General features: G+C 72.2%; 87 protein-coding genes and 2 pseudogenes (3 of these 89 cut by a window edge). 48 read left to right on the forward strand and 41 right to left on the reverse strand.

The annotated features are described in order from the left end of the window. Positions 1–3, reverse strand: the 5' portion of a protein-coding gene (locus BLV39_RS26235) for an acyl-CoA dehydrogenase family protein (protein ID WP_090798640.1). The gene continues 1,137 nt to the left of window position 1, outside the view; only the first 3 of its 1,140 coding nucleotides appear in the window; its start codon is at positions 1–3; its stop codon lies off the left edge, out of view. Further along, on the reverse strand, positions 1–1,103 hold the 5' portion of the coding sequence (locus BLV39_RS26240) for a M24 family metallopeptidase (protein ID WP_090798641.1). 1 nt of this gene lie to the left of the window's left edge; 1,103 of the gene's 1,104 nt are visible here — the first part of the coding sequence; its start codon is at positions 1,101–1,103; its stop codon straddles the left edge of the window (only 2 of its three bases are visible, at positions 1–2). Before BLV39_RS26240 ends, BLV39_RS26235 begins: the two co-directional genes overlap by 4 nt. A 9-nt stretch (positions 1,104–1,112) precedes the next feature. Next, complete coding sequence (locus BLV39_RS26245; protein WP_090798643.1) at positions 1,113–2,114, reverse strand: DUF4037 domain-containing protein; 1,002 nt, start codon at positions 2,112–2,114, stop codon at positions 1,113–1,115. A gap of 29 nt (positions 2,115–2,143) precedes the next feature. Here BLV39_RS26245 and BLV39_RS26250 point away from each other — a divergent pair, with 29 nt between their 5' ends. Together BLV39_RS26250 and BLV39_RS26255 are read left to right on the forward strand one after the other, a co-directional pair. Beyond that, complete coding sequence (locus BLV39_RS26250; RefSeq protein ID WP_090798645.1) at positions 2,144–2,791, forward strand: DUF899 domain-containing protein; 648 nt, start codon at positions 2,144–2,146, stop codon at positions 2,789–2,791. Then, positions 2,792–3,313, forward strand: coding sequence for a GNAT family N-acetyltransferase (locus BLV39_RS26255; RefSeq protein ID WP_090798646.1), 522 nt, complete (start codon positions 2,792–2,794; stop codon positions 3,311–3,313). Here the strand turns inward: BLV39_RS26255 and BLV39_RS26260 are convergent. The 3 genes and pseudogenes from BLV39_RS26260 to BLV39_RS26270 all read right to left on the reverse strand — a co-directional run bounded on the left by BLV39_RS26260 (position 3,276) and on the right by BLV39_RS26270 (position 7,879). Then, a complete protein-coding gene (locus BLV39_RS26260) occupies positions 3,276–3,959 on the reverse strand; it encodes a response regulator (RefSeq protein ID WP_090798648.1) in 684 nt (227 codons plus the stop codon). The two genes, BLV39_RS26255 and BLV39_RS26260, sit on opposite strands and share 38 nt — an antisense overlap. Before the next feature lie 797 nt (positions 3,960–4,756). Continuing rightward, positions 4,757–7,288, reverse strand: a pseudogene (locus BLV39_RS26265) (DUF4118 domain-containing protein); the annotation flags it as partial. Between the two features lie 63 nt (positions 7,289–7,351). Continuing rightward, positions 7,352–7,879 carry a 2'-5' RNA ligase family protein gene (locus tag BLV39_RS26270; RefSeq protein ID WP_090798649.1) on the reverse strand — a complete coding sequence of 176 codons (528 nt, stop codon included), beginning with the start codon at positions 7,877–7,879 and terminating at the stop codon, positions 7,352–7,354. A 315-nt stretch (positions 7,880–8,194) separates the two neighbouring features. On the opposite strand from BLV39_RS26270, the gene BLV39_RS26275 reads away from it, so the two are divergent. Continuing rightward, positions 8,195–9,046, forward strand: coding sequence for a hypothetical protein (locus tag BLV39_RS26275; RefSeq protein ID WP_143049889.1), 852 nt, complete (start codon positions 8,195–8,197; stop codon positions 9,044–9,046). Between the two features lie 207 nt (positions 9,047–9,253). On the opposite strand, the gene BLV39_RS26280 is transcribed toward BLV39_RS26275, so the two are convergent. Then, complete coding sequence (locus BLV39_RS26280; RefSeq protein WP_090800624.1) at positions 9,254–10,708, reverse strand: hypothetical protein; 1,455 nt, start codon at positions 10,706–10,708, stop codon at positions 9,254–9,256. A 569-nt stretch (positions 10,709–11,277) separates the two neighbouring features. After that, a complete protein-coding gene (locus BLV39_RS26285; protein WP_090798653.1) occupies positions 11,278–13,005 on the reverse strand; it encodes an endo-1,4-beta-xylanase in 1,728 nt (575 codons plus the stop codon). A gap of 264 nt (positions 13,006–13,269) precedes the next feature. Between BLV39_RS26285 and BLV39_RS26290 the strand changes: the two genes are divergently transcribed. The 3 genes from BLV39_RS26290 (at position 13,270) to BLV39_RS26300 (ending at position 17,215) form a co-directional block, all read left to right on the forward strand. Then, positions 13,270–15,339, forward strand: a complete 2,070-nt coding sequence (locus tag BLV39_RS26290) for a putative bifunctional diguanylate cyclase/phosphodiesterase (protein ID WP_204082631.1) — start codon at positions 13,270–13,272, stop codon at positions 15,337–15,339. Between the two features lie 390 nt (positions 15,340–15,729). Further along, positions 15,730–16,173: a hypothetical protein gene (locus tag BLV39_RS26295; protein ID WP_143049890.1), complete on the forward strand. Its 444-nt coding sequence runs from the start codon at positions 15,730–15,732 to the stop codon at positions 16,171–16,173. A 190-nt stretch (positions 16,174–16,363) separates the two neighbouring features. Continuing rightward, positions 16,364–17,215, forward strand: coding sequence for an SGNH/GDSL hydrolase family protein (locus BLV39_RS26300; RefSeq protein WP_239083468.1), 852 nt, complete (start codon positions 16,364–16,366; stop codon positions 17,213–17,215). Positions 17,216–17,278: 63 nt separating this feature from the next. Here the strand turns inward: BLV39_RS26300 and glgB are convergent, their stop codons facing one another. The 3 genes from glgB to glgC all read right to left on the reverse strand — a co-directional run bounded on the left by glgB (position 17,279) and on the right by glgC (position 23,397). Further along, a complete protein-coding gene (gene glgB, locus BLV39_RS26305) occupies positions 17,279–19,384 on the reverse strand; it encodes a 1,4-alpha-glucan branching protein GlgB (RefSeq protein WP_090798659.1) in 2,106 nt (701 codons plus the stop codon). 49 nt (positions 19,385–19,433) lie between these two features. Beyond that, positions 19,434–21,383, reverse strand: a complete 1,950-nt coding sequence (locus BLV39_RS26310) for an alpha-1,4-glucan--maltose-1-phosphate maltosyltransferase (protein WP_143049985.1) — start codon at positions 21,381–21,383, stop codon at positions 19,434–19,436. 781 nt (positions 21,384–22,164) lie between these two features. Further along, positions 22,165–23,397 carry a glucose-1-phosphate adenylyltransferase gene (glgC, locus tag BLV39_RS26315; protein WP_090798661.1) on the reverse strand — a complete coding sequence of 411 codons (1,233 nt, stop codon included), beginning with the start codon at positions 23,395–23,397 and terminating at the stop codon, positions 22,165–22,167. 80 nt (positions 23,398–23,477) lie between these two features. Here glgC and glgA point away from each other — a divergent pair, with 80 nt between their 5' ends. Further along, entirely contained in the window at positions 23,478–24,671 is a 1,194-nt protein-coding gene (glgA, locus tag BLV39_RS26320) for a glycogen synthase (protein WP_090798663.1), read from the forward strand. Here the strand turns inward: glgA and BLV39_RS26325 are convergent. The 5 genes from BLV39_RS26325 to BLV39_RS26345 form a co-directional block, all read right to left on the reverse strand. Next, positions 24,668–25,687, reverse strand: a complete 1,020-nt coding sequence (locus BLV39_RS26325) for a zinc-dependent alcohol dehydrogenase family protein (protein WP_204082630.1) — start codon at positions 25,685–25,687, stop codon at positions 24,668–24,670. The two genes, glgA and BLV39_RS26325, sit on opposite strands and share 4 nt — an antisense overlap. Next, positions 25,684–26,511 (reverse strand): class I SAM-dependent methyltransferase, encoded by an 828-nt coding sequence (locus tag BLV39_RS44335; protein WP_090798665.1) that lies wholly within the window; start codon positions 26,509–26,511, stop codon positions 25,684–25,686. The genes BLV39_RS26325 and BLV39_RS44335 overlap by 4 nt, the downstream gene beginning before the upstream one ends. 25 nt (positions 26,512–26,536) lie before the next feature. Then, positions 26,537–26,776, reverse strand: coding sequence for a hypothetical protein (locus tag BLV39_RS44340; protein ID WP_090798667.1), 240 nt, complete (start codon positions 26,774–26,776; stop codon positions 26,537–26,539). Between the two features lie 43 nt (positions 26,777–26,819). Further along, a complete protein-coding gene (locus BLV39_RS44345; RefSeq protein ID WP_090798669.1) occupies positions 26,820–27,245 on the reverse strand; it encodes a hypothetical protein in 426 nt (141 codons plus the stop codon). Positions 27,246–27,332: 87 nt separating this feature from the next. After that, on the reverse strand, positions 27,333–30,020 hold the full coding sequence (locus tag BLV39_RS26345) for a helix-turn-helix transcriptional regulator (protein ID WP_090798671.1): 2,688 nt from the start codon (positions 30,018–30,020) through the stop codon (positions 27,333–27,335). Between the two features lie 146 nt (positions 30,021–30,166). Between BLV39_RS26345 and BLV39_RS26350 the strand changes: the two genes are divergently transcribed. Further along, on the forward strand, positions 30,167–31,513 hold the full coding sequence (locus BLV39_RS26350; RefSeq protein WP_090798673.1) for an alpha/beta hydrolase family protein: 1,347 nt from the start codon (positions 30,167–30,169) through the stop codon (positions 31,511–31,513). A 54-nt stretch (positions 31,514–31,567) separates the two neighbouring features. Here BLV39_RS26350 and BLV39_RS26355 read toward each other — a convergent pair whose 3' ends face one another. The 3 genes from BLV39_RS26355 to BLV39_RS26365 form a co-directional block, all read right to left on the reverse strand. Beyond that, a complete protein-coding gene (locus BLV39_RS26355; RefSeq protein ID WP_090798675.1) occupies positions 31,568–31,858 on the reverse strand; it encodes a GlsB/YeaQ/YmgE family stress response membrane protein in 291 nt (96 codons plus the stop codon). 62 nt (positions 31,859–31,920) lie between these two features. Further along, positions 31,921–33,549 carry an MDR family MFS transporter gene (locus tag BLV39_RS26360; RefSeq protein WP_090798677.1) on the reverse strand — a complete coding sequence of 543 codons (1,629 nt, stop codon included), beginning with the start codon at positions 33,547–33,549 and terminating at the stop codon, positions 31,921–31,923. A gap of 102 nt (positions 33,550–33,651) precedes the next feature. Next, positions 33,652–33,852, reverse strand: a complete 201-nt coding sequence (locus tag BLV39_RS26365) for a hypothetical protein (RefSeq protein ID WP_143049891.1) — start codon at positions 33,850–33,852, stop codon at positions 33,652–33,654. Between the two features lie 74 nt (positions 33,853–33,926). Between BLV39_RS26365 and BLV39_RS26370 the strand changes: the two genes are divergently transcribed. Beyond that, on the forward strand, positions 33,927–36,902 hold the full coding sequence (locus tag BLV39_RS26370; RefSeq protein ID WP_090798681.1) for an alpha-mannosidase: 2,976 nt from the start codon (positions 33,927–33,929) through the stop codon (positions 36,900–36,902). On the opposite strand, the gene BLV39_RS26375 is transcribed toward BLV39_RS26370, so the two are convergent. Then, on the reverse strand, positions 36,899–37,759 hold the full coding sequence (locus tag BLV39_RS26375) for an NAD(P)H-binding protein (RefSeq protein WP_090798682.1): 861 nt from the start codon (positions 37,757–37,759) through the stop codon (positions 36,899–36,901). The two genes, BLV39_RS26370 and BLV39_RS26375, sit on opposite strands and share 4 nt — an antisense overlap. Before the next feature lie 101 nt (positions 37,760–37,860). Between BLV39_RS26375 and BLV39_RS26380 the strand changes: the two genes are divergently transcribed. Next, positions 37,861–38,235 carry a winged helix-turn-helix transcriptional regulator gene (locus tag BLV39_RS26380; protein WP_090798684.1) on the forward strand — a complete coding sequence of 125 codons (375 nt, stop codon included), beginning with the start codon at positions 37,861–37,863 and terminating at the stop codon, positions 38,233–38,235. Between the two features lie 3 nt (positions 38,236–38,238). Here the strand turns inward: BLV39_RS26380 and BLV39_RS26385 are convergent, their stop codons facing one another. After that, complete coding sequence (locus BLV39_RS26385) at positions 38,239–38,739, reverse strand: universal stress protein (RefSeq protein WP_090798685.1); 501 nt, start codon at positions 38,737–38,739, stop codon at positions 38,239–38,241. A gap of 173 nt (positions 38,740–38,912) precedes the next feature. On the opposite strand from BLV39_RS26385, the gene BLV39_RS26390 reads away from it, so the two are divergent. Together BLV39_RS26390 and BLV39_RS26395 are read left to right on the forward strand one after the other, a co-directional pair. Next, entirely contained in the window at positions 38,913–39,506 is a 594-nt protein-coding gene (locus BLV39_RS26390) for a TetR/AcrR family transcriptional regulator (protein WP_239083467.1), read from the forward strand. Between the two features lie 7 nt (positions 39,507–39,513). Continuing rightward, positions 39,514–40,230, forward strand: a complete 717-nt coding sequence (locus BLV39_RS26395; protein WP_090798687.1) for an SDR family NAD(P)-dependent oxidoreductase — start codon at positions 39,514–39,516, stop codon at positions 40,228–40,230. Here the strand turns inward: BLV39_RS26395 and BLV39_RS26400 are convergent. Continuing rightward, positions 40,227–40,919, reverse strand: coding sequence for a type 1 glutamine amidotransferase domain-containing protein (locus BLV39_RS26400; RefSeq protein WP_090798688.1), 693 nt, complete (start codon positions 40,917–40,919; stop codon positions 40,227–40,229). The two genes, BLV39_RS26395 and BLV39_RS26400, sit on opposite strands and share 4 nt — an antisense overlap. Before the next feature lie 209 nt (positions 40,920–41,128). Here BLV39_RS26400 and BLV39_RS26405 point away from each other — a divergent pair. The 3 genes and pseudogenes from BLV39_RS26405 to BLV39_RS26410 form a co-directional block, all read left to right on the forward strand. After that, positions 41,129–42,433: pseudogene (locus BLV39_RS26405) on the forward strand (serine/threonine-protein kinase); the annotation flags it as partial. A 96-nt stretch (positions 42,434–42,529) separates the two neighbouring features. Next, positions 42,530–43,258 (forward strand): ricin-type beta-trefoil lectin domain protein, encoded by a 729-nt coding sequence (locus BLV39_RS45130; protein ID WP_373315212.1) that lies wholly within the window; start codon positions 42,530–42,532, stop codon positions 43,256–43,258. Between the two features lie 120 nt (positions 43,259–43,378). After that, positions 43,379–44,689, forward strand: coding sequence for a sensor histidine kinase (locus tag BLV39_RS26410; RefSeq protein ID WP_143049892.1), 1,311 nt, complete (start codon positions 43,379–43,381; stop codon positions 44,687–44,689). Here BLV39_RS26410 and BLV39_RS26415 read toward each other — a convergent pair. Further along, positions 44,686–45,342, reverse strand: a complete 657-nt coding sequence (locus BLV39_RS26415; protein WP_090798693.1) for a response regulator transcription factor — start codon at positions 45,340–45,342, stop codon at positions 44,686–44,688. The two genes, BLV39_RS26410 and BLV39_RS26415, sit on opposite strands and share 4 nt — an antisense overlap. Before the next feature lie 117 nt (positions 45,343–45,459). On the opposite strand from BLV39_RS26415, the gene BLV39_RS26420 reads away from it, so the two are divergent. Continuing rightward, positions 45,460–45,909 carry an RICIN domain-containing protein gene (locus BLV39_RS26420; RefSeq protein ID WP_090798695.1) on the forward strand — a complete coding sequence of 150 codons (450 nt, stop codon included), beginning with the start codon at positions 45,460–45,462 and terminating at the stop codon, positions 45,907–45,909. Positions 45,910–46,004: 95 nt separating this feature from the next. Continuing rightward, positions 46,005–46,619, forward strand: coding sequence for a DUF6928 family protein (locus BLV39_RS43680; RefSeq protein ID WP_090798697.1), 615 nt, complete (start codon positions 46,005–46,007; stop codon positions 46,617–46,619). Position 46,620: 1 nt separating this feature from the next. Here the strand turns inward: BLV39_RS43680 and BLV39_RS26430 are convergent, their stop codons facing one another. Beyond that, complete coding sequence (locus tag BLV39_RS26430) at positions 46,621–47,328, reverse strand: hypothetical protein (protein ID WP_090798699.1); 708 nt, start codon at positions 47,326–47,328, stop codon at positions 46,621–46,623. Positions 47,329–47,641: 313 nt separating this feature from the next. Here BLV39_RS26430 and qcrB point away from each other — a divergent pair, with 313 nt between their 5' ends. Beyond that, positions 47,642–49,237 carry a cytochrome bc1 complex cytochrome b subunit gene (qcrB, locus tag BLV39_RS26435; protein ID WP_090798701.1) on the forward strand — a complete coding sequence of 532 codons (1,596 nt, stop codon included), beginning with the start codon at positions 47,642–47,644 and terminating at the stop codon, positions 49,235–49,237. Between the two features lie 4 nt (positions 49,238–49,241). On the opposite strand, the gene BLV39_RS26440 is transcribed toward qcrB, so the two are convergent. Next, positions 49,242–50,600, reverse strand: coding sequence for an FAD-binding oxidoreductase (locus tag BLV39_RS26440; RefSeq protein WP_090798703.1), 1,359 nt, complete (start codon positions 50,598–50,600; stop codon positions 49,242–49,244). 151 nt (positions 50,601–50,751) lie between these two features. Between BLV39_RS26440 and BLV39_RS26445 the strand changes: the two genes are divergently transcribed. Next, positions 50,752–51,753 (forward strand): Gfo/Idh/MocA family oxidoreductase, encoded by a 1,002-nt coding sequence (locus BLV39_RS26445; RefSeq protein ID WP_090798705.1) that lies wholly within the window; start codon positions 50,752–50,754, stop codon positions 51,751–51,753. Positions 51,754–51,810: 57 nt separating this feature from the next. Further along, positions 51,811–52,722, forward strand: a complete 912-nt coding sequence (locus tag BLV39_RS26450; protein WP_239083466.1) for a hypothetical protein — start codon at positions 51,811–51,813, stop codon at positions 52,720–52,722. Here the strand turns inward: BLV39_RS26450 and BLV39_RS26455 are convergent. The 3 genes from BLV39_RS26455 to BLV39_RS26465 all read right to left on the reverse strand — a co-directional run bounded on the left by BLV39_RS26455 (position 52,719) and on the right by BLV39_RS26465 (position 55,027). Further along, a complete protein-coding gene (locus BLV39_RS26455; protein WP_090798707.1) occupies positions 52,719–53,381 on the reverse strand; it encodes a 4'-phosphopantetheinyl transferase family protein in 663 nt (220 codons plus the stop codon). The two genes, BLV39_RS26450 and BLV39_RS26455, sit on opposite strands and share 4 nt — an antisense overlap. Further along, a complete protein-coding gene (locus tag BLV39_RS26460; protein ID WP_090798709.1) occupies positions 53,371–54,234 on the reverse strand; it encodes a metallophosphoesterase family protein in 864 nt (287 codons plus the stop codon). The genes BLV39_RS26455 and BLV39_RS26460 overlap by 11 nt, the downstream gene beginning before the upstream one ends. Positions 54,235–54,298: 64 nt before the next feature. Continuing rightward, positions 54,299–55,027 (reverse strand): SDR family NAD(P)-dependent oxidoreductase, encoded by a 729-nt coding sequence (locus tag BLV39_RS26465; RefSeq protein WP_176985082.1) that lies wholly within the window; start codon positions 55,025–55,027, stop codon positions 54,299–54,301. A gap of 415 nt (positions 55,028–55,442) precedes the next feature. Between BLV39_RS26465 and BLV39_RS26470 the strand changes: the two genes are divergently transcribed. The 4 genes from BLV39_RS26470 to BLV39_RS26485 are packed head-to-tail and all read left to right on the forward strand — an operon-like array spanning position 55,443 to position 58,982. Then, positions 55,443–56,105 (forward strand): response regulator transcription factor, encoded by a 663-nt coding sequence (locus BLV39_RS26470; RefSeq protein ID WP_090798712.1) that lies wholly within the window; start codon positions 55,443–55,445, stop codon positions 56,103–56,105. Between the two features lie 8 nt (positions 56,106–56,113). Continuing rightward, positions 56,114–57,211, forward strand: a complete 1,098-nt coding sequence (locus BLV39_RS26475) for a branched-chain amino acid aminotransferase (RefSeq protein WP_239083465.1) — start codon at positions 56,114–56,116, stop codon at positions 57,209–57,211. 30 nt (positions 57,212–57,241) lie between these two features. Continuing rightward, positions 57,242–57,820 (forward strand): mycothiol transferase, encoded by a 579-nt coding sequence (locus BLV39_RS26480; RefSeq protein ID WP_090798716.1) that lies wholly within the window; start codon positions 57,242–57,244, stop codon positions 57,818–57,820. 1 nt (position 57,821) lies between these two features. Continuing rightward, the gene (locus tag BLV39_RS26485; protein ID WP_090798717.1) at positions 57,822–58,982 is read left to right on the forward strand and encodes an aminotransferase; all 1,161 of its coding nucleotides are present in this window, start codon (positions 57,822–57,824) and stop codon (positions 58,980–58,982) included. Here BLV39_RS26485 and vioC read toward each other — a convergent pair. Next, a complete protein-coding gene (gene vioC / locus BLV39_RS26490; RefSeq protein WP_204082627.1) occupies positions 58,976–60,007 on the reverse strand; it encodes an arginine beta-hydroxylase, Fe(II)/alpha-ketoglutarate-dependent in 1,032 nt (343 codons plus the stop codon). The two genes, BLV39_RS26485 and vioC, sit on opposite strands and share 7 nt — an antisense overlap. Positions 60,008–60,186: 179 nt before the next feature. Between vioC and BLV39_RS26495 the strand changes: the two genes are divergently transcribed. Beyond that, positions 60,187–61,317: an aminotransferase class I/II-fold pyridoxal phosphate-dependent enzyme gene (locus BLV39_RS26495; protein ID WP_090798719.1), complete on the forward strand. Its 1,131-nt coding sequence runs from the start codon at positions 60,187–60,189 to the stop codon at positions 61,315–61,317. A gap of 10 nt (positions 61,318–61,327) precedes the next feature. Next, positions 61,328–63,634, forward strand: a complete 2,307-nt coding sequence (locus BLV39_RS26500; RefSeq protein ID WP_090798721.1) for a lantibiotic dehydratase — start codon at positions 61,328–61,330, stop codon at positions 63,632–63,634. Here the strand turns inward: BLV39_RS26500 and BLV39_RS26505 are convergent. Both BLV39_RS26505 and BLV39_RS26510 read right to left on the reverse strand, forming a co-directional pair. Continuing rightward, positions 63,612–64,127 carry a flavin reductase family protein gene (locus BLV39_RS26505; protein ID WP_090798723.1) on the reverse strand — a complete coding sequence of 172 codons (516 nt, stop codon included), beginning with the start codon at positions 64,125–64,127 and terminating at the stop codon, positions 63,612–63,614. The genes BLV39_RS26500 and BLV39_RS26505 overlap by 23 nt on opposite strands. After that, positions 64,124–65,155 carry a MupA/Atu3671 family FMN-dependent luciferase-like monooxygenase gene (locus tag BLV39_RS26510; protein WP_090798724.1) on the reverse strand — a complete coding sequence of 344 codons (1,032 nt, stop codon included), beginning with the start codon at positions 65,153–65,155 and terminating at the stop codon, positions 64,124–64,126. The genes BLV39_RS26505 and BLV39_RS26510 overlap by 4 nt, the downstream gene beginning before the upstream one ends. A gap of 115 nt (positions 65,156–65,270) precedes the next feature. On the opposite strand from BLV39_RS26510, the gene BLV39_RS26515 reads away from it, so the two are divergent. The 3 genes from BLV39_RS26515 to BLV39_RS26525 are packed head-to-tail and all read left to right on the forward strand — an operon-like array spanning position 65,271 to position 75,659. Next, positions 65,271–70,784, forward strand: a complete 5,514-nt coding sequence (locus BLV39_RS26515) for a condensation domain-containing protein (protein WP_090798727.1) — start codon at positions 65,271–65,273, stop codon at positions 70,782–70,784. Next, positions 70,784–72,214: an amino acid adenylation domain-containing protein gene (locus BLV39_RS26520; RefSeq protein ID WP_090798729.1), complete on the forward strand. Its 1,431-nt coding sequence runs from the start codon at positions 70,784–70,786 to the stop codon at positions 72,212–72,214. Before BLV39_RS26515 ends, BLV39_RS26520 begins: the two co-directional genes overlap by 1 nt. A gap of 22 nt (positions 72,215–72,236) precedes the next feature. After that, positions 72,237–75,659 (forward strand): condensation domain-containing protein, encoded by a 3,423-nt coding sequence (locus BLV39_RS26525; RefSeq protein WP_176985083.1) that lies wholly within the window; start codon positions 72,237–72,239, stop codon positions 75,657–75,659. On the opposite strand, the gene BLV39_RS26530 is transcribed toward BLV39_RS26525, so the two are convergent. The 4 genes from BLV39_RS26530 to BLV39_RS26545 all read right to left on the reverse strand — a co-directional run bounded on the left by BLV39_RS26530 (position 75,646) and on the right by BLV39_RS26545 (position 79,409). Then, on the reverse strand, positions 75,646–76,413 hold the full coding sequence (locus BLV39_RS26530) for a thioesterase II family protein (RefSeq protein WP_090798733.1): 768 nt from the start codon (positions 76,411–76,413) through the stop codon (positions 75,646–75,648). The genes BLV39_RS26525 and BLV39_RS26530 overlap by 14 nt on opposite strands. Positions 76,414–76,474: 61 nt before the next feature. Beyond that, positions 76,475–76,858 (reverse strand): VOC family protein, encoded by a 384-nt coding sequence (locus BLV39_RS26535; protein ID WP_239083464.1) that lies wholly within the window; start codon positions 76,856–76,858, stop codon positions 76,475–76,477. A gap of 42 nt (positions 76,859–76,900) precedes the next feature. After that, a complete protein-coding gene (locus tag BLV39_RS26540) occupies positions 76,901–78,658 on the reverse strand; it encodes a non-ribosomal peptide synthetase (RefSeq protein ID WP_090798737.1) in 1,758 nt (585 codons plus the stop codon). Positions 78,659–78,677: 19 nt separating this feature from the next. Further along, positions 78,678–79,409, reverse strand: a complete 732-nt coding sequence (locus BLV39_RS26545) for a thioesterase II family protein (protein ID WP_090798739.1) — start codon at positions 79,407–79,409, stop codon at positions 78,678–78,680. A 149-nt stretch (positions 79,410–79,558) separates the two neighbouring features. Here BLV39_RS26545 and BLV39_RS26550 point away from each other — a divergent pair, with 149 nt between their 5' ends. Continuing rightward, positions 79,559–80,830, forward strand: a complete 1,272-nt coding sequence (locus tag BLV39_RS26550) for a cytochrome P450 (RefSeq protein ID WP_090798742.1) — start codon at positions 79,559–79,561, stop codon at positions 80,828–80,830. Here BLV39_RS26550 and BLV39_RS26555 read toward each other — a convergent pair. Together BLV39_RS26555 and BLV39_RS26560 are read right to left on the reverse strand one after the other, a co-directional pair. Then, the gene (locus BLV39_RS26555) at positions 80,772–82,553 is read right to left on the reverse strand and encodes a non-ribosomal peptide synthetase (protein WP_090798744.1); all 1,782 of its coding nucleotides are present in this window, start codon (positions 82,551–82,553) and stop codon (positions 80,772–80,774) included. The two genes, BLV39_RS26550 and BLV39_RS26555, sit on opposite strands and share 59 nt — an antisense overlap. Before the next feature lie 38 nt (positions 82,554–82,591). Next, a complete protein-coding gene (locus BLV39_RS26560) occupies positions 82,592–84,217 on the reverse strand; it encodes a PhpK family radical SAM P-methyltransferase (RefSeq protein WP_090800643.1) in 1,626 nt (541 codons plus the stop codon). A gap of 189 nt (positions 84,218–84,406) precedes the next feature. On the opposite strand from BLV39_RS26560, the gene BLV39_RS42465 reads away from it, so the two are divergent. After that, a complete protein-coding gene (locus tag BLV39_RS42465) occupies positions 84,407–85,255 on the forward strand; it encodes an AfsR/SARP family transcriptional regulator (protein ID WP_176985084.1) in 849 nt (282 codons plus the stop codon). Between the two features lie 10 nt (positions 85,256–85,265). Here the strand turns inward: BLV39_RS42465 and BLV39_RS26570 are convergent, their stop codons facing one another. Then, positions 85,266–86,471, reverse strand: a complete 1,206-nt coding sequence (locus BLV39_RS26570; protein ID WP_090798746.1) for a cytochrome P450 — start codon at positions 86,469–86,471, stop codon at positions 85,266–85,268. Between the two features lie 143 nt (positions 86,472–86,614). On the opposite strand from BLV39_RS26570, the gene BLV39_RS26575 reads away from it, so the two are divergent. Both BLV39_RS26575 and BLV39_RS26580 read left to right on the forward strand, forming a co-directional pair. Next, positions 86,615–91,843: a non-ribosomal peptide synthetase gene (locus BLV39_RS26575; RefSeq protein ID WP_090798748.1), complete on the forward strand. Its 5,229-nt coding sequence runs from the start codon at positions 86,615–86,617 to the stop codon at positions 91,841–91,843. Positions 91,844–91,862: 19 nt separating this feature from the next. After that, positions 91,863–92,621, forward strand: a complete 759-nt coding sequence (locus BLV39_RS26580) for a phosphopantetheine-binding protein (protein ID WP_090798750.1) — start codon at positions 91,863–91,865, stop codon at positions 92,619–92,621. A gap of 1 nt (position 92,622) precedes the next feature. Here the strand turns inward: BLV39_RS26580 and vioD are convergent, their stop codons facing one another. Then, a complete protein-coding gene (vioD, locus tag BLV39_RS26585; RefSeq protein ID WP_176985085.1) occupies positions 92,623–93,747 on the reverse strand; it encodes a capreomycidine synthase in 1,125 nt (374 codons plus the stop codon). Positions 93,748–93,866: 119 nt separating this feature from the next. Here vioD and BLV39_RS26590 point away from each other — a divergent pair, with 119 nt between their 5' ends. The 13 genes from BLV39_RS26590 (at position 93,867) to BLV39_RS26650 (ending at position 106,928) form a co-directional block, all read left to right on the forward strand. After that, on the forward strand, positions 93,867–94,640 hold the full coding sequence (locus tag BLV39_RS26590) for a thioesterase II family protein (protein ID WP_090798752.1): 774 nt from the start codon (positions 93,867–93,869) through the stop codon (positions 94,638–94,640). Positions 94,641–94,676: 36 nt separating this feature from the next. Beyond that, a complete protein-coding gene (locus tag BLV39_RS26595) occupies positions 94,677–95,474 on the forward strand; it encodes a thioesterase II family protein (RefSeq protein WP_239083458.1) in 798 nt (265 codons plus the stop codon). Position 95,475: 1 nt separating this feature from the next. Next, entirely contained in the window at positions 95,476–97,257 is a 1,782-nt protein-coding gene (locus BLV39_RS26600) for a non-ribosomal peptide synthetase (RefSeq protein ID WP_176985086.1), read from the forward strand. Positions 97,258–97,261: 4 nt separating this feature from the next. Beyond that, positions 97,262–98,503 carry a cytochrome P450 gene (locus BLV39_RS26605; RefSeq protein ID WP_090798756.1) on the forward strand — a complete coding sequence of 414 codons (1,242 nt, stop codon included), beginning with the start codon at positions 97,262–97,264 and terminating at the stop codon, positions 98,501–98,503. Positions 98,504–98,513: 10 nt separating this feature from the next. Beyond that, entirely contained in the window at positions 98,514–99,779 is a 1,266-nt protein-coding gene (locus tag BLV39_RS26610; RefSeq protein ID WP_239083457.1) for a cytochrome P450, read from the forward strand. Then, positions 99,776–100,087, forward strand: coding sequence for a phosphopantetheine-binding protein (locus BLV39_RS26615; RefSeq protein WP_090798760.1), 312 nt, complete (start codon positions 99,776–99,778; stop codon positions 100,085–100,087). The genes BLV39_RS26610 and BLV39_RS26615 overlap by 4 nt, the downstream gene beginning before the upstream one ends. After that, positions 100,084–101,298: a cytochrome P450 gene (locus BLV39_RS26620; protein ID WP_090798762.1), complete on the forward strand. Its 1,215-nt coding sequence runs from the start codon at positions 100,084–100,086 to the stop codon at positions 101,296–101,298. Before BLV39_RS26615 ends, BLV39_RS26620 begins: the two co-directional genes overlap by 4 nt. After that, positions 101,295–101,495: a ferredoxin gene (locus tag BLV39_RS26625; RefSeq protein WP_090798764.1), complete on the forward strand. Its 201-nt coding sequence runs from the start codon at positions 101,295–101,297 to the stop codon at positions 101,493–101,495. Before BLV39_RS26620 ends, BLV39_RS26625 begins: the two co-directional genes overlap by 4 nt. 57 nt (positions 101,496–101,552) lie before the next feature. Continuing rightward, entirely contained in the window at positions 101,553–101,765 is a 213-nt protein-coding gene (locus tag BLV39_RS26630; RefSeq protein ID WP_090798765.1) for an MbtH family protein, read from the forward strand. A 19-nt stretch (positions 101,766–101,784) separates the two neighbouring features. Beyond that, positions 101,785–103,008 (forward strand): cytochrome P450, encoded by a 1,224-nt coding sequence (locus tag BLV39_RS26635; RefSeq protein WP_090798767.1) that lies wholly within the window; start codon positions 101,785–101,787, stop codon positions 103,006–103,008. Between the two features lie 20 nt (positions 103,009–103,028). Beyond that, the gene (locus BLV39_RS26640) at positions 103,029–104,216 is read left to right on the forward strand and encodes a cytochrome P450 (RefSeq protein ID WP_090798769.1); all 1,188 of its coding nucleotides are present in this window, start codon (positions 103,029–103,031) and stop codon (positions 104,214–104,216) included. Beyond that, positions 104,216–105,397: a cytochrome P450 gene (locus BLV39_RS26645; RefSeq protein ID WP_090798771.1), complete on the forward strand. Its 1,182-nt coding sequence runs from the start codon at positions 104,216–104,218 to the stop codon at positions 105,395–105,397. The genes BLV39_RS26640 and BLV39_RS26645 overlap by 1 nt, the downstream gene beginning before the upstream one ends. 112 nt (positions 105,398–105,509) lie before the next feature. Then, a complete protein-coding gene (locus tag BLV39_RS26650) occupies positions 105,510–106,928 on the forward strand; it encodes an MFS transporter (RefSeq protein WP_204082618.1) in 1,419 nt (472 codons plus the stop codon). 113 nt (positions 106,929–107,041) lie between these two features. Here BLV39_RS26650 and BLV39_RS26655 read toward each other — a convergent pair whose 3' ends face one another. Next, complete coding sequence (locus BLV39_RS26655; protein WP_176985087.1) at positions 107,042–108,481, reverse strand: amino acid adenylation domain-containing protein; 1,440 nt, start codon at positions 108,479–108,481, stop codon at positions 107,042–107,044. Between the two features lie 51 nt (positions 108,482–108,532). Beyond that, a complete protein-coding gene (locus BLV39_RS26660; RefSeq protein ID WP_090798775.1) occupies positions 108,533–109,150 on the reverse strand; it encodes a GNAT family N-acetyltransferase in 618 nt (205 codons plus the stop codon). A 139-nt stretch (positions 109,151–109,289) separates the two neighbouring features. Between BLV39_RS26660 and BLV39_RS26665 the strand changes: the two genes are divergently transcribed. Together BLV39_RS26665 and BLV39_RS26670 are read left to right on the forward strand one after the other, a co-directional pair. Then, on the forward strand, positions 109,290–110,984 hold the full coding sequence (locus tag BLV39_RS26665; RefSeq protein ID WP_090798777.1) for a condensation domain-containing protein: 1,695 nt from the start codon (positions 109,290–109,292) through the stop codon (positions 110,982–110,984). Beyond that, positions 110,981–115,343 carry the 5' portion of a type I polyketide synthase gene (locus BLV39_RS26670; protein WP_090798779.1) on the forward strand. 1,010 nt of this gene lie beyond the right edge of the window, so 4,363 of the gene's 5,373 nt are visible here — the first part of the coding sequence; it begins with the start codon at positions 110,981–110,983; the stop codon falls past the right edge of the window. The genes BLV39_RS26665 and BLV39_RS26670 overlap by 4 nt, the downstream gene beginning before the upstream one ends.

The raw sequence follows: 115,343 nt of genomic DNA on the forward strand, positions 1-115,343 counted from the left end.
CATAGTTCGGCCAACTCCGTGGGTGTGGTGTTGAAGACGTCTACGCCCCGGTCGGTGCAGACGACGATGTCTTCGATGCGGGCGCCGTGCCGGCCCGCGAGGTAGATGCCCGGCTCGATCGAGAACGCCATGCCGGGTTCGAGGGGCCGGTCGTTGCCGGCCACGATGTAGGGCTCCTCGTGCGTGTCGAGGCCGATCCCGTGCCCGGTGCGGTGCAGGAACGCGGGCCCGTAGCCGGCGTCGGCGATCACGTCGCGGGCCGCGGCGTCGACCTGCGCGCAGGTGATGCCGGGACGCACGGCGTCGACCGCGGCGCGCTGGGCGGCATGCAGCACCGCGTACCAGTCAGCCGCGTCCGCAGGAGGTGCACCGACCACGTAGGTGCGGGTCGAGTCGGAGCAGTAGCCGGACGGCATCATCCCGCCGATGTCGACGACCACGAGCTCGCCGGCCCGGATCACCCGGTCGGCGGTGGCGTGGTGCGGGCTCGCGCCGTTGGGCCCGGACGCGACGATCACGAAGTCGACGCTGGTGTGCCCGGACTCGATGATCGCCTCGGCGATGTCGGCACCGACCTGGCGCTCGGTGCGGCCCGGCAGCAGCCAATCGGCCATCCGGGCGTGCACGGCGTCGATCGCGGCGCCCGCTTCGCGCAGTGCCCCGACCTCGGCGGGCGACTTGCGCATCCGCAGCTCGTCGAGGATCTCGCCGGCCAGGCGCTGCTCGGTCCTCGGAAGCGCTTGGCGGAGCCCGAGCACCTGGGCGGCCCACATGCGGTCGCTGAGGGCCAGGACGCTGGGCGGTCCGTCGAGCGCGTTCACGACCAGGGGGTACGGGTCGTCGCCGTCCTGATGATCAACGATCTTGAGGCCGTGCGTGGCGACCTCGGCCGCGGGCCGCTCCAGGGTCGGCACTACGAGGGTCGGCTCGCCCCGGGCCGGCAGCACCAGGCAGGTCAGGCGTTCCTGGGCGTGCGCGTCGTAGCCGGTCAGGTAGCGCAGGTCGGAGCCCGGCGTGACGAGCAGCGCGTCGAGGCCGACCGCCGCCGTCGCACGCTGGGCGGCCACGAGCCGCTCGGGTGGGTAGAGCTCCGCATTGAGCACACCCCAAGCTTAACGGTCGTTCGGGCCGAGTCCCGCCCGGTTGAGTCCGCGCGCCGCGGCCCGGGCGCGTCCGACAAGTGACAGCACGTCCGTGCTGTCCACCCACTGGTCGACGGCGCCCGTCATTGGTCGCTCGGGTTCGAGTGCTCTGGCGAACCGGGCCGCGCCCAGGACCATGATCGGCCGGTCGTGGAACGGCCTCGGGGTGGGGTCCTCGGCGGTGCCGAAGACCTCGTTGGTGCGCTCCCCCGCCCTGGTCGCCGCTTCGAGGAGGTGGTGCTCGCGCTGGCGCCAATCGTCTGCCCGCACGGCCTTGCGCAGCGCCTCGTGCGGAGCCGTGCTGATCTTGGCGACAGCGGTGCCGAGCCATTTGCTGTACGGCGGGTAGCGGCGCTCCAGCAGCAGGAACAGCCGCATCAGGTCGCGGGCCAGCCGGGCGGCGACGATCCGGCTGCCGAGGTCGTCTCCGAGCTCGCCGCACCGGCCGACGAAGGGCTCCTCCTGGTCGATCCTCATCCACTGGGCGGCCACGACATAGCGCCACACGTCGTCCGGGTACCAGCGCAGTGCCTCCCGGGCGGCGGTGAGGCCGCCGAGGTCGTCGCGGAAGACCGCGCCGCCGGTGAACTCGGCCAGCCGCTGGGTCGGCAGCGCGAGCCAGTCGTCGGTGGTCGGGTTCGCCGGGTCGGGCAAGGCCAGGCTGGCGGTGAGGTAGTCGTCGAGGGCGTCGACCGTGACGCCGATCTGCTCGCCGTGGTCCCTGGTGGGGATGCCGTGGAAGGTCTCGGGGAGCACGATTCCTGCCCTGGCCGCTGCCGCGGTGGCGCGGTCCCGGACGAACACCTGGAGCCGGGGACCCCAGTCGTGGTCCATGGACCGTGCGGTGTCGAAGCCGAGGACGTCGGAGCCGCTGTCGACCCGGCCGGCCGCGTGCGGGACGGCTCCTAGAGCCGGCGCCACCACCTCGTCGTACAGCCGGCGGCTGACCGCCAGGCCCGGCGTGAACTCCACGTCCGCCCTCCCGGCGATAGGGTTGGTTGATGGCCCAGCCCGAGATCGTGTCCCGCGAGCAGTGGCAGACCGCTCGCGACGCCCTGCTGGTCAAGGAGAAAGAGGCTACCCACGCTTTGGACGCTCTCGCCGCCCAACGGCGGCGGCTGCCGATGGTGCGGATGCCGGGTTCCTACGCTTTGGCTGGTCCCGAGGGACCGGTCGACCTGCGGGACCTGTTCGAGGGCCGCTCTCAGCTTGTCGTCTACCAGTTCATGGACAACGGGCCCGACGACATCTGCTCGGGCTGCGCCAGCTTCACCGACAACGTCGGCCGCCTTGAACACCTGCACGCACGCGGCGTCTCGTACGCGGTGGTCTCGAACATGCCGTTGCCGCAGCTTCTTGACGTGCGGCACCGGATGGAGTGGACGGTGCCGGTGTACTCGTCGCGCGGCACCACCTTCAGCACCGACATCGGCGCCGGGGGCGGCTTCGCGTTGGCCGCGTTCGTCAGCGACGGCGTCGACGTGTTCCAGACCTACCTGACCAGCGGCCGCGGCGTCGACCGGCTCAGGTTCGACTTCAACCTCCTCGACCTGACCGCGTACGGGCGGCAGGAGAACTGGGAGGACTCACCGCTGGGCTGGCCGCAGACGGAGCCGTACAGCTGGTGGCGCCTGCACGACGAGTACTGAGTGTTCACCGTCCGCCCGGCGACTGCCGACCACCTCGACGGTCTCGTCGCGCTGCTCGGCCAGCGGGAGTTCTTCACCGTCCACCTCTCCCGGTCGCCCAACGACGGGGTTCTGCTCGTCGGTCTGCTCGACGGCCAGCCGGTCGGTGACGTGTGGGTGTCGTTCTCCCCCGCGCCCGAGGCCGAGGTCAACCAGCACCTGTCCGGCCTGCCGATGCTGGTCCACCTCGAGGTGGTCTCGGTGCTGCGCGGCCGGGGCTACGGCACGGCGCTCATCCGCGCGGCCGAGGACCTGGTGCGCTCGCGCGGCCATTCGCGGGTCGTCCTCGGCGTCGGAGTGACGAACCCCGACGCCCGACGTCTCTACGAACGGCTCGGGTACGTGGAATGGCCGCACGGTCACATCGCCACGGGCTACCACGCGATCGGCGACGACGGCGTACGCCGCTGGTTCCCGGAGACGATCACGATGCTGGTCAAGGCACTCACGGCTGGAAGCGGTAACCCATCCCCGGTTCGGTGAGCAGGTGCCTAGGGTGGCCGGGGTCGGCCTCCAACTTGCGGCGTAGCTGCGCCATGTACTGGCGGAGGTAGTTGGTCTCCGTCTGGTACTGCGGCCCCCACACGTCCTGCAGCAACTGCCGCTGGCTGACGAGCTTGCCCGGGTTGCGCAACAGGATCTCGAGCAGGTGCCACTCGGTCGGGGTGAGCCTGACCTCGGCGGTGCCCTCGGGTGGCTCCACCGTGCGCGCCGACAGGTCCACGTTGAACCCGCCGACCTTGACGACCGGCGTGGCGTCGGAGGTGGCACCCATGCGTCTCGTGACCGCGCGGATGCGGGCGAGTAGCTCGTCGACGCCGAACGGCTTGGTCACGTAGTCGTCGGCGCCGGCATCCAGGGCTGCGACCTTGTCGGCGCTGTCCGCGCGTCCCGACAGGACGATGATCGGGACGGTGGTCCAGCCCCGCAGGCCGCGGATGACCTCTGTTCCCTCGATGTCGGGCAGGCCCAGGTCCAGGACGACCAGATCCGGCGGCCGTGCTGCCGCCGACTTCAACGCCGTGCCACCGTCCGCGGCGACGTCCACGTCGTAGCCGCGTGCCCGCAGGTTGATCCGCATCGCCCGCAGGATCTGCGGCTCGTCATCGACCACCAGAATCCTGGTCACCGCCCACCACCCCGCGACGGCGGTGTGTCGTCGCCGTCGCGCTCGTTCGCCCGCACCTGGTCCCTACCACCTTCAGTTGCGCCCGTCCCCGGGCTTTCTGTCTTGCTGGTCGCTTCGTCGCCCGGCGGGCCGGAACCCTCACCGTGGCGCATGCCCCGGCTTCGGCGGGGACGATCGCGACCGCTCACGTGACTCTCGCCCGTACCGACTCCGTCGTGATCGCCCACGGTTCCCTCACCACCCTCGAAGCGGCTCCGGTCAGCATCACCGCCGTCGCCCGCATCGTGCTCGGCGCCGGCGCTGCCCGCCGTGGGGGCGTCGCTGTCTGCGTCCTGACGGCTGCGATCGGCCCGCACCGCGCGGCCCAGCCACGAACGGCGCTCCGCACCATCCTTGCCGGCACGGTCCTTGCCGGCGCCGTGCTTGCCGGCACTGTCCTTGCCCGCGCCGTCCTTGCCGGCGCCGTCCCTGCCGGCACGGTCCTTGTCCGCACCGCGATCGGCGCCGGCGCCAGGCGCCGTGCCTCCGTCCCCGTCCGCTTGACCGTCGGCTCCGCCATCCGGTCCCGCACCGCGCGCCGCGCGAGCGGCAGCGTCGCGCTCAGCCAGTCGCGACGGATGCACCGGCTCAGGGACCAGGCCGCGATCCACCCGGGCGGGCTCGCCGACCGCGAGGTCCGGCGTAGCCACCTCACCGAGCCGCGACGACAACTGCCCGTCCCGGGGCCAGCGCCGCAGCCGCTCGCGGATCGCCTGGTCGGCAAGCTCCGTCGCGCGGGTCTCGGTCGGCTCCACCTCGGCCTCCGTCGAGGGCAGGGCCAGCACCATCGTCAGCCCGCCGCCGGGCGTCGTCTCCGGCACCAGCGAGCCGCCCATCGCCTCCGCCAGCCCGCGGGACAGCGCCAGCCCGAGCCCGACCCCCTCGTGGTTGGTGCGGTCACCGAGCCGCTGGAAGGGCTGGAACACCCGGTCCCTTGCGGAATCGGGAATGCCAGGCCCCCAGTCGATCACTCGCAGCTCGACCTGCCCCGCGTGCTCACTCGCCGTGATCTTCGGCGGCCGGTCGGTCGGCGAGTACCTGATCGCGTTCCCGATCACGTTCACCAGGATCCGCTCCAGCAGCCCCGGGTCCGCGTGCACGAGCGGCAGGTCGTCCGGCATCCGGAGAACCACCGGGCGCGCGGGAACGCCGAGCTCGTCCAGCGCGCGCGGCACCGCCTCCTCCAGACCCAGCGACGCGGCCATCACACCCAGCGCGCCGGCCTGCAGGCGGCTCATGTCGAGCAGGTTCGCCACCAGCCGGCTCAGCTTGTCCAGGGACTCGTCGGCCGTGGCCAGCAGCTCGTCGCGGTCGTCCGGGGAGAACTCCACCTCGTCGCTGCGCAGGCTGGTCACGGCCGCTTTCGCGGACGCCAGCGGCGTACGCAGGTCGTGGCTGACCGCCGCCAGCAACGCGGTGCGCATCCGGTCGGCCTCGGCCAGCGGCAGCGCCTCGGCGGCCTGCTCGGCCAGCCGCTCCTGGCGCAGCGCGACGGCGGCCTGGGCGGCGAACGCCTCGATGATCCGCCGGTCGCTGGCCTCCAGGGTGCTGCCCTTCAACACCAGCGCGAGGTCGTCGCCGATCGGCACGTCGCTCGTACCGTCGGCCGGGGTGCGGCTCGGTTCTGCCCCATCGCTGGCAGCCACCCGCCAGGCGGTCGGGTCACGCCGGCGGTCCGGCACGTCGACCGCGCCGGGCGCACGCTCCAGCAGCGTCACCGAGTCGAGGCCGAACATCTCGCGGAGCTGACGCAGCAGCGCCTCGAGCGGCCGGGCGCCGCGCAGCACGCTACCTGCCACGGTTGCCAGGGTCTGTGCGTCGGCACTCGCTCCCGCCGCCTCCCGGGTCCGCGTGGCGGCGGTGTCGACCACGGCGCTCACCGCTATCGCGACGACGACGAAGACCGCGAGCGCGAGCAGGTTCTCCGTCTCGTTGACCGTGAACCGCCGCAACGGCGGCGTGAAGTAGTAGTTGAGCAGCAGGAAGCCGGCCACGGCGGCCGCGATCGCCGGCCAGCGGCCACCCACCAGCGCCACCACCACGATCGCCAGCAGGAACAGCATCATGTCACTGGCCAGTGACAAGTTGTCGGTGAACGGCACCAGGATCGCGGTCAGCGCCGGCAGCCCGATCAGCGCGACAAGGAAGCCGGCGATCCGCCGGCTCCGCGACAGGGCAGCACCGCCGCGTCGAAATCGCCGCCGGCCGAGGCCGATCTCCTCGTGGGTGACCAGGTGCACGTCGATCGGCCCGGACTGCGCGGTCGTGGTCACCCCGACACCTGCCGAGAAGATCTGCTGCACGCGCCCACGCCGGCTGGCGCCGAGCACGAGCTGGGTGGCGTTGACGCCGCGGGCGAAGTCCAGCAACGCGCGGGAGACGTCGGCGCCGACCACCTGGTGGTACGTGCCGCCGAGGCTCTCCACCAGCAGCCGCTGCCGGGACAGTAGGGCCGGGTCGGCATCGACCAGCCCGTCGCTGCGCGACACGTGCACGGCCAGCAGGTCGGCGCCCTTGCTTCGGGCGGCGATCCGCGCAGCGCGGCGGATCAGCGTGTCACCCTCGCGCCCACCGGTCACGGCGACGACGACCCGCTCGCGCGTCTCCCAGGTGGTGCCGATGCCGTGTTCCTCGCGGTACCGGTCGAGCTGCTCGTCGACCTTGTCCGCCAACCAGAGCAAGGCCAGTTCCCGCAGCGCGGTCAGATTGCCGACCCGGAAGTAGTTGCCCAGCGCCGCGTCGATCTTCTCCGGCGGGTACACGTTGCCGTGCACCATCCGCCGCCGCAGCGCCTCGGGCGTCATGTCGACGAGCTCGACCTGATCAGCGCCGCGTACAACGCTGTCCGGAACTGTTTCTCGTTGCACCACCCCGGTGATCTGCTCGACCACGTCGTTGAGTGACTCCAGGTGCTGGATGTTGACCGTGGAGAGCACGGTGATCCCGGCGTCCAGGAGCTCCTGAATGTCCTGCCAGCGCTTCTCGTTGCGCGAGCCCGGGACGTTGGTGTGGGCAAGCTCGTCGACGACGGCGACCTGGGGGTTGCGGCGCAGGATGGCGTCGACGTCCATCTCGGTGAACCGGGCGCCGCGATAGCTCATCTCCCGGCGGGGCGTGATCTCGAGATCATCGAGCATCTCAGCGGTATGCGGCCGCCCGTGCGTCTCGAGGAACCCGATCACCAGATCGGTGCCCCGCCCGGCCCGCCGCTGAGCCTCTTCGAGCATGGCAAAGGTCTTCCCGACACCGGGCGCGGCGCCGAGATAGATCCGCAACTGTCCACGAGCCATCGCGTTCAATACTCGCGCGTCATCGGGGTGCCCCGGGCCGATCTTGACACGATTTCTACGCCCTTATGCGTCACCCAACGCGAACCGTGCCACCGTGCGCCACGCGTCCGGTTCCGGAGCGCCGACCATCAGCAGCACCTCGCGCGGCGCCGCCCGCAACGGCAACCGCGCCGCCACCGCGTCGGCCGCGGCGGTCAGGTCCGCGGGCGGCACGTCGTGCCCAACGGTCAGATGGGGTACGACGTCGGCGAACTCGCCCCGGTACGGCGGGTAGTCGGGAAACCGCGCCCACAGCGCGGCGGTGAGCGCCCGGAACGGCTGGTCGGGCGAAGGCGCGAGCCAGACGACCTGCTCACCGAACCAACGGACCTGCGCGAACTCGATCTCGAACCGCGGCATGCCGGCCACCGTCTCCCGCACGGCGTCCAACAGTTCGTCGGTCACCGCCTCGGGCGGAACGAACGGATAGAGCACGGTCACGTGCGCCGGCACTCCCCACCGCGCGGCCTGGTCGAACCTGGCGCGGTGCACGCCTACGACGTCCTCGGCCTCGGGCACCGGAACGATCAACGCGGTCTCGATCGCTTGCACGCCGCCAGTGTCGATGCCCCCGCCCCGAAGATCAAGAACCGCCCGCCCACGACCTGACGCAGCACACACCCCCTAAAGCGTCCTAGGATGTTTCTTGCGGCCCCATCCCGAGCGACCACGTGCGCGCCACCGCGCCGGTGGCGGCCTCGTCGGCCAGCCGCGCGCGGCCGTCTGCCAAGGGATGGCGCAGGGTCGCATTTCGGCCATAGGGAGGTAATGATGAGCGTCGTGGGCGCAGTCGCTCCTCCGTTCGCGTTCGCGTTGGCTGACCTGGCGAGTTCGTCTCCGCGCCGGTCGGCTTCTCTCCTCCTCAAGATGATCGACGCTGACGGCGCCCTCGCCGTGGTGCAGGACGCCGACTCCGGTGAGTTCTCGAGACCACCCGCGTTGCAGTTCTCCTTGGGCAGTGACGTCCTCTGCCTGTCAGGGGACGGAGCTTCCGCCCTGCTCATGAGCCCGACCGGAAGCGTCTGTCGGATCGGTCGGCACGATTTCGCGAGCGGTCGTGAGCAGTGGGTATCGGTGCCGTCCTCCACCTGGGTCCCGCGCGCCGCGGCGATGGTCGATCCCGGGATGGCCGCGGTGCTGGCGGAGACCTGGGACGCCTCGGACCCCGAGGATGCCGACGGCGCCGCGGTGATCACGATGGTGAACCTCGAGACCGGCCATTGCGAGGCCATCTATTCCGCCCCGGGTTGGCCCGCGGCGGAAAGCACGGTCACGGTCTCTCCCGACGCGCTGTACATAGCGGCCACCTACGCGGCGCTACCCGATGATCCCGACGAGGTCTACTCGCACACGATCGTGGTGGATCTACGAGGACGACTTCTGCGGCACCTCCGCGGTGCGCAGATAGTCCCGCAGGGCAACACCGGTTGGCTGAACAGGTCGCACGTGGCTTGTGAGCTCTCTACCGCAGACGGCATGCCGGAGCCCGAACTGGCCGCGATCGACGTCTTCTCCGGGAGGCGCCGCCCATTGCGCTCATCATGGCGGCGCCCGATAGCCCGGATCGGCGACCGGTTCCTGTTCGAGCCGACTCAGCCAACAGGCACAGGCCCTCGCCTCGAGACGGTCGCGTTGCGGGGTGAGGACTGGACGCCCTTCCTCACCGTTGAAGAGCCCAGCCTGATCATGCACGTCGACGTCGCAGCGGTGAACCGGTAGCGGCCCGTCCGCGTGACCCTCGTTCCGACAGGACGACAGTCGGATGCCCCCGATCAGCGCCGCCGCCCGCCGACCGAGCTGCTCGCCGCCAGGGCCGCCTCGACCCAGGCCACCGCAGCGGTCTGGCAGTGACTGGGGCGGCCCGGTGTCAACCGTCCAGCAGTCAGTGCTCGGCTTCGCGGACCTCGCCCTGCCTGATCCGCTCAGTCAGCCACGGGCCGCCCCCCACCCGAGGAGCGCGGCGATGCCCAGCGCGCTCCGCGGCGCGTAGGCGCAGCGCCACAACCCGCCGTGTGCCGCGAACTCCGCCTCCTCGTGCCAGACCTCGGCCGCGGGCTGCGGTGGGTTGCGTAGGTCGTGGACCAGGAGCGCCGCCATCAGCGTGTTGCTCGTCGCCGGTTCGAAGACCTCGACGCCGAAGCGGTGCGCGCCCGCGTAGGCCGCCGCCAGCGCCCGGTTCTTGACCACTGACCGGGTGCGGGTCGGTGGTGCCACGTTCATGCTGACCGTGACGCCCTCGGAGCGGGCCACTGTCGCCCGCCAGCGGTGGATGCGCTTCGCGAGGGCGTAGTTGGGACCCTGCTGCGCCACCAACGCGTCGCAGATGCCCGGGTCGTCGCCCGGCGCGTAGTTGCGCCGCAGCATCCGACCCCCCGACAACAGCCGCAGTGGCCGGCGTAGTCGCCCCACACCGGCCGGCGACCCGTAGGCGCGTTCGCTGTGTGCCACCGCGTCGCCCGGCACCGCGAACACGTCCGTCGGGGTCGCCAGGAACGCCAGCGCCGTGTCGGGGCGGGACTGCCTCAGGTGGCCGGTCAGGGCGTCGACCGCGGTGCTCAGCCGCACGTTGATCGCACCGTCGGCGTAGACGTAGTTGCCCAGCACCAACCGGCCGTCGAAGCCGTCGAGCCACTCCGCGATCGACCCGATGCCGTGCAGCAGGTCGGCACCGGCCCGCTGGGCGAGGTCGCCGTCGCCCTTGACCGCCGGGACGTGCAGGCGCCCGCCGTAACGGTCCGCGGTCTCGATCAGCCGCGACCACAGCGCGGGCCGCGCCAGGTCGACACCGACGACCGGGTTGCCCCAGCGCAGCAGGGACGGCACCGGTCCCATCTCGGCGCCGGCGCCGAGCGCGACGACCGTCGTGCCTCCGAGGTCGAGCCAGTCCGGGTTGGCCTGCACCGTGCGGATGGCCTCCGCGCACGACGGCTCGATGATGCCGGCCGCCAGCCAGGCGTCGAGCCGGCGCTTGATGCCGTCGCCGCGTAGTCGCTCCCCCCGGTAGGGCAGCGTCAGCTCCTTGTCGACCCGCCCCTGCCCACCGACCGTCGCGGTCGAGAGCGGCTCGACCGGCCCCGTGAACGCCGCCGCCAACGGCTCGACGGTGCCCTCGGCCGTGCGGAACCGCATGCGCTCGTGGACCGAGGCGAGCCCGCCGGCGGCGATCTGCCGGGCCGCCTCGCCGCTGCCGAGACCCGCCTCGACCAGCCGGCGGAAATGCATCAGGTAGCCGCGCCGCCAGTCGGTCTCGCGCTGCGCCGCCGCCGCGCCGATCGGGTCGACGGCGCGCAGCGCGTCACCGACCACCGCCCGCCCCAGCGACGAGGTCAGGCCGGTGCCGCTGGCGGTGGGCGGGAAGATCACGCCGCTCGGTTCAGTCACGGGCACATCATCGCGCGACCCACCGACACTCGCACCGTCCACGTCCCGCGCTCGGGCTACCGCCACGTTACGAATCGATATAGCAACCCACCGTTTACCGGGAAACCGTGGCCTGGCTTGAAAAACGCCGCTACCGCCACCCGAGAGCCGTCGGTACGTTCGATCCGGCGGCGCAATCGCAACGACGGGCAGCGGCGGGCTCGCGAACCAACTTTCCGACGGGTGACGGTCTGCGAACAATCCCGTCCTCACGGCGACTCCTCTGGATCAGCCTCCAGAGGCGCGCCCGACTCAGCACCATCCTGACAACGCCTTGATGGAGGTCGCCCAGGTCAGACCGGCTCAACCTTCGCGAAGCCAAGCGCGCAGCCGAGCGCGCAGCCATGAAGAACGCCGTGCACTGACCGGATTGCGCCAGGAGGCCGCTCGCCCGCTACCTCCGACGACACGAGAGACATGCCTTCCGCGGGGCATCGTGTCGAGCGGGCGAGCCGGCCACGACGAAAGGAGGTGAGGTGCGGTGGGCGGTCCGCCGCCTGAGCGGACCGCCCACCGCGCGAGAGACGAGCTCAGACCACCGTGCAGGACGAACCGCCCACCGTGAAGGTGGTGGGCTCGCTGGTTCCACCGGTGTGTGTGCCGTTGAAGCCGATCGTCGTGGAGCCGCCCGGCGCCAGCGTCGAGTTCCACGACAGCGGGGTCGCGGTCACCGCCTGGCCGGACTGCGACCACGTCGCCGACCAACCCGGAGGCGTGATCGCCTGGCCGCTCGGCAGCGAGAACGCGAGTGTCCAACCCGAGAGCGAGGAGGTACCCGTATTCGTCAGTACGAGACCCGCCGTGAAGCCGGGTGATCCGCCCCAGGGGCTGATCGTGTACGCGACCCGGCACGACGACGGGCCTGGGCCGCCACCGCCGGCCGTCGTCGTCACCGAGGCGACCGACGACAGGGACGACACGTTGCCGGCGGCGTCTCGGGCACGCACCTGGTAGCGGTACGTGGTCGAGGCGGCCAGGCCACTGTCCACGAAGGACGCCGAAGACGGCGTGCCGACCACCGCGAACGAGCCGCCGCTCGCTCCCGTCGCCCGCAGCACGTCATAGCCCGCGACACCGACCGCATCCGAGGAGGCAGTCCATGACAACGAGAGACCGGACGAGGTCACCCCCGAGGCGGCCGGTGTGCCCGGCGTGGTTGGTGGCGTGGTGTCCGGGGCAGGCCCGGATCCGTCGTCGAGGGCGTCATGGATGGCGGTGTACGCCGGCTTCGTCGAGTAGTTCGCGTCCCACGGCAGGGCCGCGCCCTCACCGGAGAAGACGTCCGGCACCCACGAGTACTTGTCCGTGAAGCCCCAGATCGTGACGCCCGCGCACGCGGTCACGGCCAGGCACCCCTGCACCACGTTGCGGTAGTAGGTGGCCTGGGTGGCGTCCTTGGTGCTGTCCCGAGGCATCTGCATACGTATGTCGAGCTCGGTGATCCGGACCTGCACACCGAGCGCGGCGAACCGATCCAGGTTCTCGCGGAACTGCGACGGGAACCCGTACTGGATAGCGAGGTGACCCTGGAAACCCACACAGTCCACCGGCACGCCGTCGGCGCGTAGCTGGCGCACCAGGTTGTACATCGCGGTGCTCTTGGCGTTGATGCCCTCGACGTTGTAGTCGTTGATGCACAGCCGGGCGTTGCTGTCGGCTGCGCGGGCGTAGCGGAACGCGTCGGCGATGTACGACGAGCCGAGGGTGTTGTACCAGAAGCTGCTGCGCAGGTTGCCGTTCTCCTCGAACACCTCGTTGACGACGTCCCACGAGACGAGGGAGGCGTTGTTGGCGTAACGGCCGACCACGGTCGCGATGTGGTCCTGCATCGCGGTCCGCATCGCGCTGGCCGACAGGCCCTGCACCCAGCCGGGCGTCTGGCTGTGCCAGACCAGCGTGTGCCCGTGCACCTGCTGGTTGTTGGCGGTCGCGAAAGCGACCACCTGGTCGGCGCCGGAGAACGTGTAGTTGCCGTCCGAGGGCTCGGTCGACTCCCACTTCATCGCGTTCTCGGCGGTGACCTGGTTGAACTCCGACGCGGCGACAGATCGGTACGCGGCCTCGTTGGCGAGCGGGCTGGTGCCGGCGGCGTAGCCGATGAACTTGCCGCGCGCGGCGGCGTGCACGCGCAGCGGCGCGTCGGCCGCGGCGGGCGGCGCGGCGACGATCGGCGCGACGACCAGCGGGACCGCGAGCGCCGCGACGACGGCAAGCACGGCCGTCCGCTCCGGGCGGGCGCCCCGGGCAGGAATGATCATGGGGATGGTTCCTCCTCACGAGAGGTATGGGCGACAGCGCGCCACGGACGACCGCCGGGTCCCGTTCGCGCCGTGCCCGCCCGGAGGACACCAACCCGCCACGGACGCCCATCCGTAGAGCAACGTGAATGGAAGCGCTCCCATCCTGGGTCGCGGAACAGGGCTCCGTCAACACCTTTCGATATTTTGCTGTGATCCTGATTAACCGATAAAAGTCCATGCTCGGGGTGACTTATGGCAAAATGACCAGCTACGGTTTACGGGATGTTCAGGGTCGAGGCACCCCCGGCACTCCTGACCCCACGTGTCGGCGCCGCCGCACAGGGGTTCGCGCGCAGCCGGCCTCGCGCTCTGGCCGCCTACGCCGTCGGTGTCGTGCTGCTCGGCCTGCTCGGCCTCGCGTTGTCCGCGTTCGCCGGCGAGCTCTCCGACGGGTTCGGACATCCCGAGTTCTGGTTGATGGCCGGGCTCGCGCTGGTGGCCGACGCCCGGGCGTTCATCGCGCTCGGCCGCCACGGCAAGCCGGTGATGATCTGCCCCTCCCTGTGCTTCACCTTCGCGATCCTGCTCTGCTGGGGGCTGGGACCGGCGATCCTCGTGCAAGCGGCGGCGGCCGGGGTGGTCGCCTGGCGGATGCGCTACCCGGCCGGTCGCGCCGCGGTCATGGCCGGGCAGTTCGCCGTGGCGACAGCCGCCGCGTTCGGGGTGCTCGTGATCGGGCGCCCGGACCCCTTCAACTCGATCGGCACCGTCGACGCCGTGCGCGACGCCGTGTCCGTCATCGCTGCCGCCGCGGTCTGGCTGATCGCTTACCAGCTCCTGCGGACCGCCGCCGGGCTCGCCTCCCGGGGCCGCACCGGCGTGCAGATGCTCCGCCCGGCGCCGGCGTACGAGCTGCTCTCCATCGCCGCGTTGTTGCTGCTGAGCCCGCTGCTGGCCGTGGCCGCACACGTCAGCGCCGCGTTCGTGCCGCTCGTGTTCGTCCCGCTCTACGCGTTCGAGCGGATGGCCCGGCTGTCCGCCGAGCGCGACCTGACGGCCCGCCGCGACCCGCTGACCGACCTGGCGAACCGCACCGGGCTGCGGGCCGCGTTCGGCCGGCTCCGCCGGGAAGGCCGCGACCCGGCGCAGGAGCCGCCCCTGGCGATGCTGCTGCTGGATCTCAACCGCTTCAAGTACGTCAACGACGCGCTCGGCCACGAGGTCGGCGACCGGCTGTTGATCGCCGTCGGCCACCGGCTGCTGGCCGCGCTGCCGACGGGCGCCACCGCCGCCCGCCTCGGCGGTGACGAGTTCGCGGTCGTCGCACCGGTGAGCACCGAGACCGAGGCCCGCCGCCTCGCCGAGAAGGTCACCGAGGCGATGGCGACGCCCGTCATCCTCGACGGCCTCCAGGTCGACATCACCGGCTCGATCGGCATCGCGATGGCACCGCGGGACGGCACAGACTTCGCGACCGTGATGCGACACGCCGACGTCGCCATGTACCTCGCCAAGCAGCGCGGTTGGCCCATCCAGGCCTACCGGGCCGAGGACGACCACAACTCCCCCGAGCGCCTCGCCCTGCTCACCGACTTCCGGCGCGCGCTGGACAGCGGCGAGGACGCGGTCGCGCTGCACTACCAGCCACAGATCGACCTGGCCACCGGCAAGGTCGTGGGCTTCGAGGCGCTGCTGCGCTGGAAGCACCCGAGCCAGGGCGCGATCCCGCCCGCCGACCTGCTCCGGATCGCCGAGCACACGCCGGTCATGGGCATGATCACGCAGCGGGTGATCGACGAGGTCGTCGCCCAGCAGGCCCGCTGGCTGGCCGCCGGCGTCTCGTTGCGCACCTCCCTCAACGTCAGCATCCGCGACCTGCACGGCGACGAGATCATCACCCAGCTCACCGAGCGGCTCGCCGAGCACAAGGTGCCACCGGAGCTGATCCAGGTGGAGATCACCGAGAGCGCGCTGACGGCGGACCTGGCCCAACTGCGCGACACCATCGAGAAGCTCGCCGCCGCCGGGGTCGCCATCTCGCTCGACGACTTCGGCACGGGATACTCGTCCCTGCAGCACCTCCGCCGCCTGCCGCTGCGCGAGATCAAGATCGACCGGTCGTTTGTCGCCGGCATCGCGCACAACGCCGACGACGCCGTCATCGTGCGGTCGACCGTCGATCTGGCCCGCGCGCTCGGCCTGCGGGTCGTCGGCGAGGGCGTCGAGAACCGCTACACGGCCCGCCTCCTCACCGAGGCCGGCTGCGACCTGGCCCAGGGTTACCTGTACGCGCCGGCCATGCCGGGCGACTCGGTCGTCGCCTGGCTCGGCCGCCACACGACCCACGCCTGACCAACCCGAGGTTCCGCAGCGGGCGCGGCCCCGGTGCCCGACAGTCCCCGGCGACCTGCGCGATCGGCCCGCGAACTGCCTGGGCCGACGGCCGCGGCCACCCGCAACCACCGCTCTCGCCTCAGAGCGACCCGCAACGCGCCGGCCGAAAGGCCGGCCACCATCTCGAATCGCCGCCACCCAGGTTGGCGGTCGGGCGGACTGGGCGGGTGGGGTCGGGGATCCTGTCCCGCGCGCACTTTCGCAGCGACACAAGACCGCCGACCCACGCGCGCAGACAGCCTGACCGCGAACTCCCGCGCGGCGGAACACCCCCGCGCACAACAGCCTGACCGCGAACTCCCGCGCCGGAACACCCCCGCGTTGACCTTCGCCGCGTATGGTCGGCCAATGACGCCCGCCGACGCCATGGGTCATGCGGTTGCCGCTGTCGCCGCCGGCCTTCGTAAGGATCGGGAGGGGCTCGGCGTTCTGTTGAACATGACTCCCGATGACGCCGTCGATGTCGCCGGTGGGATGGTCGATCTGGTCGGGACGCTCGCGCGCATCGTCGGCGATCGCGAGGACCGCACCCCGACCGAGGCGATCACCGCCGCCGCCGCAGGCCGCTCCGATCTGGTCCAGAAGATGGCGTCGTTCGCGATCGGCGTGATCAACTCCGACCCCACACGGTCCACCACGGTCGACGCCAGCGACGTCATCGTCGGCCTGGGCGCGCTGGCCGGAAGGCTGGCCGAACAGGTGGCCGAGTACGAGGGCGAGTCCCCGCTGGAGCTCCTGGGCAGGATCGGCACCGGAGTCGCCGAGCTCGAGGCGTTCGAGCCACCGGAATAGGGCGAAAGCGCGGCTGACCTGCGCAGACCCTCCGGCGTGGCGTGACCTCCGCGACCGAAGGGCCAGGAAGGCTCGACATCGCGACTGGGGCGAAACCTCGTACGCAGCCATTGATATCGATCTCACACCGAGTTAACGTGCGTTCACTTGCCGTTACTCGGCGGTAACTCGTGCACCTTTGGGAGGTCGCGTGAGTACTTCCACATCCCCCCGTCGCCGGCTGGTCACCCTGCTAGCCGCAGCCACGCTGACAGTCGGCACGGTCACCGCGGTCAGCGGACCCGCCCAGGCCGACCCCGGACCCCCGCCCGGCTCCATGGCCAGCATGGGCGACTCGATCACCCGGGGCTTCAACGCCTGTGGCTTCTACTTCGACTGCACCTCGCGGTCGTTCAGCACCGGAAGCGAGTCCGGCGTCAACAGCCACTACCTGCGGATCCGCGCGAAGAACAGCGCGATCAACGGGAAGAACTACAACCAGGCCGCGTCGGGCGCCAAGGCCGACGACATGCCCGGCCAGGCCACCGCGACCGTCGGCCGCAACCCCGCGTACGTCACGATCCTCATCGGCGCCAACGACGCCTGCACCAGCTCCGAGAGCTCGATGACCGCCGTCAGCACCTTCCGCGGCCACATCGACACGGCCCTCGCCACCCTCAAGAGCGGCCTGCCGAACGCGCGGGTCGCCGTGATCAGCATCCCGGACATCAAGCGGCTCTGGGAGGTCGGCCGGACGAGCGGCACCGCCCGCACCGCGTGGTCGCTGTTCGGCATCTGCAAGTCGATGCTGGCCAACCCGACCTCGACCGCCGCGGCCGACACCCAACGACGCGATCGGGTACGCCAGCGCGTCGTCGACTTCAACACGCAGCTCGCCCAGGCCTGCGCCGCCTACGGGCCGAACTGCGACTTCGACGGCAACGCGGTCTTCAACTACCCGTTCGCCTTCAGCCAGGTCTCCGGCTGGGACTACTTCCACCCCAACACCGCAGGCCAGGCGGCCCTCGCCCAGGTGAGCTACGCCGCCGGCTTCAACTGGTAGCGCACGTTAACAAGGGCCCCTTATACCGCGGAAAGCGTTAATAAGGGGCCCTTCCTTAACAGCCTAGGCCGGCCGCAGCCACAACGCGCCCAGCGGCGGCACACGCAGCCGGGCCGACACCGGCATCCCGTGCCAGTGCACCTCTTCCGTCGTCACCGCGCCCAGGTTCCCGACACCAGAACCCCCGTAGTCCGCCGCGTCCGTGTTGAGCACCTCGGTCCACGAACCGGCCCGCGGCAACCCGACGCGATAGTTCTCGTGCGGCACGGCCGCGAAGTTCACGACACACACCAGCGGCGACCCGTCCGGCGCCAGCCGGATGAACGCGAGCGTGTTGTTGGCCGCGTCGTCCGACACGATCCAGCGGAACCCGGCCGGCGTCGTGTCCTGCGACCACAGCTCAGGCGAGGACCGGTAGACACCATTGATGTCCCGCACGAGCCGCTGCAGGCCCGACCGCTGCGGATCGTCGGTCAGCCCCCAGTTGAGCCCCCGCTCCTCGTTCCACTCCTCGTCGTCGCCGAGCTCACACCCCATGAACAGCAACTGCTTGCCGGGATGCGCCCACATGAACGCGAGCAGAGCACGGACGTTGGCCAGCCGCTGCCACAGATCGCCGGGCATCTTGGAGAGCAACGACCGCTTCCCGTGTACGACCTCGTCGTGCGAGATGGGCAGCACGTAGTTCTCCGACCACGCGTACACCATGGAGAACGTCACCTGGTTGTGGTGGTACTGGCGGTGGATCGGCTCCTTCGACGCGTACAGCAGCGTGTCGTGCATCCAGCCCATGTTCCACTTGAAGCCGAACCCGAGGCCGCCACCGGAGGTGGGCCAGGTGACGCCCGGATAGGCCGTCGACTCCTCGGCGATCATCACGACGCCGGGGTGGTGCTTGTAGACGGTCGCGTTGGTCTCCTGGAGGAAGCCGATCGCGTCGAGGTTCTCGCGCCCGCCGTACTGGTTGGGCTCCCACTGCCCGTCCTCGCGCGAGTAGTCGAGGTAGAGCATCGAGGCGACCGCGTCGACCCGCAGGCCGTCGATGTGGAACTCGGCGCACCAGTAGAGCGCGTTGGCGACCAGGAAGTTGCGCACCTCGCGGCGCCCGTAGTCGAAGATGTACGTACCCCAGTCGGGGTGTTCTCCCCGCCGCCAGTCGCCGTGCTCGTACAAAGGCGTTCCGTCAAAACGAGCGAGGGCCCACTCGTCGCGCGGGAAGTGCGCCGGCACCCAGTCGAGCAGCACGCCGATCCCCGACTGGTGCAGCCGGTCGACCAGATAGCGGAAGTCGTCGGGCGATCCGAACCGGGCGGTGGGCGCGAAGTAACCGGTGACCTGGTAGCCCCACGAGCCGCCGAACGGGTGCTCCATCACCGGCAGGAACTCGACGTGGGTGAAGCCCAACTCGACCACGTACTCGGTGAGCTGGTCGGCGAGCTCCCGATAGCTGAGGCCGGGCCGCCACGAGCCGAGGTGCACCTCGTAGACGCTCATCGCCTCCTGGTGCGGCTTGGCCGACACCCGGCGGGTCATCCACTCGGCGTCCTTCCAGTCGTACGACGACTCGTCGACGACGGAGGCGGTGCGCGGCGGGATCTCGGTGCGCCGGGCCATCGGGTCGGCCTTCTCGCGCCAGACGCCGTCGCGGCCGAGGATGCGGTACTTGTAGCGGTGGCCGACCTCGGCGTCGGGCACGAAGATCTCCCAGACGCCGCTGCTGCCCATCGAGCGCATCGGGTAGCCGTCGTGCGGACCCCAACCGGCGAAGTCGCCGATCACGCGTACGCCCTGGGCGCTGGGTGCCCAGACGCTGAACGACACACCGCCGTCGCGGGCGTGCGCCCCGAGCGCCTCCCAGAGCTTCTCGTGCCGGCCCTCGTTGATCAGGTGCAGGTCGAGCTCGCCGATCGTCGGCCCGTGCCGGTAGGGGTCGTCGAAGACCCGCCCGTCGGCGTCGACCCGGTAGTCGAGGACCTCGCCGGGCACGACCGCTTCGAAGATCCCTTCCGGGTGTACGCGCGACGCGGGGTGGCGTTCGTCGCCGACGACGATCGCGACCGTGTCGGCACCCCGGCGCAGCGTCCGGATGGTGGTGCTCCCGGCGTGTGGGTGCGCGCCCAGGTAGGCGTGCGGGTCGTGCTCCGCGCCGGAGATCAGCTGGTCGGTCATCTGGTCAGTCCCTACCTCACCCCGCGCCTCCCGGCGCGGTTCCTCGCCCTCACCGACGCGGTCGCACCGAGAGGATGTGGGCCGGCTCGAGGAACGGGTCGAGCCGGACCGCGTTGCGCTGGCCCCAGTCGTACGTGCCCCCGGTGAGCTGGTCGGTCACCACGAACCGTTCGTGCCAGTCCAGCCCGAGCGCCGGCATGTCCAGTGTGGTGTTTCCCCACTGGTCCCCGCTCGAATCGAACGAGCAGATGACCAGAACGGTGTTGTCGGCGCGCGGGTCGCGTTTCGACCAGCACAGCAGCGCCGGGTTGTCGATCTCGTGGAAACGCAGGTTGCGCAGCCAGTGCAGGGCCGGGTTGGCGCGGCGGATCGCGTTGAGCCGGCCCAGGAAACCGGCCAGCGAGCGGCCCGCCGCCTCGGCGCCGGCCCAGTCCCGCGGGCGCAGCTCGAACTTCTCGTTGTCGAGGTACTCCTCCGCGCCGGGACGGGCGACGTGCTCGAACAGCTCGTAGCCGGCGTAGACGCCCCACGAGGGCATCAGCATGCTGGCCAGCACCGCCCGGATCTTGAACATCGGCGGGCCGCCGTGCTGGAGCGTCTCGTGCAGGATGTCCGGCGTGTTCGGCCAGAAGTTCGGCCGCATGTGGTCGGCCGACGCGACGAGCTGCTCGCAGTACTCCCGCATCTCCCAGGCGGAGGTCCGCCAGGTGAAGTAGGTGTAGGACTGGCTGAACCCGACCTTGCCGAGCCCGTTCATCATCGCCGGCCGGGTGAACGCCTCGGCGAGGAACAGCACGTCGGGATCGACGTCCTTGACCTCCGCGATCAGCCAATGCCAGAAGTTGACCGGCTTGGTGTGCGGATTGTCCACGCGGAAGATCTTGACGCCTTGGGCCACCCAGTGCAGGACGACCCGCCGAATCTCCTGGCGGATCCCTTCCGGGTCGTTGTCGAAGTTCAGCGGGTAGATGTCCTGGTACTTCTTCGGCGGGTTCTCGGCGTACGCGATCGTGCCGTCGGCCCGGGTGGTGAACCACTCCGGGTGCTCCTTGACCCACGGGTGGTCCGGAGCGCACTGGAGCGCGAGGTCCATCGCGACCTCGAGGCCGTGCTCGGCGGCCGCCGCGACAAAGGCGCGGAAGTCCTCGAGCGTCCCGAGGTTCGGGTGGATCGCGTCGTGGCCGCCCTCCTCGGCGCCGATCGCCCAGGGCGAGCCGACGTCGCTGTCCTCGGCGACCAGGGCGTTGTTGCGGCCCTTGCGGTTGACCCGGCCGATCGGGTGGATCGGCGGCAGGTACAACACGTCGAAGCCCATCTTCGCCACGCCGGGCAGGCGGTTCTGGGCCGTCGCGAAGGTGCCCTGCTGGCTGTGGCCGTCGCCGACCACGGCGCCCTCGGAGCGCGGGAAGAACTCGTACCAGGCCGAGAACAGGGCCTTCTTGCGATCGACCCAGACGGGGTACGCGTCGCTGCGCGTCACGAGCTCGCGCACCGGATAGCGCCAGAGCAGGTCGAGCAGGCCGAGCGCGGGCGAGACCCGGATGCCCAGGGCCAGGTCCTCCGCGCGCAGGGCCTCCGCCGCCTTGGTCACCCTTGATTTTTGATCATCGGGTACGCCGGTGGCCGCTCGATCGAGCAGCGCGGCTCCCTCGACGAGGTCGTTGGCCAGGTCGGTCACGCCCTGCCCGGCGGCGATCTTCTTCTCGACGGCGTCGCGCCAGCTCAGGTACGGATCGCTGAACGCTTCGACGACGAAGCTGCCCGCGCCGACGGACTGCGGCTCGAAGGTGGCGTGCCACCGGTCGGTGCCGGGGTCGCCCGCGGTCATCCGGGTGAAGGGGCCTTCGGTGCCGTCGTGGTCGCGCCAGACGACGTTGCAGCCGACGGCGTCGTGGCCCTCGCGGTAGACGGTGGCGGAGACGGGGATGATCTCGCCCACGACGGCCTTGGCCGGGTACTTGCCGCCACTCACCGACGGCCCGACCGCGTCGATCGGGATCCGCCCGTCGGCGGGGTCCGGCTCGACCGGAGCCTGCCGCCCGGCCTTCGGCGCCCGCGCCGGATCGGCAGAGGTGGCCTGCTCGGGCTTGGGCGCGGCGGTCGTCTGCGGCGCGTGTACTGGCGCCGGCGCGGGCGCGGCACTGCCCGCAGGCCGCGCGGACTCCGGAGAGGGGGTCGATGTGGGTTTGGCCGCTTCGGCAGCGGCCGGCTGCCCCGGCTTCGGCACTTCCGCCGAAGGCGATGGCGTTGGCTTCGCGGACTCGACGGGGGGCGGTGGCGTTGGCTTCGCCTCATCCGCCGCAGCTGCCGGTGCGGGTTTCGGAGCCTCCGCCACAACGGGCGGCCCTGGCTTCGGCACCTCCGCCGAAGGCGATGACGCCGGCTTCGCGGCCTCCGCCGCAGGGGGTGGCGTGGGCGTCGGAGCCTCCGCGGCAGGGGCCGGCTTCGCCGGCTCCACGGCGGGTGGTGGCGTGGGCTTCGGGGCCTCTGCCGCAGGCGGTGGTGCGGGCTTCGCGGGTGCGGGGCCGGGCCTGGGCGCGGCGGGTTTGCCGTTGACCGGGCCGGGCCTGGGCGCACCCGGCTTCGCCGGGGGCGGGCCGGGCTTGGGTGGCGCCGGCCGGGTGCTCTCGGACGGCGGCCCAGCGGCCCCGGAGGGGGCGGTCTTGGGCGGCACGGGATCGACCTCAGCCATGATCTCCACCGTAGTCGGGTCACCGGGTCTCGTCGCGTCGAGGACGAGGATTGTTCGTCTGCGGCGGTTCCACCCCCGGATGTCGGGTTCAGGCCTCGACCCGCTGGCCCTTCCCGATCACCACGATCCCGTTGTCGGAGACCGTGAACCGGCGCCGGTCGCGTTCCAGGTCGACGCCGATCTCCGCGCCCTCCGGGACGACCACGTTCTTGTCCAGGATCGCGTTGCGGACCACCGCGTGGCGGCCGATGTCGACGCCTTCCATCAGGACCGAGCCGGCCACGTGCGCCCACGAGTGGACCTTGACGTTGGGCGAGATCACCGAGTTCTCGACCAGCGAGCCGGAGATCACCGCGCCCGGGGAGACCATCGAGGCCACCGCCCGGCCGACCCGCTCCTGCCAGCCGTGCACGAACTTGGCCGGCGGCCACGGGTTGTAGTCGGTGTAGATCGGCCAGTCGAAGTTGTAGAGGTTGAACACGGGGTGGATCGAGATCAGGTCCATGTGCGCCTCGTAGAACGAGTCGAGCGTCCCCACGTCGCGCCAGTAGCCGCGGTCGCGCTCGGTCGAGCCCGGCACCACGTTGTCGGCGAAGTCGTACACGCTGGCGGCCTGCCGCTCGACCAGCATCGGGATGATGTTGCCGCCCATGTCGTGCTTGCTCGACGGGTTCTGCGCGTCGCGGGTGACCGCGTCGATCAGCGCCTCGGCGGTGAACACGTAGTTGCCCATCGAGGCGAAGATCTCGTCGGGCGAGTCCGGCAGCCCGCGGGCGTCGCTGGGCTTCTCCCGGAACGCCTGGATGCGCTTGCCATCGCCGGCCACCTCGATGACGCCGAACTGGTCGGCCATCGAGATCGGCTGGCGGATGCCGGCCACGGTCACGTCGGCGCCCGAGTCGATGTGCTGCTTGACCATCTGCGCCGGGTCCATGCGGTAGATGTGGTCGGCACCGAACACGATGACGTAGTCGGGCTTCTCGTCGTGCACCAGGTTCAGGCTCTGGTAGATCGCGTCGGCCGAGCCCGCGAACCAGCGGGGCCCGAGCCGCTGCTGCGCCGGCACCGGCGTCACGTAGTTGCCCAGCAGGTTCGACATGCGCCAGGTCTTGGTGATGTGCCGGTCCAGCGAATGCGACTTGTACTGGGTCAGCACGACCATCTTGAGATAGCCGGCGTTGGCCAGGTTCGACAGGACGAAGTCGATCATCCGGTAGATACCGCCGAACGGGACGCCTGGCTTGGCGCGGTCGGCGGTCAGCGGCATCAGGCGCTTGCCCTCACCACCGGCGAGAACCATCGCGAGGACTTTGGGTGCCATGAGCAGACGCTAGCCACCGAGCGGGCCGCGCACCAGCGGAGGGGGCCGCTCTTCGTGAAAGGCCGTCTAAGGTTTCCGCTGTGGACAGGATTCGAGTCGATCTCCTCACGCGCGAGTACCCGCCGGAGGTGTACGGCGGCGCCGGCGTACACCTCGAGTATCTGGCCCGTGACCTGCGGCGGCTCGCCGATGTCCGGGTCCACTGCTTCGGCGGGCCGCGCACCGAGCCGGGCGTGACCGCCTACGCCGACCCGCCCGGCCTGAAAACCGCCAACCCGGCGCTGCGCACCCTGGGCATCGACCTGGAGATGGCCGCCGGCACCGAGGGCACGGACGTCGTGCACAGCCACACGTGGTACGCGAACCTGGCCGGCCACACCGCCAAGCTGCTGCACGGCGTGCCGCACGTGGTGACCACGCACAGCCTGGAGCCGCTGCGCCCGTGGAAGGCCGAGCAGCTCGGCGGGGGCTACCGGCTCTCGTCGTGGGCTGAGCGCACCGCCATCGAGGCCGCCGACGCGGTCATCGCAGTGTCCGCGGGGATGCGCCGCGACGTGCTGACCGCCTACCCCGGGGTCAACCCCGACCGCGTACGCGTGGTGCACAACGGCATCGACACCGTCCAGTACCAGCCGGACCCGGGCACCGACGTCTGGGACCGGATCGGCGCCGATCCGGGCCGCCCGACGGCGATCTTCGTCGGCCGGATCACCCGGCAGAAGGGGCTCCCCTATCTGCTGCGGGCGGCCCGCGAGCTGCCCGCCGAGGCCCAGCTCGTGCTGCTGGCCGGTGCGCCCGACACGCCCGAGATCGCCGCCGAGGTCCGCGAGCTGGTCGACGAGCTGCGGCAGCGCCACGACCGGATCTTCTGGGTCCCGGAGATGCTGCCCAAGCCCGACGTCATCCAGTTGCTCACGCGCAGCACGGTGTTCGTGTGCCCGTCGATCTACGAGCCGATGGGCATCGTCAACCTGGAGGCGATGGCCTGCGAGACCGCGGTGGTGGCGACCGCGACCGGCGGCATCCCGGAGGTGGTCGACGACGGCGTGACGGGCCTGCTGGTGCCGATCGACCAGGCCACCGACGGCAGCGGCACGCCGCTGGACCCGGACCGGTTCGTCGCCGACCTGGCCGCCGCCATCAACACGCTGCTCGCCGACTCGGCCCGGGCGACCCGGATGGGCGCCGCCGGCCGCGAGCGCGCGGTCACCCACTTCTCGTGGGCGTCCATCGCCGAGCGCACGATGGCGGTCTACCAGGACGTGCTCTCCTAGGGCACCAACACGGCGACGCCGTCGACGCGGTCACCGGCCAGGTCGGCGAGGGCCTGGTCGGCGGACGCCAGCGGATACTCCTGGAGGTGCACGGCCGGCGGGTGGGCCTGCGCCGCCGCGAGGTAGGCCCGGCCGTCGGCGCGGGTGTTGGCGGTGACGCTGCGCAGGGTGCGCTCCTCGAAGAGGTGCTTCTCGTAGTTCAAGGCCGGGATGTCGGTCAGGTGGATGCCGGCGACGGCCAGGGTCCCGCCGCGGTCGAGGGCGGCCAACGCGACCGGCACCAGCGTGCCGACCGGCGCGAACAGGATCGCCGCGTCGAGCTTGCCCGGCGGCAGGTCCCGGTCGCCGCCGGCCGACGCCGCGCCGAGCTCCACCGCCAGCCGCTGTGCGGCCATGGACCGGGTCATCACGTGCACGGTCGCGCCCTGCGCGATGGCGATCTGGGCGGTCAGGTGCGCCGAGCCGCCGAAGCCGTAGATGCCGAGGGTGCCGCCCGGGGGCAGTTCGGCGCGCAGCAGCGCGCGGTAGCCGATGATCCCGGCGCAGAGCAGCGGGGCCAGTTCGCGGGCGTCGCGGTCGGCCGGCAGCGGGTACACGTACGCCTCGGGCGCGACCGCGTACTCCGCATAGCCGCCGTCGGCGTCCCAGCCGGTGTAGCGCGAGTCCGGGCACAGGTTCTCGCTGCCCCGCTCGCAGTACACGCAGGTGTTGTCGGTGTGCCGCAGCCAGGCGACCCCGACCCGGTCGCCGGGCACGTAGGCCGTCGCCTGGGCGCCGCGTGCGACGACCCGGCCGACGATCTGGTGCCCGGGCACCACCGGGCTGCGGTGCGGCGGCAGGTCACCCTCGGCGATGTGCAGGTCGGTCCGGCACACCGCGCACGCCTCGACCCTGACCAGCACCTCGTCGGCGCCGGGCTCGGGCACCGGCAGCTCGGCGCGGCGCAGCGGGTGGTCGGCCAGCGGACCGGGTGCGACCACCTGCCACGCCGTCATCGTCTCGGGAAGATCGGTCACCCACCCATCTTGACCGCTTGGAGGGTGTACGAGAGCGGAACGCGCTCGCGACCCTCGGGGAGCCGCCACTCGTCGTCGTCGCCGCGGACCATCCGGCCGGGCAGCCCCTCCCAGGGCACGCTGTCGTGCTCGACCAGCATCGTCAGCCGCAGCCCGTGGGCCAGCAGCGCGGTGACGATCTCACCGAGCCCGTGGTTCCAACTGTGCGTCTCGTTCTGGGTGAAGACGGCGTCGGTGGCGACATAGGTGCCGTCCTCGACGAAGACCAGCGGGTCGGGGGTCTCGAAGTAGGGATAGCGCACGATCAACTGGTCCGCGGCGTCGTCGAGCGACCAGAGCACCGGGTGGCCCTCGCGGATGAACAGCCGGCCGCCGGGCTTGAGCAGCCGGGCCACGACCGCGGCCCACTGGTCGACCGACGGCAGCCAGCACAGCGCGCCGATGCCGGTGAAGACGAGGTCGTAGGTGCCGGCCTCGAGCACGTCCGCGGCCGCGTACACGTCGGACTCGACGAAGTCGGTCGGGTCGCCGAGGCGCTCCGCGAGCCGACGCGCCTCGGCGACGGCGGCCGGCGAGAAGTCCAGGCCGGTCATCCGCGCGCCGAGGCGGGACAGCGAGATCGTGTCGGTGCCGATGTGGCATTGCAGGTGGACACCGCGCAGCCCGGTCAGGTCGCCGAGCCGGGGCAGGTCGAACCGGACGACGGGGTGCAGGTGCGCCGGGTCGGCGACGAACCTGTCGAGGCCGTAGTCCGGCGACGCGGCGTGCGCCGGCGCGCGCTCGTCCCAGTTGGCGCGGTTGACGGTGCGATAGTCAGCGGTCACGACCGCGGAAGCTATCAGCGGACCCCTACCAGACGTAACCGAAATACAGCTCGGTGCCGGCGGCGCCGCTGCAGCGGTAGACGTCGGCGTCGCCGGTGCGGACGGCGGCCGTGCCGGCCGCGACGCAGTCGGCGTTGCTGGCCTGGCTGCCCTGGAACTTCCAGGTGTAGATGCCGGCCTGGGCCGGTGCCGCGGCGATCGCGGTGACCGCGGCGGCGACGGCGCCGACGACGGCGAGCCGGGCGGTGATGGTGCGTCCGGACATGGTGGAGCCTCCCCGTAGATATTGATCAACGTCGGTCTCGACGCTAGCCAGGGGGCGGCTCCCCGGTCAAGTCCTTCGATGCGGCGACGCGCGACCGGCGCAGCTCGTACCCGATGATGGCGACCGCGTAGAAGACGACGTCCGCGGCCAGCTTGCCCACGACCACCCCCGTGGTGGTGGTGCCCAGCGCGCGCGTCGCGAGGTACATCGCGCCCGGCCGGACCAGCAGCGTGTCGAGCAGCTCGGCCGGGCCGAACTCCAGCACCATGTCGCGGACCACCGCGGCGGGCCGGCCCCCGGCGCGGACGTCCCGGGCGAAGATCATCGCGTAGAAGCCGACCGTCTCGCCCACGGTGCCGGCGATCGCGGCGGCCGCCGGCTCGTCGAGCGGGGCGGTCGCGAGCAGCGCGCCGGTGATCCCGGCGGCCTCGGCCGGGGCGTACCGGGACAGCCACGCTCGAACACCCATCGCACTCCCACCAGCGGTCCACACAGGACCGCCGTGGCCCGGGGTGGTCAACGACGGTGTCGACGCCGGGTGGTGTGCGGTAACCCGTCAGTGGCGCAGGTCGCGGCGGGAGCTGATGCCCAGCTTGGCGAAGATCTTGCGGAGGTGCCATTCGACGGTACGCGGGCTCAGGAACAGCCGTTCGCCGATCTCCGGGTTGGACAGCCCCTCCCGGGCCAGCCGGGCGATCTGGGCCTCCTGCGCGGTGAGCCGGCCGGTGGGCACCGGCGCCCGGCGCTGCGTGGTCTCACCGATCTCCTTCAACGCGCGCGCGGCCCGCTCCGCGAAGGCGTCCATCCCCCGCTGGCCGAACTCGTCGTGGGCGAGGCGGAGCTGCGTGCGGGCGTCGGCGCCGCGGCCCGTGCGGCCGAGCCACTCCCCGTAGACCAGCCGGGACCGCGCCAGCTCACCGGTCAGCCGGGTCTGCGCCAGCCGCTCCATCGCCTCCCGGTAGTGCGTCTCCGCCTCCGGGCCCGGCGTGGTCAGCGCCCGGCTGCGCGCGGCCAGGCCCCGTGCCCACGGGGTGCCGGCGGCGTCGGTGGCCACGGTCAGCCGGCGCAGCGCCGCCTCCGCGCGGTCCGGCTGGCCGGCCAGGACCGCCGCCTCGACCAGCTCGACCAGGATGCCCCAGGGCGGGAACCCGAGCACCGCGACCTCCTGGTCGCCGGCCTCGGCCGCCGCGATCGCCTCCTCGTGCTCGCCGCGGCTGTTGTGCACGATCGCCAGCGCCCACGCCGGTGCTACCAGGCCGGCGCCCTCGCCACGGCTGCGCGCCTCGGTGGCGGTGCCGTCCGCGAGCACCGCCGCGTCGCTCGCGACGCCGCGCCACGCGGCCAGCAGGAGGTCGCCGAGCGGCAGGAACGGCCGGACGGTGGTGGCCTCGGTGGCCGCCCGCAACTCCCCACGCAGGGCGGCCGCCGCCGTGAGGTCGCCGGCCAGCACGTGGGCGGACATCCGGGCGTTGAGCGCGGCCGGCAGGCTGGCCAGCGCGCCGGTGTCCCGGGCCAGCAGCACGAACCGGTCGGACAGCACCACCCAGGAGTCGTAGTCCCAGACGTGGGTCGAGGCGGTGCAGGCCAGCCAGAGCCAGCGCACGGCCTCCGGACCGGCGGTGCCCGGATCGCGGAACGCCTGCACCGCCTGGCGCAGCAGGGGCACGCCGGCCGCGTACCCGTCGGTGAACCGCACGGCGAGGCCGTCCAGCAGGAGGTCCTCGGCCCGCGCCGGCAGCGGGGCGATCGGACCCGCCCGCGCCGCCCGGGCCGCCTCGGTGAGCTGGTCGCCCACCAGCCCGGCGGCGAACATCGCGGCCGAGATCGCCTCGAGGTACGTGGTCCGCGCCAGCTCAGGGGCGAACGGCTCGAGCTCGGCGGCGGCCGCGCGCAGCAACGGTGACGCGGTCGCGTCGCGGTTGACGGCGAACACCGCGCGCGCCCGGATCAGGTGCGCCCCGGCCCGCCGCGCGTCGTCGAGCCGGTCGGCCTCGGCCACCGCGACCAGGCCGAGGGCGTCGTCCGTCGCGCCGGCCTCCAGGCTGCGCTTGGCCGCGGCCAGCGTCCGGCGGGTCCGGCGGGCCGGGTCGCCGGTCAGCTCGGCCGAGCGGCGCAGGAAGCTGGCCGCGGCGGCGAGCCCACCACAGGCCAGAGCCAGGCCGGCGGAGTGCTCCAACCGCTCGGCGATGTCGTCGTCGGGACCGTCCACGGCCTGCCCGGCGTGCCAGGCGTGGCGGGCCGTGTCGGCCTCCGGGTCGGTGGCCGCCGCCAGCGCGGCGTGTGCCCGGCGGCGCTCGTCGGCCGGCGCGGCCTGGTAGATCGCCGAGCGGACCAGCGGGTGGCGGAAGCGGACCTGGGAGCCGACCTCGATCAGGCCGGCGGCCGCCGCCGGCGCCAACGCGCTGGCGGGAATGCCGAGGCGCTGCGCGGCTCGCCAGAGCAGCACGGGGTTGCCGGTCGGGTCGGCGGCCGCGACCAGCACGAGCAGCCGGGTCGACTCGCCGAGCGTGGCCAACTGGTTGCGGTAGTGGTGCTCCATCCGCGCGGGCAGGGGTGCCTCTCCGTAGTTGCCCGGCGCCGGCCGCAGCTCCAGCAGGGCCAGCGGGTTGCCGCGGGCCTCGGCGACGATCCGGTCCCGGACGGGGTCGTCCAGCGGGCCGGGCAGGACGGCGCGCAGCAGCACCCGGGCATCGTCCTCGGCCAGGCCCGTGAGGTCGAGCACCGGCAGCCCGGCCAGCTCCGCCGGCCCCGGCGGGCGGGTGGCGAACACGATGGCGACCGACTCGGCCCGCAACCGGCGGGCGGCGAACGCGAGCGCCTGGAGCGAGGCGTGGTCCACCCAGAGGGCGTCGTCGACGACGCAGACCAGCGGCCGCTCCATCGCCACCTCGGCGAGCAGGCTCAGCACGGCGAGGCCAACGCGGAAGCGGTCCGGCGGCGGGCCGGCGCGCATCCCGAGCGCGGTCGACAGGGCGTCGCGCTGTGGCTCGGGCAGGTCGTCCACGCGGTCCACGAACGGCGCGCAGACCTGGTGCAGGAGCGCGAAGGCGAGCTCCATCTCCGATTGGATGCCGGCGGCGTGCACCATCCGGCAGCCGGTCGCCCGCCCGGTCAGGTAGTCGAGCAGAGCGGACTTGCCGATGCCCGGGTCACCGTGGACCACCAGCGCCCGGCTCTCACCCGCGCGGACCGCTTCCACCAAACGGTCGAAAACGGCCCGTTCGGGGCGCCTCCCTAGCAACATGCCGGCTCCCCCTCTGGCCACGTTAGGCGGCTGGACTCGGGCGCGTGGCCGGACGGAGTTTTCGCACTGTCAGTGCAGCATTGACACCTGTCATCCGGCGTGCCTACCGTCGGCTTCCCTGCCCCCCTTTTCGGAGGAGCGCGTCGATGCGCCGTACCCTCCTGTTCCGCGTCCTGGCCTGCACGGTGGCGGCCGCCACCGCCGTGACCGCCATCCCGACGACCGCGGCGGCCGGTGGCACCCCCGGCAACCAACCCCTGCCCGGCTACACGATCGTCAACCCGCCGCTGACCCCGGCCACTGTGGACGGTCGCACGACCACGGTGCGCCAGGGCACGCACCGGCACGCCGCGTACATCATCGAGGTGCCCGCCAGGTGGAACGGCGACCTGGTGATGTGGGCGCACGGCTACCGCGGTCAGGGCACCGTGCTGACCGTCGATCCACCCGCCTACGGCCTGCGCCAGCGGCTGCTCGACCAGGGCTACGCCTGGGCGGCGTCGTCGTACTCCGGCAACGGCTTCGACATCCGTGCCGGCGTGGTCAGCACCAAGGAGCTCACCGACCACTTCGGCAAGGTCGTCCGCCGGCCGCACCGGACGTACATCGCCGGTGTCTCGATGGGCGGCTACGTCATCGGCCGGTCGCTGGAGGAATATCCAAAGCTGTACGACGGCGGGCTGCCGATGTGCGGCGTCATGGGTGACCAACGGCTGATCGACTACTTCCTCGACTACCAGCTCACGTCCGAGGCGCTCAGCGGCATCACCAGCTACCCGGCCGGCGCCGACTACCTGACCACCGTCGTGCCGGCGGTGCAGCAGAAGCTCGGCATCGCGGCGATCACGCCGGTCGCACCGGAACCGGCCAACGCGCTGGGCCAGCAGTTCCGCGACATCACCGTCAACCAGAGCGGCGGCCAGCGGCCGGGCGCGGTGGCGGCGTTCGCGTACTGGAAGAACTTCCTGTTCTCGCTCAGCGCACCCGCGGCCTCGTCGGACACGCCCGCGCAGGACCCCGGGCTGATCTCGACCAACCTGTTCACCCGCTACACGCCGAACTCGCCGGTCGACGTCAACCGGTCGGTTCGGCGGGTCGCGCCCGAGGAGCCGCGCCAGCGGCTGTCGAGCCGGCTCACCCAGGTGCCGAAGATCGAGGGCCGGCCGCGCGTCCCCGTGCTGTCCCTGCACGGGCTCGGCGACCTGTTCGTGCCGTTCGGCAACGAGCTCCAGTACAAGGCCGACGTCGACCGCAACCACCGCGGCCGGCTGGTGGTCCAGCGGGCGATCCGGAGCACCGAGCACTGCGAGTTCAGCCCGACCGAGGTCGGCACCGCCTGGGACGACCTCGTCAACTGGGTGCGCCACGACCGCAAGCCGGCCGGCGACCGCCTGGACCCGAAGTCCGTGGCGGCCCCCGACTACGGCTGCCGGTTCAGCGACCGCGCGGCGTACGCCACCGGCACGCGGCGGCTCTACGCCGTCTGCGTTTGAAGGAAGGGACCCTTATTAACGCATAGCGTTAATAAGGGTCCCTTCCTTTCGCGGTCACCGGGAGGGGTAGCGGGGAAGGCTCCGCTGCCCCTCGCGGCGGCGGCTGACCAGCGACACGCCGCCGGCGGCCAGGGCGACCTGCAGGGCCAGCTCGATCCAGTCGATGCCGTCCGTGTCGGCCACGCCGAACACCGAGGCGATGCCGGTGCCGACGAGGGCCGCGGCGATGCCGATCAGCAGCATCAGCCAGATCGGGATGCGCTGGCGGCCCGGCAGCGCGAGCCGGCCCAGCGCGCCGATGACGAGTCCGATGACGATCGCGCTGATGACGCCGTCGATCTGCACAGCGTGCTCCTTATGGGTCCGGCCGCGTACGTGCCTTCCATTGTCCGTACCCCCGCAAGGCGCTACTTCCGCCCGGCCGGCTCCTCGGCGTCGGCGACGCCGTCGATCGCGCCGGCTGCCGTGGAGATCGACCGCTCGGTGTCCGCCAGGTCGAGGCTGGTGCGCAGGGTGACCGGGCGCAGCAGCAGCGCCGCGATCACGCCCACCACGGCGATGGCGGCCGAGATCAGGAAGATGTGCCCGGTGGCGTCCCCGTACGCGGCCCGCACGATGTGCTGCACCGCGTCCGGCAGCGCGTTGAGGTTGAGCGCGCTGGTGCCGGACGACGAGCCGCCGGCCGGGACGCCCGCCGCGGCCAGGTCGTGGGTGATCTGGCCGGTCACCCGGTGGGCCAGCACCGCACCCAGGACGGAGACGCCGATCGTGCCGCCCAGCGAGCGGAAGAACGCCACGGACGCGCTCGCGGCGCCGATGTCCCGCAGGTGCACGGTGTTCTGCACGGCGAGGACCAGGTTCTGCATGGTCATGCCGACGCCGATGCCGACCAGCAGCATGCCCGCGCCGACGAAGACCAGCGAGGTCGCGTGGTCGATGGTGCCGAGCATCGCGAAGCCGGCGACCAGGACGACCGCGCCGGTCACGATGTACGGCTTGAGCTTGCCGGACTTGGAGATCATCCGTCCGGCGATGATCGAGGACAGCAGCACGCCGGCCATCATCGGGATGGTCAGCAGGCCCGCCTCGGTCGGCGAGTAGCCGCGGCCGATCTGGAAGTACTGGCCGAGGAAGACGGCGCCACCGAACATCGCCATGCCGACCGCGAGGCTGCCGAGGATCGACAGGGCGGTGGTCCGCTGCTTGACGATGGTGAGCGGCACGACCGGCTCCGCCGCCCGGGACTCGACCAGCACGGCCAGCGCGAGCAGCACCACCGACGCACCGACCAGCGCGAAGGTCTGCCAGGACAGCCAGGCGAACGTGCCGTCGACGAAGGAGATCCAGATCAGCAGCACGCTGACTCCGGCGGCGATCAGCGCGGCGCCCAGGTAGTCGATCTTCACGTTGTCGCGGCGGATCGTCGGCAGGCGCAGGGTGGCCTGGAGCAGCACCAGCGCGATGATCGCGATCGGCACGCCGACGAAGAAGCACCAGCGCCAGCCGAGCCACGAGGTGTCGACGATGAGACCGCCGAGCAGCGGGCCGCCGACCGTCGCGACGGCCATCACGCCGCCGAGGTAGCCGTTGTAGCGGCCGCGCTCGCGGGGCGGGATCATCGCCGCGATCGCGACCTGGACGAGCGCCTGGAGGCCGCCGACGCCGATGCCCTGGAACGCGCGGGCGGCGATGAGCTGGCCGGCGCTCTGGCTGATGCCCGCGATCGCCGAGCCGACCACGAAGATCACGATCGAGATCTGGATGAGCTGCTTCTTGTTGAACAGGTCGGCGAGCTTGCCCCAGATCGGAGTGGTCGCCGTCGCGGTCAGCAGGGTGGCCGTGACCACCCAGGTGTACTGGGTCTGCGACCCGTTGAGCTCGCCGATGATGCGGGGCAGGGCGGTCGAGACGACCGTGCTGCTGACCAGGGCGACGAACAGCACGAGGAGCAGCCCGCTGAGGGCCTCCAGGGTCTGCCGATGGTTCATGGTCCCCGGCTCGCTGACGGGCCCGGCGGTGGTCGTGGTGGTGCTCATGGCAGGGGGATCCCTCCGAGACTGGTCGATCTCCCTCAGCATCCTCCGAATCTTGCGCGTTGGGCAAGTTTTCCCACTGAGAAACGAGTCACGTCGATCGCGTCACGCCGCGATGAGGTGCTCCGGATCGATGCCCCGGTCGACCAGCCAGCCACCGAGCTCGTACAGGTCGCGCGGGTGCCGCAGCGGGGCGTTGCCGACCCGTCCGCCGGTGCGACGGAAGACGCTGACCCGGTCCGCGTCCCGCACCTCGATCCGCCACTGCAGCCCGAGCCGGTCACGCGGCGTGTTCCACACCTGCACCTCACCGACGCTAGGCCGGCTTACCCGACAAAGAAGGCAAATCAGCCGGGGTACGAGATCGATAAGCTACCCGCGTGCATGACGACCGGACCGTTGTCGAGGATCGGCTGACCCGCCTGCTGACAGACCGGCTCCGGCCCGCGGTGCACCGCGTGGTCGCCGGCCTGGACGTGGCCGCTTGGCACGTGCCGGGCGAGCCGGTGCCACCCGCCGTCGCGCTCGCCGACGGCGACTTCCAGCCGTTCCCGGTCGGCGGCGCCTGGGGGCCGCCGTGGGGCACGACCTGGTTCCGGCTGACCGGCACCGTGCCCGACCTGCCCGCCGGCACCCGCGTCGAGCTCGTGGTCGACCTCGGCTGGAACGCTTCCTCCCCCGGCTTCCAGGCCGAGGGCCTCGTCTACCGGCCGGACGGCTCTGTCCACAAGGGAATCCATCCGCGCAACGACTGGGTGCCGGTCACCGGGTCCACCGTCGACCTCTACGTCGAGGCGGCCAGCAACCCGACCATGCTGGAGGGGTTCCGGCCCACCCCGCTCGGCGACCTGGCGACCGCCGGCGACGCGCCGCTCTACCGGCTCGCCCGCGCCGACGTCACGGTCCGCGACGAGCGGCTGGCCGAGCTGGTCCACGACTTCGAGGTGCTGGCCGAGCTGCGGGCCCAGCTTCCGGCCGGCGAGCCGCGCGGGCACGAGATCCTGCGGGCGCTCTCCCGCGCGATGGACGCGCTCGACCCGGCCGACCTGTCCGGGACCGCGCAGGCCGCCCGGGCCGCGCTGGCCGGCGTGCTCGCGCGGCCCGCGCACGCCAGCGCGCACCGGATCACCGCCGTCGGGCACGCCCACATCGACTCGGCGTGGCTCTGGCCCCTGCGGGAGACCGTGCGCAAGGTCGCGCGCACCGCCTCGAACGTCGTCGACCTCCTCGACACCCATCCGGACCTCGTCTACGCGATGTCCTCCGCGCAGCAGTTCGCGTGGCTGGAGGAGCACCGGCCGGAGGTGTTCGCGCGGGTCGCCGCGCACGTCCACGCGGGACGCTTCGTGCCGGTCGGCGGGATGTGGGTCGAGTCGGACACCAACCTGCCCGGGTCCGAGGCGATGGCGCGCCAGTTCGTACACGGGAAGCGGTATTTCCTCGAGAAGTTCGGCATCGAGACCCGGGAGGCGTGGCTGCCCGACTCGTTCGGCTACTCGGCCGCGCTGCCGCAGATCGTCGCGCTGAGCGGGACGCGCTGGTTCCTGACCCAGAAGATCTCCTGGAACCAGACCAACCGCTTCCCGCACCACACGTTCTGGTGGGAGGGCATCGACGGCACCCGGGTGTTCACGCACTTCCCGCCGGCCGACACGTACAACGGCGAGCTGACCGGCGCGGAGCTCGCCCACGCGGTCCGCAACTTCCGCGACAAGGGCGACGCCACCCGGTCGCTGCTGCCCTTCGGCTACGGCGACGGCGGTGGCGGGCCGACCCGCGAGATGCTCGCCCGCGCCCGGCGGCTGGCCGACCTGGAGGGCTCGCCGCGCGTCGCGCTCGAGGCGCCGGCCACGTTCTTCGCCGCCGCCGAACAGGAGTACGGGTCGACCGCGCCGGTCTGGGTCGGCGAGCTCTACCTGGAGCTGCACCGGGCCACGTACACCTCGCAGGCGGCGACCAAGCAGGGCAACCGGCGGGCCGAGCACCTGCTGCGCGAGGCGGAGCTGTGGTGCACGACGGCGTCCGTGCGGCTCGGCGTGCCCTATCCGCACGAGGAGCTGGACCGGCTCTGGAAGACCGTGCTGCTGCACCAGTTCCACGACATCCTGCCGGGCTCGTCGATCGCCTGGGTGCACCGCGAGGCCCGCGCGACCTATGCGGCGGTCGCGGTCGAGCTGTCGACGTTGATCTCCACCGCGCTCGCGCGACTGGCCGGGACCGGCGGACGGCACGAGGTGTCGTTCAACGCCTCCCCGTTCGCCCGCGACGGTGTGCCCGCGCTGGGTGCCGCTCCCCCGCCTCCGGTCTCGGGCGTCGTGCGGGTCTCCGACCGCTTCCAGCTCGACAACGGCCTGTTGCGGGTCGAGGTCGACGCGCGCGGGCTGGTCGTGTCGGTGCTCGACCTGGTGGCCGGGCGCGAGGTGCTGGCCGGGCCGGGCAACTTGCTCCAGCTCCACCGCGACGAGCCGAACCGCTGGGATGCCTGGGACGTCGACCCGTTCTACCGCTCACTCGTGTCCGATGTGGATGGCGTCACGGAACTGTCGGTGGCCGGGGATACAGTGCGGGTCTCGCGGGCGTTCGGGGCGTCCACGGTGCTCCAGGAGATCACCCTCGCCGCCGGTGCGCGGCGGGTCGACTTCAGGGTGGAGCTGGACTGGCACGAGCAGGAGAAGTTCCTCAAGGTGGCGTTCCCGGTCGACGTGCACACGGACCGGGCGCAGTTCGAGACGCAGTACGGGCACCTGACGCGGGCCACGCACGAGAACACGTCGTGGGACGCGGCCCGCTTCGAGGTGTGCGCGCACCGGTGGGTGCGGGTCGCCGAGCCGGGCTACGGCGTGGCGGTGGCCAACGACTCCACCTACGGGCACGACATCCGGCGGGTTCCGCGTCCCGGCGGTGGCACGGCCAGCGTGGTGCGGCTGTCGCTGCTGCGGGCGCCGCGGTTCCCGGACCCGGCGACGGACCAGGGACGGCACGTCTTCCAGTACGCGCTGGTGCCCGGCGCTTCCGTCGCTGACGCCGTGCGGGCGGGCTACGAGCTCAACCTGCCGGTGCGTACGGTCCTCGGTGCCCCCGTGGCTCCGCTGGTGCACGTGGTCTCGTCGCCGCCGGAGGCGGTGGTGGTCGAGGCGGTCAAGCTGGCCGACGACCGGTCCGGCGACGTGGTGCTGCGGGTCTACGAGGCGCTCGGCGGCCGGGCCACCGCGACCATCGCACCGGACTTCCCCGTCGTCGGTGCGGTGGAGACCGACCTGCTGGAGCGCGAGCTGGAACGGGACGCCCTCGGCGAGGGTCTGACGCTTCGGCTGCGCCCGTTCCAGATCGCGACCATCAGGCTGCGCCTGGCCTAGTTGAGCTTTGCCAGGTCTTCGGCGATCGTCTCGGCGATCGGGGTGGTCGGGCGGCCGATCAGGGTGGCGAGGTCGCCCGGCGTGCCCGCCAGCGCGCCCTTGTTGATGGCGTCGTCGACCTCGACGAGGATGTCGACGAAGCCCTCGGGCAGGCCGACCCCCAGCAGGATCGCCGTGAGCTCCGCCGGCGTGACGGTGGCGTGGGCGACCGGCTTGCCGCTCTGCCGGCTGACCTCGGCCGCGAACTCGCCGAACGTCCAGGCGGTGTCGCCGCTGAGCTCGTACGCCCGGTTGAGGTGGCCCTCCCCGGTGAGCACGGCCGCGGCCGCCGCGGCGAAGTCCCGGCGCGGCGCGGTGGCGATGCGGCTGTCCGGGTCGACGGCGTTGGCCACCGCGCCACGGGCGATCGCGCCGGCGACGTCGCCCGTGTACATCTCGGAGTACCAGTTGTTGCGCAGGAACGTGTGCGGCAGCCCGCTCGCGCGGATCAGCTCTTCAGTGCCGCGGTGGTCGGCGGCGAGGGCGAACCACGCGTCCGGCCCACCGAAGACGCCGGTGTAGGCGAGCTGGGCCACGCCGGCCGCCGCCGCGGCGTCGATCACCGCCCGGTGCTGCGGCACGCGTCGGCCGGGCTCGCTGCCGGAGATCAGCAGGACCCGGTCACCGGCCGCGAACGCACCCTTGAAGGTCTCTGGCTGGTCGTAATCGGCGACGTGCAGCCGTACGCCGAGGTCGGCGCCCTTCTCCGCACTGCGCACGACGGCCGTGATCTCCTCGGCCGGAACACCGCGGGCCAGCAGGTCCGCGATGACGAGGCGGCCGAGCTGCCCGTTGGCGCCGGTGATGACGATGCTCATGGTGGTGTTCGTCCCTTGTTGTCTGTTCGGTTGGGCCTCCGGTAACGCTACGTGCGGTACCAGCCCTTTCGTAAGTACCCACCTTGAAGTAAGGTACTGATGTGGCCGTAAGCGAAGTCCAGGTGCCCAACGTCTACCGTGTCGACTGCCCGTCCCGGGCGGTGCTCGAACATGTCACCAGCCGCTGGGGCGTGCTCGTGCTGGCCGAGCTGCGCTCGGGTTCACATCGGTTCAGCGAGCTGCGCCGGGCCGTGGGCGGGGTGAGCGAGAAGATGCTCGCCCAGACCCTGCAGACCCTCGAGCGCGACGGTTTCGTCGACCGCGACGCCAAGCCGGTCATCCCGCCACGGGTCGACTACTCCCTGACCCCGCTGGGCCGCGAGGTGGCCGACCAGGTCTGGACCCTCACCCGCTGGGTCGAGGCCAAGCTGGACGACGTCTTCGTGGCCCGGGAGGCGTACGACAGCCGCCGTTAGGCCCTAGGGAACGACCACCACGGGCCAGTGGGCCAGGCGGACCAGGCGGGTGGCGATCGAGCCGACGAACCGGTGGCCGGCCTGCGCGGACGCGCCGACGAAGACGAAGTCGGCCTTGATCGAGTCGGCGACGGCGGCGAGCTCGGAGAACGCGTCGCCGCGTCGGGTGACCAGGGTGATCGGCACTCCGTATTCCTCGGCCGCCCGGTGCGCCTCGGCCCGCAGCTCGGCGGCGACCTCCTCGAACGCCTCCTGCTGCGCGTAGCCGACCTGCGGCGCGAGCGAGGCCAGCAGCCCCGGCGCCGCGACGAAGACCATGGTCAGTCCGCAGCCCTGGCGCCGGGCGACCCCGAACGCCGACGCGGCCGCGCGCAGGGAGGTCTCGGTGCCGTCGACACCGACCATCACCACGCGCGGGCCGTCGGTGCCGCGTTCGAACTTCATCGCGCGTACGGCCGGACCGTAGTGTTCCTCGTCCGGGTGCCGCGCCACCGAGGTACCCATCCCGCTTCGATCCTTTCGGGGCCTGGTCCCATCCTTGCCGCCCCGTGCCGCCGCCGCCAGGGGCGGCAATTCTCGCTCGCGAGCGTCGTTCGCGTTCAGCTTGCCATCAGATTTCTCGATGCGCAAAGTTGCACATTGAGCAATACTCATCAACGCGCGATATCGTGCAAGGCGTGGAGACAGCGACGGCGGAGGCCCAGACCCTTCGCGAACGCAAGAAGGCGGCGACCGCCGACGCACTCCATCGCGCCGCGATGGAGTTGGCAATCGAGCGGGGCCTGACCGAGGTCACGGTGGAAGCGATCGTGGACGCGGCCGAGGTGTCCCGCCGCACGTTCTCGAACTACTTCGCCAACAAGGAGGACGCCCTCCTGCACGGCGAACGCGAACGCCTGAACCGCTTCCTGCTCGCCCTGCACAACCGCCCCACGTCGGAGCCGGCCTGGCAGGCGATCCGGCTGAGCACCCGCGCCCTGTTCGACGCGGAAGGCGAGCCCGACCCGGAATGGGTCGCCCAGAGCCGCCTGGTCCGCCGCCACCCGTCGCTGACCGGCCAGCAGTTGGCCCGGCACGCCGCGTTCGAGGAGGACGTGGCCGCGGACCTGGCCCGCCGGGTCGGCGACCCGCTCCGGGCCCGGCTGATGGCGGCGGCGTTCACGGCCAGCCTCCGCGTCGGCACGGACATCTGGCTGGAACGCCGCGGCGAAGGCTCACTGAGCGACCAGATCGACCAGATGCTCGCGACCATGGGCGAACGCTTCGACTGATTCCGCCATGGACTCCACGCGGAAGGTCGTCGTCGTCACCGGTGCCTCGGGAGGCATCGGCGCGGGAGTGGTCGCCGGCTACCGCGGGCTCGGCTATGCCGTCACCGCGACCGGGCGCTCCATCGAGCCGTCGGCCGATCCCGAAGTGCTCGCCATGCCGGGCGACGTGGCGGAGTTCGGCACGGGAGCACGGATCGTGGACGCGACCATGGCGCGCTTCGGGCGGGTCGACACCTTCGTCAACTGCGCCGGGCTCTTCGTCTCCAAGCCGTTCACGGAGTACACCGACGCCGACTACGAGACGGTCGTCGGGGTGAACCTGCGGGGTTTCTTCGACATTGCCCGCAGTGCGATCACGGCGATGCTCTCCCGCGACGGCGGCGGGCACGTGGTGAACATTTCCACCACCCTGGTCGACAACGCCGACGCCAACGTGGCCGCGGGCCTCACCGCCCTCACCAAAGGCGGGCTGAACGCCGTCACCAGGTCACTGGCGATCGAGTACGCCACCCGCGGCATCCGGGTCAACACCGTCGCCCTCGGCGTCATCCGCTCTCCGATGCACCCCGACGACCCGGGCGGCACGCAAGCGGCGCGCCACCCGGTCAACCGGATGGGCGAGGTCGACGACGTGGTGCGGGCGATCCTCTACCTGGAGCAGTCGCCCTTCGTCACCGGCGAGATCTCCCATGTCGACGGTGGACAGAGCGCCGGGCATCGTTAGAGGAGTTGCAACATTCGGTCGCCCAGAACCGCGGCGGAATGCGGGTTCTGGCCGGTGACGAGGTTGCCATCCTCCACCATGTACGGTTCCCACTTCGGGCCGCGACTGTACTTGACGTGGACCTTTTCCTTCAGGTCCGTCTCCAGCAGCCAGGTCGCCCGCGATGCCAGGCCGACCTCGTCTTCTTCCTCATTCGTGAAGCCCGTGACGTTCTTGCCCTTGAAGGGCGATTCGCCGTGGATTCTCGTCGCCAGCATCGAGGCCGGTGCGTGGCACACGATGAACAGCGGGTCGCCCGAGAGCAGTTGCTGCGTGAGCAGCCGGCCGGCGTCGGCGTCGAAGGCCAGGTCCGCCATGGGGCCGTGGCCACCGGGAAGGTAGACAGCGTCGTAGTCCTCCAGGCGCACATCCGAGAGCTGGAGCGGTCGGCGCATCACCTCGGCGTCGCGGATGATCTCCTCCAATTCCAGGGCGCCCTTCTCGCCGCCCGCCATGGATGGCCGCAAGCTCATCATGTCGACGTTCGGCGTGGTCCCACCGGGAGTGGCGACCACGACGTCATGGCCGGCATCCGTGAGCATCTTGTACGGGTTCGCGAACTCCTCGGCCCAATAGCCGGTCGCATACCTCGTGCCGTCCTTGAGCACCCAATACGTTGCTCCGCTCACGATGAAAAGTACCTTCGCCATTACCTTCGTCCTCCTCGTACCCATATGGAAAATGGGATCTGAATCGGTCAATCACGCGACCGTGCCCACGCTACGCAGCGACCCAACGTGGGTCAGGGGTTCTTATGAACCGGGCCTGAATTACGTTCCGGGCTGTGATGTTTCCGACGGTGCGACCATCTACTGCGAAGTAATACGGCGTGTTCAATTACCGCCGGTACGGTCCAACCGTGTCCGACGCGCCCCAACAGGTGATCGCCAACCGTTACCGGCTCATCGCACCACTCGGACAGGGTGGAATGGGGCGGGTCTGGCTGGCGCACGACGAGTTGCTGCGGCGGGACGTAGCCCTCAAGGAGCTCGTGCCCCCGCCCGGGTTGACGCAGGACGAGCGGCGCGAGATGCGTGAGCGTTCGATGCGCGAGGCGCGTGCCATCGCGCGGCTCAACCAGGTCAACGTCGTCCGCGTCTTCGACGTCCTGCACACCGGCGACGATCCGTGGATCGTGATGGAGCTCGTGCACTCCCGCTCGCTGCACGGGGTGCTGGCCGCCGAGGGGCCGTTGCCGCCGACCCGGGTGGCCGAGATCGGGCTGTCCGTGCTCGCCGCGCTGCGGGCCGCGCACCAGGCCGGTGTGCTGCACCGGGACGTCAAACCCTCGAACGTGCTGCTCGCCGACGACGGCCGGATCGTGCTCACCGACTTCGGCCTGGCGACCGTGCCGGGCGACCCGAACGTCACCCGCACCGGAATGGTGCTCGGCTCCCCCGCCTACCTGGCCCCGGAACGGGCCACTGACGGGCACACCGGTCCCGCCGCTGACCTGTGGTCGCTCGGCGCCACGCTGTACGCGGCCGTGGAGGGGCGGTCGCCGTACGCGCGGTCCTCGTCCATCGCGACGCTGGCGGCGCTCGCCACCGAGTTGCCGCCGCCGCCCCAGCGCGCGGGACCGCTCACCGAGGTGCTGGACGGGTTGCTCCGCAAGGATCCGGAGCAACGCATCGACGCCGAGACCGCGGAGCGGTTGCTGCGCCGCGCCACGATGTCAGGACCGACGGTCAGGCCGTACGGTCCGATCGAGGTGCGGCACATCGTGGTGGACGAGAAGCTCCCGCCGGAGAGCCCGGCCCTCGCCGCGGCCGGTCCGGACGCTCCGGTCGCGGGCCGGATGCCGGCTCCGCCCGGTCCCAGGACGGACGCCGCCGGCTCGTCGACCGGCGGCCGCGGCCGGCGACGACGGTTGGTCGCGGTCGTGTCCGCGGTCGCGGTGATCGTCATCCTGGCCGGCCTGCCGCTGATCGGCCGGGGCTTGCGCGACGGCGGTCCGGAGGGCGGCGGTGACGACGCCGGCCTGGCGGAGGCCGCGGCCGCCCGTACGTTGCCGCCGGTCACCGCCGGCTGGCGCTACTACCAGGACCCGAGCGGCTATGCGGTGCCGGTGCCGGAAGGCTGGTCGCCCCGGGCCGCCGGCCAGCGGGTCGAGTTCCACCCGCCGGACGGCGCCGAGGTGCTGACCGTCGAACGGGTCGAGCCGGCCAGGGCGGACCCGCTCGCGGAGCTGGCCGCCCAGGAACGCGCCGACCGGTACGCGGGTTATCGGCGGATCCGGCTCGCCGCGGTGAGCTACCAGATGCGGGCGGCCGACTGGGAGTGGACGTACGACGGTCCGGACGGGGAACGCCGCCACCGGCTCCGCCGCTCCTTCCTCACGGGCGCGAACCAGGCGTACGTGATCGGCTGGTCCACACCGGAGTCGACCTGGGCGGCCCGACGCGCGTCACTCACGCTGGTCATCGACGGTTTCCGGCCGGCGACGGCTTCGGGACCGCCGACCCGGGCCAGCGGCACACCCGGTCGGCCGATCGGCGGCACACCCAGCTCACCTGTGAGCGGAAAACCCGGTCAGCAGCCGGTGACGGGTGCGCCGGGCCGAGGAGCCCCGCCCTCACCGACGAAGACAACCGGCGCAGCCGACAGCGGGCGGCAGATCGTCGGGCACGGCAGCAACCGGTGCATCACCATCCCGTCCGGGAACGCGACCGCGGGGCAGCAGATCCAGATCGCCGACTGCCGCAACGCCTCCGGTCAGCGGTGGACCTTCGGTGGCGACGGCACGGTCCGGTCGCTCGGCATGTGCCTCGACGTCGCCGGCGGTTCGACGGCGGACGGCGCGAGGGTGCGGCTGGCCACCTGCAACGGCCGGTCGTCGCAACGGTTCAAGCTGAACACGGCACACGACCTGGTCAGCATCCCGGCCGACAGGTGCGTCGACGTGGTCGAGATGAACACCGCGAACGGGGCACCGCTGCAGATCTGGCAGTGCAGCGGCACCGACAACCAGAAGTGGTCACTCGGCTAGCCGGTAAAGCATCGGTAAAGCGATCCCACGAAGAATCGGCGGCGGAACTCGCGGCGGACGGGGGACGCGGTGGGCTGCTGGCCGGTGTGGCGTCAGGCGAGCGCGGCAACGGTCACGGGTGTGGCGGTGTTCGGCACCGCGCCGATCTGGCGAGCCGCGCCGTTGATCAGTGCCGCCGCCGTTCTGGCGAGCGCCGGTTTGATGGCGACGGCCGCCGCGCTGGCCCGTGACGAACGCCAGCGCGGCACCTCCGTCCTCTTCGGACTCGTCGGGCTGGCCTGGGCCGTGGGATGGCTCGACAACTGGCACGCGGGACCGTTTCCGCTCCTCGCGTACGTCATCGGTCCCTGCTGTGTCCTCCTCGGCGCGCTGGCGGTGCGGCGCGGGCTGGCCGTCGTCCTCGCGGTATGGCTGCTGGCCGCCCGCTGCGGCATGGCGCTGACGTCGGATTCGAGCCGGTTCGGCTACGGCCCGGACGCCTGGTGGCCGACCTTGAGGTCCGACGACGCCCTCTACCAGCGCTTCTCGGCAGCCTTCTGGACCTGCGCCGCCGTGCTCGCCACCGTCGGGCTCGTGCTCGTGGCCCGCCGCGTCGGCCGTACACCCCGGCTCGACCGTTGGATGTTGGCACCCCTCACGGCGTGTCTGGGCATTGTGGGCGTCATCGCGGCGGCGTGGATACCGTGGCGGTTGTTCACCGCCGGCGCTACGACGCCCCCGGTCCTGGTGGCGGCGCAGAGCGTCGGATTGCTGCTCGTGCCGGTGGGCGCGTTCGCCAGTGCGGCGCGCCGGCTGCTGGCCCGGCTCGCGGTGGTCGACCTGACGATGCTGCAGCTCGCCGCCGCACGCGAGGAGATCCGGCGCCAGCTCATGACGGAGCGCCGCCGCATCGAGCGGGACCTGCACGACGGCGTCCAGCAACGCCTCGTGGCGCTGACGCTGCGGTTGGCGGCGGCGGAGCAGAGCCTCGATCCGGCGGGCCGGTCGCTGGTCGCACAGGCCCGCCTGGAGGTGCACACCTCGCTGCGCGAGCTGCGGGACCTGGTCCACGGGATCTACCCCGCCGCGCTCAGCGGTGGGCTGCGCCCCGCGCTCAGCGACCTCGCCGAGGCGCTGCCGCTGCCGGTCGTTCTCGACGTGCCGGACCTGCGGTGGGCGCCGGGCGTGGAGGCGACCGCCTTCTTCGTCGTCGCCGAGGCGCTGACGAACACGATGAAGCACGCCGGTGCCACGACGGCGCGGGTACGCGTCCGCGTGGCCGGCCGGCGACTTCGCGTGGAGGTGGCGGACGACGGGAACGGCCGGGTCGACCCCGCCGCGGGCGCGGGTCTGGCCGGCCTGAAGGAGCGCCTCATCGCGGTCGGCGGCGACCTGACGGTCGGCGGAGGCGACGACGGCGCACGCCTGGTCGCCGACATCCCGCTGTGCTAACCGGACGGGGCCGCCCGCAGCCACGCGAGGACCGCGAGCACCCGCCGGTTCTCGTCCTCGGCGGCGTGCAGGCCGAGCTTGGCGAAGACGGCGCTGACGTGTGACTCGACGGTCTTGGCGTTGAGGTGCAGCCGCTGGCCGATGCCCTTGTTCGACCGCCCCTCGGCCATCAGCCGCAACACCTCCCGCTCGCGCCCGGTCAACCGTTCGAGGCCGCGGAACCCGTTCTGGCGGTCCAGGAGCCGGGCGACGATCTCGGTGTCGACCACGGACTCCCCGCGGACCACCCGGTCGAGCGCGTCGCGGAGCGTGGCGACGTCGTCGACCCGGTCCTTCAGCAGGTAGCCGAGCCCGGACATCCCGTTGCCCAAAAGCCGCGTGGCATAGCTGCTCCGCGCGTAGGTGGACAGCACGAGGACGCCGACCCGAGGGTGCCGCAGGCGCACCTGCTCGGCGACCACAAGACCTTCGTCGGTGTACGACGGTGGCATGCGCACGTCGAGCAGGACGGCGTCGGGCTCGTCGGCCGCGATGGCAGCGAGCAGGCTCCGGCCGTCACCGGCCTGGGTGGTGACCTCGACCCCGGCGGCACCGAGCAGCAGCACGAGTCCGGTGCGGAACAACGCGGAGTCGTCCGCGAGTGCGACGCGCATAGCGGAAGTAGGCGGGAAAACCCTGACGACGTCAAGGGATCACCCGCTGTCGATACGCATGGCCGGCCACGCACCCTGAATCTGGCGCCGGACGGCGCGACACGAGGGGAGAACGACATGAGACGGACGATCAGTACGCTGATCGCGCTCCTGACCGTGGCAGCGGGGTTGCTGGTCGCGGCGCCGGCGGCGAACGCGGCCGATCCCATCTACGGCTACCGCAACCAGGGCACGAACAAGTGCCTCGACGACACCTCGGCCGGCTTCCGGACGTACTCCTGCAACGGGACGAACCCGCAACGCTGGCGGGTGACCGACCTGGGCGGCGACAACGTCCGGCTCCAGAACGTCAACACCGGCCGCTGCATGGACGACTCCAACGTCCAGGGCCTGCGCACCGTCGACTGCAACGCGGGCAGCTACCAGAAGTGGCACGTCGTCTACTGGGCCGACAACACACGCCGGTTCCAGAACCTGGCGACGGGCGCGTGCCTGGAGGACAGCATCCTCGGTCTGCGCACCCCGGACTGCGACAGCAGCACATGGGAAAGCTGGTTCCGCGTCTAGCAACACCCGATCCGGCCCGCCGCAACCGCCGGCGGGCCGGACTCATCCGTTACGACGCCAAAGAGACACGCGGCGTTGCCGTAGCGTGTGCGGGCATGGGTGCCAAGACCGCACTGCTGGTGTATGCCGACGGCGATGTGGCTCAGGCGCTGCGAGACCCGGGCGAGCTGGATCGTGCGGCGACCCAGGCGCTAGTCGCGCGGGTGATGCCCGGGCTCGAGGTGGTCGCGGTCGAGGACGAGGAGCCCTACCCCCTGCCGTTCCACCCGTTGGACCTCGGCGAGGACGCCTTGGCGGCATTGTGTGGGTTCGTCATCGAGGACTTGCCGCCTGAAGGGATGCCCGAGTTGGACCAGGTGCCGTTGGCCGGGTTCCGGTTGGGCGCACCGAAGCTGACCCTGAAGCGATCACACGGCCGCCTGATCGCCCAGCCGTCCCCCTTCGACGTGGAGTCGCAGGTCGGCCGGCTCGGCAACGGGCTTGATCACCTGATCCTCGACCTGGGTGGCGAGAACTACCTGCAAGCGGCGGCCGGGGGCCAATACGACATCCCGGCCGGCATGTTCCAGGTCGAACGGCGCGAGGGCAGCGCAGACCTGCACTTCCGGTGCGAGGTCGATTCGCTCGAGGAAGTCGCCGAGATCTTCCGCGGCTACCTCGCGAACCAGGACGGTTGGGGCAGCCGCGAGTGGGACCAGATCTGGCTGTAGTTCAGCGCAGGAGGTCGTCCTCCCTGGTACGTAGCGACTGGGATGGGTCGCTGGCTTCGACGGCGCGTAGCTGGGCGGCAACGGCCTGTTGTTCGTCGGACAAGCCATCCGGCTGGTCCAGCCACCACCCGGGTCCCCAGCGCATGACCTTGCCGTAGAGCGTCAAGACCAGCCCGGCCTCGAAGTCTGGCGCGGGGCGGCGGACCGCTCGCACCAACGGATCCTCGGTCCATCGCCACTCGTAGCGGCCCGCACCCGGTACGTACTCTCCGGTTCCGTGGTCTTCAAAGCAGTCGAAGAAGAGCCAACCAGGGCCGTCGGCGCGGGCATAGCAGAGCACACGCTTCTCGATGACGAGGCTCGGCGACCCGTAGCAGGCTTCGACCTCACTGCGACGAACGTCCTTGCCGTCGAATCGCCGCAGGAGGTCCGCGTTGAGCTGGTCCCACTCGTCCGCGTCGAGCAGCCGCGCCACCTGGAGGTAGCCCAGGCGGTGGAACTGTTCCGCGAAGACCGAGGCGACCTCGGCCACACAGGAACGGTCCTTGCCGAACATGGCAATGAAGGGACCAGCAACGCCCAGCTTCCCGTACGACCTGAGCACCAACTCGACGGCGTCCTGATCGGCCTCACGTTCGTCGAGGAAACACAGGTCCGCGAGGAGCCCCCTGGCCATCGCGTCGAACGCCTGCCCTCTGCTCGCCCACATCCCGGGCCTCGTCACCATCGCTGGCAACCGGTCGAGCCAGCGTCGCCGAATGTCTGCCGCTGAACGCACCGGCTCACGCTACCCATCCCACGCCCTGATGGGTCGACCCGACCCGTGTGCCGCCGCCAGGCGGCGCGACGGCGCACGGCCCCTTAGGTCAGCGGCGCTTTCCGGTCGGGCACGTGGATGTTGCCGGTCTGGTCGACGGTGATCGAGCTTTCGTCCACGACGGTACGTAGTAGACACTGACGCGTACGCCGCGTAACGTTTGTCAACGACGGCGCGTAGTAGACGTGGGCGGACGGAGTCAGCGATGCGGCCTCGGGCGAAGTCTCTAGCGTCCCTGCCCGGCAAGGCGGGCCGGGAGGTCGAGGATCGCCTTGGTGTCGCGACGCCCCTGCGCGGGATTCTCAACAAGGTCTTCCCGGACCATTGGTCGTTCCTGCTGGGCGAGATCGCGTTGTTCTCGTTCATCGTCCTGCTGCTGACCGGCACGTTCCTGACGCTGTTCTTCGACCCTTCGATGCGGGAGGTCGTGTACGACGGCAGCTATACGCCGCTGCGTGGCGTGCACATGTCCGCCGCGTACGCCTCCTCTCTGGACCTCTCGTTCGACGTGCGTGGCGGCCTCGTCATGCGGCAGCTTCACCACTGGTCGGCGCTGCTGTTCATGGCGGCGATCGTCGTGCACATGCTGCGGGTCTTCTTCACCGGCGCGTTCCGCAAGCCACGCGAGCTCAACTGGATCATCGGCTCGCTGCTGTTCTGGATCGGTTTCCTCGCCGGCTTCACGGGCTACTCGCTCCCGGACGACGCGCTGTCCGGCACCGGCCTGCGCATCGCTTCGGGCATCCTGCTGTCGATTCCGGTGATCGGCACCTGGGTGACGTCGTCGCTGTTCGGTGGTGAGTTCCCCGGTGACCTCATCATCGGCCGCTTCTTCATCCTGCACGTGCTGCTGATCCCCGCCCTGCTGCTGGCGTTGATCGCGGTCCACGTCGGTCTGGTGTTCAAGCAGAAGCACACCCAATGGCCGGGACCGGGACGCACGAACTCCAATGTGGTCGGCGAGCGGATGTTCCCCCGGTACGCGATCAAACAAGCCGGCTTCTTTCTCATGGTCGCCGGCGTGATCGCGTTGCTCGCCGGGCTGCTTCAGATCAACCCCATCTGGCTTTTCGGCCCGTACGAGTCAGCGGTCGTCTCGGCGGCGACGCAGCCGGACTGGTACGTGATGCTGCTCGACGGGGCGATCCGGCTGATGCCGGCGTGGGAGATCACGATCCCGATCGGCGACGGCTACGTCATACCGCCCATGTTCTGGCCCGCCGTCGTCCTGCCCGGCCTGCTCACGACGTTGCCGATGGCCTACCCGTTCCTGGAGGCCCGACTGAACCGGGACAACCGGCTGCACAACCTGCTCCAGCGCCCGCGCGACGTCCCCGCCCGGACGGCGCTCGGCGCCATGGCCATCGCGTTCTTCCTGGTGCTGACCCTCTCCGGCGGCAACGACGTGATCGCCGACAAGTTCCACATCAGCCTCAACGCCCTCACCTGGGCCGGCCGGATCGGCATGCTGATCGTCCCGCCGATCGCCTACTACGTGACCTACCGGCTCTGCCTCGGCCTGCAACAGCACGACCGCGAGGTGCTGGCCCACGGCGTCGAGACCGGCATCATCCGGCGCCTCCCGGACGGCAGGTTCGTCGAGGTACACCAGCCGCTGGCCAGCGATCTCGAGTACGCCGGCTGGGTCGTACCGAAGAAGATGAACCGCCTCGGCGCCCTCGGACCGGCCGTCAAGGGCTTCTTCCTGCCTCTCGAGCGGCCGGCCGAGGCCCCGGTCTCCCCCGGCCACCCACCGGTCGACGCGCCCGAGAAGCGGAAAGTAGTCTCCGGCCGTCCCTAAGGCGTTACTTCAGCGTGGCCGGGAGCTCGTGGTTCGCCAGGAAGAGTCGGTTGGGGTCGACGGCGTCGCGGATGTGGCACAGCCGGGTGAAGTCGTCCGGGTCGAAGCCGCGGCTCGCGTCGCCGCCGACCTCGTCGAAGTTGAGATACATCCGGCCGCGCGACCACTGCGACACGGCGTCGACCGTGCGCTCGGCGTCGGCGATCGTCTGTTTCGCGAGGTCGCCGATCAGGATGCCGGCCGCCAGCATGAGGAACTGGCCGTCGAACCGGGCGGCGGCACCGGCGTCGGGTTCGACCCGACCGAGCGCACCGCCGAGCTGGCGGATGTCGACCACGTTCAGGATGGTGTCGGAGGCAGGTCCGGCCGCCTCGATCAACCGGTCGATGGCCTCGGGCGGCAGTGCGTCGAGCAGCGCGGAGCGGCCGCCGCCCGGGACAGGCTGCTCGGGATCCAGGTGCAGACGCGCGAGAGCCGCCACGGGAACCCGGGCGAAGGTGTCGATAGCGGGGTCGAGCGCGCGCAGCGGAGCCAGGATCTCCTGCGCCTCCGCGTCGTCGCCGAGCACGGCGCCGTCGACGACGACCAGGTGACGGCCGCGGAACACCTCGGGCACCTCGGGGATCGGCGGAAACCGCAACAGCCGAAAACAGGTGCTCGCGGCGTCGGGCGCGGTGACCGACCAGGGCGCCCAGGCGCTCAGCACCCGGTGGGCCTCCGCGAGGTCCCAGACCATCATCCCGGCGTACGCGGTCTCGATGGGAAAGAGCCTGAACTCGATAGCGGTGACGACGCCGAAGTTGGCACCGTTGCCACCGCGCAGCGCCCAGAACAGGTCGGGGCGGTGGTCGGCGTCGGCACGGACGATCATGCCGTCCGCGGTGACCAGTTCGACAGCGGTCACGGTGTTGGCGGCAAGGCCGTGCGCGCGGGCGTACCAACTCAGGCCGCCGCCGAGCAGGTAGCCCACGACTCCGGTGTCCGGGCTCGAGCCGTGCAGCGTGGCCAGGCCGTGTTCGGCGGCCTTCTCGACGACCGGCAGCCAGACGTCGCCGGCGTGCACGCGGGCGGTGCGGCGGTGGATCTCGATGCCCTTGAGCTCGGACATCCGCATCAGCACGGTGCGCGACAGGTCGACACCTTCCAGCGGGTGCGCGTTGTGCCCGGTGCCGAGCGGCGCGACCCGCAGGCCCGCCCGCGCGGCGTAACGGACCACGGCGGCCACCTCCTCGACGGTACGTGGAAAGGCCACGGCGGCAGGCCGCAGGTCGACGGCGAGCGCCCAGGTCGTCCGCGCCTGGTCATACCCCTCGTCGCCCGGCAGGTAGACGCCGCCGCTGGCCAGTCCCTTTTCGATACTCACGTCTGTTTCCCCCGTTTTGCTGACGTCGTTCTCAGTCTGAGACTAACCACGGAGCAGCCCCTGTCACGCCGTCGTGACGCGGATCTCGTGGTTGCCCTCATCGGCGGAGTTGCTTCTAACCTGAAGCTCCCCGCTGTAAGGAGAGCTCCCCATGCGATTCGGACTGGTCGGCTACGGGTTCGGCGGCCGTTATTTCCACGCGCCACTGCTGGCGTCGGCCCCGGACATCGACTTTGCCGGCGTGGTGACCCGGTCACCGGAGCGCCGGGCCGAGCTAGGGAAGGACCAGCCCGGCGCCGCCGCGTACGACTCGCTGCGGGCGCTGGCCGCCGACGGTGTCCAGGCCGTCGCGATCTCCACCCCGGCCGACACGCACATTCCGCTCGCGCTCGAGGCGATCGCGCTCGGGATGGCGGTCGTGGTGGACAAGCCGTTCGCCCTCGACGCGGCCGAGGCCCGCACCGCGGTCGACGCCGCCGAGCAGGCCGGGGTCCCGCTCAGCGTCTACCAGAACCGGCGCTGGGACTCCGACCTGCTGACCGTGCGGCACCTGATCGGCACCGGGGCGCTGGGTGACGTCAGCCGCTTCGAGTCCCGGTTCGAGCGCTTCTCACCCGACCCCGGCCCGCCCGCGGCCGGCGGCGGCAACCTGCGCGACTTCGGCGCGCACCTGGTGGACCAGGCCCTGCTGCTGTTCGGGCCGGCGGAACACGTGTACGCGCGGATGACCGCCAAGGACGACGACTGCTTCGTCAGCATCCAGCACACGGGCGGTGTCGAGTCGCAGCTCTGGGGAAGCTGGATCCAGGGCGCTCCCGGTCCGCGGTTCCGCGTCACGGGCGCGACCGGCACGTACATCGTCGGCGGGGTCGACGGCCAGGAGGAAGCACTCATCGCCGGACGCACACCCGCGACCGAGGGCGACCGCTGGGGCACCGAGCCAGAGGACCGCTGGGGCCACGTCTACCGCGGCGGCGCGGGCGAGCCGGTGCCGACCGAACGCGGCCGCTGGGACACCTACTACCCGGCCTTCGCCGCCGCCGTCCGGGGCGAGGGTCCGCTCCCCGTCGACCCCTGGGACGTGGTCCGCAACATCGAGGTGCTGGATGCCGCTCGCGCGAGCGCATCGACGGGTGCGACGATCATGCTTTGAGCCCACAGTCCGGGGAGGACGATCGTGCGAGTTGGTAGGCGACTGTCGATTGTGGTCGTGACGATCCTTGCTCTGCTGGCCCTGCCGCTGAACGCGGCTCAGGCCGCCTACTACAACACGTACACGGACATCGCCAGTACGCCCGATACGAGCTGCTGCACCGGGGTGCAGGGGTTCGCCGCCGGGTCCACGTACCTCTACTCGATCAAGAACCACACCAACTACGACGACGTCTCGGTCATCTACCGGGTCCACAAGACCACCGGTGCGCGGGTGCTGATGACGAACGGCACCAACAACACGTCGACCAACCCCTGGCTCGGGCACGCGAACGACATGACGATCGTCGACATCGACGCTCAGCACCACATGTTCGTCGTGACCATGAACGCGACCGGGGCGCAGCTCGTGCGGCTCCGCTACGACGGCACCACCTACTACCACGCCGGCTCGTACCAGATCCGGCTCAACGGGGCCGTGGCGGCGCCGTCCGGGATCCATCGGGTCGCGGTCACCAGCACCGCGATCACGTTCCTGTTCAAGAGCGGCAGGACCGTCTACAACGCCAGTCTCCCGCTGCGCGCCGCCTCGGGCACCATCAACCTGACGAAGGCGTTCGACCTGCAGGTCGAGGGCGCACTCGTCAACGGGGCCACGGTGCCGGACCTCGGGACCTTCCTCAACCAGGGGTTCTTCTACGACGCGCCGAAGCGGGTCCTCTACAACCCGCTGACCAAGGACAACCGCAGCATCGTGCTCGTCTACCGGAACGTGGGGCCGACGACGACCGGCACCGCGCCCGCGGCCGCCGACCTCTCGTTCCGCATCACGTCCTCGGCGTACTCGACGCTGTTCGAGATCGAAGGCGTCGGCATCAGCGACGGCAAGCTGTACTTCAGCACGAACCGGTCCGGTGCGAACGGCGCCAACGACGGAGTGCACGTGTTCAACGGCTACGTCGCCGCTTAGCCCACCGCACCGCGGGCGATCGCGGTCACCAGGAGACCGTCGCGGACGGCGAAGCGGCCATGCAGCTCGCCGTCCGCGCCGGCGACCACCTCGGCGCCCGGGGCCAGTAGCCGGGCCACGAACGACCTCGTCGGCGGGTCGAACCGCACGTAGGCGCCGTCGAAGTCGAGAAACGTGCCCGCCAGCGGCGCCCAGCACTTGTAGACGGACTCCTTGGCGCTGAACAGCAGCCGCTCCCACGGGATGCCGGGCCAGCCGCCGGCGAGCTCGGCGAGCTCCGCCCGCTCCTGCTCCAGCGAGATCAGGTCCAGCACGCCGGCCGGCAGCGGCTCCGCGGGCTCGGCGTCGATCCCGACGACGGCCAGGTCGGCGGCGCGGGCCACGGCGGCCGCCCGGTAGCCGGCACAGTGGGTGATGCTGCCGACCACTCCGGAAGGCCACAGCGGACCTCCCCGGGCGTCCTTGGCGATCGCGGCCGGCGGGAAGCCCAGCCGGGCCAGGGCGGTGCGGGCGCAGTGGCGGCCGGTCGTGAACTCGCGCCGGCGGGCCTCGACCGCGCGGGCCACCAGCGCCCGCTCCTGGGCGTACAGCTCGATCCCGGGTGGATCGTCGTGGACCTCGACCACGCGCACGGCCGGCGGCAGCAGCTCACCGAGCATGGGCGACCGTCGGCAGGGGCAGCACACGGCACGGGCGCGGGGCCTCGCCGCCGAAGCGCTCGGACCACTCGCGGGGGTAGCCGACCGAGACCTCCATGAACGGGAGGCCGTCGTGCCAGGTCGTGCGGCGGATGTGCAGGTGCCCGTAGACGACGGCGGCGACGTTGAACCGGCGATGCCAGTCGGCGGTGCGCTCCGTGCCGCACCACAGCGCGAACTCCGGGTAGCGCAGGACCATGGTCGGCTCGCGGACCAGACAATGGTGGTTGACCAGCACCAGCGGCAGCCGGGGATCCACGGCGGAGAGCCGCCGCTCCGTCTCGGCGACGCGTGCCGCGCACCATTCGTCCAGGCTGGCGTACGGGTCGGGGTGGAGCAGCAGCTCGTCGGTGCACACGACACCGACCTCGTACGCGCGGGCCAGCGCGTCCTGCTTGGTGGCCGACCCGACCGGCAGGAAGCTGTAGTCGTAGAGCAGGAACAGCGGCGCTACCACGACCGGGCCGCCCGGACCCGACCACACGGGGTACGGATCCTCGGGCGTCACCACACCCAACGAGCGGCACATCGCGACGAGGTGCTGGTAGCGGTGCACGCCGCGGAGCGTCACCGGATCACGGGGCACGGTCCACAGCTCGTGGTTGCCGGGCGTCCAGATGACCTTCGCGAACCGCCCGGCCAGGAGCTCGAGCGCCCATTCGATGTCGGCCATCCGCTCGGCCACGTCGCCGGCGACGATCAGCCAGTCGTCCGGCGAGTCGGGCCGCAGCCGCTCCAGCAGCCGGCGGTTGGCCGGGTGACCCACGTGCAGGTCACTGGTCGCGAGCAGCGCACCTGTGCCGCTCGCGTTCATACGAGGGACGCTACTGACCGGTCCGGCCGGGGAGGTGTCCCCGGAAGCGGGGATGTGGTCGCCGTCAGCCGGCCGGGGCGGGCGAGCAGAAGAGCTGGCCGGTCGGTCCGCCCGCGGGCAGCGTCGCCAGCCACACCGGTGTCCGGGTCGAGGCGAGCGACTCGCGGGGCGGCCGCACGCAGCAGGCGTTGACCAGGATCCCGAGGCCCTCCAGCTCGGCCGAGAGCTCGGTGGTCAGCGTCTGGACGGCGGAGTGCGACACGCGGTACGCCGCCTGGCCGTCGTGCCTCCAGTGGTCGTGGTCCGCGCAGACGGTCACCACCCGGCCGTACCCCTGTGCCCGCATCATCGGCGCGACCGCCTGGGTCAGCCGCCACGGGCCGAGCAGGTTGGCGTCGAGGGTGCGGCGCACGACGTCCAGGTCGGCCCGGGCCGCGCCCCGGTCGCCGGGCAGCCGGTGGGTCGCGTCGTTGACCAGCACGTCACAGCCGCCGAGGCGCTCCCGCAGCCACGCCGCGACCCGCCGGACGCTGTCGGGATCCAGCACGTCGAGCTGCCGCACCGCGACGCGGTCGGCCAGGTCGCCCAGCGTGTCGAGCGCGCGCCGGCCGTGCTCCGCCGAGCGGCTGCCCAGCACGACGCGCATGCCGAGCTCGGCCAGGCGCCGCACGAGCTGCGGGCCGACACCGCGGTCCCCGCCGCTGACCAGGGCGACGCGGCCGGTCAGGGCCAGGTCGGAGCCGGCGCCGTGCGGCGTGGCGGAGTGGCCGGGGTACGGGACGGCAGAGCCCACGGCTCCTCCGTGACGTCGGATCGCCGATGCGGACGGATAAGGGTTCGATACGAGGAACTTCGGTAATGGCCGTCTTGCGCGCCTGCGCTCATCGTGGGTCGTCGCGCTGTCGGGTTCACGTCCCCCGATGCAGGTACCGACCGGGATCACGCGCGGTGACGGCCATCGATCGCGCGTGCGCACACCCGTAACCATGGCGCCACGCGCGGGGCTGAGTCAGGATGATTCCTTGTCGGCCTGACCATCCCGTCCCTTGAAGCGGGGACCCGATCGTGACACGCGTACTGCTAGCTTCGATATCGCAGGCACCACAACCTTGGAAGACACTGAATGTCCTATAGGGACACTCGGGAACACGCGCGATGCGCGGGCACCAGGCCATCGACATGGTTGGAACAGCAATGCGGGGGGATTCGTGATACGCATCGATCTCATGGTCTGCTCACCCATCTTCCTAGTCGGTCTCGCCGAGACTGTGAACAATGCGGGCATCAAGGTGCTGGCCGTGCACACCTCGCCTGACCAGGACCCGTCCTGGCTCGCCGACGCCGTCCTGATCGACGTCGACACGGTCGACGACGTGAGCCAGATCACCCGGGTCGCCACCTGCACCTCGGTGCTGGTGCTCGACAACGAACCGGTGGCCGACACCGCCTACCTGCGCGCGGGTGCGGCCGGTGTGATCAGCAAGCGGGAGAGCGCGGAACGCCTGGTCGACGCGGTGCGGGCGGTCACCTCGGGCTCCTATGTGTTGCCCGGCGACGGCGGCGCCGCACTGGTGACCGAGCGCCCGGCGGTCGACCGCCCGGTGGTCGAGCGCCCGGAGCCGTCCCGTCCCCCGCTCTCCGAGCGGGAGGAGCAGGTCCTGCGCCAGATCGCGCGGGGTCTGACCCACGGACAGATCGCCACCAGGCTGGGCATCAGCCCCCATACCGTCGACACGTACGTCAAGCGGATCCGGGCGAAGCTCGGGGTGGGCAACAAGGCCGAGCTCACCCGGGCCGCGCTGCTCGGGCGGCTGGTCCCCGACCGGCCGCAGGACGGGCCGGTCGACTCCATCGGCTGGTCAGCGGCCTGACCGGGGCCGTGGTCGCGTTCGAGGTGGCGGTCAACGCTCGGCGTCTTCCCGACGCCGAGCGGGCCGCCGTGCTCACCTCGCCTCCGGGGTTCGGCCAGGTCTTCACCGACCACATGGTCACCCTGCGCTGGTCGCGGGAGCGGGGCTGGCACGACGGCCGGCTCGAGCCGTACGGCCCGTTCACGCTGGCGCCGGCCACCTCGGTGTTCCACTACGGCCAGGCCATCTTCGAGGGCATGAAGGCGTACCGGCAGGACGGCGGGTCGATCGCGCTGTTCCGGCCGGGGGCCAACGCCGAGCGGTTCAACCGGTCGGCGCGGCGGCTGGCGATGCCGGAGCTGCCGGTCGACACCTTCGTCGAGGCGATCGAATCGCTGGTCGCCCGGGATCGCGACTGGGTGCCGGAGGGCTGGGGCCGCAGCCTCTACCTGCGGCCGTTCATGATCGCCACCCAGCCCGGCCTCGGGTTCACCCAGCCGTCCAGCGACTACCTCTTCTGCGTCATCGCCTCGCCCGTGGCGCCGTACTTCGGCCCGGCCGGGCCGCGTGCGCTGACCGTCTGGCTCTGTGCCGACTATGTCCGCGCGGCACCGGGCGGCACCGGTGCCGCCAAGGCGGCCGGCAACTACGCCGCGGCGTTCGTGGCCAGCCGGCAGGCCGCCGACGAGGGCTGCGACCAGGTCGTCTGGCTCGACGCGGCCGAGCACGCCTGGGTCGAGGAGATGGGCGGCATGAACCTCTTCTTCGTGTACGGGGGTGAGCGCCCACGCCTCGTCACGCCGGCCCTGACCGGCGCGCTGCTGCCCGGGGTGACCCGCGACAGTCTGCTCACGCTCGCCCGCGGGCTCGGCATGACGGCCGAGGAGGGCCGGGTGTCCGCCGACCAGTGGCGCGCGGACTGCGCATCCGGCGCCCTGACCGAGGTCTTCGCGTGCGGGACCGCCGCGGTGGTGGCCCCGGTGGGCGAGGTGCGCGGGCGCACCGGCGGCTGGCGGGTCGGCGACGGCCGGCCCGGCCCGGTGACGCGCCGGCTGCACCACGCACTGCTGTCCATCCAGTACGGACGAAAACCCGATCCGTTCGACTGGGTCCACAAGGTCTGCTGACCGATCGACAACCTTGGTAGGTTCACCTCCATGACAGACAACCGGGATATTTCCGGCCCCCCGGCGGCCGGCGACGAGGTCGCGACGCTGCTGGGCAGCCTCGAGCGCCAGCGCGCCACCTTCGCCTGGAAGGTCGGCGGGCTCGACGAGAAGGGCCTGTCCGCCAAGGTCGGCGTCTCCACCATCACGCTGGGCGGCCTCGTCAAGCACCTGGCCTTCATCGAGGACTTCAAGTTCACGACCATGCTGCTCGGCGAGGACCTGGTCGCGCCGTGGGACGCGGTCGACTGGGAGCACGACGCCGGCTGGCCCTGGCACTCGGCGGCCGACGACTCCCCGGAGGTGCTCTACGCGCTGTGGCACGGCGCCGTCGCGCGCAGCCGGGCGTCCATCGCCCAGGCGCTGGCCAAGGGCGGCCTCGACGTCCGCATCGAGTACGGCTACGGCGACGACCCCGACGAGGCGCTGAGCCTGCGACGGCTGCTGGTCGACATCATCGAGGAGTACGCGCGCCACGCCGGCCATGCCGACCTGATCCGCGAGGCGTTCGACGGTGTCGTCGGCGAGGACCCGCCGGGTGCCGTCTACCCCTACGAACCGCCCGCCTGACGTGCGCCTCAGCGACCGGACGCTCACGCAGGTCGACTCGCCCATCACCGCGGCGTACGACCTGCTGGGCCTCCTTGACGACGACCGGGACGTGCTCGACCTCGCGCAGGCCGCGCCGACGTATCCGCCCGCTCCGCGGGTGGTCGCGCACATCGCGCGGGTGGCCAGGGACGACGCGGGCGGCCGCTACACCGAGGTGCCCGGCATGCCGCTGCTGCGCCAGGCGTTCGCCGCCGAGGTCAGCCGCGACTACGGCGGGGCGGTCGGTGCCGACGACGTGACCGTCACCGCCGGTTGCAACCAGGCGTTCAGCCTGGTCGCGTCGACGCTCGCCGGGCCGGGCGACGAGGTGGTGGTGCCGCTGCCCTACTACTTCAACCACGACATGTGGCTGCGGCTGAACGGCATCGTTCCCCGCTACCTCGAGCCCGGGCCGGGCCTGGTGCCGCGCGCCGCCGACGCCGAGGCGCTGATCACGTCGCGTACCCGCGCGATCGTGCTGGTCACTCCCGGCAACCCCAGCGGCGCGACGGTCGACCCGGCCGGCATCGCCGCGTTCGCCGACCTGGCCCGCCGGCACGACATCGCGCTGATCCTCGACGAGACCTACCGCTCCTTCCGCGGCACGACCGAGCCCGCGCACCACCTGTTCGCCGATCCGCGGTGGGGTCGGACGCTGGTCAGCCTGCACTCGTTCTCGAAGGACCTCGCGATCCCGGGCTACCGGGTCGGCGCGATCGTGGCCTCACCCGCGCTGGGCCGCGAGGTCTGCAAGCTGCTCGACTGCGTCGCGATCTGCGCGCCGCGGATCGGCCAGGAGGCGGCCTGGGCCGGGCTCACCTTCGCCGCCGACTGGCGCGCGGCCCGCGCGCGGGAGATCGCCGAGCGGCGCGCGTCGTTGGTCGCCGCGCTGGCCGACCGTCCCGGCGGCTTCGAGCTGCTCTCGTACGGCGGCTACTTCGCGTGGCTGCGCCACCCGTTCGCCGACCGCTCCACCATGGATGTCGTCCGCGACCTGGTGGTCAAGCAGCACACCCTGGTCATGCCCGGCACCGCGTTCCTGCCCGACGACCGCGGCACGATGCGGGTCAGCGTCAGCAACCTCGACCCCGCCGGGGTCAAGCTGTTCGCCGAGCGGCTGGCGGAGGCCGGCGGTCAGTAGATGACGCGGTTGTCCGCCGCCGGGCGCCACGCGCGGGACCCGCGCAGGTTGCGGGTGACGTTGAGCCGCTTGAGCCAGCGGTCGCTGCCGTCGTAGCGCGCCCGGAACGACTTGCGACCGTGCACCGCGCGGAAGTTGTCGACGAACACGCAGTCGCCCGGGCGCAGCCGTACGTCCTGCATGCGCGCCTCGATCTGGTCGCACAGCCCCTGGAAGGCGGCCAGTGACCGGTCGCTCCACCCGTCCATCTTCATGTGGTAAGGGTCGAGCGCCATGTACGGATCCTGCCGGTCGCCGAACAGCACCGGACGCTTGACCGGGTCGTCGTTCCACGACTGGATCAGCGCGAAGCTGCGCTGGCGCAACCGGTCGACGACCGGGTCGCCGGTGGACTCCGACGCGTTCTCGGGTCGATGCGAGTTGTCAGGCATCTGAGTGAACTCGGGCTCGAACAGCGCGTCGACGTCGAGCACCGACCAGTCGAGGTCGCCGGCGTCGCAGACCACGGTCTCCACCAGGTCGGGGTTCTTCAGGCACATCAGCGCCACGTAGTCGCCGCGACAGGGGTGGAACGCGTCCTCGGTGTGCCAGGACAGGTGCTGGAGGCTGTTGGAGCCGAGCTCGTAGTGCTCGTGCCCCTGGATCGGCAGGACATCGTGCATGATGCGCCCGTCCTGCTGGGTGGCCCAGCCGAACACGTCACCGAGCGCGGACGCGACGAGCAGGAAGAAGATCTCCTGCCGGAACGCCGGCGACTCGAACTGGCTGTCCTTCCAGTGCGGCGGCGTCGGGCCGAGCTCCTGCTCGTCGACCTCGAGACCCGAGACGAGGCAGAGCGCTGACGGCTCACCCAGGCGGAACTCCTCGAGGAACTCGAGCAGGTGGGTCGGGAGCTGCCGGGCGAGTACCGGCGCGCGCCGGATCAGCTCGCCGTCCTCGATGGTCGCGTACGCCTTCGCGAGGTCCGTCAACATGGGCTGCAGCGCCGCATTGTCCTCGGACGTCAGCGTCAGGTGATGAATCACGGTGCGCCTCCTGGCTTCCCAGTCTAAAAGCGACCGTGCGCCGGACATCGGTCCCCGTTAGTAGGGACAGGTGCGCGACTTCGTACCGACCATAGTGTTCTCTGCGACCGACCTGCTGCACCAGCAGATTCGCCGCCGGGGCGCGCCGCCGGTTTGACGACGTAGGCGGGGATCGACACATGAGCGAGCTTGCCAACCTGACCACGATGGAAGTCGACGCCCTGACGGACGTCGACGGTGGCCTCAACCTGACCGACGGGCATGCCCGGCTGGACCTCTCGCCGGAGCAGGCGGCCATTGTCGCCCGGATCCCGGAGATGTTCGGCATCGCATCGCGCCAGCCGTTCCCCAGCATCGAGACCGCGGCCCACCGCGCGTTCCTGCGGGCGATCGGGCAGCACAGCGCGCCGGTCGGCACCGGCCGGATCCTGAGCTGCTACTCCTCCACGCTGGCGACCGACATCGTGGCCCGGGCGCTGCCGGCCGGAGCCACGGTCGCCGTGCTGCACCCGACCTTCGACAACATCGCCGACCTGCTCGTCACGCGCGGGCTGCACCTCGTGCCGCTGTCCGAACAGGCGCTGCTCGACCAGGACTGGCCTGGGCCGCCGGTCGGCGCGATCGTGGTCACGCACCCGAACAACCCGACCGGCCTGGTGACGCCCGAGGGCCATCTGCGGTCGTTGGCCGAGCATGCCGTCCGCCACGGGCAGACGCTCATCATCGACGCCAGCTTCCGGGGCCAGGTGCTCGACGCGCAGTACGACTCGTACGCCGTGCTCGACGCCGCCGGCGCGGACTGGATCACGATCGAGGACACGGGGAAGCTCTGGCCGACCCACGAGCTGAAGATCGGGCTGCTGGCGCAGAGCGAGCGGACCACGCTGCCCATCGAGCGGGCGTTCTCCGAGTCACTGCTGGCCGCGTCGCCGGTGGTGCTGCAACTCGTCGAGGCACTCGCCCTCGACTGGATCGACGGTGGCCGCGACCGCGCCCTCGAGCTCGTGGAGCGCAATCGCGCGGCGGTCCGGGAGGCGATCGAGTCGGTCGGGCTGCAGCTGGCCGACCCGGCTTCGCAGATCAGCGTCGCCCGCGTGGTGTTGCCGGACGACGGCCCCGACTCGGCGCTGCTCCACCAGGAGCTGCTCCAGCGCGGTGTCCACGTGCTGCCCTGCGCGCCCTTCCACTGGGCCGACCCGAAGAGCGGGCTGCGCTTCATCCGGCTCTCGCTGGCCCGGCCGTTCCCCGTCGTCCAGGCCGCCGCCGCGACGCTCGCGTGCGCGTACCGCGAACTGTCCGTGACCGCCTGAGCGAGGCGACGTGGACACGCGACACCACGTCGCGCTCGGCGACACCGGCTGGCTGCTGTGGCGCGACGCCGCGCTGCGCGGCACCGGCTTCCCGGCGCGGCGGTTCCTGGAGATCTGCGACGACCTGCTGGCCGCCGCCGCCGACGGGGTCGACGGGCACGACCCGGCAACCGGGGAGAAGTACGCCGCGGTCTTCGCGGAGGCCACCGACCGGCTCTCCGCGGCCATCCGCCGGACCGCCGCCGAGAGCCGGTTCCGCGAGGCGGTGACCTGGCAGAACCCGACGCTCGTGGAGACCTGCCTGGACAAGGTCGCCACGCGGCGTCGGCGCGACGTGCGCGGACGCGGATACGAGCTGACCATCGCGAGCTACCTGCAGCGCTTCTGCCTCAAGAACGACAGCATCGGCTTCTTCGGGCCGGTCGGCTGGGCACGGTTCGACCCCGAGGAGCCGGGCCTGGCGACGGCGCCGGGGCCGGAGCTGCTCGCCCGGCGCCGAACCTCCTTCGAGGACTGGGCGATCGACGCGGTCGCCGAGGTCGTCGCCGGCCGGGCCGAGGTGTGGCCGTGGCTGCGACCCCGGATGGTGTCCTACGCCAGCCTGGTCGGATGGACGCTGCACCTGCCGTTCACCCGGCCGGTCACGCTGCCGGCCGCCGAGGCGCGGCTGCTCCGGCGGTGCGACGGCACCCGGACCGTGCGCGACCTCGTCGGCGACCCCGCCGACCCCCGAGCCGTGGCCGCGCTGGTGCGGCTGCGCGAACGGGGTGCCGTGCAGGTCGACCTGAGCGGCGCGCCGAGCCTGGCACCGGAGCGGGACCTCGCCGCGCGGATCGACCTGATCGGCGATCCGGACGTCCGCGCGCGGGCCGCCGCGCCGCTCGAGGAGCTGGTCGCGGCCCGCGACGACGTGGCCGCGTCCGCCGGCCGGCCCGACCGGCTGTTGGCTGCGTCGGGCACGCTCTCCGCGGTCTTCGAGCGCGTCACCGGTCGCGCCTCGACGCGGTGGGCCGGCGCGACCTACGCCGGGCGGACCCTGATCTGCGAGGACACGGTGCGGGCGATCGACGTCCGGGTCGGGCACCGCGTGGTCGACCGGCTCGCCGGGTCCCTCGGCCCGGTGCTCGACAGCGCGTCGTGGCTGGTCGACACCATGGGCGCGCGGTACGAGGCCCGGGCGCGGGAACTGCTCGACCGGCAGACCGGCGCGGACGGCCTGCCGCTGCCGAGGTTGATGGCCGCGATCCTGCCGGAGCTGCTGGAGCCGGGTCGGGTGACCGCGGACGCGACGATCGCCGGCGAGGTGGTGGCCGACTTCCAGGACCGGTGGCACCGCGTGCTCACTCTGACGCCCGAGCTCATCGCGCACACCCGTCGCCATCACGTGACGGCCGAGGCGATCGCCGCAGCGGTCGCCGCCGAGTTCCCCACCGGGCGGCCGCGGTGGAACGGCCCGCGCTGGCACTCGCCCGACATCATGCTGGCCGCGGCCGACCCCGCCGCGCTGGCCCGTGGCGACGTCGACTTCGTGCTCGGCGAACTGCACTGCGGCGACAACACGCTGGAGGGCCGGGTGTTCGCCGCACAACATCCGGCCGTCGAACGGCTGCGCGCCGCCGCGGAAGCGAGTGGGCTCGCCGGCCGGGTGATCCTCGTGCCGGCCCGAGGGACCGAGCGCACGTCGTCGCGCGTCTGCCGGACCACCGAGGCTCTGCTGCCCAGCTACACGTACATCTGCTTCGGGCCGGAAGCGCTCGCCCCGCCTCCGGGCGCGACGATGCTCTCCGCCGTCGACCTCACCGCGCACCGGCACGACGACGCGCTCGTCGTGCGCCATCGCGGCGGTGCCGAGTATCCGTTTCTCGAAGTCCTCCGCGAGCCGCTGATCGCGTTGTTCCTCAACGGGTTCCGGCCCGTCGGCGGCGAGCGGCACCGGCCGCGGGTGACGATCGACCGGCTCGTGCTGGCCCGCGAGGCCTGGATGTTCGCGGCGACCGAGCTCGACTGGGTGTTCGTCAAGGACGAGGCCCAGCGGTATCTCGCCGCCCGGCGGTGGCGGTCGGCACAGGGCCTGCCCGAGCGCGGCGTCTTCCGGGTGCCGGTGGAGCGCAAGCCCGTCGTGGTCGACTTCCGCAGTCTCGCGCTGGTCAACCTGCTCGCCAAGTCGGTCCGGCGGACGGTGCGGGCGGATCAGGGAACGGTCACCCTCACCGAGATGCTGCCCGACATCGACCAGCTCTGGCTGACCGACGCCGAGGGTGCGCGGTACACCGCGGAGCTGCGCGTGGTCGCGGTCAGGGATCCCGGCGAGAGCTGAGGCCGGTGTAGCGGCCGTCGTGGTAGAGCAGCGGGCTGCCGTCCCCGCAGTCGGCCGCCACGGGCTCGGCCAACACGATCGTGTGGTCGCCGGCCGCGATGCGGTGGGTGACCCGCCCGACCAACCAGGCCAGCACCCCGTCGAGCACCGGGAGGCCGAACGGGCCGGGCCGCCAGCCGGTGGGCGCGAACCGGTCGGCGCCCCGCGTGGCGAAGACCCGGGCCAGGTCGGCCTGGTCGGCGCCGAGCAGGTGCACGGCCACGTGCGGTGCGGCCGTCACCGCCGGCCAGCTCGACGAGCCTCGGTCCTGGCAGAACGAGAACAGCGGTGGGCGCAGGGAGACCGAGGTGAACGACGTCGCGGTGAACCCGACCGGGCGACCGGCGCACAGCGCGGTGACGACCGTGACCGTGGTCGCGTGCCGGCGCAGCAGCCGCCGCACGTCGTCGGCCGCGACCCGCGGGCCGACGTCGGGCCGACCCGGTGCACTCACCCCGCGACGCGCCGGCGGAGCCGGCCGAGGTGCTCCAGCGAGCGCAGGACGTCGTCCGGCGGCACGCCGAAGTCGATCAGACAGGCGATCTCGTCGACTCCGATGGCCGCCAGCCGCTCGACCACCTCGAGGCCGTCCGACTCCGTGCCGAACAGGCTGCTGGTCTTGACGTACCGGTCGGCGGCGCGGTTGAGCAGCATCGTCTTGTGCTTGTCCGGCAGCGACGTGAGGTCGAGGCCGGGCGGGAACAGCCCGGGCGTCTTCGCGATGAGGTCTATCGAGCTGTGCAGGTAGCGGACGAACGGCTCGCGCGCCAGGTCGAGCACCGCCGCCCGGTCTTCGCCGAGGAGCGTGTGCAGCATGACGACGACGTGGCCGCGCACTCCCTCGGCCAGCTCGCTGCGGTACGCGGCGATGTTGCGCGCCAACGTGTCGTGCTCCTGGCCCAGCATGTAGGTCAGCAGGCCGGCACCGAGCCGACCGGCGACCTTGAAGGTCTCGGGCGAGCCGGAGCTCGTGATCCAGATCGGCAGCTCCGGCTGGACGGGCGCGGGAAAGATCCGCACGGCCCGCTTCTCGCCGGTGCCGTCCGGGAACTCGACCTCCTCGCCGCGCCAGAGCCGCTGGATGGTCCCGACCGCGTCGACCATGACGTTCTTGCGGTCCGCGTACGCGTCGGGACGGATGACGTAGTCGCCCGCGTGCCAGCCGGACGCGAACGACAGCCCCACCCGGCCGTGCGACAGGTTGTCGACGACCGACCATTCCTCGGCGACCCGCACCGGATGGTGCAGCGGTGCGACGACGCTGCCGGCGCGGATGGCCACCCGGTTCGTGACGGCGGCGACGGCGGCTCCGGTGACCGCGGGGTTCGGGTAGCGGCCGCCGAACCGGTGGAAGTGGCGCTCCGGGGTCCACACGGCGGAGAGGTCGTTCGCGTCGGCGAACCGGGCGCTCTCCAACAGCAGCCGGTAGCCGTCGTCGGCCGTGCCCGAATCGTCGGCGAAGAAGAAAAGGCTCAGGTCCATTGCCGCTCCCTCCACAGACAGCCCGCATCCGCAACCGTACGGGGGCGCCCGGCCAGCCCGATGTCACCTGAAGCCGGGACCGGGCCGGCGCTGCCCGGCCGCCTAGCGTCGGCTCATGACGCGTCCGTCGTACTCCGATGTGCAGGTGCGGGATCCGGGGCGGCCGACCCCGCCACGCACACCGTACGAAGAGGTGGTGCACGGCATCTGGCGTGACGTGTTGTCCGATGTGGTGGGTGCCGTCGACTTCGGTGTGCACGACGACTTCTTCGAGCTCGGCGGTCACTCGCTGGCCGCGCCCCGGATCGTCGCGCGGATCCGCAAGACGCTGGGTGTGCAGGTGGCGGTCCGCGACTTCTTCGGCTGTCGTACCGTCGCCGCCCTGGCCTCGGTCGTCGCCGCGCAGTCGTCCGCCGGCCCGCAGGTCATCGAACGCCGGCCGCCCGACGCCGAAGCCGTGCTCTCCTTCGACCAGCAACGCATCTGGCTCGAGAACCAGCTCCAGCCGAGCCTCGCCTACAACGTGCACGGCCGCCAACGCCTCGTCGGCCCACTCGACGTCGCCGCCCTCGAAGCCAGCATCCGCGCGGTCGTGCGGCGCCACGAAGCGCTGCGCACCCGGTTCCCGCTGGTCGACGGACGACCGGTGCAGGTCGTCGACGACCTCGGCGACGCACCGCTGATCGACGTCGAGGACCTGCGCGAGGTCGCCGACCCCGCCGGGCGGGCGGCCGAGCTAGCGGACGCGCAGGCCAACACGGTGTTCGACCTGACTGCCGGGGGCCTGCTGCGCTGCCTGCTGCTGCGCACCGGCGACACGCGGTGGGTGCTGAGCCTGACCGCGCACCACATCATCTGCGACGACTGGTCGATCGGGCTGTTCATGCGCGAGCTGTCGGCGCTGTACGCGGCCGGCGGTGACGCGGCCAAGGCCGGCCTGCCACCCTTGCCCATCCAGTACGGCGACTACGCCGCCTGGCAGCGCGACCGGCTCACCGGCGAGACGCTCGACACCACCGTCGCCTACTGGCGCGACCATCTCGCGGGCGCGCCGCCCGTGCTCACGATGCCGGTGACGCGGCGGCAGGACGGCGACCGGGAGCGCGGCGAGTGGACGCGCGGACGGCTCTCGGCGGACGAGACCGCGGCGCTGCACATGCTGTGCCGCACGCACGGCGTCTCGCCGTTCATGGTCGCGATGGCCACCTTCGCCACCGTGCTCGCCCGCTGGTCCGGCCAGCGCGACGTGGTGATCGGCGTGCCGAACGCGGGCCGCAACGACGCCGGCACGGACACCCTGATCGGGTTCCTGGTCAACACGCTGCCGATCCGCGTCGACCTGACCGGCGAACCCACCTTCGCCGACCTGCTGACCCGCGTCCGCCAGGTCTGCCTCGACGGGTACGCACACGCGGACGCGCCGCTCGACGTGCTCGTGCGCCGGCTCGACCTGACCCGCGACACCCGGCACACGCCACTGTTCCAGGTCGTGTTGAGCATGTTGAGCACGAGCGCCTCCACGGTGTCGCTGCCCGGGCTCACGGTGGAGTCGATGGACGGCGCCACGGCGCTGCCCACCAAGCTCGACCTCACGCTCAACGTCCAGGAGTCCGACCAGCGGCTGCACTTCCAGCTCGACTACAACCCCGAGCGCTACGACCGGTCGATGGTCGAGGCACTGGCGACCCAGCTCGAAGCCCTGCTCCGGGCCGCCGTCGCCGATCCCGCGCGGAGCATCCTCGACTACCCGCTCGGCCCCGCGCCGGCCGGCGAGGCCGCGGACGCGATCGCGCTCACCGCCGACGACCGCGTCACCGCCCTGACCGGTTCGCCGGGGCTGGCGGCGTACGCCCGCGCGACCGCAGGGGGCGCGCTGTACGAGCCGCCGCCGTTCGGCACGGCCGACGTCTCCGCGTGGCTGCGCGAGACCGGCGTCACCGCGGCGTTCCTCAGCAGCCCGGCGCTGCGCGCGCTGGCCGGTCCCCTGCCCGACCTCCGCCTCGCTGTCGTCGAGAACACCGGCGAGCTGCTCGGCCACGACCTCGACACGCTGCGGCGGCTGGCACCGCAATGCCGGATCGTCTGCGTGTACGGGGTCACCGACGGCCGTCCACTCACGACATACGAGGCGGCGGCCGGCCCCGCATCAGCGCGGGTGCCGCTGGGCCAGGACCCCGTCCCGCTGGTGAACCCGGCGGGCCGGCCGGCCGCCGTCGGCGAGGTGGCGGTGCTGCCCACCGGTGACCTGGCGCGCCGCGGCCCGGACGGCACGCTCGAGTACGTCGCCGGCGGCCCCGACCCGGTCGAGACGGTGGCCGCCCTGCGCGAGCTCCCCGAGGTGCGCGAGGCGCTGGTCCTAGCCGAGTGCGCCTACGTCACCGTCGGCGAGCCGGCGCGGCACGGCAGCGAGCTCCGGCAGGACCTGCTGCTGCGGCTGCCCGACTACCTGACGCCACGGCACGTGGTCGTGCTCGACGCGCTGCCCCGCACGCCGGCGGGCGACTACGACCTCGCCGCGCTCCCGGAGCCGACCGGCTCCGCGCCGGCCGCGCCCGTTCCGCCGCGCACCCCGTACGAGGAGGCGGTGCACGGCATCTGGTGCGACGTGCTCGGCGAGACCGACTTCGGGGTGCACGACGACTTCTTCGAGCTCGGCGGCCACTCGCTGCTCGCGCCACGCATCGTCAACCGGATCCGGGAGACGCTCGGCGTGCAGATCGCGGTCGGCGACTTCTTCGGCTGTCGTACCGTCGCCGCCCTGGCCTCGGTCGTCGCCGCGCAGTCGTCCGCCGGCCCGCAGCTCATCGAACGCCGGCCGCCGGACGCCGAAGCCGTGCTCTCCTTCGACCAGCAACGCATCTGGCTCGAGAACCAGCTCCAGCCGAGCCTCGCCTACAACGTGCACGGCCGCCAGCGGTTGACCGGCCCCCTCGACGTCGCCGCCTTCGAAGCCAGCGTCCGGGCGATCCTGGAACGCCACGAAGCCCTCCGCACCCGCTTCCCGCTGGTCGACGGGCGGCCCGTCCAGGTCGTCGACGACCTGGACCCGGGCTGGCGGCTCGCGGTCACCGACGTCAGCGGGGATGCCGAGCCCATGGCGCGGGCGGGCCGGCTGGCCGACGAGCAGGCGACCACACCGTTCGAGCTCGCCGCCGGCTCGCTGTTCCGCTGCCTGCTGGTCAAGGTGGGCGACGACGCGCACGTGCTCAGCCTGACCGCGCACCACATCGTCTGCGACGAGTGGTCGATCGGGCTGTTCGCCAGGGAGCTGTCGGCGCTCTACGCGGCCGGCGGCGACCCGGACAGGGCCGGCCTGCGACCCCTGCCCATCCAGTACGGCGACTTCGCGGCGTGGCAGCGCGACCGGCTCACCGGCGAGACGCTCGACCGCACCGTCGCCTACTGGCGCGACCACCTCGCGGACGTCCCACCGGCGTTGACGATGCCGGTCGCGCACGAGGACGTGGCGGCCGGCACGGCCGGTGGTCGGGCCCGCGCGGTGCTCTCCGAGGCCGAGACGGCCGCGGTGGCCGACTTCTGCCGCACGCACGGCGTGTCACCGTTCATGGTCATGATGGCCGGCTACGCCACGGTGCTGTCCCGCTGGTCCGGCCAGCGCGACCTGGTCATCGGTGTGCCGATCGCCGGCCGCACGGACGCCGGCACCGACGCCCTGATCGGGTTCCTGCTCAACACGCTGCCGATCCGCGTCGACCTGACCGGTGAGCCCACGTTCGCCGACGTGCTCGCCCGGGTCCGCCGTGCGGCGCTGGACGGGTACGCGCACTCGGACGCCCCCTTGGACGTGCTGGTCCAGCAGCTCGACGTGAACCGTGACCCGCGCCGCACTCCGTTGTTCCAGGCGGTCCTCAACGTGGTCGGTGACACCCCGACGGCCGAGCTGGCCGGGCTCGTGGTCGAGTCGTTCGACAGCCCGGCCGCGCTGCCCTCCAAGTTCGACCTGAGCCTCAACGTCCAGGAGTCCCGGCGGCGGACCTGGTTCCAGCTCGACTACAACCCCGCGCGGTACGAGCCCGCGATGGTCGAGGCGGTGCTGGACCAGGTGGCCGGGCTGATCCGGACCGTCGTCACGGATCCGACGCGCGGCATCCTGGACTACCCGCTCGGTCCCACGGGCCAGGTGGAGACACCTTTGGCCACCGTGGTCGAACGCCCCGAGCCGGCGCCGGAACGCTCCGCTGTGGTGGATGTCGAGGGTGAGCACAGCTACGCGTGGCTCGATGGAGCGATCGCGGCCGTCGGCGAGCGCCTGGAGCCCGACGGGCACGTCGGTCTGGTGCGGCGGCCGACCGCCTGGTTCGTCGCGGCCCTCCTGCACCGCCTGCGCACCGGCGGCGCGTACTCCGTCATCGATCCCGAGCTCGCGCTGGCGCCGTCGTATCTGGGCGTCACGAGCGTGCTCGACGTCGCCGACCACCCGGCGGAGCCCGCGGCGGCGCACGGGCTCGCCCTCGACGCGATCCGCCGGCACGCGTGGGCCGTCGACCGGCACGGCCTCACCGCCGACGACCGCTTCGCCGCGCTCACCCACCACCCCGGGCACCTCGTCGCCGCCGTCACCCACGCCGTCGCGGCCGGCGGCACCCTCGTGCTGACCGCCGAGCCCGACGACGCCGTCACCGTCCTGTTCCTGAGCCCGCCCCAGCTCCGCGCCCTCCGCGAGCCGCTCCCGGCCCTCCGCTACGCGTTCGTCGCGCACGCCGGCGACCTCCTGCCCCATGACATCGCGCGGCTGCGCAAGCTGGCGCCGGCGTGCCGGGTCGTCGCCGCGTACCGGCCGGACCGCGACGGCCGCCCGCTGGCCAGCTACCTGGTGCCGGACGGGTGGGAGCCGGGGACGGCACCGCTGCGCGTCCCGCTCGGCACCGGCGCGGTCGAACTCCGGAACGCCACCGGCCAACCGGCCGCCGTCGGCGAGGCCGCCGAGTTGCACGCCGGAGACCGGCGCACCGGCGACCTGGTCCGGCGCTGGGCGGACGGCACGCTGGAGTACGTCGGCGAGGTCGACGCGAACCCCGCCCACGACCCGGTGCGGACCGTGCGCGCCCTGCGCGAGCTGCCCGACGTGACGGACGCCGTCGTGACCGAGTGGGCCGACACCGACGGCAACCCGGTGCTCGTCGGCTACCTGGCCGGCCCCGATCCGGAGCGGGACACGGCCACCGTGCGCCAGCTCCTGATCCCGCGCCTCCCCCGCTACCTGCTGCCGGCCCACCTCTTCGTGCTCGACGTGATCCCGCGGACGCCGGACGGCGACTACGACCTCGACGCGCTGCCCGAGCCGGACGAGGACGACCTGGGCGGCGACCGGTACGTCGCACCCCGCACTCCGGTGGAACGCCGACTCGCGGAGATCTTCGAGGAGCTGCTGGGCCTCGGCCGGATCGGCGTCCACGACTCGTTCTTCGAGCTGAACGGCTTCTCGCTGCTGGCAACCCAGATGACCTCCCGCGTACGTGAGGCGTTCCAGGTGGAGCTCCCGCTGCGCGAGGTCTTCGGCTCCCCCACGGTCGAGGGCGTCGCCCAGCTCATCCTCTGGAAGCAGAGCGAGCAGTCCGACGCCGCCACGCTCGAGGCGATGCTGGCGGAGATCGAGGCGGAAGAGTGATGCGCGACCTGTCGGGCCACCTCGCCGCCCAGCTCGCGGCCGACCGCGCCGCACCGGCCGCGGTCGGTGACGTGACGCTGACCTACCAGGGCCTGGCCGACCGGGTCGACGCGCTCGCCGGCAGCCTCGAAGGCCACGTGACGGCCGGCGACGTGGTGGCGCTCGACATCCGCTCGCCCGTCCTGGGGCTCGTGGCGAGCCTGGCCACCGACCGGCTCGGCGCGGCGTACCTCCCGCTCGACACGGCCGCGCCGGCCGGCCGGCAGCGCTGGGTGGTCGAGAACGCGGCCGCGCGGGTGGTGGTCCACCAGACCGGGCCACTCGCGCTGGAGCCGCGGCCGGTGACCGCGACCCGACCCGCCTGGCCACTGACCGACCCGGGCTACGTCATCTACACCTCCGGCACCACCGGGCGCCCCAAGGGCGTACACGTGCCGAAGCGGTCGCTCGTCGAACGCCTCGACGGCCTGCTCCAGCTGCCAGGCCTGCGCCGTGGCGGCTCCATCCTCGCGATGAGCCCGCTGTCGTTCGACATGTCGGTGGTCGAGCTCCACCTGCCACTGGCCGCCGGCGGGACGATGGTCACCGTCGACCCGGCCGCGCGCCGCGACGTCGACGTGTTCGACCGCGCCGTGCGGGAGCACCGACCCGACGTGGTCCAGGCGACGCCGTCGTTCTTCCGCTTGATGATCGCCTCCGGGTGGCGGGGCAACCCCGACGTGGCGCTCTGGTGCGGCGGCGAGGCCCTCACCGACGAGTTGGCGAACGCGCTGCACGAGCGCTGCGGCACGCTCTGGAACATGTACGGGCCGACCGAGGCGACCGTGTGGGCCTCCGCCTGCCGGCTGGCGCCCGGTCAGCCGATCTCGCTCGGCACCGACCTGCCCGGCACCGCTGTCGAGCTGGTCGACCAGCGGGGCCGCGTGCTCACCGCCGCCGGCGCCGAGGGCGAGATCCGGATCAGCGGCGCCGGCATCGCCGACGGCTACCTCGACGCCACACCGACCGAGACGGCGCGGTTCGCACATACGGCGACGTCCCGGACCTACCTGACCGGCGACCGGGCGCGCCGCGCCGACGACGGCTCACTGACGTTCGTGGGCCGGCTCGACAACCAGGTGAAGGTGCGCGGGCACCGGGTCGAGCTCGGCGAGGTCGAGTCCACACTGGAGTCCCACCCGGCCGTCACCGAGGCCGTCGTCGTGCTGGTCGACCAGGGCGATCCCGACACCACCCACCTGTCGGCCGCGGTGGTGACCCGCGGCGGCGTCCGGGTGCGGGACCTGCGCGCCTGGTTGGCGGAGCGACTGCCGGCCCCGATGCTCCCGTCGACGTTCCAGGTCGCGACCGCGCTGCCGCGGACCAGTGCCGGGAAGCTCGACCGCGTGATGATCAGCAAGCGGCTGTCCGCCGGTGAGCGGCTCTCCTGACAGACCCGACGAAAGGACCGCCGTGGCCACCGGCAACCCCCTGACCGACAGCGTCCGGACCGTCGCGGAGCTGCTGCGCACGCGCGCGGCCGACCAGCCGGACCGGCTGGGATACACGTTCCTGGTCGACGGCGAGCACGAGGAACTGCCCCTGACCTACGGCGAGGCGGACCGGCGGGCGCGGGTCGTCGCGCAGGCACTGCGGGAGGCCGGCGCCCGGCCGGGCATGCGCGCGTTGCTGGTGCTGCCGCCGGGACTCGACTACGTCACCACGCTCTTCGGGTGCCTCTACGCGGGTGTGGTGGCGGTGCCCGTCTATCCACCGGACCCGTTCCAGCTCGCGCGGTCGCTGCCGCGGCTGTTGGCCATCGTCGAGGACGCCGAACCCACGGTCGCGCTGACCACCGCGCCGTTGCTCGGCTTCCTCGACGAGGTCGGCCGCCTCGCACCCGCGCTCGGCGCCCTGCGGTGGGTCGCCGTGGACGCCGTCGACGAGGCCACCTCGGACGAGCCGGTGACCGTGGCGCCGGAGGCGACCGCGTTGCTCCAGTACACCTCGGGGTCCACGGCGGACCCGCGCGGCGTGCTGCTGTCGCATGCCAACCTGCTGCACAACTCGGCACACATCCAGCGGCTGTTCCACACCACCAGCGACAGCCACGGGATGGTCTGGCTGCCGCCGTACCACGACATGGGTCTGATCGGTGGCCTGCTCCAGCCGCTCTACGGCGGGTTCCCGGTGACGCTGATGTCACCGCTGCACTTCCTGGAGCAGCCCATGCGCTGGCTGCGGGCGATCGCGCGGCACGGCGCGACGGCCAGCGGCGGCCCCAACTTCGCGTACGACCTGTGCGCACGCCGGTGCGGCCCGGACGAGGCCGCCCAGCTCGACCTGAGCTCCTGGCAGGTCGCCTTCAACGGTGCCGAGCCGATCCGGCCGGAGACGCTGGAGCGGTTCGCGGCGACGTTCGCGCCAGCGGGTTTCCGGGCGGAGGCGTTCCTGCCGTGCTACGGCCTGGCGGAGGCGACGCTGATCGTCTCGGGCCACGGCGGCACCGGTGCCGGCCCGGCCGCGCTGCCCGTCGTGCCCGTCGACCGCGCCGCGCTCGAAGGCCACGTCGTGTCGCCGCCCACCGACGGCGCCGCCGTCACCCGGCTGACGAGCTGCGGTCCCAGCCACCCGGACCAGCGCCTCGCGATCGTCGATCCGGCGACGTCGACCGCCTGTGAGCCCGGTCGGGTGGGCGAGATCTGGGTGTCCGGCCGAAGCGTCGCCGCCGGATACTGGCGCCGGCCGGACGAGTCCGCCCGGGTCTTCGACGCGCGTCTCGCCGGCGACGCCGCCACCGCGTACCTGCGCACGGGCGACCTGGGCTTCCTCCATGATGGACAGCTCGTGGTCACCGGCCGGCTCAAGGACCTGGTCATCGTGCGCGGCCAGAACCACTACCCGCAGGACATCGAGCTCAGCGTCGAGCGGGCCGACCCGAGCCTGCGCCCCGGCTGCGGCGCGGCCTTCGTGGTCGCGGAGGACGAGGACCGGCTGGTCGTCACGTGCGAGGTGCGGCGCGGTGCGGTCGTCGTGGTCGCCGACGTGGCCACCCGGATCCGGCAGGCGGTCGCGTTGGAGCACGGCCTGGACGTGCACACGGTGGTCCTGGTCGAGGCCGGCGGCATGCCGAAGACGTCCAGCGGCAAGGTGCAGCGGCGACTGTGCCGCGCCCGCTACCTCGCCGGGGGCCTGCCCGAGATCGGTCGCGCCGAGCCGCCGGCCGCCCCCTCGAACGACGCCGCGCCGGTCGCCGCGGAGCAGGTGCGCGCCGCATCGGAGGAGACCCGGCGCGCGCTGCTGGAGCGCTACCTGGTGGCTCTGCTCGTCGAGATCACCGGCACCGCGCCCGCCGATCGGCTCGCGCCGCTGCTCGCGACCGGGCTCGACTCGCTGGCCGTCGTGCAGCTCAAGCACCGCGTCGAGAGCGAGCTTCAGGTCGACCTGTCGCTGCCCGCGCTGCTGGGCGGGGCCAGCCTGGCCGAGACCGTCGACCAGCTCGAAGAGCAGCTCGCGGCCGGTCCCGCGCCCCGACCGCCGGCTCCCGCGGCGGGATCGGCGGAGCCGATCGCGCCGATGGCGTACGGCCAGCGGTGGATGTGGTACCTCCAGAGCCTCGAACCGGCCAGTCCGGCGTACACGATCGCGGTGGCCCTGCGGTTGCTCGATCCCGCGGACCCGGCCACCCTGCGGCGCGCGCTCGACGCGCTGGTGGCCCGCCATCCCGCGCTGCGCACGACGTTCCAGGTGAGCGACGGCGAGCCGGTGCAGGTCGTCGCGCCGACCGGCACGGCGGCCTACCGCGAGCACGCCGCGGCCCACCTCGACGACGCCACGTTGCGCGCCGTGCTGACCCGGGCCGCCCGCAGGCCGTTCGACCTGGCGACCGGGCCGCTGTTCCGCGCGGACCTCTACCGGCGCGGCACCGACGACGTCCTGCTGGTGTCGATGCACCACATCGTCACGGACTTCTGGTCGTTGACCGTCCTGGCCCGCGAGCTCGGCGAGCTGTACGCGGCGTACGCCGCCGGCCGGGAAACCTCCCTTGCCGAACCGGCGACGACGTACGCGGAGGCCGTGCAGTGGCAACAGTCCCTGTTGGACGACCCCGTGGCCGGCGCGCGGCTCGCCTCCTATTGGGACGGTCAGGTCGGCGCGGGAATGCCCCGCCTGGCCCTGCCCGCGGTCGACGCGACCGGTGGTGACGGCGTGCGGCAGTTCGCGCTGCCGGCCGCGCTCGCCGAGCGGCTGCGGGAGCGGGCCTCGGAGGCCAACGTCACGCTCCACATGACGCTGCTGGCGGCCTTCCAGGGCGTCCTGCACCGGTACACCGGCCAGGAGGACCTGGTGGTCGGCGCCGACGTGGCCGGTCGTGGCCAGCCCCGGTTCGCCGAGGTGGTCGGCTGCTTCACCAACCCGGTCATCGTTCGCAGCCGGTCGGTGGCCGGCGAGCCGTTCCGGGCCATGCTGACCCGCACCCGCGAGCGCGTCATCGGCGCGCTGGAGCACCAGGACTATCCGATGATGCTGCTCGCCTCCCGCGGGACGATTCCGCGTCGAGGGCCACTGTTCGACGTGCTGTTCACGTTCAACCGGTCACCGCGCCACGGTGACGACCTGGCCGCCCTGGCCTACCTGGGCCGGCCCGGCGTCGTGCGCGCGCTCGGTGGGCTGCGGGTCGAGAGCTTTCCGCTGCCGCCGGCCCGGAGCGCGTTGAAGATCGAGCTGGTGATGGCGGAGGTCGACGGGGTGCCGCACGGCGTGCTGCGCTACCACGCCGACGCGCTCGACGACGCGGCCGCGCAGCGGTTGGTCGACGCGTTCGTCGGGCTGCTGGACTCGGTCGCGACCGACCCGGACCGGCCCTTGAGCGAGCCGGCGGTCAGCCCGGCCTGACCGCCGGGGCGAGAGCCGTGACGATCTGGCGGGCCAGCTCCACCGACCCCTCGGCCTCCAGCGCCCAGTGACCGGCGCCCAACTCGGCCGTCACGAGCGGCTCGCGGGTCTGTTCCTGCCACACGGACAGATCGGTCGTGTCGACGTTCTCGTCCTCGGCACCCCGGATCGCCAGGATCGGCACCGGCAGCGGCGGGGCCGGGCGGAAGACGTAGCCGTCGTACAGCTCCCAGTCGGCGCGCAGCGGGCGTTCGATCATCTCGATGAAGTCCGGGTCGGCCATCAGGGACTCGTCGGTGCCGCCCATCGACGCCGTCTGTGCGAGCAGCTCCCGGGTCGGCAACCGGCCCATGCCGGTGTCGAAGACCACCCGGGGCGGCAGGCAGCCGCAGACGACGAGCAGCCGGGGGTTCCGGCAGGGCGCGCGCACCAGGAGCTGCGCCACCTCGTACGCGACCAGCGCGCCGGAGCAGTGCCCGAGCAGGGCGTAGTCGCCCATGAAGGCCGCGTAGCCGTCGCGGCGGGCCATCGCGTCGAACTCCGCCAGCAGCGGCTCGATCCGGCGGTGCGGCGTCTCCCGCAGCCGCCGCCCGTGTCCCGGCAGCACCGCGGCGGACAGCGCGACACCGGACAGGCGCAGGTGCTCACGCAGGTCGTTGAAGACGGTGGAGGCGGCGCCGGCGTGCGGGAACGCGAACAGCTCGAGCCCGCCGGCGCCGCGGCGGTAAGGGAACCACTTCTCGACCGACGACATTCACCCAGTCAAGCGGACGCCCCCGGTCGCCTCCTGTCCTGTGTATCGGCGACAGCGCCCGTCAGCCGTCGTCGCGGCAGAGGCAGAACGGGTGGCCGGCGGGGTCGAACAGGACCCGCACGTTGTCCTGCGGCTGGTGGTCGGCGAGCTTGGCGCCCAGCCCGATCGCCTCGGCCGTCGCGTCCTCGAGGTCACCGACCTGGAAGTCGAGATGCATCATCGGGCGCTGCTCCCCCGCGACCGGTGGCCACACCGGCGGCTCGTAGCCGTCGGCCTGCTGGAAGACGAGGAAGCCCTTGCCACCGGGTGTGCCCATCACGGTCGTGCCCGGTTCCTCGTGGACGATCGGCCATTCGAGCAGTTGGTGGTAGAACCGGGCCAGGGCACCGGGATCGGGCGCTTCCAGCGCGGGTCCCCACCACATTTCAGGCATACGAGTGCGCATGACCGCCAGCATGCCATCGATGCCCGCCGTCCGCAGGGCCCGTCAGCCGGCCGGCCGGCTCTGGTCGATCACGCCGGCCAGATCCTCGACGACGCTGTTCTCGAACACGGCCTGCGGCGCCAGGCTGGCGCCCAGGTCGCGCTGGATGCGCATGCGGCTGCGGGCCGCCAGCAGCGAGTGCCCGCCGAGCCCGAAGAAGTCGTCGTGCACGCTGATGCCCTCGACCCGAAGCAGCTCCTCCCAGAGCTGCACCAGGTAGCGCTCGGTGTCGGTGCGCGGTGGGGCGAACTCGCGCCGCCGCTGCGACCGCTCAACCGCCAGGTCGCGCAGCCCCGTCCAGTCGCGCTTGCCGTGCGCGTCCAGCGGCATCGCCTCCAGGACGATGAACTCCGCCGGCACGTACGGTTCGGGAAGGCGCTCGGCCAGGAACGCCCGCAGCTTGGCCGGGGACAGCCCTTCGACCGCCGGGATCACGAAGGCCACCAGCCGCAGCTCGCCGGCCTCGCCCACCGCGGTCACGGCCACCTCGCCGACGTCCGGGTGCGCGTAGAGCGCGCCCTCCACCTCGGCCGGCTCGACCCGGTGGCCCGAGATCTTGACCTGGTTGTCCGCCCGGCCCAGGTATTCCAGGGCGCCGTCCGGGTCGGTGCGCACCTTGTCGCCGGTGGCGTACATCCGGCTGCCGTCCCCGGCGAACGGGTCGGCGACGAACCGCACCGCCGTCTGCCCCGGCCGGTCGAGGTAGCCCCGGCCGACACCGGCGCCGGCCACGTAGAGCTCACCCGCCTGGCCGGCGGCCACCGGGCGGAGCCGTTCGTCGAGCACGTGGAGCCGGGTGTCGTGCAGGGCGGTGCCGATCGGCACCCGCGCGGAGTCGGCCGGCAGGTCGCGGATCACGTGGCCGGAACAGGCCACTGTGGCTTCGGTCGGGCCGTAGAGGTTGCGCAGATCGCCGTCGAAGCCGCCGGCCCGCAGTTCCCGGCACGTGTCGGCGAGCAGCACGTCGCCGCCGGAGCACAGCACGCGCAACGACGCGAACGCCTCGCGGTCGTGCCGGGCCAGGTGGTTGAGCGCGATCGCCGGCGCGAGCATGGCGGTGATGCGGCCGCGCCGGAGCTGGCGCATGAGGTCGGCACCGATGAGGTCCGCCATCGAGGGCATGACGACGAGCTGCGCGCCGCCCGCGATCGTCCGCAGCAGCTCGAACGTGAACGTGTCGAACGACAGGCTCGACGCCTGCGCCATGCGGTCGCCCGGCCCGACGGCCGGGATCGCGGGGTTCAGCGCGAACGCGGCGAGCTGGCGGTGCTCGAGGACGACGCCCTTGGGCTCGCCCGTGGAGCCGGAGGTGAACAGCACGCTCGCCGCGCTCTCCGGCCGGGCCACGACCGGCGGCGGCACCGCCCCGGCGGGCGGGTCGAGGGCCACGGCGGCCACGTCCAGGTGGGCCAGCCGCTCCTCCCAGCCCGGCTCGGTGACGACCAGGCGCAGCCGTCCGGCCCGGATCATCTGGTCTCGCCGGCGCTTGGGATACCCGGTGTCGATCGGCACGAACGCGGCACCGGCCCGCAGCACGCCCAGGACGGTCACGATCGCGCCGGCGCCACGCCGCAGGAGCACGCCGACGCGGTCCTCGGGCCGGATCCCGCGGGCGATCAGCGCCGCCGCCGCGGCATCGACCCGCTGGCCCAACTCCGCGTAGGTCAGCACGGTCTGGTCGTCGGCCACGGCCGGCAGCTCCGGGTGGGTGCGGACCGCGCGGTCGAGCAGCTCCGGAACGGTGGCGGGAGATTCGGTCACAGGGCTGGCCCTTCCGCTGTCAGAACTCGAAGTCGTCCTCGATCACGTTCCGGATGCCCGCGGGTGCGGTCAGGAACGTGAGCGGCTCGCCGGGCAGGAGGTGTGCGCGCGTCCGGCCGTACTCCTCCCACTCCGCCAGGTCGTCCTTGTCGACGTCGACGTCGCCGTCCCAACCGATCACGCTGATCGGTGTGCGCACCGGCCGGATCGGCGGCAGGTAGCCGAGGCACATCGACACGTCGGCGCGCAGCACGCGGGTGGCGAGCGCGACGAGCTCGCCCGGCAGCTCGCCGTCACCGAGGTCGCGGGACACCCGCTGCAGCTCGGCCGCGATCCGGCGGTCGGACATCCACGGGTGGTAGAAGCCGTAGAAGCCGCGGTAGGGCACGAGCGACGCGGAGACGAACAGCCGTTGCGGCGGCGGTGCGCCGGCCTCCTCCACCCGGGCCACGAAGGCGTGCGCGAGCAGGGCGCCCATGCAGTGACCCAGCACCGCGTACGGGCGGTCGAGGTAGGGCCGCAGCGCCTCGACCGCGTCGCGGGCGAACGTGTCGAAGTCGGTGTAGTGCGGTTCGAGGATCCGGTTCTCGCGGCCGGGCAACTGCACGGCGTGCAGCTCGATCTCCCCGATCCGGGCCGGCCAGCGGCGCAGCGACGACGCGCCCGCGCCGCCGTACGGGAAGCAGAACAGCACCGGTTGGTCGCCCGGTGACGGCTCGCGCAGCAGCCACTTCGTTGACGCTGGGATCACGCGCCCTCCCCCGGTCTCGACCGCCGCTTCGCCGTGACCGTAGGCGGGCCGGGTTAGCCGGCGGTTACGCGCGCGGCCGGCATAACCACGGGCTAACCGATGTGGGGCACAGTGGCGCCGTCCGCGCGCCGACGGCGAAGGGGTTTCCCGTGGCCCACCTGCCCATCCTCGAGCCCGACCAGGCGGCGACGCTGGACCTCACGTCCGCCGCGGTGCACGCCGAGTACGACCTCTCCGCGGTCTGGCGCCACCTCCGGACGACCGCTCCGCTCCACCGGCACCGCTCGGTCGACGGCAGTCCCGAGTTCTGGGTGGTGACCCGCCACGCCGACGTCACGGCGGTGTTCCGCGACGGCCAGCGCTTCACCTCGACCTCCGGCAACGTGCTGGAGACGCTGCTGGTCGGCAGCGACTCGGCGTCCGGCAAGATGCTGGCGGTCACCGACGGCACGCGGCACACCGAGGTGCGCCGGATCATCGCCGGTGCGCTCACCCCGGCGCTGCTGGACCGGCTGGCCGACCGGATCCGCGCCCAGGTCCGCGGGCTCGTCGCCGACGCGGTCGAGCGGGTCGAGGGCGACTTCGGCACGGACGTGGCCGCCGCGGTGCCGCTGGCCACCATCTGCGACATGCTGGCGGTGCCCGACGAGGACCGCGCCTACATCCACCGCCTCGGCTCGTCGTCGGTCAGCTCGCACGAGCCCGCCCACGGCACGCTCGACGCCTGGACGTCCAAGAACGATCTCCTCGCCTACTTCATCGACCTGGCCGAACGGCGCCGGGCCGACCCGGGTGACGACCTCGTCAGCGTGCTGGCCACCGCCCGGGTCAAGGGCCGGCCGCTAGGCACCGACGAGATCGTCTTCAACTGCTACAGCCTGATCCTGGGCGGCGACGAGACGACCCGACTGGCGATGACCGGTGGCGTGCTCGCGCTGGCGGAGAACCCCGACCAGTGGCGCGCGTTCCAGCGCGGCGACGTCGGCATCGACTCCGCGGTCGAGGAGGTGCTGCGCTGGACGACGCCGTCGCGGCACCTCGGCCGGCTCGCGGTCGAGCCCGTGGAGCTCGGCGGCGGGCGGATCGCGGCCGGCGACGTCGTGACCGCCTGGCTCGCCTCGGCCAACTTCGACGAGCGCGAGTTCGCCGCACCGGACGAGTTCCGGCTGGACCGCAGCCCGAACCGGCACCTCACGTTCGCGTACGGGCGGCACTTCTGCGTCGGCGCGCGGTTGGCCCGCATCCAACTGGAGGCCACGCTGACCGCCCTGCGGGACCTGGTCGGCGACATCGCGGTGACCGGTGCGCCGCAACGGGTCTACTCGAACTTCATCGGCGGCACGTTCACGCTGCCGGTGGCGCTCAGCGCGGCGCCTGCCGGTCAAGGTAGGCCGCGAACTGCCGCAGCACCGGGTGCTTGAACACCGCGACCAGCGGGACCGGCCGGCCCAGCCGGCGCCGGAGTCGGGCCGCCAGGCCGATCGCGAGCAACGACTGGCCGCCGATGTCGAAGAAGTTGTCGTCGGCGCCGACCTCCGCGACGCCGAGCACCTCGCACCACACCGCCGCGACCGTCTGCTCGGCCGCGGTCAGCGGCGGGCCGCCGAGCGGGTCGGCCGCCGGCCGGACGGGCGCGGGCAGCGCGGCCCGGTCGACCTTGCCGCTCGTCGTGAGTGGAAAGCGGTCCAGAGGCACCAGTGCGGCCGGCAGCATGTAGTCGGGCAGGTGCGCGGCCGCCGCCCGCCGCACCGCGTCGACGTCGAACTGGCTGGCCCGCCCGGTCCGGCAGTAGCCGACCAGGCCCGGGCCGCCCGGCGCGTCGTCGCGGAGCACCACGACCGCCTGCGCGACGCCGGGGCAGTGGCTCAGCACCGCCTCGATCTCGCCGAGCTCGATCCGGTAGCCGCGCACCTTGACCTGGTCGTCCGCGCGGCCGAGGAACTCCAGCCGGCCGTCCGGCCCGACCCGCGCCCGATCGCCCGTGCGGTACATACGGCCACCGTCGGCCGCGACGAGGTCGGCCACGAAGCGCTGGGCGGTCAGGGCCGGCCGGCCAAGATAGCCGCGGGCTACTCCGCTGCCGGCCAGGTAGAGCTCGCCCTCCGGCGCGGGTCGCAAATCGGCGTCGAGCAGGTACACCCGGGTGCCGGGCAGTGGGCCGCCGAGGTGTGGGCCGCCCGAGTCGTCGACCGGTGTCCAGGTGGCGTCCACCGTGCACTCGGTCGGCCCGTACAGGTTGATCGGGTCCAACCGGCCGGCGGCGCGCAGGGCGGCGAGCCGGCTCCACAGACCGGGCGGGATGGCCTCGCCGCCGATCAGCAGGCGCAGCGGCCGCTCCAAGCTGAGCTGGTCGAGCAGTGACACGAGGTGCGACGGGGTGATGTCGAGCTCGTCGAGGCCTTCCGCGTCCACGAGCGCGGCCAGCGCCGTCGGGTCGGCGCGGACGGCGTCGCCCACCATGACGACCGTGTCGCCCCGGCAGAGCCGCAGCCATTGCTGGACCGAGGCGTCGAACGACGGGCTCGCGTTCCAGCCGACCCGGGACGGTGCCCGTTCGGCGAGCCGGCCGAGGCCGTCGAGCAGTGCGGTCAACGATCCGTGCGTGACCTCGACGGCTTTGGGCTCGCCCGTCGAGCCGGAGGTGTAGATCGCGTACGCCGTGTCGCCCGGACGGATCGCGGACGTGCCGACGCCGGACGGGGCCGACCGCGCGCACGTCTCGACCGTGAGCACACGGCGGGCGCGGGCCGGCGGCAGCCGGTGGCGGTGCGCGGCGTCGGAGAGCAGGATCGCCGGACCGGCCTGGTCACACATGTAGGCCAGCCGGTCGGCCGGCAGCGCCGGGTCGAGCGGCAGGTACGCGGCGCCGGCGCGCAGCGTGCCCAGCAGCCCGACGACAAGGTCGATGCCGCGCGGCAGGAGCAGGCCGACCACGCTGCCCGGGCCGGCGCCGCGGGCGGTGAGACCGGCCGCGACGGCCGCGCTGCGGGCCGCGAGCTCGGCATAGGGCACGGCGATTCCCTCGTGGACCAACGCCGGACGGTCGGGATGGTCGGTGGCCACCCGCACGAACCGGTCGACCACCGAGCGCCAGGGTTGGCCTGGGGCCTCCCCCGCCGCGAGGGGCTCGGCGAGCACAGTCATGGTCGATCCTCCCGGTGGGCGGAGCGGCACCGGCCGCTTCAGAAGCTGAACCTGGCCGGAGCCACGGACAGGGCCGCCACCTCGGAGGCGAGCTGTTGCTCGAGTGCGGCCAGGTCGCGGGCGTTCCCGCCGCCGTTGCGCGCACCGATCAGCCGCTCGGTGGTGCCGAGCATCCGGATCAGGTCGGGCGTGCTGACGCCCTTGCCGTCGAGGTAGGGCAACGACCAGAAGTCGAAGTCGTAGAGCGGCAGCCACACCGACTCCGTCACGCGGGCGAACATCTCGTCGGTGAGGTTGGCGGCCTCCTTCGACGACATGCTGAAGTGCGACCAGGTGTAGCCCTCGCCCTCGATGCCGAGCAGCTCCTTCTGCTGGTAGACGGGCGAGCGCGGGTTGGCCCACCAGGCCTGGGCCCGCCAGAGGTCCGGCGCGGTCTCGTTGAGGAAGTCGATCGTGTTGCCCACGGTCTTCTCGGTCTCGCCGGGGAAGCCCACGATCATCGACGCGAACGTCGTGATGCTCCGCTCCTTGAGCCGGGCGATGCCCGTGCGGTACTGGCTGTCCTGCGCGAGCTTGTGCATGTTGGCCAGCACGTCGCTGTCGCCGGACTCGATGCCCAGGAAGACACCCGCGCAGCCGCTGCGCGCGGCCAGGTCGAACGACTCCTCGTCGCGGGCGTTGGAGCAGCGGAAGTAGGAGTACCAGTGCAGGCCGAGGTCCTCTTCGATCATCATCTGGCAGAGCTGCTTGAACCGCTTGGGCGGCACGTTGAACGTGTCGTCGACGAAGACCACGTTGCGGACGCCGAGGGCGGCCAGGGCACGCAGCTCGGTGCGCACGGTGTCCACCGAGGCCGAGGCCAGCGCGCCCGCGCGGGTGGGGTAGTCGCAGAAGCTGCACTTGAACGCGCAGCTACGCGCGGTGCGGACCTGGGCCGTGGCGCCGATCAGCTCGGGGCTGAAGCCGGTCCAGTCGATCGAGCAATGGTCGAGGTCGTTGTTCTCCGGGCGGCGCCGGGTCCGTACCCACCGGTCGTCCGGGCAGTGGACCAGGTTGTCGACCGCGCCGAGGTCACCGCCCGCGCGCACCGCGTGGCAGAGCTGGGCGAGGCTGTGCTCGCCCTGGGACTCCTGGATGTACGAGTCGGCGCCCATGGCGTAGAAGAAGTCCTCGACGGCCGGTGTCAGGCCGGACAACAGCAGGTTGTCGACCAGCGGGCCGCCGACGACGATGTGGCTCTCGGGCGACAGCTCGCGCACGAGCTCGACGACCGGGCCGACGGGCAGGATGTTGACGTAGAACGTGGTGGTGATCGCGATGACGGCCGGCTTCTCGCTCAGCAGCGCGCTGAGCCGGTCGCGCTCGCCGGAGAACAGCGAGACGGGCTCGGCCCGCAACCCCTGCCGGCGCAGATAGCTGGTCAGGTAGAGCGCGGCGAGGTTGAAGACCTCGCCGACATGGTAGCGGTCGGTGCCGCCGGTGCTGCGGTTGCGCAGCCGGCTGAAGGCGTCGAGCCACGGCATCGCGTCACCGTCGACCACCAGGTGCTCGGAGCGCATGATCTGGTACTCCGGTGTGCCCGGACCGGCGCGCTCACACATGACCTGGTAGTCGCCGAAGTCACCCTCGTTGTAACCGATCACCACGCAGTCGAGACGATCCATCGAGTCGGCCTCCCGGGGCGCGTCAGTGCAGACCGGCACGCTAGCGCCGCGCGGTTGGGATCCGGTTACGCGGACGGCAGCGGCCTATCCCTCCTTCCGGTGACATCACCGCCGCACGGGGCCGCCGGTAGGTTCGGAACCGGAAGGGAAAGGTGCGACGGGACGGCGGCCATTGTGGATGGAGCACCGGTGATTGTGGTCCGCACGTTGGGCGCCTTCGAGCTCTCCTTCGGCGATCGGCCGGTGGAGCGCTGGAAAGCCGGCAAGGCCCGCAGCCTCCTTCAGTTTCTGCTGTTGCGACCCGGCCGCACCGTGCCACGCGACGTGCTCTACGAGGCCCTGTGGCCGGACGCGCCGTGGTCGAAGAACTCGAGCTCGCTCAAGGTGGCCGCGCACATGCTGCGCTCGATCCTGGAGCAGAGCCAGGGTGACCTGCCGGCGTCCGGGCCCGCGCTGCGGCTGCTGACCCGCGAGTCCGGCTACGTGCTCGAAGCCGACCGGGTCGCGGTGGACTTCGAGGCGTTCGTGCGGTTGGCCGACGAGGCGCACGCCGCGGAGCGCGCCGGCGACCGGGTCACCGCGGCGCGGCTCTACCGCCACGCGGTCGGCCACTACGAGGGCGACTTCCTGCCGGACGTCCCGTACGACTGGGCCGGTGTCGAGCGCGAGTGGCTGCGCAGCCGCTTCCTGTGCGCGTTGACCGTGCTGACGGAGGCGGACATCGAGCACGGCGACCACGTCGGCGTGATCCGCTGGTGCCGGCGCATGCTCGACGCCGAACCGCTGCACGAGGGCACCTACCGCGCGCTCATCCTCGTGCACGCGCACCTCGGGCAGCTCACCCAGGTGCACCGCTGGTATCGGCTCTGTGCCGGCCTGCTCCGCGACCACCTCCAGATGACGCCGGACCTGGCGACGCAGCGGCTCTACGGCCGGGCGGTCCGCGGTGAGTTCAACGGCCGCCCGGTCGACCTGGGCGCCTGGCGGCACGAGCTGGCGCCGGTCGGGGCCGCGACGCTGCTGCGCACGCCGGCCTGACCGGCGGCGGTCAGACCAGCGCGACCGGCAGGTGCTTGATGCCGAGCATGAAGTTCGACGCCAACCGCTCGACCGGGCCGGCCGGCGCGAACCGGAGTCCCCGGTTGACCAGCTCGGTCATCAGCAGCGAGATCTCCATCCGCGCCGCGGGCAGCCCGATGCAGCGGTGGTTGGCCACGCCGAAGGCCACGTGGTGGTTCGGGGTGCGGCCGAGATCGAGCCGGTCGGGATCGGGGAACTGGTCACCGTCGCGGTTCGCCGACGCGTTCCAGAGCGTCAACGTGTCGCCGGCCTGGATCGGCACCCCGCGGATCGTCACGTCGCGGGTCGCGGTGCGGCAGACGTACGCGTTGGTCGAGGTCCAGCGGAACAGCTCGTCGACCGCGGTCGGCAGCAGCTCGGGCTGGGCGTTGAGGCGGGCCGCCTCGGCCGGATGCCGGATCAGCGTCTCGACGATCGCCGACGCCGTGAACGGTGTGGTCTCGTTGCCGCCGACCGCGACGTTCAGCGCGTTGTAGAGGATCTGGCTCTCCGTGAGCTCGCGCCCGTTGGTGCGGGCCGCGACCAGGATGCTGACCAGGTCGTCACCCGGCTCCCGCCGGCGCTGGTCGAGCAGCTCGGCCAGCACCTCGAAGATCTCCACCTGGGCCGCCACCAGCGTCATCGAGGTCGCGGTGTCGCCGGCGTACTCGCCGTCGCGGTAGCCGATCATCGTGCGGGTCAGGCGCAGCAGGTGCATGGCCTCGTCGCGCCCGATGCCGAACATCGCGGCCAGGAGCCCGGCCGGCAGCAGCGGCGCGATGTCCACGGCGAAGTCGCCGCCGCCGTCCGCCGTCATCTTGTCCAGCGCCGCGCCGACGTACTGGCGCACGAACCCGCCGGCCCGCTCCATCATCGGGGCGCTGAACGCCTTGTGCACGTGCTGGCGCAGCAGCCGGTGCTCGGGCGGGTCGGAGCAGATCAGCATCTGGCCGGACGCGGTGTCGGTGGCGCTGCGATAGGAACCGCCGAGCACCGTCCCGTTCTTCGACGAGTAGGTCGCCGGGTCGCGGTACACGGCGGTGACGTCGTCGTAGCGCGTGAGCGCCCAGTAGCCACCGGTCGCGGTCGCGTTCCAGTAGACCGGGGCGTTCGCGCGTAACCACGCCCACGCGGCATACGGATCGCCCGTGACGAACAGGTCGAGGTCGTCCAGATCGATGACGGTCGTCGACATGCGTCACCCTCCCGCAGATACGGCCTCCGCAGAGCCTAGGGCCGGCCCGTCCGCCGGTCGTGTCACCTGAACCAGGGCCAGGCACACGGGGTACGAGCGCCGATAGCGTCGCTGGCGCGCAGACCAACAGGTGGGGAGCAGTCATGACCGACTTGCAGAGCCGGATCGCAGCTCTCAGCCCCGAGCAGCGTGCCCGGTTCGAGTCGCGTCTCGCCGCCGATCGTCCCCGGGCCGTAGTCGAGCGGATTCCGCGGCGGGAGAAGGACCGGCCGACACCCCTGTCCTTCGCGCAGCAGCGGGAGTGGGCTGTCGAGCAGTTCCGGCCGTCGAACAACGTCACGGCCGCCCTCCGCCTCGACGGCGAGGTCGACCTGCGCGTGCTCAGCGACGTGCTGACCGAGATCGTCTCGCGGCACGAGGTGCTGCGATCGACGGTCGAGATCGTGGACCGCCGCCCGACCCAGGTCGTGCGCCCGGTCACGGCGGTGCCCGTGCCCGTCGAGGACCTCCGCGCGCTCGACGGCGACGGGCAGCGCGACGCGATCCGGGAGCGGTGCGACGCCGAGGTGGTGCGCCCGTTCCCGGCGGACCAGGCCCACCGGCTGCGGGCCACCGCCCTGCGGCTCGACTCCGAGAGCTACGTCGTGCTGGTCACGCTCGATCACGCGGCGGCCGACGCCTGGTCGATGATCATCCTGTTGCGCGAGGTGATCGCGCTCTACCCGGCCCTGCGCGGCGGAGCCGAGGGAGGGCTGCCGCCGCTGCCGATCCAGTACGGCGACTTCGCGGTCTGGGAACGGGAGTGGCTGGACGAGGAACGGATGGCCGCGGAGCTCGGGCACTGGAAGCAGGTGCTGGCCGACCTCCCGCCCCGCCTCGCCCTGCCGGCCGACCGCTCGTCCGCCCTGCGCCGCACCTTCGCCGGCGACCACCACACGCTCACCGTGGCCGGCGAGCGGACCGCGGCGTTGCAGCGCTTCGCCGAGCGCGAGGGCGTGTCGCTGTCGATGGTCATGCTGGCCGCCTGCTCGGTCGTGCTGCACCGCTACACCCACCAGGACGACCTGGTGTTCGGCTCGGCGGTCGGTGGCCGACTCAGGCCGGAGACCGAGCAGCTCATCGGCTGCTTCGCCAACGCGTTGCCGCTGCGGATGCGGCTGTCGCCGGGGCAGACGCTGCGCGACGTGCTGCACGCGGCCCGCGACGTGGTGTCCACGGCGTTCGACCACCAGAGCGTCCCGTTCGACCGGCTGATCGAGGAGCTGGCGCCCGACGAGGCCGCGCAGACGCCGCTGATCCAAATGATGATCAACGTGCTGTCCACGCCGGGCGCCGTGCTGCGCCCCGACCGCGCGCTGGAGCTGCCGGGCCTGGCGGTCAGCTACGTGCCGATGGATCCGGGGCCGATCACGATCGACCTGATCCTGGTCGTCCAGGCGGCACCCGAGACGCTGCACTTCGACTGGCACTACAGCACGGAGCTGTTCGACCGCGGCACGATCGAACGCCTCGCGGCCCAGCTCCCGCACGTCCTGGAACAGCTTGTCGACGAACCGGACCGACGGATCGGCGAGGTGCGCCTGCTGGACACCGGCGTGCGTCGTCCGGCGACCCGCCCCGCCGGACCGGAGCTCGGCTTCCTCGAGCTGTTCGCGCGCCAGGTGGCCCGCACACCCGACGCTCCGGCCGTCGTGTGCGACAGCGTCCCGCTCAGCTTCGCCGAGCTCGACCGCGCGGCCAACCGGCTCGCCCACCATCTGCGCGGCCTCGGCGTCGGCGCCGAGACACCCGTCGGGGTCCTGGTCGACCGGTCCCCCGCGCTGACCGTGGCCGTGCTGGGCATCCTGAAGGCCGGCGGAGCGTTCCTGCCCCTCGACCCGGCCTATCCGGTCGACCGGATCGCCTACGTGCTCGCCGACGCCGGCGCCCCCGTGCTGGTCAGCACCGAGAAGCTCGCCGACCTGGCCGAGACCGCCGGCGTCGCGGACCTCGTGCTGCTCGACGGGCCGGACCGGTTCGCCGACGGGCCGGACGGCGACCCCGGCGACCTGACCCACCCGACGTCGGCGGCCTACGTGATCTACACGTCCGGCTCGACCGGGCAACCCAAGGGCGTGGTGATCGAGCACCGGTCGCTCGCGGCGTTCGCCACCGAGACGGCCGAGCGCCTCGGGCTCGGCGCCGGCGACCGGTTCCTCCAGTTCGCCTCGCCGGGCTTCGACGTGCTGGTCGAGGAGCTGTTCCCGATCTGGGCGGTCGGCGGCGCCGTGGTCGTCCCGCCGGAGCGGATGGCCGGGGTCAACCTCGACCTCGTCGCACTGACCCGGCAGGACCGGATCACGGTCATGGAGCTACCCGCCGCCTACTGGCACGAGTGGGTACGCGACCTCGACCGCGCCGGCGGCGCCCTGCCGCCGTGTCTGCGCCTGGTGATCGTGGGCGCCGAACGCGTGCTGCCGGAGCGGCTGGCGACCTGGCAGACCTTCGGGGTCCCGCTGTCGCACGTCTACGGCATCACCGAGACGACCGTCAGCTCCACCTTCTTCGACCTGCCGGCCGACGCGCCGGAGACCGACCTGCGGCACCTGCCGATCGGCACGGAGCTGCCCTTCGCGGAGCTGCACGTCCTCGACCCCGAGCTGCGGCCGGTGCCGGCCGGCGCCGTGGGCGAGCTCTACATCGGCGGGATCAGCGTCGGCCGGGGCTACCTGCGGCGCCCGGGGTTGACCGCACAGCGCTTCGTCGCCTCGCCGGACCCCGAGCGGCCCGGGCAACGGGTCTACCGCACCGGGGACCTCGTGCGGCGGCGGCCCGACGGCAACGTCGAGTTCCTGTCCAGAGTGGACAGCCAGATCAAGATCCGGGGCTACCGGGTCGAGCCCGCCGAGATCGAGTCGGCGATCTGCCGGCACCCGGCGATCGCGCAGGCCGTCGTCGGCGTCCACGAGCCCGAACCCGGCGACCGACGGCTGGTGGCCCACCTGGTGACCCGCGACGGCACCGCGGTGGGCAGCGCCGACCTGCGCCGCTTCCTCGCCCGCGAGCTGCCGCCGTACCTCGTGCCGTCGGCGTTCGTGCCGGTCGAGGAGATCCCGCTGACCGAGAACGGCAAGGTCGACTTCGCGCGCCTGCCCCAGCCCGGCGGCGAGCGGCCCGACCTGGTCGAGGCGCTCGTGCTGCCGGAATCGCCGCTGGAGCGCCAAATCGCGCAGCTCGTCGCCGCCGTGCTCGGTGTCGACACGGTCGGCGCCAACGACGACTTCTTCGAGCTCGGCGGCGACTCGATCCTGGCCATCATGGTCGTCTCGCGGGCGCAGGAGGAGGGCATCAGCCTCACGCCGCTGGACATCTTCCAGCACCGCACCGTGGCGCAGCTCGCCCGGACGGTGGCCGGCACCGAGGCGGCCCGGGTCATCGCGCCCCGGTCACCGGACGCCGCGCCGGTGCTCTCCTTCGACCAGGAGCGGCTCTGGCTGGAGGACCAGCTCGTGCCCGGGCCGGCGTACAACGTCGGCTGGCAGCAGCGGCTGATCGGGCCGCTGGACCTGGCCCTCGTGGACCGCTGCCTCCGCACGATCCTCGCCCGCCACGAGTCGCTGCGGTCGCGCTTCCCGATCGCGGACGGCCGGCCGATCCAGGTCGTCGACCCGCTCGACGACGGCTGGCGGCCACGGTTCGAGGACTTCAGCGCGCTGGCAGACGGCGTGGCGCGGGCCAAGGCGCTGATGGGCGAGCAGGTGGCCACCGGCTTCGACCTGGCCAACGGTCCGCTGGTCCGCTGCCTGGTGGTCAAGCTCGGCGAGAACGACCACCTGATCAGCATGATCTCCCACCACGTCGTCGCCGACGTGGTCTCGGTCGGCCTGTTCGTGCGTGAGCTGGGCATGCTCTACCAGGCGGGCGGCGACCCGGTGGCGGGCGGCCTGCCGGAGCTGCCGATCCAGTACCTGGACTACGCGGTGTGGCAGCGCGAGCGGCTCGCCGGAGCGGAGCTCGACCGGCAGGTCGACTACTGGCGCGACCATCTCGACGGCGCGCCCCGCGCCCTGACGATGCCGGCCCAGGCGCACGTCGCCGCGGAGCCCCGCGGCGACCGGGTCTTCTCGCGGTTGTCGGCGGCGGACACCGCGGCGTTGAAGGAGTTGTGCCGCGCGCGCGACGTGACGCCGTTCATGGTCGTGCTCGGGGCCTTCGGCACCGTGCTGGGCCGCTGGTCCGGCCAGCGCGAGGTGGTGGTCGGCGTGTCCATCAGCAACCGGACCGACCACGGCACGGAAAGCCTCATCGGGTCGTTCATCAACACGCTCCCGCTGCGCGTCGACTTCTCCGGCGAGCCCACCTTCGCGGAACTGCTCGACCGCGTACGCCAGGTCGCCCTCGGCGGTTATGCCCACGCCGACGCCCCGCTGGACGTCATCATGAAACGGCTGGGTGTGACCCGTGACCCGCGCCGCACACCACTGTTCCAGGTGATGCTCAACGTCGTCGACGTGCCGCCCATCGAGCGTTTCGGCGACATCGTGGTGGCAGACGTCGAGGCGCCCCCGCTGCCGCCGAGCTTCGACCTCGTGCTCACCACCAACGAGATCAAGGGCGAGCTCCACTACTTCCTCGAGTACGACGCGACTAGGTTCCCCGACGACCTCATGCGCGACCTCGCGGCCCACCTGGGCCGGTTCCTCAGCGCGGTCGCCGCCGACCCGACGCGGGGCGTCCTCGACTACGCGCTGGGGGACGCGGAGGCGCCCGACGAGGCGGCGGTGGACCAGCACTGGGCCGTCGAGCGGTTCGGCCTGACCTCGGCCGACCGCTTCGTCGTGCTGTCCGGCCCGCCCGCACAGGCGCTCGCGGCGGCGTCCGCGGCCCGACACGCCGGTGGCACGCTGGTGACCACCGACCGGCCGCCGAACAACGACCCCGGCGCGCTCGCGCGGTGGCTGCGGGCACAACGGATCAGCGTCGTCCACGCCACTCCGCCTTTGCTGCGGGCGCTCGCCGCCAAGGGACCGCTGCACGCGCTGCGCTACGTCTTCGTGGAGAACTCCGGCGCGCTCACCGCGCACGACATCGCGGTCATCCGGAGCCTGGCGCCGGCGGGCCGCGTGGTCGCGACCTACCGCACCGGCGCCGACGGGGTGCCGGTCGCGGCCTACCAGGTGCCGGAGGACTGGCGCCAGGAAGCGGCGCCGCTGAGGGTGCCGCTCGGCACCGGGCTGCCCGGCCGCCCGGTGCGGCTGCTGCACCCGGGCGGCCAGGCGGCGGCGGTCGGCGAGGTCGCCGCGATCTGGCGGGGCGCCGATCCCACTGGCGACCTGGGCCGCCGGTGGCCCGACGGCACGCTCGAGTTCGTGGGCAAGCTAACCGAGCACTGACGAGAGAATCGAGGACGTCATGGCGAGCCGTGCCGAGCAGGGCAGCCGCGGCGCGGCTGTGGATCCGGTGGAGACCGTCGCCGCGCTGCGCGACATCGAACAGGTCAGCGACGCGCTGGTCACCGAACGGACCGGCCCGGACGGCGCGCCGGTCCTGGTCGCCTACGTGGCCGGCCCGGATCCCGCGCTGGGCACCGGACCGATCCGCCAGCAGTTGCTGAGCCAGCTACCCCGGGACATGGTGCCGGAGCACTTCGTCGTGCTCGACGAGCTTCCGTTGACCGCCGACGGCGACTACGACCTGGCCGCGCTGCCGGACCCGGACCCGGCGGAGACCCCCGCCCGCGGTTTCGTCGCTCCCACCAGCCCGATGGAGCAGCGGCTGGCGGCGCTGTTCAAGCAGATCCTCGGCGTCGACCAGGTCGGCGTCCACGACAGCTTCTTCGCGCTGGGCGGGTCGTCGCTCCAGGCGACCGTCGTCACGAGCCGCATCTACGACGACTTCGACATCAACCTGTCGTTGCAGGACATGTTCGCCAACGCGACGGTCGACGAGTTGTCGCAGATCATCGTCCGGACACTCGGCGAACGGGCGAGCGTCGCGACGATCAAGGAGAACAAGCGCAGCCTCAAGGGCATCGGCCTGGCCATCCACGGCAAGCTGCCGCTCCCGATCCGCCGGATCGTCCCGCCGGGCGTGCCGTGCGGCGGCTCGCCCGGCGACGGCAAGCGCCGGATCCGGTTCGGCAAAGCGAAGAAGGACGACGCGGCGAGCTGAGTCACCGCACGCGGGCGTCCTCGCGGAGCACCTGCTCCACGAGGGACAGTCCTGCGGTGAGCTCGGCGGTCGTGCCGCCGAAACCGAGCCGGGCATGGTCGCGGTAGTCGTCGCCGAAGCACCATCCGGGCACGAGCAGCGTCTTGTGCTCCTCGGCCAGGCGGCGACACGACCGCACCACGTCGGGCTGGCCGAGGAACTCGACGAACGTGGTCACGCCGCCGGCGGGCGCGGTGAACCGGACGTGCTCCGGGAGCCGGTCCGCCCACTCCTGGACCAGGCGCAGGTTCTCGGTGGCGTGCGCCCGCTGGAGCGCCACGATCCGGTCGGCGTTGCGGACCGCCTGCTCGGCGAAGAACTCCAGCACGGGCGAGACGTACAGCGCGATGTAGTCACGCAGCAGCGCCATCCGGGCGAGCAGCTCGGGCGGGGCCACGCACCAACCCACCCGCAGCCCGGCGAGGCCGTAGCTCTTCGAGAACGTGCCCCACGCGATGCATCTCTCGTACCACGTGGGCAGCGGCAGCGGCTCGGTCCCGTACGTCAGCTCGCCGAACGCGTGGTCCCAGACCAGCCAGGAGCCCGCCGCCTCGGCGATCGCCACCAGCTCCTTCTGCTCGGCCGGGGTGATCGAGGCGCCGGTCGGGTTGTGCGGGAAGTTCACCACGATCATCTTCGGCCGCGTCGCGGCCAGCTCGCGCAGCCGGGCCAGGTCGGCGGCGAAGCCGTCGCGCGCGTCCAACTGCCAGCGCGTGATCCGGCAACCGCGCCACGCGGCGACGTCGTGGAGCTGCTGGTAGGCCGGATCCACGACGACGATCTCGTCACCGGGCTCGACCGCGAGGTGCATGACGAGGTAGATGGCCTCGCTGGAGCCGTGGGTGACCATCATCCGGTCGACGTCGCCGTCGGTCCAGCGGTCGGCCAGCGCGGCCCGCAGGCGGGTTCCGCCGTAGCTCTCGCTGTCGTGGAACACCATCGGGTCGAGCTCCGCGAGGTCGAAGCCGCACAGCTCCCGGAGCTCGCCCATCGACAGGTCGCGGACGCCGCTGCTGCCGATGTCGTGTGCGACGGCGTGGTAGTAGTCCCGCATCCAGGCTTCGAGCCGAGCGACGGCGATGTCCATCCGCGCACCGTACGCGGCCACCGCACGCCGCGCGTTGTCGCGTGAAGTCGGGACGGCCGGCCGGGAAGCGGCCTTGCTAGCTTGCCGGAGAGGTCGCCGGTCACGACGGAAGGCCGTTCATGCCGCCCACACCGAAGCAGCGCAACAAGTGGCTGCCACACAGGCCGTCGGCCACCGCGGCCGGCCGGGTGTTCCTGGTTCCCTACTCGGGCTGCGGCGCCAGCATGTACCGCGGGTGGCCGCGCCGGCTGGGCGGGATCGAGTTCCTGCCACTGGAGCTGCCCGGGCGGGAGACGCGGTTCGCCGAGCCGACCTTCCAGACCTACCAGGAGCTGGCGGCGGCCATGGCGCCCGCCATCGAGCGCTACCTGGACGTGCCGTTCGGCTTCTTCGGGCACTGCGCGTCGGCGCTCGCGGGATACGAGGTCGCCGCGGAGCTGGTCCGCACCGGCCGGCCGGCCCCCGCGCGCCTGTTCGTCTCCTCGCAGATCGCGCCGCAGGACGGTCCGGCCGGCCGGTTCCTGGACATGGACGACATCGCGCTGCGCGGCGAGCTGGAGAAGCTGATCGCCGAGCTTGGCGGCGTGCCACATCCGGAGCTGCTCGACCTCTACCTGTCCGTGATGCGGGCGGACGTCGAGGCCAACAAGCGCTACGTCATGCCCGATCCCACGCGGCTGCCGTGCCCGATCACCGCGATCGGCTGGAGCACGGACCACGACGTGCCGTACGCGACGATGGACGGCTGGGACCGGTGCGGCGACACGACGTCGGTGCTGCTGGAGGGCGGGCACCACCGGTTCACCGAGGCACCCGCCGAGCTGCTCGACCTGCTGGCCGCGGGCGTGGCCCCCGGTTCCGGTGACAGGACAGCCGGCCGGCCCGCCTCATAGATTCGGGCCAGCCGCACTCGAACAAAGAGGACGGGAATGACTGCAGGCGCCGCACCGATCAGCCGCTGGTTCATGCCGCCGCCCGCATCCGACGGCCGGCTGCTGTTCTGCTTCCCGTACGCGGGCGTCGGCGCCTCCTCCTACCGGCAATGGCCAAAGTGGATCGACGACGTGCAGGTCTGCGCGCTCCAACCGCCCGGGCGCGAGAACCGCACCCGCGAGGAGCCGCACCGCGACCACGCCGCCTTCGCCGCGGACCTGGTCGACGCCCTGACACCGTACGTCGAGCGGGACTACGCGTTCGCCGGCCACTGTGGAGCCGTCCCGTACGCCCTGGACACCATCGCCGAGCTCGCCCGCCGCGGACTGCCCCTGCCGACGCGGTTGATCGCCTCGTCCTGGGGCGCGCCGCAGCGTGGCCTCTACGGCCGGCTGAACTTCGTCGACCTCGCGATGGCCGACCTGGTCGCCGAGGTGAAGGCGCTGTTCGGGCGGGCCGGCGCGCCGATCCGCGACGACTTCGCCGAGATCGGCGCCCGCGTGCTCCGCCTCGACCTCGAGGTGCAGCGGGGCTACCGGTTCGCCGCCGACCGGCGCGTGCCGGTCCCGGTCACCCTGGTGGGCTGGACGGGCGACGAGGTCGTCCCGCCGGCCGTGGTGGAGGCGGGCTGGTCGCAGTGCGCGGACGCGACCTACCACCTGCTCGACGGTGAGCACCTGGACTTCCTGCACTGTCCCGACGTCCTCCACGACGCACTGCGCCGCTGGCTGACCGCTCCGCCGGCATCCGCCGGCGACCGCGACGACCTCGAGATCCGAGTTGGTGGTGATTGACGTGGCCGAAGGGTCCCCTGGGCAGGACACGATCCACGCGCTGGTCGCACGGCAGGGCCTGATCCGGCCGGAGGCACCGGCGATCACCGTGGGAGACAAGACCGTCACCTACGCCGAGCTCGACGCGCGCGCCGACCGGTTGGCCGCCGCGCTCCACGAGCGGGGCGTGGGTCGGGAGACCCGGGTCGCGGTGGCGCTACCCCGCGGCGCCGACATGCTGGTGGCGTTCCTCGCCGTGCTCAAGGCCGGCGCCGCCTACGTGCCGCTGGACCCGCACTATCCCGAGCAGCGCCGGGCCTTCATCCTCGCCGACGCCGACGTGCGGCTCGTGCTCACCGATCGGGCCGGGCCGGGGGTGACCGGGCCGGGCGTCGAGCCGCTGTGCGTCGACGACCTGGAGGAGCGTCCGCTCAACGGCTTCCGCCCCGCCTCCGGGGATCCGGCGGGCGCCGCGTACGTCGTCTACACCTCGGGGTCGACCGGCGTGCCCAAGGGCGTGGTGGTCGAGCACGCGAGCGTGCTGAACCTGATCGAGGACGAGTCGCGGATCGCCGTCCAGCCGGGACAGACGGTCGCCCACCTCGCCCCGGCGGCGTTCGACGCGTCGATCTACGAGCTGTGGGGCACGCTCTGCCGGGGCGGCCGGGTCGTCGTGCTCGATCCGCAGGTCAGCATCGCCGAGCTGGGCGCCCAGCTGCGCCGCTTCCGGCCGGACTGGCTGTTCCTCACCACCGGCCTGTTCCACCTGCTCGCGCAGCACGACCTGGCGGCGCTCGACTCGGTCGGTTGCCTGCTGACCGGCGGCGACGTGCTCTCACCCGCACACATCCGCAACGCGGCCGCGACCAGCTGCCGCGTGTACGCCGCGTACGGCCCGACGGAGAACACGGTCTACTCCTCGCTACACCGGATCACGGCGCCCGACGAGCCGCTCTCCGCCGTCCCGATCGGCACGGCCCTGGCCGGCCGGGCCATGTACGTGCTCGGCCCGGACCTGCGCCCGCTGCCGGCCGGCGAGGTGGGCGAGCTGTACCTCGGCGGCCTCGGTGTCGCGCGGGGCTACCACGGGCGAGCCGGGCTCACCGCCGAGCGCTTCGTGGCGGATCCCTTCAGCCCGGTCGCCGGCCGGCGGATGTACCGCACCGGCGACCTCGGTCTGGTGCGGCCGGACGGCGCCGTAGACTTCCGCGGCCGGGTCGACCGGCAGGTCAAGGTGCGTGGCTTCCGGGTCGAGCTCGGCGAGATCGAGAGCACGCTGCAGAGCAACGCCGACGTCGGGAGCGCGGTCGTGGTCGCGGTCGGTGACGGCGGCGCCGAGAAGCGGCTGGCCGCCTACGTCGTGCCCGGGCCGGACCGGAAGGTGACCGTCACCGCGCTGCGCGACTGGCTCGGAGAGCGGGTGCCCGCCTACCTGGTCCCGGCGACCTTCGTGGTGCTCAAGGAGCTCCCGCTGGACCCCAACGGGAAGCCCGACCGGAACCTGCTCCCCGAGCCGTTCCTGGCCCGCGCGGAGCTCGGCTTCCTGCCGCCGTTCGAGGCGGCGACCACCGAGACGGAGCAGATCCTGGCCGACGCGTGGGCCGACGTGCTCGAGCTCGACCGGGTCGGCCTCGACGACGACTTCTTCCTGCTCGGCGGCGACTCCCTGCGCAGCGTCTCGATGCTGGAGCGCCTCCGGCGCTACGGCATCGAGCTGGACGCCGGGCAGTTCTTCGCCCATCCCACCGTCCGCGAGTTGGCGGAGGCCGTCGACGCCGCTCCGGTCCCGACGCGGATCGGCTGACTCCGTGGAACTGACCGCGCCGCCGGACGAAACGCTGGTGGACCTGGCCGACATCGACCTCTACGGTGCGCGCGGGTTCACCGTCCGGGACCTCCATCCCACCTGGCGCACGCTGCGGGTGAACGCGCCCGTCTGGTGGCACGACCGCCCCGGCGAGACGGGGTTCTGGTGCGTGACCAAGCATGCCGACTGCGAGCGGGTGGTGAAGGACCACCGCACGTTCAGCTCCGAGGAGGGCACCATCCTGGCCTCGGTCGGTGTCGGTGACTCCGCCGGCGGCCAGACGATCACGTTGACCGACCCACCGGAGCACGCGCTGATCCGCGTCCCGGCCATGCGGACGCTCGGGCACGCGATGGTGCAGCGCCGCGCACCGGCGATCCGCGAGCGGTTGGTGGAGCTGCTCCGGCCGTGCGCGGCCGGCGAGGTCGACTTCGCCCACCTGATGCGCCGCCTGCCGATGGTGCTGGCCGGAGAGTTCATGGACATCCCGGAGCGGCATTGGGACGACATCGCCCTGTGGGCCGGCGCCTGCGTCGCTCCCGAGGACCCCGCGTACGCCCTGGGCAACTCACCGGCACAGACCCTGCGCCTGGCGCACCACCACCTGTTCGCCGTCTTCCGCGAGCTGGTGCGGCAGCGCCGCGCCAAGCCGGGCGACGACCTCGTCTCCGTGCTGATCGGGGTGACGGACGGCCTGACCGGAGAGGGCAAACCGCTCGACGACTGGCGGGTCCTGCTCAACTGCTACAGCTTCATCCTGGGCGCGAACACGACCACGCCGAACGTCGCGAGCCACACGCTGCTGGCGCTGACGGAGCGACCGGGCCTGTGGGCCCAGCTCGACGAGCGGGCGCTGCCCGGCCTGGTGGAGGAGGGCATCCGGTGGACCTCGCCCACCCATCACCTGGTGCGCCGGGCGACCGTGGACACCCGGATCGGCGCCGCCGAGATCAAGGCGGGCGACTGGATCGCGGCGTGGGTCGCCTCGGCCAACCGCGACGAGGACGTGTTCGACGACCCGTTCACGTTCGACATCCGGCGCAGCCCGAACAAGCATCTCGGGTTCGGCGGCGGCCCGCACTACTGCATCGGCGCGCCCATGTCGCGGCTGGTGCTGACCATGCTCTTCGAGGAGCTACTGCGACGGTACGCGGTGATCGAGCTGACCGGTCCGCTCGTACACCTGCATTCGAACTGGATCAACGGGCTGGTCTCGATGCCGGTCAAGGCCATACCCCGATAGGAGCGCGGCCATGAGGATGGACGGTCCCACCAGCGACGAGTTCGCGGAACCGTTGGAGACGATCGACCTTTACGATCCGACCCGGTACGAGACCGGCGCACAACACCGGGCCTGGCACCGGTTGCGCCGCGACGCGCCCGTCTGGCCGCAGGAGACCCCGGACGGCCACCGGTTCTGGTCCGTGACGCGCTACCGCGACGTGGCCGCCGTGCTGATGGACGACAAGAGCTTCAGCTCGGCGCACGGCACGATCCTCGCGGTGGCCGCGGGCGACAGCGCCGGGGGCCGCACGATCAACCTGATGGACCAGCCGCGCCACGCGGACGTCCGGTTGCCGACCATGCGGCTGATGTCCACCCACGCCGCGCGGCAGCGCGCCCCGCAGGTACGCGAGCACGTGCGCCGCCTGGTCGGCGAGCGGTTCGACGCCGGCGGCGTCATCGACATCGCGGAGCTCATGCTGCACCTCCCGATGGCCGCGGTCGGCGAGACCATCGGCCTGCCGCCGGACGTCTGGACCGCGCTGCCCCGCTGGGCGATGGCCGGCGTGGCGCCCGAGGACCCGCACTTCGCCGAGGGCTCCGCGGCCGACACGCTCAAGAAGGCGCACCACCGGCTCATCGCGGTCTTCTCCGAGCTGATCAAGGAGCGCCGGGCCCGGCCGACCGACGACGTCATCTCGGTGCTGCTCGGGCTCGACTTCGGCGGCCGGCCGATGGACCAGCGCGAGATCCTGCTCAACTGCTACAGCTTCGTGATGGGCTCCGTGACCACCACCGCCCAGGTCGCGTCCCATCTGGTGCAGGCGCTGGCCGAGCGACCCGCCGCCTGGGCTGCGCTGCGCGAGTCGCCCGACCTCGTGCCGACCGCGGTCGAGGAGAGCCTGCGCTGGGCCTCGCCGACCAACCACCTGCTGCGCCGCGTCCTGCGGCCCGTGGAGGTCGCCGGCACCCGCATCGAACCCGGCGAGCTGGTCGCCGCCTGGGTGGGGTCGGCCAACCGCGACGAGACCGTCTTCCCCAGACCGTACGAGTTCGACCCGGCCCGGTCCGCCAACCCGCACCTGGCGTTCGGCGTCGGCGCCCACCGCTGCATCGGCGGCCCACCCGCACAGGTGGTGCTCGGACTGCTGCTCGAGGAGTTGCTCGCCCGGGTCGAGTCGCTGGAGGTCGCCGGGCCGGTCACCCACCTGCGGTCGAACTTCATCAACGGGATCACCGCCCTGCCGGTCGCCGTCGCGCCCGTGCGCACCCGCCGACCGGTGGTGATCTCATGACCGACACACCGACGACCGTCGTCGCGCGTGGCGAGAAGGAGCTGTCCAGCGACTACCGGGCTCCCGACAGCGCGTTGGAGCGCCGGCTGATAGAGATGTGGCGGCAGCACCTCAAGGTCGAGCCGATCGGCGTCGACGACGACTTCTTCGAGCTCGGCGGGCATTCCCTGCTCGCCGCCGACCTGCTGGTGGCCACCGAGCGTGAGGTCGGCGTACACGTGCCGGCCTCGACGCTGTTCCTCTCGCCGACGATCGCCGAGCTCGCCGAGGCGATCGAGGGGCTCCGCGGCGAGGGGACCGACGCATGAGGCCGCGTGAGGCCGACCTGACCGACCCGCATCTGTACGCCGACGGCGACCCGCACGCGGTGTGGGAGCGGCTGCGCAGCCAGGATCCCGTCTCCTGGCAGCTCGCCGGCGGGAAGACCGGGTACTGGTCGGTCACCCGGCATGCCGACGTCGACCGCGTGCTGCGCGACCACGCCACGTTCACGTCGACCCGCGGCACGTTCCTCAACGTCCTGGGCAAGGACGACCCGGCGAGCGGCAAGCAGCTCGCGGTCACCGACCCGCCCCGGCACACCGCGATGCGCAGCCCGCTCCAGCGCACCTTGTCGATCCGCTCGACGGCCGAGCAGATCGAGATGATCCGCGACCGGGTCCGCGCCGCGTTGCGCCCCGGACTCGAGCACGGCTCCATGGACCTGGCCGAGGCGATGAGCGGGCTGCCGGTGGCGGTCCTCGGCACGATGATCGGGCTGCCCGAGGCGGACTGGCCCCACGTGACCGAGCTCGCCCTGATGGCGGTCGCGCCGCACGAGTGGACGCTGCCGCGCGGCCCGGTGGTCACCTTGCGGCGCGCCCATCGCGGACTGTTCGCCTACTTCCAGGACCAGACCCACGCGCGGCAGGGCAGCACCGGCACCGACCTGATGAGCGCGCTGCTGGAGATGGGCATCGAGGGCTGTCCTGATCCCGGGACGGTGGTGGCCAACTGCTACAGCCTCATCGTGGGAGCGGCGACCTGGCCGCACGCGCCGACCTCCGCGCTGATCGAGCTCGTCCGGACCGGCCGCTACCAGGAGCTGGCGGGCCGTCCCGAGCTGCTCGACCCGCTGGTGGAGGAGTCGCTGCGCTGGGCCTCACCGGCCAACCACTTCCTGCGGCACACCACGCGCGACGTCGAGCTGGGCGGCGTCCCGCTGCCCGCCGGCGCGCCCGTGGTCGTCTGGCTCGGCTCGGCCAACCGCGACGAGTCGGTCTTCGCCGATCCCTGGACGTTCGACCCCGCTCGCCAGCCGAACCGGCATCTCGCCTTCGGCAGCGGCCCGCACAACTGCCTCGGTGCGGCGCTGGCGCGACGGATGATCCGCGTCGTCTTCGAAGAGCTGTTCGCCACCGTCGACGACATCACCCTCGACGCGGAGCCCGGGCACATCGCCTCGAACTTCGTCGCCGGCCACCGCCACGTGCCGGTGACCCTCCGGGTGCGCTCCCCCGCCGGAAGGAACGCGACATGACCACTGTGGACATAACGGTCGACAAGGACCGGTGCGTCGGTTCGGCGACCTGCGTCGTGGTCGCCGCGGGCAGCTTCGTCCTCGACGAGCACGACCGCTCCGAGCCCACGTCTCAAGCGGGCTCCGACCTCGACGGCGTCGAGCAGGCCGAGCAGCTCTGCCCGACCGCGGCGATCCGCGTCGTCCGCTCGGGCTGACGCTGTCGTGGAATCACGTGACATCCGGCCGCACCGCCGGCGCCGTAGCGTCGGGCCATGAACCCTTTCGACGATCCTGACGGCACCTTCCTGGTGCTCGTCAACGACGAGGAGCAGCACTCGCTCTGGCCCGAGCAGATCGACGTGCCGGCCGGCTGGCGCGTGGTGCACGGTGCCGACACCCGGCCGGCGTGCCTCGACTACATCGAGGAGCACTGGACGGATCTGCGGCCCCGCAGCGCCCGCCAGGAAACCGCGCTCACCTCCTGAACCCGGCGGACGACCGGCAGTGGAGGCACAGACGCGGCGCTGCCCCGTCGGGCGCGGGCTTTCCGACCCGCTGCTCTACAGCGGCCTCGACTTCCGCGCGCAATGGGCGCGGCTGCGCGACCGCGACGACCTCGCCTGGACCCAGGTCGACGAGCGCGACGGGTTCTGGTCCGTCGTGCGCTACGCCGACGTGGACCACGTGCTGCGTGACGCGCAGGTCTTCACCTCGGAGCGCGGCACGCTGCTGAACCTGCTCGGCATGGACGACCCGGCCGGTGGCAGCCAGATCGCCGCGACGGACCCGCCCAGGCACACGACGATGCGAGCCCGCCTGCAGAAGGCCCTCGGCATCCGGGCGATCGAGCGGCAGCACGACCTGATCGCCGGGCTGGTCCGCGAGATCCTCGCACCGCTCGAGGACGGCGAGGTCTTCGACTTCGGCGCGGCCATGCTGGCGTTGCCGGTGGCGGTGGGCGGCGCGGCGATGGGCCTGCCCCGCGCCGACTGGCCACGGCTCGCCATCCTGCTCACCACCTCGATCGCCGCTGAGGACCCGGAGTACCGCTCGCCGCGCGGCACCCGGCCCACCCTCAACCGGGCACACCGCGAGCTGTTCGCCTATCTCCAGGACATCTGCGCGCACCGGCGCGAGCACCTCGGCGACGACCTGGTCAGCGTGCTCATCACCAGCGAGGTGGACGGCCGGGTGATGACGCCGGGCGAGGTCGTCTCCAACTGCTACAGCGTGTTGCTGGGCGCCACGGTCACCACCGCACATCCACCGACCTACCTGCTGGCCGAGCACATCGCCGACGGCGTGCTGGAGCGCTGGGCGGCCGACCTGAGCGTCACACCGACGGCGGTCGAGGAGGTGCTGCGCCTGTCCTCCCCCGCGAGCCACTTCATGCGGTACGCCACGACCGACACGCAGATCCGCGGCACCCGGATCGCCGCCGGGCAGGCCGTGGTCTGCTGGCTCGGCTCGGCCAACCGGGACGCGGCCGTCTTCGCCGACCCCGAGCGCCTCGACCTGCGACGCAGGCCCAACAAGCACGTCGCCTTCGGGGTCGGCCCGCACTACTGCGTCGGCCACACCGTCGCGCGCGCGACGCTGCGCGTCCTCTTCGACGAGCTGCTGTCCCGGTTCCGCGACTTCCGGCCCGCCGCACCGCCCACCCGGCTGCACTCGAACCTCATCTCCGGTTACAAGCACGTGCCGATCACGGCGCGCCGGGCCGGCTGAGCCGACACAGGAGCGCTTCGATGCCACCCGCTTACGATCCGTTCGCGTACGCGATCCACGAGGACCCCTACCCGACGTACGCGTGGATGCGCGAGCACCAGCCGCTCTATCGCAACGACGAGCTCGACTTCTGGGCACTGTCCCGCCACGCCGACGTGCTGTGGGCGCTGCGCGACCCGGCGCTGTTCTCCAACCGCAACGGCATCTCGCTGGAACCCGACCTGTGGGGTCCGGACGCCGTCAAGACCAGCTTCTTCCTCGCCATGGATCCGCCCGACCACGGTGCGATGCGCCGGCTGACGGGCTCGGTGTTCAAACCGGGCTGGGTCGCGTCCATGGAGCCCAGGATCCGCGAGCTGGCCCGCGCCCGGCTCGCACCCCTGCGCGACGGCGCGCCCATGGACCTGGCCGCCGACTACGCCGCCGCGCTGCCGAACGACGTGATGTGCGAGCTGGTCGGCATTCCCGCCGCCGACCGCGACCGGATCCGCGCCGACAACGACCTGCTCAACGAGTGCGAGGACGGCGCGCCGGTGCGGTCGGACGCGACCCGGGACGCGGGCATGCGGCTCGCCTGGTACTACGTGTCGCTCGTCAACGACCGGCGCAAGCGGCCGCGTGACGACCTGACGTCCACGATGACCCAGGCCCGGGTCGCCGACCGGCCGTTGACCGACCAGCAGCTCGTCGCCTTCCTCTTCCTGATGGTGAGCGCCACGAACGAGTCGACCGGCAAGCTGATCAGCAACGCCCTCTACCACGGCTGGCGCCTGCCGGACGTGCGGCGGGCGGGGCTCGACGGTCAGGCCGCGGCCTGGGGCCGAGAGGCGCTGCGCTACGACTCCCCGAGCCAGATGATGGCCCGCACGCTGACCGCCGACACCGCCATCCACGGCACCTCCGTGCCGGCCGGCGCGCGGATCGCCCTGCTGCCCGCCTCCGCCAACCGGGATTCCCGGGTCTTCGCCGAGCCCGACGTGTTCGACCTCGACCGCGACACCAGCAAGGAGCTCAGCTTCGGCCACGGGCCGCACTTCTGCCTCGGCGCACCGCTTGCCCGGCTGGAGATCACGGTCGCCCTCGAAGAGCTCGGTGCCCTGGTCGACGACTACGAAGTGGACGAGGCGCGGACCCGCCGGATCCACTCGCCGCACCAACGGGGCTTCGCGGCCCTCCCGTGCACGGTGACCCGCCGGGCCGGCTCCTGATGGATCCCGTCTACGACCCGTTCGACTTCGCCGTCCAGGAGGACCCGCATCCGGTGTACGCCTGGATGCGCGAGCACGCCCCGCTCTACCGCAACGAGGAGCGCGACTTCTGGGCGCTGTCCCGGCACGCGGACGTGGCCGCGGCGCTCAAGGACCCGGCCCGCTTCTCCAGCCGCAACGGCATCTCGCTGGAGCCGGAGCTGTGGGGTCCGGACGCGAAGAACACCAACTTCTTCCTCGCGATGGATCCGCCCGAGCACGCCGCGTACCGCAGTCTCGTCTCGTCCGCGTTCACCCCGCGCAAGGTCGCCGCGCTCGAACCGCGGATCCGCGAGCTGACCCTGGCGCGCCTGGCCCCGTTGCGGGAGCGGGACACGTTCGACTTCGCCGACGACTTCGCCGCCGACCTGCCCAACGACGTGCTCTGCGAGATCCTCGGCATCCCCGCCGCGGACTGGCGCCGGGTGCGCGGCGACGTCGACGACCTCGTCCTGCGTGACGACGGCTCCGACGGCCGCGGCCCGGTCTCCGTGGCCGCCGTGCTCCGGCTCGCCGCGTTCCTCCTCGACCTCGTCACGGTGCTGCGGCGCCGCCCCGGTGACGACCTGACCTCACGGCTGACGCAGGCACGGATCGACGGTGCCAAGCTCACGGACCGGCAGGTCGTCGGGTTCCTGTTCATCATGCTCGGCGGCGGCAACGAGTCGACGGGCAAGACGATCGGCAACGCCTGGCACGAGGGCCACCTCCAGCGCGACGTCCAGCGGGCCGGGCTCAACGGCCGTGCCGAGGAATGGGCGACCGAGACCCTGCGGTACGACTCGGCCAGCCAGATGGTGGCCCGCATGCTCACGACCGACACGGTCATCCACGGCACCCGGGTGCCGGCCGGCGCCCGCATCGCGATCCTCCAGGCCTCGGCCAACCGGGACCATCGGGTGTTCCCCGACCCGGACCGGTTCGACCTCGACCGGGACACCGGCCGGCTGCTCAGCTTCGGGCTCGGCCCTCACCACTGTCTCGGCGCCGCGCTGGCCCGGCTGGAGATGCGGGTCGCGCTCACGGAGCTCGGCGCACTGGTCAGCGAGTACGACGTCGACCTGGCCAGGAGCCGGCGCTGCCACTCACCGCACCAGCACGGCTTCCTTCGACTGCCGACCACGGTGCGCTGGCGGGGCTGACTCTTGTCGTCGTTTCACGTGACAGCGGTGGCGTGGCCACGTTGATAGCTTGCGAACAGGGGCGCCGGCCCGCCGGCGACCACAATGGACATCCGATGAAGGAGTCGACGCGATGACCGACGTGGTGCAGGAGTCGGCAGCGCCGGCGAACGGGTTCCGCTCGTACCTGACGATCTGGGTCGGGCAGTTCGCCTCGATGATCGGCTCGAACCTCACGAGCTTCGCCCTCGGCGTCTACGTCTACCAGCTCACGGACTCCGCGACGACGCTCGGCATCATCCTGGCCCTCGGCCTGCTCCCGGCGACGCTGGCCTCCCCGTTCGCGGGGTCCCTCGTCGACCGCTGGGGCACCCGACGCACCCTGATGATCAGCAGCATCGGCAGCATGCTCGTCACGTTGACGCTGGCCCCGCTCGTCGCCACCGACAGCTTCCGGGTCTGGCAGGTCTACGTCATCGTCATCGTCACCTCGCTGCTCACCTCGTTGCAGATCCCCGCGCTGGGAGCGTTGACGCCGCAGTTGGTGCCGAAGGAACAGCTCGGCCAGGCCAACGGCCTGCGCATGGTCGCGATCGCCGTGAGCCAGGTGCTGGCACCGGTCACGGCCGGCTTCCTGCTCGTGTCGATCGACCTGACCGGCATCATCGTCATCGACGTCATCTCGTACACCGCCGCCATCGCCACGCTCTATCTCGTGCGCGTGCCCCGCGTGCGCTCCGGGGCGACCACCGCCGGCACACCCGCGACCCTGCTGCGCGAGTTCGGTGAGGCGTGGCGCTACGTGGCCGAGCGCCGTGGGCTGCTGACCCTGCTGTTCTTCCTCGCCTCGCTGAACTTCAGCGCCGGCTTCGTCGAGTTGCTCATCAGCCCGCTCGTGCTCTCCTTCACCTCGTCGGAGGGGCTGGGCGTGGTGCTGTCGATCGGCGGCCTCGGCATGATCATCGCGGGCGTCGTGGTCAGTGTGACCGGCGGACCGAGCCGGCGCGTGCGGGCGGTGTTCGCCTTCGCCCTGCTGTTCGGCATCGCGACCATCGTCGGCTCGCTGCGGCCCAGCATCCCGCTGGTGGCCTGCGCCGCGTTCGTCGCGATGGGCGCCCTCGTACTCATCAACACGACGCACCAGCCCATCTGGCAGACCAAGGTGGACATGCGCCTGATGGGCCGCGTGATGGCGTTGCTGACGATGGTCGGCCTCATCCCCCAGCTCATCGCGAACGTCCTGGCCGGCGTCGCCGTCGACCAAGTCTTCGAACCACTGGTCGGCCGCGACGAGGTCCGCTCCGAGAGCCTGACGACCCTGATCGGCGACGGCCCGGGCCGCGGCATCGCGCTGCTGATGCTGCTCGTCGGCCTGCTGGTCGTGGTCACGGTGGCGGTCGGCTCGCTGTTCGGCCGCCTGCGCCGGCTCGAGGAGGAGCTCCCGGACCGCGCGGCCCCGGCCGTGGACGAAGAGCCGACGTCGGGCGACGGCGTCGAGGAGCCGATCGGCGACGAGCGCCCGGTGACCGACAGCGCGACCAGCGCCCGGTAACTGCCGGCACGACGAGCGCGATCGGTGTGGCTTTGCTCTGCACCCAAATACGCACCGCAGGTCAACGCGGGTGTTGCGGATATGGGTGCAGAGCAAACGCACGACCAGTGCCGTCAGCTGACCGCCAGCGCGGCGCGGTCGACCTTCCCGGACGGGGTCAACGGGATCGCCGGCACCACCACGTACGTCGCGGGCAGCATGTGCGGTGGCAGCCGCCGCTCGCACTCCGCGCGGACCGGGCCGGGGGCGAAGTCGTCGGCCGGCACGACGTACGCGACGAGGTAGTCACCGAGCTCCGAACCCCGGGCGACCTCGACGACGGCGTCGCGCACCAAGGCGCAGCCGCGCAGCACGGTCTCGATCTCGGCGAGCTCGATCCGGAACCCGCGCAGCTTGACCTGGCGGTCGATCCGGCCGAGGAACTCCAGCTCACCGTCGGCCAGCCGGCGGGCCAGGTCGCCCGTCCGGTAGTGCCGCACGCCCTCGCGCGTGACGAACCGTTCGGCGGTCAGCTCGGGTCGGCCCAGGTAGCCGCCGCTGACTCCCGCACCCGCGATCCACATCTCGCCGACGTCGCCGTCCGGGACCGGCACGCCGTCCCCGTCGCGCAGGCTGATCGACAGGTGGGGCAGCGCGCGACCGATCGGTGACCGGTTCGTCGTGCCGCGCAACGCCTCGTCGTCCAGGTGCTTGAAGGTGGCGTACACGGTCGTCTCGGTCGGCCCGTACATGTTGATCAATCGAACCTCGCCGGCGGAGAAGGCCGCAGCCGTGGCCAGGTCGACGGCCTCGCCCGCGAAGATGACGTAGCGCAGCGCGTGCGGCGGCCGCCCCGCCTCGACATGGGCCTCGAACAGCAACCGGAACACCGCGGGGACCTGGAGGAAGACGGTGACCTGCCGGGTGAGCAGCAGGTCCAGCAACGCCTCCGGGTCGTACGCCGCGTCCGGGTCGACGATGACCAGGGTGCCGCCGGTGACCAGCGGCCCCCACATCTCCCACACCGACACGTCGAAGTTGATCGAGTGGAACTGGGTCCACCGGTCGTCCGGACCGACGTCGAAGAGGGGCAGCGCGGCCTCCAGCAGGCTCAGCACGTTGCCGTGGGTGATGAGACAGCCCTTCGGCCGGCCGGTGGAGCCCGAGGTGTAGATGACGTACGCACGATCGTCGCGAGCCAGCTCCGGCAGGTCCACGTCGGGGGCCGGCGGGTGGCCGCGGGCCGGCAGGTCCTGCCCCACCACGTGCCGGATGCCGGCCTCCGCGGTCATGAAATCCAAGCGCTCGGCCGGGTACGCGGGATCGAGCGGCACATAGGCCGCACCGCTGAGCAGGGTGCCCATGATCGCCACGGGCACGTCGATCGACCGGGTCACCCGCACGCCGACCAGGTCGCCGCGCGCGACGCCGCGCCGCCGTAGCTCCGCCGCCAGGGCACGGGCCTGCGCGGCCAGGTCGGCATAGGTCAGGCTCTCGGTGCCGCACACCACCGCCGTGCGCTCCGGCGCTCGGGCACAGCTCGCGAAGAACCACTGTGTGAGGGAGCGATACACGCGCCGATCGTCGCCGATCCGCGGGCGGCGGAGGCGTCCCTGGATCGTGGGTCAGAAGTCGACGCGCATGACCGCGCGGCGCACCGACGGCCGGGAGACCTCGGTGAAGCCGGCGGCGGCGAACGTGCCTTCGGTGCCGACATGCAGCTCGTCGGCGACGGCGTTCCTAGTCGTCAGCGGGTATCCCTCGATCGCGCTGGCGCCGTTGTCACGTGCGAAGTCGACGGCGGCGCGGGCCAGCGCCCGGCTGATCCCCCGGCGGCGGAACCCCGCCCGCGTGACGAAGCACATGACCGCCCAGACGCTCGGGTCGTGGCGGTCCTCGTCGCGACCGGTCCAGGCCACCCGGCCGCCGCGCACGAGGCTGATGTAGGCCGTCCGCGGCTCGACCGCGCACCAGCCGACCGGCTCGTCATCGAGGTAGGCGACCAGGCCCGTCGTCGTCACGGCGTCGTCGGCGCCCGGGTCGGTCTGGATCCGCAACCGGTCGGCGCGCTCCTCGGCCGGGAACGAGACGAGGCACTCCTTGGGTCGCATCTTGTAGCGCTGGCACTGGCAGTTGGCCGGTGCGGTGGCACTGAGGATCTTCTGGAGGTCGTCCCACGTCGCCTCGTTGGCGGGTCGGATGGTGAGCGTGGCGTCCGCCAGCAACCTGGCCCTGGGAGCCATGCCGTGACACCGTCCCTTCGCTCCGCGCGACCTCCGGATCGAGGGAAATCGTACCGTGCCGGGTCGATCTCCCGCCCCGCGTGGCTGTCCTGTGTATCGGCGACAGTCCCTATTGCCTGCCGCTACCTAGCCTTCCGGTATGGCACACCCTGCCCGGGCCGAGACCGCGAGCGAACCGGACGGTGCCGGGCTCGGCGCGCTGGCCCGCCGAGCGAGCCCGCCCGTCCCGCCGCGCACGCCCCACGAAGAGGCCATGGTCACCATCTGGCGCGAGATCCTGGAGCGCCCGGACATCGGTGTGCTGGACGACTTCTTCGACCTCGACGGCAACTCGATGCACGCGATCAAGGTGATCACCCGGATCCGCGAGACGTACGGCGTCAGCGTCCGCGCGATCGACTTCTTCGAGTCGCCGACCGTCGCGGCGCTCGCGGCGGTGGTGGCCGCGCAGGCGCCCGCCGAGCGACCCGTGGTGACGCGCCGGCCGGCCGACGCCGAACCGGTGCTCTCTTTCGACCAGCACCGGCTCTGGCTCGTCGACCAGATCGTGCCGGGCGGCGCCTACAACGTGCACGGCCGGCGCCGCCTGCTCGGCGCGCTCGACGTGTCGGTCCTCGAAGCCAGCATCCGGGCGATCCGCGCGCGGCACGAGACGCTGCGCACCAGGTTCCCGGACCTGGACGGCGATCCGCTGCAGATCGTCGACGATGCCGACGACGGCTGGTGTCTCCCGGTGCGGGACGTGACGACCGCGCCCGACCGCATGGCCGCGGCCGAGCGCCTGCTCGACGACGACGCGATGGCCGCCGTCGACCTGGCCAAGGGTCCCCTGTTCCGGTGCCTGCTGGTCCGGCTGACCCCGACCGACCACGTCCTCGGCATCACCGCGCATCACACGGTCTGCGACAACGGCTCCGTCGCGCTGTTCATCAGGGAGCTCTCCGCGCTGTACCGGGCCGGCGGCGATCCCGAGCGGGCCGGGCTGCCTGCCCTGCCGATCCAGTACCGCGACTTCGCGGTGTGGCAGCGCGGCTGGCTCGAAGGCCAGGGCACGGAGCGCCAGCTCGGCTACTGGCGCGAGCACCTGACCGGAGCGCCGGCGGAGCTCACGCTGCCGACCACCGCGTCGCCGACCGGGCTGGGCGGCGGCCGGATCCGGGCGGCACTGTCCATCGAGGACACGACGCGGCTGCACGAGCTGTGCCGCGCGCACGACGTGACGGTGTTCATGGCGCTGCTGGCCGCGGTCACGTCGGTGCTGGGCCGCTGGGCCGGGCAGCGCGACGTCGTGCTCGGCGTGCCCATCACGGGTCGCACGGACGTGGGCACCCAGAACCTGATCGGGCTGTTCTTCAACACGCTGCCGATCCGGGTGAACCTGGCCGGCGAGCCGACCTTCGCCGAGGTGCTCACGCGGGCGCGGGAGAGCGCCCTGGGCGGCTACGCCCACGCCGACGTGCCGCTGGACCTCATCGTCCGCCAGGTCCGGCCGCCGCGCGTCCAGGGTCGCACTCCCCTGTTCCAGGTGGTGCTCAACGTCGTCGAGCACGCGCAGGGCGACACCGGGCTCGGCGACATCGACGACGAGCCGATGGACGCGCCGGTGATGCCGAGCAAGCTCGACTTCATCCTCACGGGCAAGGAGCTCGACGGCCACCTCAACCTCGAGCTCGAGTTCGACGCCGACCGCTACGACGAGGCGCGGATGCGGCTGCTGATCGACGAGGTCGGCGCGCTGCTCGCGGCGGCGCACGCCGACCCCGGGCTGGCCGTGTTCGACCACGTGCCCGCCAGCACCACCGCGCCACCGGCAGCGAAGGAGATCAGACCATGAACGACCACGTCGAACCGATCGCGATCATCGGTATGGGTGCTCGCCTTCCGGGTGCCCGGGACGTCGGCGAGTTCTGGTCGAACCTGCGCGACGGGCGCGAGACCATCTCCTTCCTCGAAGACGAGGAACTGCTGGAGAACGGTGTCTCGCCGCACGACCTCGCCAACCCGGACTATGTCAAGGCCGTGCCGCTGGTCCCCGACGTCAAGTCCTTCGACTCGGGGCTGTTCGGCATGACGGCGCGCGAGGCCGACATCTGCGACCCGGCGCTGCGGCTGTTCCTGGAGGTGGCACACGCCGCCATCGAGAACTCCGGCTACGACGTCACCAAGGTCGGCGACGGCTTCGGGGTGTTCTCCGCGTCGGGTCCCTGCGACTACCAGGACATCTACCTGCGGCAGAGCCTGAAGTACAAGGCCGCCGACATCTTCCAGATGTCCACGTTGAACAACACCGACTACTCGGCGACGCTGGCCGCGTACAAGCTCAACCTGCGCGGTCCGGCGATGACGATCGTCACCGCGTGCTCCAGCTCGCTGGTCTCGTTGCACGTCGCCTGCCAGTCGCTGCGCTACGGCGAGTGCGACGCGGCCGTCGTCGGCGGCGCCAACGTCGAGGCTCCCTACGGGCAGGGCCACATGTGGGTTCCGGGTGCGGTCCGGTCCCGCGACGGGCACTGCCGCCCGTTCGACGCCCACGCCACGGGCACGATGTTCGGCAGCGGCAGCGCGGCCGTGGTGCTCAAGCGGCTGTCCGACGCGCAACGCGACAACGACAACATCCGGGCGGTCGTGCTCGGCAGCGCGCTCAACAACGACGGCTCCGACAAGGTCAGCTTCAGCGCGCCCAGCATCACCGGGCAGTCCTCCGTGATCATGGAAGCGATGGCCATGGCCGGTGTCCAGCCGAGCGACATCTCCTATGTGGAGGCACACGGCACGGCCACCGCGCTCGGCGACCCGATCGAGATCGCCGCGCTGTCCGAGGCGTACCGCCGGCTGGGTGGCGGCGACCTGCCCCGCGACTCGATCGGCATCGGCTCCGTGAAGTCCAACATCGGCCACCTGGTCTGGGCGGCCGGCGTCTCGCAGCTCGTCAAGGTCGCGCTCGCCCTGGAGAACGAGGAGATCCCGCCGACCGTCAACTTCACCGAGCCCAACCCGAAGCTGGAGCTGGAGCGGACGCCCCTGTTCGTCAACGACACGCTCCGGCCGTGGCCGCGCGTGCCGGGCACGCCGCGTCGGGCCGGCCTCAGCTCGCTCGGCATCGGCGGCACCAACGCGCACACGATCCTCGAGGAGGCGCCCCCGCGGGCGGTGCCGGCGGCGTACGAGCGGCCGCGCATCGTGGTCTGGTCGGGCCGCACCCGGGACGCGGTGGACGCGGGCCGGGGCCGGCTGGTCGACTTCTTCCGGGGTGACGGCGCGGCCGCCTTCCAGGACGCGGCCAGCACCCTGGCGCGCGGGCGCACGGCGCACAAGGTCCGCGCGGCGGCCGTCGGTCGCGATGCCGCCGGCGCCGCGGCCGCACTCGAGTCCGGCGCGTTCGCCACGAGCGAGGACGCCCCGCCGGCCGAGCGCCCGCTGGCGTTCCTCTTCCCGGGCCAGGGCGCGCAGCACAGCAGGATGGCGACGGACCTCTACCGGCAGTTGCCGGTCTTCGCCGGCGTCATGGACCGCTGCCTGGACGGTTTTCGCGCGCACGGCCTGGAGCTCCACGAGCCGTGGCAGTCCGCCGAGCCGGACGCGCTGACCGACACGCGGCTGGCCCAGCCGATGCTCTTCGCCGTCGAGTACGCCCTGGCGGCGACGCTGCGGCACTGGGGTCTGCGGCCGGCCGCGCTCCTCGGGCACAGCATCGGTGAGCTCACGGCGGCCGCGGTCGCCGAGGTCTTCTCCTTCGACGACGCGATCCGGCTCGTCGCGGCCCGGGCCAATGCGATGGGCGACGCACCGCACGGCGCCATGCTGTCGGTGCCCGTGCCGGCCGCCGAGGTCGCCGCGATGCTGCCCGACTCGCTGGTGGTGAGCGTCCGCAACGCCCCCAACCAGGCCGTCGTCGCCGGTGCCGTGGACGACGTCGCCGCCTTCGAGCGCGACCTGGCCGCGCGGGGCATCGCCGCGCGCCGGCTGGCCACCTCACACGCGTTCCACAGCCCGATGATGGCCGACGCCGCGCGCGCGTTCGGCGACTCCATGCGGAGCATCGCGCTGCACCCGCCGCAGATCCCGATCGTGTCCGCCGCCACCGGCGCGACCGTCACCGACGAGCAGGCCACCGACCCGGCCTTCTGGGCCGACCAGGTGGCCCGGCCCGTGCACTTCGACCGGGCCCTGGACACCCTGCTGGCCGACCCGTGGACCCTGGTGGAGGTCGGGCCGGGGCACGTCCTGACCGGCCTCGCGCGCCGGCACGCCGGCGTGCGGGACAAGCGCAGCGCGGTGCTGCCGACGCTGGACGCCGGGCGCGACGACGGCCCCGGCGAGCTCGAGCGCGTGCTCGACGGCGTCGGCCGGCTCTGGGTCGCGGGTCACGAGGTCGACTGGGCCGGCGTCGACGCCGAGCACGAGTGGCAGCGTGTCGTGGTGCCGGGCTACCCGTACCAGCGCAAGCTCCACTGGGTCACGCCGACCACCGGACCCGCCGCACCGCGCCGGGCCGACGAGGCGGCGGAGCCCGCGGTCGAGGTCGAACCGCCCGCCGCCCAACCCGAACAGCTCGCACCGGCGACCCCCTTCTCGACCGTCACGTGGATCGAGGCGCCCGCGGTGGCGGCCGACCGCGCGGAGCCCGGTGCCCTCACGCTCGCGTTCCTGCCCGCGGACCGGGCGATGGGCATGACCGTGCTCGGGCCGCTGCTGCAAAGCGGCACTCGCGTGGTCCGCGTCCGGCCCGGTGACCGGTTCTCGGTCTCCGGCGACGAGTTCCGCGTGCGGCCCGGCGTGGCCGCCGACGTCGAGCAGGTGTTCGCCCACCTGGCCGCCGACGGCCGGTCACCGGAGGTGCTCATCCACGCCTGGGGCGTGCCGACCTGGGACTACCCGACCAGCCGCACGGTCGACGAGCAGCTCGACCTGTCGTTCGTCAGCCTGCTCGCGCTCGTGCAGCACGGCACCCGGCGCGCGGTGAACGGCCGCTTCCCGCGCGTGGTGGTGCTGGCCAGCCGGCTGGCCGACGTCTCGGGCGTCGAAGCGCTCGACCCCGTGAAGGCGACCCTGGTCGGGCTCACCCGCACGCTGGCCCGCGAGGCACCCGGCGTGGTCTGCAAGATCATCGACATCGGACCGAACACCGCCGAGGAGGCGCTGGTCGCCGAGCTGGCCACGGCCGACGGCCAGGAGCTGGTCGCGCTGCGCGGCCATCGGCGGTGGGTCCCCGACGAGCAACCGCTCGACCTGGCCGCGCCGGCCGCCGAACCACGACCGGGCGGCGTCTACCTGATCACCGGCGGGCTCGGCGGGCTCGGCCTGGCCACCGGCAAGGCGCTGGCCCGCACGGGTTGGCGGCCCAAGCTGGTGCTGGTCGGCCGCACCGGGTTGCCCGCCGACGCCGAGCAGGTCGCCGAGCGGGACCCGCGGCTGCGGCACATCCTCGACGAGATCGAGGAGATGACCGAGCTCGGCGCGCAGGTACGCACGATGGCCTGCGACATCGGTGACCCCCGCCAGGTCAACCGGGTCCTCGATGTCGTGACCGCGCAGTTCGGCCCCGTCAACGGCGTGCTGCACCTGGCCGGCGTCGCGGGGGACGGCATGCTCCAGCTCCGCGCACCGGGCGACGCCCGCGCCGTCCTGCACCCGAAGGTCCTCGGCACGCTCGTGCTGGAGACGGCCCTCCAGGACCGTCCACCGCTCGACTTCTTCGTCTCGTTCTCGAGCCGCGCCGCGCTGCGCGGGCTGACCGGCAGCGGCGACTACGCGGCCGCGAACGCGGTGCTGGACGCGTACGCCGCGGCCGGACCGGGCCGCCACCGTCGCCTGAGCGTCAACTGGCCGGCGTGGTCGACGGTCGGCATGGCCGCGGACCACGCCCACCCGGCCTGGCTCGGCCCGAAGCAGGTCGAGCTGACGTTCGACGCCGACCGTGACTGGATCCTCGACGAGCACCGCCTGGACGGTCGCCCGGTGCTGCCCGGCACCGGCCACCTCGACCTGGTGATGACCTCGTTCCGCGGCCTCGACCTGATCAGCCCCGACGACGCGATCATGCTCGAGGACGCCGTCTTCCAGAACGCGCTGGTGGTGGACACGCCCCGCGAGGTGCACGTGCGGTTCGCGCCCAGCCGCGACAGTTGGCGGTTCGAGGTGCGGTCCCGTCCGGTCGGCGCCGGCGACGACGAGTGGAGCCGGCACGTCGAGG

Origin of the sequence: Asanoa ishikariensis (genome assembly GCF_900107455.1) — a bacterium.
GTDB classification, from domain to species: Bacteria; Actinomycetota; Actinomycetes; order Mycobacteriales; family Micromonosporaceae; genus Asanoa; species Asanoa ishikariensis.

What these genes read in the sequence shown, in the direction of transcription:
- BLV39_RS26250 (WP_090798645.1), top strand. Translation starts at nt 2,144, where the DNA reads ATGGCCCAGCCCGAGATCGTGTCCCGCGAGCAGTGGCAGACCGCTCGC.
- BLV39_RS26275 (WP_143049889.1), top strand. Translation starts at nt 8,195, where the DNA reads ATGATCGACGCTGACGGCGCCCTCGCCGTGGTGCAGGACGCCGACTCC.
- BLV39_RS26285 (WP_090798653.1), bottom strand. Translation starts at nt 13,005, where the DNA reads ATGATCATTCCTGCCCGGGGCGCCCGCCCGGAGCGGACGGCCGTGCTT.
- BLV39_RS26290 (WP_204082631.1), top strand. Translation starts at nt 13,270, where the DNA reads ATGTTCAGGGTCGAGGCACCCCCGGCACTCCTGACCCCACGTGTCGGC.
- BLV39_RS26295 (WP_143049890.1), top strand. Translation starts at nt 15,730, where the DNA reads ATGACGCCCGCCGACGCCATGGGTCATGCGGTTGCCGCTGTCGCCGCC.
- glgB (WP_090798659.1), bottom strand. Translation starts at nt 19,384, where the DNA reads ATGACCGACCAGCTGATCTCCGGCGCGGAGCACGACCCGCACGCCTAC.
- glgC (WP_090798661.1), bottom strand. Translation starts at nt 23,397, where the DNA reads ATGGCACCCAAAGTCCTCGCGATGGTTCTCGCCGGTGGTGAGGGCAAG.
- BLV39_RS44340 (WP_090798667.1), bottom strand. Translation starts at nt 26,776, where the DNA reads ATGTCCGGACGCACCATCACCGCCCGGCTCGCCGTCGTCGGCGCCGTC.
- BLV39_RS44345 (WP_090798669.1), bottom strand. Translation starts at nt 27,245, where the DNA reads ATGGGTGTTCGAGCGTGGCTGTCCCGGTACGCCCCGGCCGAGGCCGCC.
- BLV39_RS26345 (WP_090798671.1), bottom strand. Translation starts at nt 30,020, where the DNA reads ATGTTGCTAGGGAGGCGCCCCGAACGGGCCGTTTTCGACCGTTTGGTG.
- BLV39_RS26350 (WP_090798673.1), top strand. Translation starts at nt 30,167, where the DNA reads ATGCGCCGTACCCTCCTGTTCCGCGTCCTGGCCTGCACGGTGGCGGCC.
- BLV39_RS26360 (WP_090798677.1), bottom strand. Translation starts at nt 33,549, where the DNA reads ATGAGCACCACCACGACCACCGCCGGGCCCGTCAGCGAGCCGGGGACC.
- BLV39_RS26375 (WP_090798682.1), bottom strand. Translation starts at nt 37,759, where the DNA reads ATGAGCATCGTCATCACCGGCGCCAACGGGCAGCTCGGCCGCCTCGTC.
- BLV39_RS26385 (WP_090798685.1), bottom strand. Translation starts at nt 38,739, where the DNA reads ATGGGTACCTCGGTGGCGCGGCACCCGGACGAGGAACACTACGGTCCG.
- BLV39_RS26395 (WP_090798687.1), top strand. Translation starts at nt 39,514, where the DNA reads ATGGACTCCACGCGGAAGGTCGTCGTCGTCACCGGTGCCTCGGGAGGC.
- BLV39_RS26400 (WP_090798688.1), bottom strand. Translation starts at nt 40,919, where the DNA reads ATGGCGAAGGTACTTTTCATCGTGAGCGGAGCAACGTATTGGGTGCTC.
- BLV39_RS45130 (WP_373315212.1), top strand. Translation starts at nt 42,530, where the DNA reads ATGCGGGCGGCCGACTGGGAGTGGACGTACGACGGTCCGGACGGGGAA.
- BLV39_RS26415 (WP_090798693.1), bottom strand. Translation starts at nt 45,342, where the DNA reads ATGCGCGTCGCACTCGCGGACGACTCCGCGTTGTTCCGCACCGGACTC.
- BLV39_RS26420 (WP_090798695.1), top strand. Translation starts at nt 45,460, where the DNA reads ATGAGACGGACGATCAGTACGCTGATCGCGCTCCTGACCGTGGCAGCG.
- BLV39_RS43680 (WP_090798697.1), top strand. Translation starts at nt 46,005, where the DNA reads ATGGGTGCCAAGACCGCACTGCTGGTGTATGCCGACGGCGATGTGGCT.
- BLV39_RS26430 (WP_090798699.1), bottom strand. Translation starts at nt 47,328, where the DNA reads ATGTGGGCGAGCAGAGGGCAGGCGTTCGACGCGATGGCCAGGGGGCTC.
- qcrB (WP_090798701.1), top strand. Translation starts at nt 47,642, where the DNA reads ATGCGGCCTCGGGCGAAGTCTCTAGCGTCCCTGCCCGGCAAGGCGGGC.
- BLV39_RS26445 (WP_090798705.1), top strand. Translation starts at nt 50,752, where the DNA reads ATGCGATTCGGACTGGTCGGCTACGGGTTCGGCGGCCGTTATTTCCAC.
- BLV39_RS26455 (WP_090798707.1), bottom strand. Translation starts at nt 53,381, where the DNA reads ATGCTCGGTGAGCTGCTGCCGCCGGCCGTGCGCGTGGTCGAGGTCCAC.
- BLV39_RS26460 (WP_090798709.1), bottom strand. Translation starts at nt 54,234, where the DNA reads ATGAACGCGAGCGGCACAGGTGCGCTGCTCGCGACCAGTGACCTGCAC.
- BLV39_RS26480 (WP_090798716.1), top strand. Translation starts at nt 57,242, where the DNA reads ATGACAGACAACCGGGATATTTCCGGCCCCCCGGCGGCCGGCGACGAG.
- BLV39_RS26495 (WP_090798719.1), top strand. Translation starts at nt 60,187, where the DNA reads ATGAGCGAGCTTGCCAACCTGACCACGATGGAAGTCGACGCCCTGACG.
- BLV39_RS26510 (WP_090798724.1), bottom strand. Translation starts at nt 65,155, where the DNA reads ATGGACCTGAGCCTTTTCTTCTTCGCCGACGATTCGGGCACGGCCGAC.
- BLV39_RS26515 (WP_090798727.1), top strand. Translation starts at nt 65,271, where the DNA reads ATGACGCGTCCGTCGTACTCCGATGTGCAGGTGCGGGATCCGGGGCGG.
- BLV39_RS26520 (WP_090798729.1), top strand. Translation starts at nt 70,784, where the DNA reads ATGCGCGACCTGTCGGGCCACCTCGCCGCCCAGCTCGCGGCCGACCGC.
- BLV39_RS26530 (WP_090798733.1), bottom strand. Translation starts at nt 76,413, where the DNA reads ATGTCGTCGGTCGAGAAGTGGTTCCCTTACCGCCGCGGCGCCGGCGGG.
- BLV39_RS26535 (WP_239083464.1), bottom strand. Translation starts at nt 76,858, where the DNA reads ATGCGCACTCGTATGCCTGAAATGTGGTGGGGACCCGCGCTGGAAGCG.
- BLV39_RS26555 (WP_090798744.1), bottom strand. Translation starts at nt 82,553, where the DNA reads ATGACTGTGCTCGCCGAGCCCCTCGCGGCGGGGGAGGCCCCAGGCCAA.
- BLV39_RS26560 (WP_090800643.1), bottom strand. Translation starts at nt 84,217, where the DNA reads ATGGATCGTCTCGACTGCGTGGTGATCGGTTACAACGAGGGTGACTTC.
- BLV39_RS26570 (WP_090798746.1), bottom strand. Translation starts at nt 86,471, where the DNA reads ATGTCGACGACCGTCATCGATCTGGACGACCTCGACCTGTTCGTCACG.
- BLV39_RS26575 (WP_090798748.1), top strand. Translation starts at nt 86,615, where the DNA reads ATGACCGACTTGCAGAGCCGGATCGCAGCTCTCAGCCCCGAGCAGCGT.
- BLV39_RS26580 (WP_090798750.1), top strand. Translation starts at nt 91,863, where the DNA reads ATGGCGAGCCGTGCCGAGCAGGGCAGCCGCGGCGCGGCTGTGGATCCG.
- vioD (WP_176985085.1), bottom strand. Translation starts at nt 93,747, where the DNA reads ATGGACATCGCCGTCGCTCGGCTCGAAGCCTGGATGCGGGACTACTAC.
- BLV39_RS26590 (WP_090798752.1), top strand. Translation starts at nt 93,867, where the DNA reads ATGCCGCCCACACCGAAGCAGCGCAACAAGTGGCTGCCACACAGGCCG.
- BLV39_RS26595 (WP_239083458.1), top strand. Translation starts at nt 94,677, where the DNA reads ATGACTGCAGGCGCCGCACCGATCAGCCGCTGGTTCATGCCGCCGCCC.
- BLV39_RS26610 (WP_239083457.1), top strand. Translation starts at nt 98,514, where the DNA reads ATGAGGATGGACGGTCCCACCAGCGACGAGTTCGCGGAACCGTTGGAG.
- BLV39_RS26615 (WP_090798760.1), top strand. Translation starts at nt 99,776, where the DNA reads ATGACCGACACACCGACGACCGTCGTCGCGCGTGGCGAGAAGGAGCTG.
- BLV39_RS26620 (WP_090798762.1), top strand. Translation starts at nt 100,084, where the DNA reads ATGAGGCCGCGTGAGGCCGACCTGACCGACCCGCATCTGTACGCCGAC.
- BLV39_RS26625 (WP_090798764.1), top strand. Translation starts at nt 101,295, where the DNA reads ATGACCACTGTGGACATAACGGTCGACAAGGACCGGTGCGTCGGTTCG.
- BLV39_RS26630 (WP_090798765.1), top strand. Translation starts at nt 101,553, where the DNA reads ATGAACCCTTTCGACGATCCTGACGGCACCTTCCTGGTGCTCGTCAAC.
- BLV39_RS26640 (WP_090798769.1), top strand. Translation starts at nt 103,029, where the DNA reads ATGCCACCCGCTTACGATCCGTTCGCGTACGCGATCCACGAGGACCCC.
- BLV39_RS26645 (WP_090798771.1), top strand. Translation starts at nt 104,216, where the DNA reads ATGGATCCCGTCTACGACCCGTTCGACTTCGCCGTCCAGGAGGACCCG.
- BLV39_RS26650 (WP_204082618.1), top strand. Translation starts at nt 105,510, where the DNA reads ATGACCGACGTGGTGCAGGAGTCGGCAGCGCCGGCGAACGGGTTCCGC.
- BLV39_RS26660 (WP_090798775.1), bottom strand. Translation starts at nt 109,150, where the DNA reads ATGGCTCCCAGGGCCAGGTTGCTGGCGGACGCCACGCTCACCATCCGA.
- BLV39_RS26665 (WP_090798777.1), top strand. Translation starts at nt 109,290, where the DNA reads ATGGCACACCCTGCCCGGGCCGAGACCGCGAGCGAACCGGACGGTGCC.